The sequence below is a fragment of the Sphingobacterium olei genome (assembly GCF_005048855.1).
Taxonomy (GTDB): Bacteria; Bacteroidota; Bacteroidia; order Sphingobacteriales; family Sphingobacteriaceae; genus Sphingobacterium; species Sphingobacterium olei.
In genome coordinates this window covers 288,356-403,698 of sequence record NZ_SUME01000004.1, presented here as the reverse complement: position 1 = coordinate 403,698, position 115,343 = coordinate 288,356, and the positions used below count along the sequence as shown (strand labels likewise).

At 40.6% G+C, this 115,343-nt stretch carries 90 protein-coding genes (2 of these 90 running past the window's edge); 41 read left to right on the top strand and 49 right to left on the bottom strand.

Going from position 1 to position 115,343, the window contains the following annotated elements; translation table 11 throughout:
- The 9 genes from FAZ15_RS11695 to FAZ15_RS11655 form a co-directional block, all read right to left on the bottom strand.
- A protein-coding gene (locus FAZ15_RS11695; RefSeq protein WP_136901493.1) for a BT_3987 domain-containing protein crosses the window boundary here: on the bottom strand, positions 1 to 120 show its 5' portion. It extends 840 nt beyond the left edge of the window; only the first 120 of its 960 coding nucleotides appear in the window; it begins with the start codon at positions 118 to 120; the stop codon falls past the left edge of the window.
- 28 nt (positions 121 to 148) lie between these two features.
- Entirely contained in the window at positions 149 to 1,372 is a 1,224-nt protein-coding gene (locus FAZ15_RS11690) for a DUF1735 and LamG domain-containing protein (protein WP_136901492.1), read from the bottom strand.
- A 26-nt stretch (positions 1,373 to 1,398) separates the two neighbouring features.
- On the bottom strand, positions 1,399 to 2,454 hold the full coding sequence (locus FAZ15_RS11685) for a glycoside hydrolase family 18 (RefSeq protein WP_136901491.1): 1,056 nt from the start codon (positions 2,452 to 2,454) through the stop codon (positions 1,399 to 1,401).
- Positions 2,455 to 2,481: 27 nt separating this feature from the next.
- Complete coding sequence (locus FAZ15_RS11680; RefSeq protein ID WP_202912378.1) at positions 2,482 to 4,095, bottom strand: SusD/RagB family nutrient-binding outer membrane lipoprotein; 1,614 nt, start codon at positions 4,093 to 4,095, stop codon at positions 2,482 to 2,484.
- Positions 4,096 to 4,112: 17 nt separating this feature from the next.
- Positions 4,113 to 7,403, bottom strand: coding sequence for a SusC/RagA family TonB-linked outer membrane protein (locus tag FAZ15_RS11675; protein WP_162304928.1), 3,291 nt, complete (start codon positions 7,401 to 7,403; stop codon positions 4,113 to 4,115).
- A 215-nt stretch (positions 7,404 to 7,618) separates the two neighbouring features.
- Positions 7,619 to 8,605, bottom strand: coding sequence for a FecR family protein (locus FAZ15_RS11670; protein ID WP_136821399.1), 987 nt, complete (start codon positions 8,603 to 8,605; stop codon positions 7,619 to 7,621).
- Between the two features lie 73 nt (positions 8,606 to 8,678).
- A complete protein-coding gene (locus FAZ15_RS11665) occupies positions 8,679 to 9,248 on the bottom strand; it encodes an RNA polymerase sigma-70 factor (RefSeq protein ID WP_136901488.1) in 570 nt (189 codons plus the stop codon).
- Positions 9,249 to 9,492: 244 nt separating this feature from the next.
- Positions 9,493 to 11,871 carry a glycoside hydrolase family 3 N-terminal domain-containing protein gene (locus FAZ15_RS11660; protein ID WP_136901487.1) on the bottom strand — a complete coding sequence of 793 codons (2,379 nt, stop codon included), beginning with the start codon at positions 11,869 to 11,871 and terminating at the stop codon, positions 9,493 to 9,495.
- Positions 11,872 to 11,891: 20 nt separating this feature from the next.
- Positions 11,892 to 14,180 (bottom strand): GH92 family glycosyl hydrolase, encoded by a 2,289-nt coding sequence (locus tag FAZ15_RS11655; protein ID WP_136901486.1) that lies wholly within the window; start codon positions 14,178 to 14,180, stop codon positions 11,892 to 11,894.
- A gap of 573 nt (positions 14,181 to 14,753) precedes the next feature.
- Between FAZ15_RS11655 and FAZ15_RS11650 the strand changes: the two genes are divergently transcribed.
- Positions 14,754 to 15,503, top strand: a complete 750-nt coding sequence (locus FAZ15_RS11650; RefSeq protein ID WP_136821403.1) for a hypothetical protein — start codon at positions 14,754 to 14,756, stop codon at positions 15,501 to 15,503.
- Between the two features lie 27 nt (positions 15,504 to 15,530).
- Here the strand turns inward: FAZ15_RS11650 and FAZ15_RS11645 are convergent, their stop codons facing one another.
- From FAZ15_RS11645 to FAZ15_RS11585, 14 genes are all read right to left on the bottom strand, one after another.
- On the bottom strand, positions 15,531 to 17,990 hold the full coding sequence (locus FAZ15_RS11645; RefSeq protein WP_136901485.1) for a glycoside hydrolase family 2 TIM barrel-domain containing protein: 2,460 nt from the start codon (positions 17,988 to 17,990) through the stop codon (positions 15,531 to 15,533).
- 25 nt (positions 17,991 to 18,015) lie between these two features.
- Positions 18,016 to 19,047, bottom strand: a complete 1,032-nt coding sequence (locus FAZ15_RS11640; protein ID WP_136901484.1) for a glycoside hydrolase family 53 protein — start codon at positions 19,045 to 19,047, stop codon at positions 18,016 to 18,018.
- Between the two features lie 20 nt (positions 19,048 to 19,067).
- The gene (locus FAZ15_RS11635; protein ID WP_136901483.1) at positions 19,068 to 20,120 is read right to left on the bottom strand and encodes a DUF5111 domain-containing protein; all 1,053 of its coding nucleotides are present in this window, start codon (positions 20,118 to 20,120) and stop codon (positions 19,068 to 19,070) included.
- A gap of 7 nt (positions 20,121 to 20,127) precedes the next feature.
- Positions 20,128 to 21,696: a RagB/SusD family nutrient uptake outer membrane protein gene (locus FAZ15_RS11630; RefSeq protein WP_136901482.1), complete on the bottom strand. Its 1,569-nt coding sequence runs from the start codon at positions 21,694 to 21,696 to the stop codon at positions 20,128 to 20,130.
- Positions 21,697 to 21,741: 45 nt separating this feature from the next.
- On the bottom strand, positions 21,742 to 24,723 hold the full coding sequence (locus FAZ15_RS11625) for a SusC/RagA family TonB-linked outer membrane protein (RefSeq protein WP_136821408.1): 2,982 nt from the start codon (positions 24,721 to 24,723) through the stop codon (positions 21,742 to 21,744).
- A 150-nt stretch (positions 24,724 to 24,873) separates the two neighbouring features.
- A complete protein-coding gene (locus FAZ15_RS11620; RefSeq protein WP_136901481.1) occupies positions 24,874 to 27,456 on the bottom strand; it encodes a glycoside hydrolase 5 family protein in 2,583 nt (860 codons plus the stop codon).
- 117 nt (positions 27,457 to 27,573) lie between these two features.
- Complete coding sequence (locus FAZ15_RS11615; protein WP_162304927.1) at positions 27,574 to 31,329, bottom strand: ATP-binding protein; 3,756 nt, start codon at positions 31,327 to 31,329, stop codon at positions 27,574 to 27,576.
- 210 nt (positions 31,330 to 31,539) lie between these two features.
- Entirely contained in the window at positions 31,540 to 31,818 is a 279-nt protein-coding gene (locus tag FAZ15_RS11610; protein WP_136901479.1) for a hypothetical protein, read from the bottom strand.
- A 163-nt stretch (positions 31,819 to 31,981) separates the two neighbouring features.
- Positions 31,982 to 32,647: a hypothetical protein gene (locus tag FAZ15_RS11605; RefSeq protein ID WP_136901478.1), complete on the bottom strand. Its 666-nt coding sequence runs from the start codon at positions 32,645 to 32,647 to the stop codon at positions 31,982 to 31,984.
- Between the two features lie 220 nt (positions 32,648 to 32,867).
- Positions 32,868 to 33,083 (bottom strand): hypothetical protein, encoded by a 216-nt coding sequence (locus FAZ15_RS11600; protein ID WP_136901477.1) that lies wholly within the window; start codon positions 33,081 to 33,083, stop codon positions 32,868 to 32,870.
- Between the two features lie 28 nt (positions 33,084 to 33,111).
- Positions 33,112 to 33,246: a hypothetical protein gene (locus FAZ15_RS22980; protein ID WP_262709296.1), complete on the bottom strand. Its 135-nt coding sequence runs from the start codon at positions 33,244 to 33,246 to the stop codon at positions 33,112 to 33,114.
- A 12-nt stretch (positions 33,247 to 33,258) separates the two neighbouring features.
- Positions 33,259 to 33,951 (bottom strand): hypothetical protein, encoded by a 693-nt coding sequence (locus tag FAZ15_RS11595; RefSeq protein WP_136901476.1) that lies wholly within the window; start codon positions 33,949 to 33,951, stop codon positions 33,259 to 33,261.
- A gap of 119 nt (positions 33,952 to 34,070) precedes the next feature.
- Positions 34,071 to 34,373, bottom strand: a complete 303-nt coding sequence (locus FAZ15_RS23175) for a hypothetical protein (protein WP_136901475.1) — start codon at positions 34,371 to 34,373, stop codon at positions 34,071 to 34,073.
- Between the two features lie 207 nt (positions 34,374 to 34,580).
- Positions 34,581 to 36,368: a HEPN domain-containing protein gene (locus tag FAZ15_RS11585; RefSeq protein WP_136901474.1), complete on the bottom strand. Its 1,788-nt coding sequence runs from the start codon at positions 36,366 to 36,368 to the stop codon at positions 34,581 to 34,583.
- A 178-nt stretch (positions 36,369 to 36,546) separates the two neighbouring features.
- Between FAZ15_RS11585 and FAZ15_RS11580 the strand changes: the two genes are divergently transcribed.
- Complete coding sequence (locus tag FAZ15_RS11580; RefSeq protein WP_136901473.1) at positions 36,547 to 36,762, top strand: DUF2683 family protein; 216 nt, start codon at positions 36,547 to 36,549, stop codon at positions 36,760 to 36,762.
- A gap of 76 nt (positions 36,763 to 36,838) precedes the next feature.
- On the opposite strand, the gene FAZ15_RS11575 is transcribed toward FAZ15_RS11580, so the two are convergent.
- From FAZ15_RS11575 to FAZ15_RS11555, 5 genes are all read right to left on the bottom strand, one after another.
- Positions 36,839 to 37,513 carry a copper homeostasis protein CutC gene (locus FAZ15_RS11575; RefSeq protein ID WP_136901472.1) on the bottom strand — a complete coding sequence of 225 codons (675 nt, stop codon included), beginning with the start codon at positions 37,511 to 37,513 and terminating at the stop codon, positions 36,839 to 36,841.
- 3 nt (positions 37,514 to 37,516) lie between these two features.
- A complete protein-coding gene (locus FAZ15_RS11570) occupies positions 37,517 to 38,497 on the bottom strand; it encodes an isoaspartyl peptidase/L-asparaginase family protein (protein WP_136901471.1) in 981 nt (326 codons plus the stop codon).
- 34 nt (positions 38,498 to 38,531) lie between these two features.
- Entirely contained in the window at positions 38,532 to 40,787 is a 2,256-nt protein-coding gene (locus FAZ15_RS11565; protein WP_136901470.1) for a glycoside hydrolase family 20 protein, read from the bottom strand.
- A gap of 88 nt (positions 40,788 to 40,875) precedes the next feature.
- Entirely contained in the window at positions 40,876 to 42,651 is a 1,776-nt protein-coding gene (locus tag FAZ15_RS11560; RefSeq protein ID WP_136901469.1) for an aminopeptidase P family protein, read from the bottom strand.
- Between the two features lie 151 nt (positions 42,652 to 42,802).
- Positions 42,803 to 43,444, bottom strand: coding sequence for a fibronectin type III domain-containing protein (locus FAZ15_RS11555; protein ID WP_136901468.1), 642 nt, complete (start codon positions 43,442 to 43,444; stop codon positions 42,803 to 42,805).
- A 140-nt stretch (positions 43,445 to 43,584) separates the two neighbouring features.
- On the opposite strand from FAZ15_RS11555, the gene FAZ15_RS11550 reads away from it, so the two are divergent.
- The 12 genes from FAZ15_RS11550 (at position 43,585) to FAZ15_RS11495 (ending at position 61,497) form a co-directional block, all read left to right on the top strand.
- Positions 43,585 to 43,935, top strand: a complete 351-nt coding sequence (locus FAZ15_RS11550) for a hypothetical protein (protein WP_136901467.1) — start codon at positions 43,585 to 43,587, stop codon at positions 43,933 to 43,935.
- 13 nt (positions 43,936 to 43,948) lie between these two features.
- On the top strand, positions 43,949 to 44,386 hold the full coding sequence (locus FAZ15_RS11545) for a hypothetical protein (RefSeq protein ID WP_136901466.1): 438 nt from the start codon (positions 43,949 to 43,951) through the stop codon (positions 44,384 to 44,386).
- Positions 44,387 to 44,597: 211 nt separating this feature from the next.
- Complete coding sequence (locus FAZ15_RS11540; protein WP_136901465.1) at positions 44,598 to 45,188, top strand: TetR/AcrR family transcriptional regulator; 591 nt, start codon at positions 44,598 to 44,600, stop codon at positions 45,186 to 45,188.
- Positions 45,189 to 45,276: 88 nt separating this feature from the next.
- Positions 45,277 to 45,855 (top strand): SDR family NAD(P)-dependent oxidoreductase, encoded by a 579-nt coding sequence (locus tag FAZ15_RS11535; RefSeq protein WP_238387229.1) that lies wholly within the window; start codon positions 45,277 to 45,279, stop codon positions 45,853 to 45,855.
- A gap of 25 nt (positions 45,856 to 45,880) precedes the next feature.
- A complete protein-coding gene (locus tag FAZ15_RS11530) occupies positions 45,881 to 46,648 on the top strand; it encodes an SDR family oxidoreductase (RefSeq protein ID WP_136901464.1) in 768 nt (255 codons plus the stop codon).
- A 20-nt stretch (positions 46,649 to 46,668) separates the two neighbouring features.
- Positions 46,669 to 47,667: a YhdH/YhfP family quinone oxidoreductase gene (locus FAZ15_RS11525; protein ID WP_136901463.1), complete on the top strand. Its 999-nt coding sequence runs from the start codon at positions 46,669 to 46,671 to the stop codon at positions 47,665 to 47,667.
- A 140-nt stretch (positions 47,668 to 47,807) separates the two neighbouring features.
- On the top strand, positions 47,808 to 48,809 hold the full coding sequence (locus FAZ15_RS11520; protein WP_136901462.1) for an NADP-dependent oxidoreductase: 1,002 nt from the start codon (positions 47,808 to 47,810) through the stop codon (positions 48,807 to 48,809).
- Positions 48,810 to 49,459: 650 nt separating this feature from the next.
- A complete protein-coding gene (gene dacB / locus FAZ15_RS11515) occupies positions 49,460 to 50,890 on the top strand; it encodes a D-alanyl-D-alanine carboxypeptidase/D-alanyl-D-alanine endopeptidase (protein WP_238387228.1) in 1,431 nt (476 codons plus the stop codon).
- Between the two features lie 76 nt (positions 50,891 to 50,966).
- A complete protein-coding gene (locus tag FAZ15_RS11510) occupies positions 50,967 to 53,246 on the top strand; it encodes an NADP-dependent malic enzyme (RefSeq protein ID WP_136901461.1) in 2,280 nt (759 codons plus the stop codon).
- Between the two features lie 3 nt (positions 53,247 to 53,249).
- Complete coding sequence (ruvA, locus tag FAZ15_RS11505; RefSeq protein WP_136901460.1) at positions 53,250 to 53,834, top strand: Holliday junction branch migration protein RuvA; 585 nt, start codon at positions 53,250 to 53,252, stop codon at positions 53,832 to 53,834.
- A gap of 207 nt (positions 53,835 to 54,041) precedes the next feature.
- Entirely contained in the window at positions 54,042 to 61,016 is a 6,975-nt protein-coding gene (gene sov / locus FAZ15_RS11500; protein WP_449448572.1) for a T9SS outer membrane translocon Sov/SprA, read from the top strand.
- 13 nt (positions 61,017 to 61,029) lie between these two features.
- Positions 61,030 to 61,497 carry a GAF domain-containing protein gene (locus tag FAZ15_RS11495; protein WP_136901459.1) on the top strand — a complete coding sequence of 156 codons (468 nt, stop codon included), beginning with the start codon at positions 61,030 to 61,032 and terminating at the stop codon, positions 61,495 to 61,497.
- A 1-nt stretch (position 61,498) separates the two neighbouring features.
- Here FAZ15_RS11495 and FAZ15_RS11490 read toward each other — a convergent pair whose 3' ends face one another.
- The 11 genes from FAZ15_RS11490 to FAZ15_RS11440 all read right to left on the bottom strand — a co-directional run bounded on the left by FAZ15_RS11490 (position 61,499) and on the right by FAZ15_RS11440 (position 70,869).
- Positions 61,499 to 62,395 carry a WD40 repeat domain-containing protein gene (locus FAZ15_RS11490; protein ID WP_136901458.1) on the bottom strand — a complete coding sequence of 299 codons (897 nt, stop codon included), beginning with the start codon at positions 62,393 to 62,395 and terminating at the stop codon, positions 61,499 to 61,501.
- Between the two features lie 72 nt (positions 62,396 to 62,467).
- Positions 62,468 to 63,064, bottom strand: coding sequence for a bifunctional phosphoribosyl-AMP cyclohydrolase/phosphoribosyl-ATP diphosphatase HisIE (hisIE, locus tag FAZ15_RS11485; protein ID WP_262709299.1), 597 nt, complete (start codon positions 63,062 to 63,064; stop codon positions 62,468 to 62,470).
- A gap of 18 nt (positions 63,065 to 63,082) precedes the next feature.
- On the bottom strand, positions 63,083 to 63,835 hold the full coding sequence (gene hisF, locus FAZ15_RS11480; protein ID WP_136901456.1) for an imidazole glycerol phosphate synthase subunit HisF: 753 nt from the start codon (positions 63,833 to 63,835) through the stop codon (positions 63,083 to 63,085).
- 1 nt (position 63,836) lies between these two features.
- Positions 63,837 to 64,589, bottom strand: a complete 753-nt coding sequence (locus FAZ15_RS11475; RefSeq protein WP_136901455.1) for a 1-(5-phosphoribosyl)-5-[(5-phosphoribosylamino)methylideneamino]imidazole-4-carboxamide isomerase — start codon at positions 64,587 to 64,589, stop codon at positions 63,837 to 63,839.
- Positions 64,590 to 64,610: 21 nt separating this feature from the next.
- A complete protein-coding gene (gene hisH / locus FAZ15_RS11470) occupies positions 64,611 to 65,201 on the bottom strand; it encodes an imidazole glycerol phosphate synthase subunit HisH (protein ID WP_136901454.1) in 591 nt (196 codons plus the stop codon).
- A gap of 75 nt (positions 65,202 to 65,276) precedes the next feature.
- A complete protein-coding gene (gene hisB / locus FAZ15_RS11465) occupies positions 65,277 to 66,416 on the bottom strand; it encodes a bifunctional histidinol-phosphatase/imidazoleglycerol-phosphate dehydratase HisB (RefSeq protein ID WP_136901453.1) in 1,140 nt (379 codons plus the stop codon).
- A 2-nt stretch (positions 66,417 to 66,418) separates the two neighbouring features.
- Positions 66,419 to 67,477 (bottom strand): histidinol-phosphate transaminase, encoded by a 1,059-nt coding sequence (hisC, locus tag FAZ15_RS11460; RefSeq protein WP_136901452.1) that lies wholly within the window; start codon positions 67,475 to 67,477, stop codon positions 66,419 to 66,421.
- Positions 67,478 to 67,526: 49 nt separating this feature from the next.
- Entirely contained in the window at positions 67,527 to 68,438 is a 912-nt protein-coding gene (locus FAZ15_RS11455) for a ribonuclease Z (protein WP_136901451.1), read from the bottom strand.
- Entirely contained in the window at positions 68,438 to 68,809 is a 372-nt protein-coding gene (locus FAZ15_RS11450) for an STAS domain-containing protein (protein WP_136901450.1), read from the bottom strand. The genes FAZ15_RS11455 and FAZ15_RS11450 overlap by 1 nt, the downstream gene beginning before the upstream one ends.
- 106 nt (positions 68,810 to 68,915) lie before the next feature.
- Positions 68,916 to 69,860: a phosphoribosylaminoimidazolesuccinocarboxamide synthase gene (locus FAZ15_RS11445; protein ID WP_136901449.1), complete on the bottom strand. Its 945-nt coding sequence runs from the start codon at positions 69,858 to 69,860 to the stop codon at positions 68,916 to 68,918.
- Between the two features lie 34 nt (positions 69,861 to 69,894).
- Complete coding sequence (locus FAZ15_RS11440; RefSeq protein WP_136901448.1) at positions 69,895 to 70,869, bottom strand: PhoH family protein; 975 nt, start codon at positions 70,867 to 70,869, stop codon at positions 69,895 to 69,897.
- Positions 70,870 to 71,125: 256 nt separating this feature from the next.
- Between FAZ15_RS11440 and FAZ15_RS11435 the strand changes: the two genes are divergently transcribed.
- Entirely contained in the window at positions 71,126 to 71,914 is a 789-nt protein-coding gene (locus FAZ15_RS11435) for an SAM hydrolase/SAM-dependent halogenase family protein (protein WP_136901447.1), read from the top strand.
- 3 nt (positions 71,915 to 71,917) lie between these two features.
- Here FAZ15_RS11435 and FAZ15_RS11430 read toward each other — a convergent pair whose 3' ends face one another.
- Together FAZ15_RS11430 and FAZ15_RS11425 are read right to left on the bottom strand one after the other, a co-directional pair.
- Complete coding sequence (locus tag FAZ15_RS11430; protein WP_136901446.1) at positions 71,918 to 72,517, bottom strand: hypothetical protein; 600 nt, start codon at positions 72,515 to 72,517, stop codon at positions 71,918 to 71,920.
- Complete coding sequence (locus FAZ15_RS11425) at positions 72,517 to 73,773, bottom strand: LVIVD repeat-containing protein (protein ID WP_136901445.1); 1,257 nt, start codon at positions 73,771 to 73,773, stop codon at positions 72,517 to 72,519. The genes FAZ15_RS11430 and FAZ15_RS11425 overlap by 1 nt, the downstream gene beginning before the upstream one ends.
- Positions 73,774 to 73,951: 178 nt before the next feature.
- Here FAZ15_RS11425 and FAZ15_RS11420 point away from each other — a divergent pair, with 178 nt between their 5' ends.
- From FAZ15_RS11420 to FAZ15_RS11350, 15 genes are all read left to right on the top strand, one after another.
- Positions 73,952 to 74,512 carry a hypothetical protein gene (locus FAZ15_RS11420; protein WP_136901444.1) on the top strand — a complete coding sequence of 187 codons (561 nt, stop codon included), beginning with the start codon at positions 73,952 to 73,954 and terminating at the stop codon, positions 74,510 to 74,512.
- A 60-nt stretch (positions 74,513 to 74,572) separates the two neighbouring features.
- Positions 74,573 to 76,408 (top strand): ABC transporter ATP-binding protein, encoded by a 1,836-nt coding sequence (locus FAZ15_RS11415; RefSeq protein WP_136901443.1) that lies wholly within the window; start codon positions 74,573 to 74,575, stop codon positions 76,406 to 76,408.
- 93 nt (positions 76,409 to 76,501) lie between these two features.
- Complete coding sequence (locus FAZ15_RS11410) at positions 76,502 to 76,912, top strand: YtxH domain-containing protein (RefSeq protein WP_202912377.1); 411 nt, start codon at positions 76,502 to 76,504, stop codon at positions 76,910 to 76,912.
- A gap of 97 nt (positions 76,913 to 77,009) precedes the next feature.
- Positions 77,010 to 77,669: a heme exporter protein CcmB gene (locus FAZ15_RS11405; RefSeq protein ID WP_136901442.1), complete on the top strand. Its 660-nt coding sequence runs from the start codon at positions 77,010 to 77,012 to the stop codon at positions 77,667 to 77,669.
- A gap of 15 nt (positions 77,670 to 77,684) precedes the next feature.
- On the top strand, positions 77,685 to 78,350 hold the full coding sequence (gene ccsA / locus FAZ15_RS11400) for a cytochrome c biogenesis protein (RefSeq protein WP_136901661.1): 666 nt from the start codon (positions 77,685 to 77,687) through the stop codon (positions 78,348 to 78,350).
- A gap of 8 nt (positions 78,351 to 78,358) precedes the next feature.
- Entirely contained in the window at positions 78,359 to 78,574 is a 216-nt protein-coding gene (locus tag FAZ15_RS11395; protein ID WP_136901441.1) for a CcmD family protein, read from the top strand.
- Between the two features lie 42 nt (positions 78,575 to 78,616).
- Positions 78,617 to 79,600 (top strand): DUF6427 family protein, encoded by a 984-nt coding sequence (locus FAZ15_RS11390; protein WP_136901440.1) that lies wholly within the window; start codon positions 78,617 to 78,619, stop codon positions 79,598 to 79,600.
- A gap of 163 nt (positions 79,601 to 79,763) precedes the next feature.
- A complete protein-coding gene (locus tag FAZ15_RS11385; RefSeq protein WP_136901439.1) occupies positions 79,764 to 81,089 on the top strand; it encodes a hypothetical protein in 1,326 nt (441 codons plus the stop codon).
- 1 nt (position 81,090) lies between these two features.
- Positions 81,091 to 81,690, top strand: coding sequence for an LPS export ABC transporter periplasmic protein LptC (lptC, locus tag FAZ15_RS11380; protein WP_136901438.1), 600 nt, complete (start codon positions 81,091 to 81,093; stop codon positions 81,688 to 81,690).
- A gap of 150 nt (positions 81,691 to 81,840) precedes the next feature.
- Positions 81,841 to 83,937: a peptidylprolyl isomerase gene (locus tag FAZ15_RS11375; RefSeq protein ID WP_238387226.1), complete on the top strand. Its 2,097-nt coding sequence runs from the start codon at positions 81,841 to 81,843 to the stop codon at positions 83,935 to 83,937.
- A 62-nt stretch (positions 83,938 to 83,999) separates the two neighbouring features.
- A complete protein-coding gene (locus tag FAZ15_RS11370; RefSeq protein WP_136901436.1) occupies positions 84,000 to 84,515 on the top strand; it encodes a DUF2480 family protein in 516 nt (171 codons plus the stop codon).
- Positions 84,516 to 84,546: 31 nt separating this feature from the next.
- Positions 84,547 to 85,341, top strand: a complete 795-nt coding sequence (locus FAZ15_RS11365) for a DUF3108 domain-containing protein (protein WP_136901435.1) — start codon at positions 84,547 to 84,549, stop codon at positions 85,339 to 85,341.
- A 7-nt stretch (positions 85,342 to 85,348) separates the two neighbouring features.
- Positions 85,349 to 85,912, top strand: coding sequence for a DUF3109 family protein (locus FAZ15_RS11360; protein WP_136901434.1), 564 nt, complete (start codon positions 85,349 to 85,351; stop codon positions 85,910 to 85,912).
- A 59-nt stretch (positions 85,913 to 85,971) separates the two neighbouring features.
- Positions 85,972 to 86,943: a polyprenyl synthetase family protein gene (locus tag FAZ15_RS11355; RefSeq protein ID WP_136901433.1), complete on the top strand. Its 972-nt coding sequence runs from the start codon at positions 85,972 to 85,974 to the stop codon at positions 86,941 to 86,943.
- A 3-nt stretch (positions 86,944 to 86,946) separates the two neighbouring features.
- Positions 86,947 to 87,999 (top strand): TerC/Alx family metal homeostasis membrane protein, encoded by a 1,053-nt coding sequence (locus tag FAZ15_RS11350; RefSeq protein ID WP_136901432.1) that lies wholly within the window; start codon positions 86,947 to 86,949, stop codon positions 87,997 to 87,999.
- A 788-nt stretch (positions 88,000 to 88,787) separates the two neighbouring features.
- Here FAZ15_RS11350 and FAZ15_RS11345 read toward each other — a convergent pair.
- The 3 genes from FAZ15_RS11345 to tpx all read right to left on the bottom strand — a co-directional run bounded on the left by FAZ15_RS11345 (position 88,788) and on the right by tpx (position 91,548).
- Positions 88,788 to 89,717: a hypothetical protein gene (locus tag FAZ15_RS11345; RefSeq protein WP_136901431.1), complete on the bottom strand. Its 930-nt coding sequence runs from the start codon at positions 89,715 to 89,717 to the stop codon at positions 88,788 to 88,790.
- Between the two features lie 85 nt (positions 89,718 to 89,802).
- Positions 89,803 to 90,954, bottom strand: coding sequence for a GDP-mannose 4,6-dehydratase (gene gmd, locus FAZ15_RS11340; protein WP_136901430.1), 1,152 nt, complete (start codon positions 90,952 to 90,954; stop codon positions 89,803 to 89,805).
- Positions 90,955 to 91,050: 96 nt separating this feature from the next.
- On the bottom strand, positions 91,051 to 91,548 hold the full coding sequence (gene tpx, locus FAZ15_RS11335) for a thiol peroxidase (RefSeq protein WP_136901429.1): 498 nt from the start codon (positions 91,546 to 91,548) through the stop codon (positions 91,051 to 91,053).
- 193 nt (positions 91,549 to 91,741) lie between these two features.
- Here tpx and FAZ15_RS11330 point away from each other — a divergent pair, with 193 nt between their 5' ends.
- The 3 genes from FAZ15_RS11330 to FAZ15_RS11320 all read left to right on the top strand — a co-directional run bounded on the left by FAZ15_RS11330 (position 91,742) and on the right by FAZ15_RS11320 (position 94,794).
- A complete protein-coding gene (locus FAZ15_RS11330; protein WP_136901428.1) occupies positions 91,742 to 92,962 on the top strand; it encodes an OmpP1/FadL family transporter in 1,221 nt (406 codons plus the stop codon).
- 7 nt (positions 92,963 to 92,969) lie between these two features.
- Positions 92,970 to 94,268 (top strand): SGNH/GDSL hydrolase family protein, encoded by a 1,299-nt coding sequence (locus FAZ15_RS11325; RefSeq protein ID WP_136901427.1) that lies wholly within the window; start codon positions 92,970 to 92,972, stop codon positions 94,266 to 94,268.
- Between the two features lie 109 nt (positions 94,269 to 94,377).
- Positions 94,378 to 94,794 (top strand): OsmC family protein, encoded by a 417-nt coding sequence (locus FAZ15_RS11320; RefSeq protein WP_136901426.1) that lies wholly within the window; start codon positions 94,378 to 94,380, stop codon positions 94,792 to 94,794.
- Here the strand turns inward: FAZ15_RS11320 and FAZ15_RS11315 are convergent.
- The gene (locus tag FAZ15_RS11315) at positions 94,791 to 95,837 is read right to left on the bottom strand and encodes a DUF2157 domain-containing protein (protein WP_136901425.1); all 1,047 of its coding nucleotides are present in this window, start codon (positions 95,835 to 95,837) and stop codon (positions 94,791 to 94,793) included. The two genes, FAZ15_RS11320 and FAZ15_RS11315, sit on opposite strands and share 4 nt — an antisense overlap.
- Positions 95,838 to 95,984: 147 nt before the next feature.
- Between FAZ15_RS11315 and uvrA the strand changes: the two genes are divergently transcribed.
- On the top strand, positions 95,985 to 98,831 hold the full coding sequence (gene uvrA / locus FAZ15_RS11310; protein WP_136901424.1) for an excinuclease ABC subunit UvrA: 2,847 nt from the start codon (positions 95,985 to 95,987) through the stop codon (positions 98,829 to 98,831).
- An 83-nt stretch (positions 98,832 to 98,914) separates the two neighbouring features.
- On the opposite strand, the gene FAZ15_RS11305 is transcribed toward uvrA, so the two are convergent.
- Positions 98,915 to 99,577 carry a helix-turn-helix domain-containing protein gene (locus FAZ15_RS11305; RefSeq protein WP_136901423.1) on the bottom strand — a complete coding sequence of 221 codons (663 nt, stop codon included), beginning with the start codon at positions 99,575 to 99,577 and terminating at the stop codon, positions 98,915 to 98,917.
- 92 nt (positions 99,578 to 99,669) lie between these two features.
- Here FAZ15_RS11305 and FAZ15_RS11300 point away from each other — a divergent pair, with 92 nt between their 5' ends.
- The 6 genes from FAZ15_RS11300 to FAZ15_RS11275 all read left to right on the top strand — a co-directional run bounded on the left by FAZ15_RS11300 (position 99,670) and on the right by FAZ15_RS11275 (position 108,800).
- Complete coding sequence (locus tag FAZ15_RS11300) at positions 99,670 to 100,059, top strand: type III secretion system chaperone family protein (RefSeq protein ID WP_136901422.1); 390 nt, start codon at positions 99,670 to 99,672, stop codon at positions 100,057 to 100,059.
- Positions 100,060 to 100,078: 19 nt separating this feature from the next.
- Positions 100,079 to 100,786 (top strand): PspA/IM30 family protein, encoded by a 708-nt coding sequence (locus FAZ15_RS11295; protein ID WP_238387225.1) that lies wholly within the window; start codon positions 100,079 to 100,081, stop codon positions 100,784 to 100,786.
- Positions 100,773 to 100,967, top strand: coding sequence for a DUF4177 domain-containing protein (locus FAZ15_RS11290; RefSeq protein ID WP_136901421.1), 195 nt, complete (start codon positions 100,773 to 100,775; stop codon positions 100,965 to 100,967). The genes FAZ15_RS11295 and FAZ15_RS11290 overlap by 14 nt, the downstream gene beginning before the upstream one ends.
- Before the next feature lie 19 nt (positions 100,968 to 100,986).
- Positions 100,987 to 101,670 carry a hypothetical protein gene (locus FAZ15_RS11285; protein ID WP_136901420.1) on the top strand — a complete coding sequence of 228 codons (684 nt, stop codon included), beginning with the start codon at positions 100,987 to 100,989 and terminating at the stop codon, positions 101,668 to 101,670.
- Positions 101,671 to 101,691: 21 nt separating this feature from the next.
- On the top strand, positions 101,692 to 103,806 hold the full coding sequence (locus FAZ15_RS11280; RefSeq protein WP_136901419.1) for an SPFH domain-containing protein: 2,115 nt from the start codon (positions 101,692 to 101,694) through the stop codon (positions 103,804 to 103,806).
- A 149-nt stretch (positions 103,807 to 103,955) separates the two neighbouring features.
- Positions 103,956 to 108,800, top strand: a complete 4,845-nt coding sequence (locus tag FAZ15_RS11275; RefSeq protein WP_136901418.1) for a DNA repair ATPase — start codon at positions 103,956 to 103,958, stop codon at positions 108,798 to 108,800.
- Positions 108,801 to 108,863: 63 nt separating this feature from the next.
- Here the strand turns inward: FAZ15_RS11275 and FAZ15_RS11270 are convergent, their stop codons facing one another.
- The 3 genes from FAZ15_RS11270 to FAZ15_RS11260 form a co-directional block, all read right to left on the bottom strand.
- The gene (locus tag FAZ15_RS11270; RefSeq protein WP_238387224.1) at positions 108,864 to 110,336 is read right to left on the bottom strand and encodes a hypothetical protein; all 1,473 of its coding nucleotides are present in this window, start codon (positions 110,334 to 110,336) and stop codon (positions 108,864 to 108,866) included.
- A 112-nt stretch (positions 110,337 to 110,448) separates the two neighbouring features.
- A complete protein-coding gene (locus tag FAZ15_RS11265) occupies positions 110,449 to 112,767 on the bottom strand; it encodes a glycoside hydrolase family 95 protein (protein ID WP_136901416.1) in 2,319 nt (772 codons plus the stop codon).
- Complete coding sequence (locus tag FAZ15_RS11260; RefSeq protein WP_136901415.1) at positions 112,760 to 114,652, bottom strand: alpha-L-fucosidase; 1,893 nt, start codon at positions 114,650 to 114,652, stop codon at positions 112,760 to 112,762. Before FAZ15_RS11260 ends, FAZ15_RS11265 begins: the two co-directional genes overlap by 8 nt.
- A gap of 197 nt (positions 114,653 to 114,849) precedes the next feature.
- Here FAZ15_RS11260 and FAZ15_RS11255 point away from each other — a divergent pair, with 197 nt between their 5' ends.
- On the top strand, positions 114,850 to 115,343 hold the start of the coding sequence (locus tag FAZ15_RS11255; protein WP_136901414.1) for a trans-sulfuration enzyme family protein. 679 nt of this gene lie beyond the right edge of the window; only the first 494 of its 1,173 coding nucleotides appear in the window; its start codon is at positions 114,850 to 114,852; the stop codon falls past the right edge of the window.

The window sequence follows — 115,343 nt, the reverse complement described above, 5'->3', positions numbered from 1 at the left end:
CTGTGTGTTTACAAATATTCTATTGACCGTATCGCCAGTAACGTCAAACTGTTCCTTATCAGAACATGCGCTAATTAATAGGATAGAAATTCCAAAAACACTAAATATTATTTTTTTCATGATTGAAAAGTTTAATCGTCAAAATAATTTACTGCGTACATTTGTTGTTATCATCGATAAGCCATCTTACCGCACTTCGCTTATCGAATCTGTTTAAAACCCCATTTCCCGCGTTATCTCTATAAGTGTTTGACCAATCCATATCGTAGCCATTGCCCGATGCGTCATGAAATATGTGGCCTTCCATTTCGTTGAATTTCCAGTAAGCAACCAGATTTTCCGAAGTCGGATCCACGCCACATATACCATTTCGTATTTCTCCTGAAGTCAGTGCCTTATCCCATACCCTTACTTCCGCTATTCTTCCGTTGAAATATTGCATGGAAGGATAATTGGCCCAAGACATGCCCAATTCAAAACGCTGAAAAGTGACATTCCCCGATCCTGCCATCTCTGAATCTGGTACACCGTCTACATACATTGTAAATTTGCTACCGTCGTACGATAGGGAAATCGTATACCATTGTTGCGTATTGAAGCGGGTTTTCGAGATAAGGCTTCCTCCTGGATTTACCCATTGTAGGGAATTTATGGCCTGACCATTTTCGCCGAAACGAAGCATGTTCGAGCGCTGCTCGTCTTTGGATGTAAACGAACAAAGACGGCTGATAGGTTCCGGTGTGCTGTGCCAATTATTGATATAACATTTTACTTCATAGGTATATTTATCAAGATTTACGGCTTGGTCGTCGTTAAATATAAAATTACTATAGAGAGCCGTATTGTTCATATCTAGAGAATAGAAATTGGAAACTCGCGAAATTCGTAAAAAGATCGTTCTTGAACTTTCTAAAACATTAAGGTTTCCTCCCGAGACATTTTTAATACTTATGGGTATTACATAGGTACGCCCGTCTATAAATTGATCTATTGAGACAACTTTAATATCAATACCTGTAGAAGAGGCGCTACCTGCTTTGATGACACCGCTGCTCCCTTCCAGCACAATAGCTCCAGAAGGAACCGCATAGAAATTAGTGTTGTTGTTCTTATTGTACTCTTCCAATTTCGTTTCGTCATACACAAAATCGATAGAGATATCTTCTGCTACCTTTCCAGTTGCCGAAGCTGTAACCGTATAAGTCGAAGGTGTATTTTCCACGACGAATCGGACCATAGGATTTACCTCCGTTCCGGTAAGCAAGATCGCTTCCTTATCGTAATCAAACCTATCTCCTTTCGTACACGAAAACAGGCACAAAATGGACAATGCCAGTATGCCTAAATTATTTTTTATTTGCAATAGATTCATAGTCAAAAATTTTAAATATCATTATTCTAATGTACCGCGGGATTAGCGATCTGTATACTCCGACGCATATTGTAATAGGGTATTCCCCGTACGTTGTAATAATCGCGATCAAAATAGAATGCGCCGAACCCCGCCTTTTTTCCTTGTGTTGGATTCCATCTTGCCATTCCCTCCAGCGAATACATCTGCGTTCCATCTGTCGTTAATCGATTTCCATTCGCTTCAATAAAAGGTGAGCCGCCATTTTCATAAAAACTTCCTAGATTTTCAGTTACAATAAATTTGCCCGGAGGAGCCCAACTGATGTTGTTGTAATACGTCTGCAATCTAGCGGCGGAATGCTCTGCAAATCCTTGTGTGTATGCTTGGCGGATAAAGTAATCTACATAAGGTTCAGTTTCCGAGGGGGGATATTGCGAATAGAAATCAACAATGAGCAATTTATCGGGATACATTCCCTTAGGACCAAAAAACTGTCCGATATACTCGACCATTTTGGTAAAGTTTGCCCCCTGTAGCCAATCTCCCTCCGGTTCATAATCGAGATCTACACCATCGAGGTTATAATCCAACACATCATCTACCAACTGTTGCGCATATACTTTAATGCCTTCGTCGTTTTGGTTTTCCCGAAGATCATATTCCCGACCGTCTTTCAGGGTAATAACCTTGTTCATCCGGACAATAGTAGGTACAACAAAACGGGTACCCAAGTTTTCTCTCACATATTGCAAATCAGCATAGGCCACGGGAGCATACAGGTGACTATTCGGATCGTTGCTTGGTATACCACCCCATAGTGAACAGATGTCTAAGCTATCCGGGATACCCTTTATTCGCTCGCCCCATGAGGCCGGATCTTTGTAACCGCCAACACCTTCAATAGGCGCGTAGGCCGCAAACCATCCAAACGCAATCTGATGATCAGATTTTTTATAGGTCCTGAGATTAGCAAAATATTGCTCATCATAGGTTTTTAATTTTTGAATCTCTAGCTTTTCTATTTCGGTATCGCAACCCGTCATTAGCCCCATTACCATCCATAAGGCACTTAAAAACTTTGTATTAAAAATATTCTTCATCTTTCAATAGCTTTATTGTTTGGTTAGTTACTTTTTATCCCACCACAATTTTGTTCCGCCGTTATCCTGTCCCATCAGTTTGGAAACACCAGACAAAACACCCGCACGATTGTTATTATATTCGGATTGTGGATAAGGAATTCGCCGCACTTGGACATCCCGGTTGATAGATGTACTGTTGTTTACTACAACAGGGATGAGCTTTGGATATCCTGTACGGCGGAATTCTGCCCAGCCTTCCGGCCCATCGGGATAAAGTGCAAGCCACTTTTGTGTAATGATCCGTTCGAGGTTCCGTTCAAACGAATCCCCCGCATTCCAGGCGATGGTGATCGTACTTGGAGCAGCAGCGTGGAAAGTTGAACCTTCTGCATTATCCGTGAATGCAATGGGTTGAAGGGTGTTGTTTCCGATGTAGTCCTGTGCGCCCACGGCTCCATTCTCCTCAAAAGATACCGCGATTCCGCTTTCGTAAAAGCCTTGTGATGCCCCTCCCATATTCCAATTTCGAAGTGCACCTTCAGCCCGCAGAAAATAAGACTCCGCAGCAGTCATCCATACGATTTCAGTTGTTCCATTGTCTACATTGAGGTTGGATATCTGATTGCCTACATAGGGAGTCCACACCGATGTAACAATGCCTTGGCGAACACCGTGATATGCTCCGTCGACAGCCGGTTTAAAATAACGGGGTCTCCTTGCGTCCTGATACCCATTCATATAGGCGTCCATGGTGGCGCCCATTCTTACCTCTCCAGCATTAAAGTTATACGCGATTTCAAAGAGTGGATGATAATAAACAAGATTAGAGGTGTGCTTAAGTGACGCCCGTTCCTGTGTTTGCGAAATCAGACCAATCGGATTTGACACCGCCGCTTCTGCTTCTTCCCTCGCCTTTGCCGCATTCGCATAAGCGATACGTAATGCTAGACGTAATCGCAGGGTGTTTGCAAATTTCACCCATTTATTCACATCACCGCTGTATACAAGATCATATTTCTCTAGAACTCTACCATTAGGATTAGCCAGTGTAAAATCGGTCAGCACAGTAATGGAAGTTGCTAATTCTTCAAAAAACTTATTATAGATGTCTTCTAAGCCATCATAATTGTTTGCCAAAGAGCCACTCCCGTAGTTGATATAAGGTAATGGGCCGTACGTATCAGCGACCCGATGCATGCCTTCTACTTTGATGATCGTCGCTAGCGCTGCTACCTCAGGAAGACCTTGTTCATTTGCTATCTGGACAATGGATTGCCATGCCGGCATGATGGAGGAAAAACCTGAACGAAATGTAGTTTCTAGCCAGTTGGTAATAAAATAATAGGACCCATTATGAACGCCACCATACCAACTACCGGTGGGGGCAAGGTAACCCGAATAAATGTCACTGGTAAGACCTTGTGAAACCTGATAGTCCGAATCCGAGTTGGTACCGTCTTTAAACAATACCACGTTACGCTGCATCTGTGTAAAAAAAGCACCCGTTTTCAGGTTATCATGCGTCATCATCTCTTCTGTTGCCTCGTGTGGATTGGTGTTATATGCCTCAAATTTATCCGTACAGGATATAAATGATGTGGAAAACAGTAATACAAGTATTAACATCTTTCCAATGTTGCTTATAGATATTTTCTTCATAGCCATTTCTTTTAGTCTTATAATTGAACACGTAGTGAAAAGCCCAGACTACGTAGGCTTGGCGACATAAAATAATCGATTCCTTGGAAATACGTTCCTGTACTCGCCGTCAATTCGGGATCATATGGTGCTTTGTTATACAAGAAAAGTAAGTTTTTTCCAATGAATGAGACATTTGCACCTTTTATGCCCTTTACCCATTTTGCCATCGGTAAGTCATAACCGAAACTCACTTCTCCCAACCGCACATTGGTAGCGCTATAAGTATACATGGAACCTATACCGCCAGATGATCCACCACCAACTACATCATAATAGGGTTTGGTCGGAATTGGACGTCCATTGACTAAAACACCACCAGCATCACGTGCGTCACTAGATCCTTTAGAGGCACCAAAAGCGTCTAAGACAGCCTGTGTATTAGAAACGACAACACCTCCGACACGTGCATTGAAAAGGAAACCAAAATGGATTCCGCGATAGGAAAAATTGTTACCCCAACCTAGATTATACCGCGGATTGTTATTCCCTGCATATACATATTCATTTGTTTCAGCGACAACAACTTGATCTGTTGGATGCACGTAAATGGCACCGTGTTCATCGACACGCAGACTATTGACGTAGATGTCGCCCATTTGTCCGCCTTCTTTGAGCACCATTTTGTAACTTCCCGTTCCGGTCATATCTAACTCGGTCAAAGAAATTTGATCTCCTGTTACTGGATTAGTCCAGTTGTCAAGCAATTTAATGATTTTGTTCCTATTCAATGAATACGTCAGGTAGGTGTTCCAATTAAACGCACCGATCTGTTCATTGTATTTTGCCACCACTTCGACACCTTTGTTATCTATCCGGCCTGCATTAACAATAACACTCGTAAAACCAGATGAAGAAGAGAGGGTCGGTTCGAAGAACTGATTGAAGGTACTGGATTGGTATACCGTTGCATCAATACTCAATTTACTCTTAAATAGTGTTGCATTTAAACCGCCTTCCCAGGAACGCGTACGTTCGGGTTTCAAATCCGGATTTGGCATACGGGTCTGTGTTTGTGGGTAGCCATTGGCCAACGAATAGGTTGGAATCGTTAAAAAAGGATTTGGTTCATTGCCGACTTCGGAATAAGAGGCTCGCACCTTTAGATAAGAAAGATAGTCTGCATTCATGTTCAACATATCGGAAACAACGGCCGAAACACCAACGGACGGATAGAAAAAGGACTTTACATTCGATAATGCCAATGTCGATGCCCAATCATTTCTTCCGGTTAGATCTAAAAAAAGCCTATCTTTATAACCAAACTGCGTACTTGCAAAAACAGCTTGTTTATTACGGCGATACCCCGTTTGAGAAGACTCTGCGGTAGCGTTGTTCACATTAGAATAGGTGAACAAATTAGGTACGCCGTGTAATTTTCCACCGTACATGTTTTGATCGTAGCTCAAGTCTTCTACATTTGCCCCAACGACAGCCGTCAAACTTATCTGATCGTCTAAAAACGATTTGTTGATATTCGTCATTAACTCGCCATACACTTGTTGCGTCTGTGCTTCATTTAAGGAATAAAAACCATTTTCTGAAGCGAATAACATATTTGTAGATGCGTTAAATCGCTTTTCAAATTTATCGTTACTTCGATCTAATTTCAATCGCCCTGATACGTTGATCCAGTCACTCAATATATATTTCAAGGAGGCATTGCTCATATAACGCTGTTTGTTGTTGGGAAATAGCGCACGCTGTGTAATCCAATAGGGGTTTTGCATGGACAAGCCCTGATCGCCGTACGGCCAAAATTGGGTCTTGAAATTACGGGAAGGATCATAACGTTCAAAGAGTTCTACCTTGTTAAAATCATCACCCGCCGGAAATAAATAGATAGGCACCAATGGATTGAAATATAATCCCTGTGCAGTCATGTTCTGTTCATTCACATTAGCGTGCATAAACCCAACATCCAATATCAACTTCTCGTCCAAGAAATTAGTGGTATTACGTACAGAGAAGTTGTACCGTTTATAATCGTTATTGTGGATAATGCCATTTGCATTTACCGTGCCAGCAGATAGGTAAGTTTGACTTCTCGCATTGCCGGTCGAAAGACTGATTGCATTGGTCAGATTTACACCCGTATTGAAGAAATCTCCTGCTTTGTAATTGGAGGGTTGATTCAGTTTTTCGCCCCAGCTGTAGTAGCTGCCGGGTTCAGTAGGTCCGTAACTATTTTGAAGCTCTGGAAGAATGAACGGTCTGGAGAACGTCGTCTGATTGGATACGGTCAGAGACGTTTGATCTTTCTTTCCACCTTTGGTTGTCACTAATACTGCACCATTAGCTGCTGCGCTACCGTACAGTGCTGCCGCAGCGGGACCGCTCAAAACGGATATGCTTTCAATATCTTCAGCATTAAAGTTAGAGATACCGTCTCCCGTTTGCCCTGCACCCGAAAAGATATCTTCGGGTTGATCGCTAGAGAGACTTGGCATGGGAATCCCATCGATCACATACAATGCATTATTGTTTCCGGATATTGACTTTACTCCCCGCATAACTACTCTCGATGACCCTCCTACGCCTGAAGAAGAAGAATTGATAGTTACACCCGCGACCCGTCCATTTAAATTGTTTATAAAATTCGGATCAGGAATTCTGATGACTTCTTCTGCCTCCAACTGTTGTACGTTATAGGTTAGCGATCGGTTTTGTCTACGGATTCCCAACGCAGTAACGACTACATCTTCTATTTCTGAAACCCCATCTTGCAGGGTAATTTCCACAAAACGCTGATCTGCCCCGACAGATACCTCGGTGGGCTGCATCCCCAGATACGATACCACTAAGGTGACTGATCTCTCAGGAAGTGCGAGTTTAAACAGACCGTTATTGTTCGTCTGCACACTCAATAATGTTCCTTTTACGCTAACCGTCGCGCCAGAGATAATGTCCCCTGTCGCACTTTTAATAATACCGGAAAGCTCCTTCTGTTGGCTCCGATTAGCTGGAACCGTTGCTTTCACAATTAGGATATGGTTGCCGCTCATACGCGATTCCAAACCATGTGGCTTCAATACCTGTTGCAAAGCATCCTTGACTTTGATACCCTTAGATGATAAGCTTACCTTCTGATCGACATTCACTTCGTCTGCATCAAAAAGAAAGGAATAACTTGTTTGCTTCTTGATGGCCGCGATTAGTGTAGATAGCGGTTGGTTTTTAATATCTAATGATACGCTTGCGTCTTGTGAAAAAACAGCGCCTGACACCCCAAAGATGCCAACGAACATTAACAATAAGGCGATTTTCATAATTTTGATTAGGCTACGGTGACGATTTATTAGGCATAACCGTCTACCCCAGTGTATTTTTTTATACATTTGTTATTAATTGAGGTTAGTACTATTAAGTTTATACTCCAATTAGAATCGGAGGGTGCTGCAATATCTTCCGATTCCCTTTTTTTAGTTCTTCTATTTCATAATTATTTTTTTTAAGTTTTACAATCTGGTTCTTTTTTTAGTGGTTAGAAAATTTCGATTTGACGACCATTAATTTTATAAGAGAATTTACCGAGCGAAGACATTACCTCTAGAATTTCGGCTATTCCTTCATTATTTATAAAATCGCCGGTGAGTTTTCGATTCAACAGCGCTTTATCATTGACTTGAATCTGCACGTCGAATATTCTTTCTAACTCGACGGTTAGTTCACTGAATTTTTTATTCTTAAAGATAAATTTAGATTCCCTCCAGGCCAATTCATAATCGGGGATACCTTTAATAAGGGTGTAGGATTTCTCTTTTGCATCGTAAATCACCGTTTGAGAGGGCTGCATCCGGAATGTTTTACCATTTTTAGAACTCAATTCTACAGACCCCTCCACTAGCGTCACCCGAATATCGTGTTGTTCTGGATAGCAGGACACATTGAAGGATGTACCGTGTACTTGAACATCAAGGCCACTTGTTTCAACAATGAACGGAGCTTCATCATCGTGTGTTACCTCAAAAAAAGCTTCGCCCGTAATCTTGATCCGTCTTTCGGAAATACCAAAATCGGAAGCCACTTCCAGTTCGGTATCCGAATTGAGCCATACAACAGACCCGTCCTGTAGAACAGTCTTTGTTTTTGATCCTTTCTCTACAGTGATGGTTGAAACGAGATGCCCAGTAGGTAGCTGCTGATCTTTCGTCCAATAATTACCCAGGGTAAAGGCAATCAATAGACCCGCCGCTACACTTATATACGGTAATACTTTTTGTCGAAAAGAATATACGGTTTTGTGTTTTCGAGAAAGGAATTGCTGGTATGCTGCGTTGGCGTTGAAGACTTCATTCGGTGAAGAGAAATCCATCAGCGTATAAAGCTCTACAATTTCATTATAAAATGCTTGATTCTTCGCAGAAGATAACATCCACGTGTCTAGCTCTTTTTGGGTCTCATCCGTTATATTCCCAGAGAGCGAGTCATAAATAATTTCTAACCAGTATTCTTTCGATTTATCTTCCATTGGTATTTTAAACCATATATAGTATGGCTATCAAGTGTAAGACAAGTCTAAAAGAGAATCGGGTAAATTAAATTTATCTTTTTTCGAAAAAATAATCTTTTAGGTCTAAACGTAGTTTAAGGAGAGCTTGTTTGATGTGATATTTAACGACATCAATAGAAATATTGAGCGTATCGGCAATTTCATGATATTTCAGATCAGAGAACCGACTCAGCTTAAAAATCGTCCTGGTCTGATCGGGCATACTGTCTAGACTTTTTTGAATTTTGATATCTAGCTCTTTAAGTAGCAGTTTTTCTATCGGATTGGGGGTGTTAAATATTTCGTATTGTTTCTGAAAAACATGGTCTTCTTCGGGTAGTTCCATCTGAAAATTCCGATTTCTCTTTTCTTGCATCGTATAATTGATACAACGATTCCTTACCGCTCTTAAGAGATAATGCCGTAAATTATGAATATCCAAACCCGACCTATTTTTCCACAAAGAGAAGATCACATCGTTTACGATCATTTCGGCGTTAGCGGAGTTCTGGGTTATTTTGCTCGCATATGTACATAACGTTTTATAATGCAAATCATATAACTTTTTATACGCACCGCTATCTCCTGCTTTGAGTCTCTTTATAATGTCGTCTTCCGTCATCCACTAGAGATTAAAAGTTTACAATCAAAGGTATTACAGATTTCGCCCATGTTTCCTGCTAGGTATTATAATCAATCGCTTTCCAGAAATGGCTAAGGACAAAAGTAAATATATTAAATTCTTTTTGGTATAGATTTTTTGCTAAGTTTCATTGGAGGATATCCGATTGAATATTTTTACGCAATCAGCAGATTACACCCAGTTAACAAAACTGTCGTTATACAGGTAAATGAATAACATGCATCTACAAGGTGTAATCTTTCTCTAAGGAAAATTCGGATGACAGTCGGATATCATCAGAAGAAGATCCAACCAGTAGCTTAAACTTCCCTTTCTCTACTTTCCATTTTTTATCGATGCCCCATAATCTTAAATCCTCTTTCGTTAAATCAAAAACGAAAGTTTCTGTATCGCCACTTCTAATGAATTTTCGCTCGAAACGCTTTAACTGTTTTACCGGTGTCACGACACTACTTACCTCATCGACAATATACAGTTGCGAAACCTCATCGCCATCCCGATTGCCGACATTCTTAACCTGAAACGCGATCGAACACTTAAAGTCTTTATCCCTCTCCTCTACCTTGATTTGTAGATCACTGTATGTGAAATCAGTATAACTCAATCCATATCCAAAAGCATAAAGGGGGGTAGCTTCCGATTCTACATAATTGTGATGCTTCGGCTTGTCATGATTATAATGTACAGGTAGCTGCCCTACTGACCGCGCTACGGAGATCGGCAGTCGTCCGGCAGGATTATAGTCACCAAATAATACATCAGCTATTGCCAAACCACCTTCTTGCCCGGGATACCAGGCATCAATAATCGCTGGAATATGTTGATCCGCCCAATTTAAATTCAATGGACGCCCCTTTATAGTAACCAATACAATCGGTTTTCCTGTAGCTTTCAATGCTTGAAGCAATTGCAATTGATTACCCATGAGATCAAGTGTCGATCGGTCAAACCCTTCCCCGCTTTCCATATCACTTATTGTCTTCGCGTTAGCATCGATAGTAGCTGCGCCGGTTGCCTGATAAGATGTTTTAAAATCACGCGCACTGGATCCGCCCAAAACGACAATTATTGCGTCAGCGCGTGTGGCTGCATGCACCGCAGCATCTATATCCGTCGAAGTCGTATCCCGGATGGCACAGCCCTTCACATAATCGACTACCGTAGACTTTGATACGGCGGCACGAACCCCATCCAAGACTGTTTTTATCTTTTCCTCAGGTTGGGGAGCCGTATAATCCCCTAATTGATTATAAATATTATCTGCATTAGGGCCTATAACAGCAATCCGCTTCAACGATTTGCTCAAAGGCAACATACCTTCTTCATTCTTCAGCAGAACAATCGACTCACGAGCTACTTGTCTAGCAAGCACTGCATGCGCGGTAGTGCCCACTTGACGGTCAACTGCTTTTTCATCTACATAAGGGCGATCAAATAGCCCCAAGGTAAATTTTTGGTATAAAACCCGGGACACGGCACGATCTAATGCTTGTAGATCCACCTGACCAGTCTTCACTGCTTCCAGTAAATTTACCCCATATCCAGTACCACTCAAATCAACATCCAATCCAGCTTGCATACTTTGTGCAGCAGCGTGGGCAGCATCGCGAGCTGTACCGTGGTTGCCCGTTAGTCCTGATATACTAAGTAAGTCAGAAACGACAAACCCGTTAAATCCCCATTGTTGTCGTAAAATTTCATTTAACAACCATTGGTTTGCCGAGCAAGGGATGCCGTCTATAGAGTTATAGGCTGTCATGACTGAACCCGCACCAGCTTTTACAGCTTTCTCAAATGGGGGTAAATAATGTTGCATAAGTGTGCGCTCTCCCACCGAAACACTTCCGCCATTATGTCCTCCTTCTGGCACACCATAAGCAACAAAATGTTTGAGCGTAGCGATAATCTTATCCGGTTCTCCTATTTTCTCTCCTTGAAATCCACTTACCATGGCTCGACCCATTTGACCAATAAGATATGGATCTTCTCCATACGATTCTTCTGTTCGTGACCAGCGGGGATCTCTCGCCAGGTCTAGAACTGGGCCATATCCATTTTTGCCTCCAACGGCGTAGGTTTCACGTGCTATTACACTTGCCATCTGCTGGATCAAGACGGGATTCCAGGTACTTGCCTGTCCGATTGCTGTAGGAAATACCGTGGCACCAATAGCCATGTGCCCGTGCGGAGCCTCTTCAGATAGCAAGAGCGGAATACCCAATCGCGTACTATCAATCATGTATCGTTGAATTGCATTGGTGGCCCGAGCCGCTTCTTTTGGACTCAACCCATTTGTTAAGGTTTTTTGCGTCCATGGATCGGCTCGTAGTGTAGCCCACAACATTCCTATATGCTGCTGTTTGACAGCTTCTTTTAATTTTGAACTGACGCGAACATTCTTCCCATCCTTTTCATACATTTCCCACCCCAGGATCTTCGAGAGCTGTCCAACTTTTTCGTCCACCGTCATGCGTCCTAAGAGGTCATTTACGCGTTCATCGATTGGAAGGAGGCTGTTTTTATAGGGCAAAGTTTGTGCATTGACACGAGCTAGGCCTAAATACATTATAATTGAACCGACTATATATATTATCTTCATCATTATTTATATTAACTACTTTATCACTGGATCGATTTCGGTCTATCACCGGGATGCACACCGTAAGTTGTCGATGGCTTCCCACCCATCTCAAACTCCAGTTTGCCTCCTTTCATCAAATCGGCATATTGGATATAAGATTTCGTGTATGGCTGCCCGTCGAAGGTAATTTTTTGTATGTATTTATTCGTTGAACTGTTGTTTTTGGCAACGAGCTTTAGCGTTTTTCCTTCCGGCAGTGTAATAGTTGCCTCGTCAAATAGCGGACTGCCGAAGATAAAAGGACCTCCTGCTGGAGACACTTGATAGAAACCAAGCGATGAAAGCACGTACCAGGAAGACATCTGTCCCACGTCCTCGTTACCAGATAGTCCATCGGGTTTATCGGTATACATTGTCGATAGTGTTTCGCGCACACGCTCCGCCGTTTTCCAAGGTTGACCGGCATAGGGATACATATAGATAACATGGTGACTTGGCTCATTTCCGTGCGCATATTGCCCAATCAGACCGCTGATATCGGGAGATGCTTCTTCGCCCAGATCGCCTTCTACAATAAACAAGGAGTCTAACTTTTGGATAAAAGCTTCTTCGCTACCGAATAGCTCCATAAACCCATGTACATTATGCGGAACCAACCAAGTATATTGCCACGCATTTCCTTCCGTATAGTCGTTGGCTAAATGCGCGGAATGAAAAGGATCAAACGGTCCAGGCCTAAACTTGCCATTCGAATCTACGCCTCTTAGAAACTGTATATTTTTGTCAAAATAGTATTTAAAAGAATTGCTACGCTTTAAAAAATAGTCGTAATCGTCCTGCTCACCTCTCAGCTTGGCTACTTGTGCCAAACTCCAATCTGCGATGGCAAATTCTAAACCTTTGGCAACAGATTCCACTTCTTCCTTATCAAATGGAACATAACCATATTGCTTATACCACTTCAGCCCCCTGTCGTCTTTCATTGCGGAGGTCTTCATCGCCTCGTACGCTAAATCCTTATCAAAACCTGTTATACCTTTGAGATATGCATCCGCAACGACAATAATACCCGGATTTCCGACCATGCAATCGGTCTCGTTTCCTACCAAATGCCAGACTGGTAATTTCCCTTGCTCTTGATAGATACGCAACATACTATTAATCATGTCAGGCACACGTTCTGTATGAATAATACTCATCAAGGGATGAGCGGCGCGATACGTATCCCACAATGAAAAGGTTGTATAATTATTACCGCTTTCAAGACGATGCTGTTTAAAATCTGCACCCATATAGTCTCCATTCACATCATTAAACAACGACGGAGCCACCATGCTGTGGTACAAAGCTGTGTAAAAAATCTTACGTGCGACACTATCTTTCGTCTCTATCTTTATTTTCTTCAACGCTTCATCCCATACTTGGTCAGCTTTATTTTGGGTGGCAACGAAATCCCATCCTGGAAGTTCCTCTTTCATATTCTGCTTTGCATTTTCAATGCTAACCGGTGAAACAGCCACCTTTACCAGAATATCCTGTGCGCCCTCCTTGCCTGCGAACGTCAATTCGCCATAGGTGCGGCTAGCAACGAGACGGTTACCATCTTTTAACGAGGTGCTATCTGCCAGCTGAAATTTTGCAATCGGTTGCGAAAATGTTGCCGTAAAATAGATCTTCTGATTTTTGGCCCAGCCCATGGAATACCTATAGCCCGATACGACCGAATCGTTTTCCAATACGAGTGATCCCTCTTTTTCGCCTTCCCATCCAATACCCGCATCTAAGTTGATTAATACTTTTGGTTCTTTACCATTTACGTAGTTGTACTTATGAAATCCTACCCGAGCGGTAGCCGTAAGTTCGACATTTACATTAAAGCGATCTAAATGTACGGCATAGTAGCCGGGACGTACCCGTTCGGTTTCGCGTTTAAACAACGAATAAGCACCACTTGTTTCATCTCCATGTTGTCCACGATCAAACCGTACCTCTCCAGTAAATGGTAAAAAGACGATGTCGCCGAGGTCTCCAATTCCGGTACCACTCAAATGCTGATGTGCAAAACCGAGTATAGTAGAGTCGGAGATGTGATAACCCGAAACCCAGTCCCAGCCTGTAGAAATGTTAGAGGGGCCAAGTTGCACTGACCCATAGGGAACATTTGCACCGACAAACACATGACCGTGGCCTCCTGTACCGATATACGGGTCCACATACTGTGTCAGCGAATCTGCCGAACGCCCATCCGAATCAACCCCGCATGTAGCTAGCATCAGTAATGATCCTCCGGAAGCAAACAGCATCTTTGTAATTTTTTTTAATGCGATCATTTATATAAGCCTTAAATCTATTTAAGAAACTGACACATGAGAGACAGCGTCTTAACATGTACACAACCTTTTGAGTCGTCTAAAATAACGATTTAGCGGCAAAATCACTCAACTTTTCATGAAGTTCCATAAAACTGTGACGTTAGCATAAATTTTACAGGCACATTAAGCTAAACAACACTCCACAATTACTTAGTCCGTGTATCACCCCTCTTTTATCTCCAATATTTCAGTCATTCGCGACCAAAACATCCCCCATTCGTTACTAAAAGCAGATATATCCATATTCCATCAACCTTGAAAACACGGTATTTCCGTGTTATACTCGGACTTACTACGGATGCACCTCGGATTTACCTCGGACATGTCGTAATGGAAACACGAATCAGGTAACTATATTGATAGAAGCTGTATTAGATAAGGACAGGAAAAGCAACCTCAGGCATTGCTAATTTCATAATTGATAGTTACTGTCGATTTCCAATTTTACAATCGGTGGTATATCTGCATTTCCATAAACCTAAAAATAAACAACAGCTTGTTTTTCAGCAAAATAAATACTTATCTTCGAATATGGCATATATAGATAATGGGTTTCTCAGGGGGCAGTTAGGCGACGTGATAAACCGAAAAGTAGGTGATAAAAATATTGTACAAACGAAAGCAACGCAAATTAACCAAAGCAGGTGGAGCAAAGCGGCTTCTTCTGACTTTGGCAGAGCAAGCACAGCAGGTGCGCTGATACGTCGCTTGTTGAGTTCGCTGCACCAGCATATGCACGATGGAAAAATGCACAATCGTTTGATGGTAAACCTCCAACGCGTCATGAAATGCAACCGACAGCACTTAGGTAAAAAAAATGTAGTTGCCGGAAATCCAAATCGCCTCGTTGATTTTCAATTCAACGATAACAGTCACCTTGGAGACTATATGTTCTTCGATATTGCAACACTAAAAGACAATAATATCCTGACCATTACTGTCCCCTCTTTTCATGTTCGAGATCATATCAAGCCTCCAAAAAAATGCTGCTATACAAATTTACGTATTGTGACCGTGGCTATCAATTTCGAAAAAAAGCAGGGGTATGAATTAGGAAACGAAGAAATTGGTTTTGAACCTTACTATAAGGATGTCTGGATGCCTGAGCAAACGTTTTCATACACACTCGACGATGTGGATACAGATATGGTATTAGTTGGTGTAAATCTAGATTTCTTTTCAAGCAGGGGTAGCAGCTTGACATTAATAAATGACGAAAAACTTAATCCGGCATCGATTATCGCAGCATTTGGTCGTACTAACTATTCAAACGAACCCTAATTAATACTTTACCGTAAAAAGCAAGGGTTACAGCCCCTCGCTTTTTACGGTAATTTTAGCACTCTTTAAACCTTTTGACTTTGCTTCAAGCAAGATGTATCCAGGCTGCTCGGAAGACTGCACAATTGCGGTAAGTTGTCCACTGAACAGATGCATCTGCGGTAAATGAAACATATCCAAGCAAGTAGGGTCACCGTTAGCTGCAGCACGATAGGACCCCGCCCCCTTTACATCAAAGTGTACCAGCGATCCCTCATCTGGACAGATGTTCCCCTCTTTATCTACCACTTTCACACGCACATAGGCCAACGATTTACCATCAGCAGGTATCGTATCGTGGTTGGTTTCTAGTTCTAATTTATACGGCTTTCCTGCAGTTCGGATAATTTTCTCCTCGGCAACATTCCCCGCTGTGTCGTAGGCAATCACCTTAAGTTCTCCAGGTTCGTAAAGAACATCCATCCACATCAGACGGTAACGATGCTGCACCGATTGATTACTTTTCTCCTGTATACCCTGACTCTTGCCATTAAGAAACAGCTCGGCACGCGGGTAGCTGGTGTAAACAAACACGGGAGTCTTCTCGCCTACCCGATCTGGCCACGTCCAGTGTGGCAACATATGTAAAGTGGATTCTTTCTTATTCCAAAGACTGCGGTACAAGTAATAACGATCTTTGGGAATGCTAGCCAAATCGATAATACCAAACATAGAGCTATGATTTGGCCAGGCATCGGTATCGTAAGGAGACGGTTCGCCGAGGTAATCAAACCCTGTCCACACAAACTGTCCCATCGTCCAGTGATGATCTTCTGCCAACGCAAAATCATCGTCGGGAAGGTTAGACCAAGAGCAATGTTCCATATCATACGACGAGGATTGATGATCTGAATAAGTAGCATCCCCGCGCTTTTCCACTGGAAACTTATATACTCCCCTAGAACTTACCGTTGAAGATGTCTCTGTACCCAATACTAAATTTTGAGGCAGTTTATTATATGCCTCCTCATAACGATGTACTCGGTAATTAAAGCCTGGAATATCCAGCATGCTGGCAAACCCATTTTCCAATACACAACTTACCTGATCCATACCACAGGTAACTGGCCGGGTAGGGTCCTCACGATGGCAGATTTCCTGTAAAAAAGAAGCGACCTTGTATCCATCAGGCCGACATTGTGTAGGCACCTCATTACCAATACTCCACATCACTACAGATGGATTATTTCGAAAATGATGTATCATATTAACCATATCGCGCTCTGCCCACTCGTCAAAAAAACGGTGGTAGCCGTTCTTGCATTTAGCGATATTCCATTCATCAAAAGGTTCGATCATCATCATTAATCCAAGCTCGTCACACAATTCGACCAATTCAGGTGCCGGCATATTGTGTGCCGTACGTATCGCATCGCAGCCCATATCCATCAGTAACTCCAATTGATAGCGTAACGCCGAGATATTAATAGCGGCTCCCAGTGGACCTAAATCATGGTGGTTACATACTCCTTGAAACTTACGAAGTTTGCCATTCAGGAAGAAGCCTTTATCGGCGATAAATTTAATATCACGAACCCCAAACCGCGTCTGATATTGATCCACCAACTTATCGTCTACGTAAATCTTCGACACCGCACGGTATAACGAAGGACTCTCTGGGCTCCACAACGAAGGATTTCCAATTTCAAAATTTTGCACAAATGGGTTTCCATAATTCAGCTTTTGTTGGTTTTCCTTGTGTGCAACGACTTTTCCATCGCTATCCAAAATATCTGTCAGGATACGGATCGCTTTACCATCCGCATTTTCTAAATTGGTCTCAATACGAACAGAAGCACTACTATCCGATACAAAAGGGGTAGTGACATAAGTACCCCATACCGGAACATGCATTTCCTCCGTGACGATGACATGTACATTCCGGTAGAGACCAGCCCCAGGATACCAGCGCGAAGATTGTGGCTTATTTTCCAAACGGACAGCCAATCGATTATCCATCCCATCGGTATGCAACAGATTTGTCACATCACAATGGAACGTGTTATAGCCGAAGGGCCAAAAGCAAGCCTCCTGACCATTGACATACACACGTGCTTCACTCATGGCACCATCAAACTTCAGTACAACTTGCTTTTTGCCATCCTTAAGCTCTGGCACATCAAATGTACTACGGTACCAACCAATACCTACATAAGGTAACCCTCCTGTTCTTCCAGTTTTTACAGTAGCGACTTTTTCACCATTTTGGGTAACCGCAACCTGCTGCAAATCATGCGAACGGTCAAAAGGTCCATATATCGCCCAATCATGTGGCACAGCCACCTGTTGCCACTTACTATCATCAAAGGCAGCGTTAGCGGCCTGTTCAAAATCTCCTTTACTAAATCGCCAATTTTTTTCCAACAAAAACTCCCGGCGTAGCCCTTGTCCCATCAATATACAAGGAGCGAGCAGCAAACAGAATAAAATAATATCAATTTTTTTCATGATGCACTAAAGTACTAACTATCTCTTATTTAAAAAAAGCATTCAACGCCTTTGTCGCACGTCCATTATCGTCAAATGCACCCAGCGTATAACCATTCCATCCTGCGTGAGCTAGAGGTTCCCAATAAAAGACCCCCAATACCTTTTCATTGGAAACCGTCCTACATTTAGCAATCAGATCCGTTAAAAAAGCTTCAGCTGCGTCTTCTTCGTCCCAGCTCATACCTACCTCACATATCATGACATCCGAACCATAACGCGTATTCATGTCTTGGATATTGGCCAAACATTGGGTATTGCGTTCCCTCCAATTGTCCTTGTCAGGATAGAGAGACATGCCTATTACATCCCATTTTCCCCCATTTGATTTGAGTCCGTCGAAAAGCCAGCGAAAAAGACCATTGTCGTGACCATTATGTACATGCACAATCACCTTCGCATCCGAAAAGACTGACTTTACCGCATCATATCCTGCATTATTTAGCAGGGCATAGTTTGCCATATTTTCAGAAGCCTTTCCTTCATCCCACAACATCCCGTTCCCTGTTTCGTTGCCGACTTGTACCCATTCTGGTGTAATACCGTTACTCTTTAAAAGCGAGAGTACTTCTATCGTATGATCGGCAACAGCCTGCTTTAATGCATCTAACGAAAGTCCTTCCCATGTCCGTGGCTTATTTTGTTGCCCAGGATCAGCCCAACTATCGCTGTAATGGAAATCGATTAGAATACGCATTCCTAAATTATGTGTACGGTAAGCTTTTACCAGTAAGTCCTGCTTATTACACCATCCATTGACCGGGTCTACCCACACGCGCAAGCGCACTGCATCCATACCCATGGAATGCAGCAGCTTTATACCGTCCACCGATACCCCTCCATTGTTGTAAAAATTCACTCCCGCAGCTTCCATCTCTGTAATCCAGCTTATATCAGCTCCCTTCGCAAAGGAATCATCGGCTTTTACCTCGGGAATATTTTCATTCTCTTTGCAGCTACCTAAACCAAGTACAGCGAGTACAAGAAGCAGGCGCGTATATATTTTGATTGTGATCATATCAAATGGTATTAAGTTTATTATTCAACACTATATTTAAATGCCTTAGGATCACTAAGATCTAACTTCAGCGTATATGTACCCACCTTGTCATAGGTAAATCCACCTGCATCGGATGTGTACAACGAACATTCTCCTTCTGCCTCTGATCCGCCAAAAAACCAACTCCAGCTGCCATTGATCAAAATTTTGATTCCCCATTGCTCTGCTACAGTAGTTGTAATACTAGCTGTCCAAACCTTGTTCTCTTTGTCGTAAGTCATCGGATTAGCTGTCGCACTCCATCCATTAAAATCACCCGTAACGGTTAGCGAGCTGATTACGGTTTCTTTCCATTCCAACTGATTGACATCTGCTGTTAGATATAGGTATCCGCCATTCGAAGTCCAACAGTTCCAACGATCTGCACCTGCATATAGAACGTACTGATTGCCATCTAAAGGATAAGAGCCATAGATTTTGGACGCATCGGCACTTGCTTCATTCGCTAGGTAAAAATTATACCATTGATCTACTTGCACAAATCCGTCGTAAACCCCATTTTCCTGTCTTGAACATAAGCGCCAAGGAAATGAACTGAATTCACTATTAGCCATATACAGGTAATCTCCATCGTCGGTAGCTTCGTATGGTGTAATATCGATGCGAACGATATTACTGTATAACGGATCCAGGTTGTTGGCCAATCGGGATACCACCCTGACATATAAAGACTGCTTCTCCAGCGGTACGAATCCCATTCCCATTACCAAATTATTCAACTGTTCATTGGTATAGCTTCTGGAAGAACTGATTTGTTCTACCGTTCGTGCAATAGTTTCGAAAGAAGCTGTGACGGAGAATTGCAAGGATGTTTTCAGTGTCCCTTGTGCTATGCTTTCTGTCGATGTTAATTGACCCTCGTTCCACATCAACTGTAGCGCCAGGCTTTTCCGATTGTTGGCATCCAGTACAACATCTGTCGACGAAGTCGCTAGGGTTGCGGGCTCAAAACCCGAAATACGAGGCTCCACACCTTCTTTGCTACAGGCTGCAAAAAAAACAGCAAGTAGACCTATAAATATCTGTTTCATATTTAGTTTAATAACCAGTATTTTGAATTAAATTTGGGTTTGCTGTAAGATCAGTAGCAGGTATCGGATAGAGATTATACTTCACATCTACCGAACGACCATCGACAGCACCTCCTTTCCATTGCCACAAATAAGTACCTCCGGAAAACCGACCGAAACGGATTAAATCCGTACGACGTGTGCATTCCCAAAAGAGTTCACGACCTCTTTCTGCTAAAAGGAAATCTAATGTTAGCTGTGCTGTGCCGATCTGCCCACTATCATTTCCGAAGGCTCTACGTCGGATAAGGTTTACCAAAGAAAGTGCCTCCTGCAAATCTCCGCCTCCTCCTCCTCGCACGACAGATTCAGCATACATCAGGTATACGTCTGCCAGACGTATCATCGGAAAATCTGTACTTACCATCCCCTCATCAGTCGTGAATGTTCCGTCGTCGTTCAGATTGGTAAACTTAACTAGACTATATCCCTGTCCGGAAGAAGAAGGATCATCCACGTCCAACGACTGACCGTCTGTCCAAAAGTCGCCACGCAGATCATTTGTATCAAATGTAGATACAAATTCGCGCAAAGTTCGAAAACTGTTCCATCCCGATACCACACCGTAATCCGCCGCGTTCATGCTACCTACTATAGGGCCGTTGACGAGGTAAGTCGTCGCTCCCCAAGTTGTGGTATGCTGTACATCCGCCTGGATCGGAAAGATAATTTCTTGGACACGCAGATCGTTATCCGCATTGAATAATTTTTTGTAATCGGTTTCTAAAGAATATCCGGCATCAATTACTTTTTTGCTGTATGTAATACAGTCGGCATAGCGGGCTGTACCCGTATACACCTGTGCATTGAGGTAATTTTTGGCCAGCAAAGACCAAGCCGCCGCTTTGCTGACACGCCCATACACGTTACTTTGTGGTTCCGATAATATGTCCGCAATCTGGATGAGTTCACTTTCTATAAAGTCAAACAGATCCGAGCGCGTAATACGTGGGGGGAAAAATGCGCCCACCGCATCTGCTTCGGTCACAAAAGGAACATTCCCATAAAGATCCATCGCATGGCTATAGGCCAGTGCCCGTAAAAATCGGGCTTCTGCTGCAAACTCCAGGATTTCTCTTTGCTGCTCAGTCGAAAATGAGGAAATTTTTTCGGCTGCTGCATTGCGTAAAAACTCATTACTAATCGCGATCGTATAATAGATACGATAGTACATGGCATTTACCCAGGTATCCGATGCACCCCAATTGATAAATTGTATATCGACCAGGTTATCACCACCTGCCCAAGTGTATATTACCTCATCGGTCGGAATCTCCTGCAGGTTGAAATAGACACGGAGATACCCCCAAGATGCGGTCGCGCTACCCATATCTGGATTATCGTCTCCTCGACCATTACCGGCGACAGCAAAAGACGCATACAACTTAGCCAAGGCAGATTTGTAACCGTCTACGGATGTATAAACGGCATCTGCTGTAGTTTCTATCGTCGGATATTGATCGAGGTCTTTTGTACAGGATACAATCAGCATCAAAACCGAAAGCAGTCCTACGTATAATTTTGTTAGCTGTTTCATATGTATTCTATTCTTTTTTAATTGATACTTCATCAGATTAAAATATTAAAAATCGAGATTTAAACTTAGCGAATAGGTTCTTGAACGTGGATAGAACGAACTATCAAAACCGCTCGGCACTTCGGGATCCTTCCCCGAGTACTTACTAATGATAAATAAGTTTTGCGCTACTGCTCCTATGCGGAGGTTAGCAAATTTTCCGACTTGCCCGACATTGTATCCCAAAGAAAAATTTTCCATCCGGAGAAAGGATGCGTTCTCCACATAATAATCCGAATAATACTGTCTCGCCTGAAAACCGGTCTTCAGGTAATCCTCGTGCAGATTATTAATTGCAGGATCCACATACTGCACCGTCTCCCAGGCACTCAGATTCATCTTGGTGTTGTTAAATACATAATTCCCTAGGTTTGCCCGCAATGTCGTTGCTGCTGTCCATTTTTTGTAGGATACTTGTGTATTAAATCCTAAAATCCACTTTGGAGCTGGAGATTGATAGCGATAGAGATCTTTCTCATCAATGGCTCCGTCTTGGTTCAAATCGGCATAGACTCCTTCTAGAGGTCTACCACTTTCATCATACATCTGCTTATAGACATAAAACATGTAAGGTTCATAACCTGTCGTCAATATTTGGATACTCCGTCCGCTGACCACAGGCCCTACATAGGAACCAACAGAAGAGTCATCTTCTACCAAAGCAATATTCGTTACTTTCATATGTTGTTGAGTAGCATTGAAGTTCACTTCCCATCGCAGGTTTTCCCGCTCAACAGGTACTGTATTTAACTGGAATTCAAAACCGCTACTTTCTATATTGCCAACGTTGGTTGTTGCCATTTGGTCGAAATTGGTACCTGCAGGCACGGGAACTGTAGCTAACAGATCGTGCGTCTTTCGCGTATAGTATTCAATAGAGCCAGAAACACGGTTCTGCCATACCGCAAAATCCAACCCATAATTGAATGCTTTGGTGGTTTCCCAACGTAAGTCGCTTACATATACCGAGGGGCGATACACCAAATGGTATTGATTACCAAAACGGTATTGTGCATAAGGCGTACCTTGATTGTAAACAGGAAGATAGCTATAATTACCTATTCCGTCCTGCTGTCCAGTTACACCGTAGCTGGCTCGTAGTTTCAGGTCATTTAGAAAAGTGCTCTCCTTTAAAAAAGACTCTTCAGACAATCGCCAAGCCAGTGCTAAGGAAGGAAATGTACCCCAACGGTTTTCTGGGCTGAAACGCGATGTTCCGTCGCGGCGGACAGTAGCGGTCAATAGGTAGCGACTGTCGTAGTTGTAGTTCAACCGTCCATACCAGGAGAGCAGGGTGTGACGTTCATCTGCCCCAATAGCCGTTGAGCGTACATCACCCGCATCGTTGAGATAAGTGATCGGTGGACGGGTTGCGCTCCAGTACTGGTAATCATGACCTACCGTCAGTTCCAGATTACTCTTCAGATCGGGCAATGCTTTATTGTAATTCAAGTATCCGGTAAAGAGCTTATTTTTAAGTGTTTGTTCATAGGTATCGTAGGATCCTCCAATGTTAAAGGCATTCGCTGCAGCAGCAGGAATATGATTGTAACCTTCACCATGTGCATAATCGTATCCTAAGGTAACATGTGCTTTCAGCTCCGGCAGAAAATGGAATTTATAATCCAGATCCAAATTACCGATACCCCTGTTCACGTCGCTACGATGCCTTTCCTGATTTAAGAGTCCTAACGGATTTAGATTGGCTCCTGTAGCCGGAAGTCCTGCATTGTCTAAGCTCTCGTAATAGCCGCCATACTGTTCATTGCCCGAATAAATCGGCTGCGTCGGATTAAATGCAATCGCTGACCATATGGCATCTGTATTCGCAAACTGATTGTTGTTGCGTGCCCCTTTTAGATTGAGGTTAACGGTAAGATGCTGATCAAAAAAAGTGGGATTCATCACCAAAGAACCTGTCATGCGTTCGGTCTTATCCGTTTTGAGTGTACCTTGTTGATTATAATAACCCACTGATGCTCGAAACGGAACTACCTTCCCTATGCTTCCGCTTAGACCAAGGTTATTGTCTGTACCAAATGCATCCTGAAATACTTCTTCAAGCCAATCTGTTGATGCACTTCCCAATAAAGCTTTTTGCGCTGCTGTGCCTTTGCTATCGATCAATTCGGCAAACTGATCCCTAGACATCATATCCGCTACCCCCATAGCTTGTTGCATGGAAAGGATTGATGAGAAGGATACACGTAACTGCTCACCTTTCCCTTTTTTTGTCGTGATGAGCAACACGCCATTGGATGCTCTCGATCCATAAATGGCTGTAGCGGATGCATCTTTCAATACGGTCATGCTCTCAATGTCGTTGGGATTAATCAAACTCAGAAAGTTACCACTATTGCCGCTGATTCCTCCGGTTTCCAACGGTACGCCGTCCAGTACGATTAACGGATCGTTACTCGCACTTAGCGAAGCTCCACCACGGATACGAATCGTACTTCCTGCAGTTGGCGATCCACTATTGGACATCACCTGTACACCTGCAGCCTTCCCACTGATCAATTGTTCAGGCGATCCGACCAGTCCAGTATTAAAATCTTTACTACTCACGGTATTCACCGCACCGGTAAGATCCTTTTTCGTGGAACTTCCGTAACCGATTACCACCAGCTCCTCTAGTTGGTTTCCGGCAAGCAACATGACCACATCGAGTGTGCTACCCGATATCGTGCGTGTCTGTGGCTGGTATCCCAACATGTTATAGGTAATTTGTGTTTTCCCAGCAGGTAAACGTAGGGTATAGGTTCCATCATCCGCACTGGAGGTCCCGATCGCAGTTCCTGCGACAAGAATAGTTGCCCCCGCAAGCGGTATTCCATCCGCATCTCGTACTGTACCGCGGATCTCCTGTTCCTGCTGCAGGATAGAAATTGACAACGGTCTTGCAAGCAGGGATTGGGCTGTGCAAAACCAGCCTACGGAAAACAGAGACAAGCTGACAAAACAGGCTTTTATCGTAAAACGTTTCATATGTTTATAATTTGATCTTTAAGGTCATATGGAATATACCAATCGCATTTAGTCGTGTTTGTCTCGCTTCAAGTGGGATGGATATTTCATTTTATGGATTTATAAGTGCTCTAATTTGGTTTATTATAATTTATTTTCACTCGCGCAAAGTTATTCCAGCCATGCTGCTCCCACCCTCAATTCTGCCGTGGGGCTGACCGCTCCCCTTGTGGAGATCAGCAGCTTTTCGGCTTGAGTAACCTGAAATGGAATGTTTATCTGCGGCACAAAGTATCGTTCTAAAAAAACGGGATAGGGAGCCGGCAGGAGAGCTGTTGAAACTTGTTTTAAGGTTTCTAGCGGAATCCGGACAACCTGGATTTCTTCTTTTTTATCGTCTACCGTCACGTTGGCAACATATGTGTAGCCCATATCCGAAACAAAGCCTATTTCCAAACCTCCGGCCAATCCCCGACCACCTATCGCTAAGCATAGTTGGCGGGCCTGTGCTATACCGGAACGCCGCGCGGTAATATCACGCGAAATATCCTTTTGCCAAAAAAAGCGACTCGCTGAATCCCTACTGATAAAGTGGTAATTCCAGATGGCGGATTTCGTCAGATCGGACTGTGCTCTTTGATACTCCAAATACGAAGTCTCTGGAATAGCGTAATGCTCATATGCAGGTTCTTCTGCATCGGTTGTAACCAATAGAACAGAACTACTTGGATCTACACAGGTAGTCGAAAAATAGTTGGAAACCGAAAAATCCCAATCCAACGGGGTACCTTCTGCAGCCTGTGGATAAGTGTACCGGCGACCGTCAGCATAGACGGTAACGGTATACTTCAGTTTGTCGGAAGCCAACAGTTCTACGGGCAGTGTAGCCGTATAACTATATCCTGCTTGTTGTTCCATTTTAATAGATGGATTATCGTTCTTCCAAAAAGAGACTTGATCGGTCTGAATGATTACGGAATCGGGTTTTACGCGACTAATCACTTTCATGTGCAATGCCAAAGGACTGCCTCTTTCTACTATTGGAGGAGGGGTGTGACCAACATAGGGCTGTTGTTCACTGGATGGAGAAGGAGCTACGAATTCTCCTAAACGAAAGTTGTTCCACAGGGTATTTGCTGTCCATTCTTCAGCTATATTTCCCCCTTTGCGGCTGAGGATGTACACGCCCGGCATTATATTGATACTTTTATCTTTTGCAATACGGTAACCCGATATGACCGTATCCGGTGCTAAGCGTTTTAGTTGATAGTCATCACCCAGATCCGGAATAGCTATTGTCATTGGCCATTCTTGCCATAGAATACGAACGACCTCTCGTGACAAAGAAGGCTTTGAGAATGGATCAGCAACTTGTTCGGCGTCCGGCATTACTTCCAAACGCCATACTCCTTCGCTCAGTTTATCTAAGAAGTAAGCTCCTGATCCAGCATATTGCACAAGAGGTGACGATCCATGCCCAGCTATATGTTGAAGATCCGTCGGCGAAACTGGCTCAACCGTCGTATGATTACTGTAATAATACTTATTCTTGGTATTCATTAAGCTCAAATCTTGTTTATAGCTTACCATAAAATCGTCAAATAGGGTGTCCAACGGATAAGTACCAAATTGTTGGTTTCTAGGTACCTGATAGGCAACCTCTGCCGCTATCATCGTGCTGATCGCCTTAGCTGGAGTATACGCCAAATTCAGGTAATGTGTTTGATACTCTGTATTATAAGCTGCAATATCTAAGGGATCGTACGCGAACTGCGTAATCCATTGAAATCCCGACGATCGGAAGGTACGGCTCATGGCTGGATGTATGTAACCGTATAACACGTCCGCTGGATCGTATTCATAGATAGCCTTCGCCTTTGATGCAAACTCTTTTTCATTTGCAAATGGAATGCTGTAATTCGCGACGTATGGGAGAAAGTTCCCTTTGCGCTCGCGCCCGGCAACTAAACCGACCGGATACCATTGATAAGTGGTACCTTGCACAGCCGACTGATAATAAGCTGGCACATGCTCCATATTATGGCTTACGTTATAGAAGACAGGCTTTCGATTTCCAGCTTTCTTCAAGGCAGATAACATTTCGTTAATGTACCGCTTGGTTATACCTACTTCTCCTGTATGACAAGGTTCGTTGTTGATTTCGAAACCTACCACATAAGGATCATCTTTATATGCTTTTCCGGTATATGGATTTATGTGGTTTACCAATTGTGAAATGTAATGCTTCTGTGCTTCTATCGCTTGAGGATCAGCATGTATACTACACTTATCATATAAATAAGAGAAGGCTCCTGTTATTTGGTTACGCTCGGGGTAACCATTACCAAAATTAGTCATGGCTGTTACCAAAATACGTATCCCTCTTTCCTCTAATTTTGAAAAAAGATAATCCAGAAGATCTAAATGTTCGTTGGCAATAAGATTTCCTTTTGCGTCAGAAATCTCTACATCCCAAATATGTATGCGATAAGCATTGAATCCCAGCCGCGCCAGATGATATACATCGCGATCGATCGCAGCTTTATGATCTATACCTTTATAATGGAGTGCACGGTAAGCATGAGCAAATGGAACCGTATAGTTTACACCATAGAAAGAAGCTTCTGCTTTCGTATCAGACCAACGCATCACGCCACCGCCATCGATATAAATGGTAGGAACTTCAGTTTTACTTTGTCCTAGTAAAGTGGAGCAGGTGCACAGCACGCAAAGAAATACAATAAATTTTGGCATCGGAATAACATGTTTATAATCTGGTTGAGAATCAACATCACAAACATATCAATGTTTTGTTCCTTTGTGCAATATATATCGGACAAAACACAACACAAATCGGACAAAATATTGATTTTAGGCGTCTCTCTCCACAAAAACCTTTGGTGTAACACCAAACTCTGATTGAAAACATTTCGAAAAATAGGACGCATTCGAGTATCCGACCATATACATCACCTCAGCAATAGTAAACTTCTTTTGACGGAGCAAAATTGCGGCTTTTTTCATGCGGATGGATCGGATGTATTCTACAGGTGTTAACGCAGTCAGCTGCTTTATCTTTCGGTAAAGCTGTTTGACACCCATTCCGACCTTCTCACTAAGTCTTTGTACGGTGAAGTCGGAATCATCTATATGTTCTTCTATCACCTGGGTAACTTTTACAAGTAGTCGTTCATCCGTGGATTCGATTACTTCAATCCGAGGCTTACTGATTTCGTCCAACCGCAATTGTTCAGATAAACGCTCTTTACGCTTGATCAACTGATTGATCTGCATTTTCAAGAAGTCCAAATCGAATGGTTTACCGACGAATGCATCTATACCAGCTGCCAAACTTTCGTGTTCCGTTTGTTTATCACTCTTCGCCGTAAGCAATATAATTGGAATTGTGGATGTCAGGGTGTTTTTTCGGAGTTGACGGGCCATTTCCAATCCACCCATAATGGGCATCATGGCATCAGAAACAATGATATCCGGTATATATGATTTTTCGCATAACTCCAAAGCCTCTCTACCATCCCGTGCTACCTTACAAAGGTAATCCCCTTCTAATGTCTGGCTTAAAAATAAAGACAGCTCCTCATTATCTTCTACAATCAATAGTTTACGTCGATCGCCGTCAAAAGGATGACTTATCAAGTCCTCTTTCATTAAAATAGCACTTGTCGCAAGAGATATCTTCACTTGTGTACCGACGGCTAATTCGGAATCTATCTGGACCTTCCATCCCATCTGTTCGCAATAGCTTTTTACGAGGTACAACCCTACTCCGGTACCTTCTATATGCTTGTTTAGCGAAGAGGAGGCACGGTAAAACTTACTGAACACATAGGGCAAATCTTCTTTTGAAATCCCGATACCATTATCTTTAATGACAATAGCCACTTGCTCTTCTGTTTGAGAAATATGGAGATCAATACGGCCACTTTCTTTTGGGTTATATTTACAGGCATTGGTCAGGATATTGGTTAACACCGACTCTAATTTGGTCACATCGGATTCGATAAAAATAGTATCTACCGAACTAGAAAAAGTAAAGGAAAGATGTCCGTACGCTGCTGTAGCCGATATTACATCAAACATCCTCCGTGTAAAAGAGACTAATTCTATCCGCGAATGGATAAGATGATTTATGCGAACGCTTTTTCCGTCTTTTTTATCAAATTCCATGACTTCCTGGATAAGCGTATTGATTTTAAGTGCATTTTGCTGAATATTTTCCAGTTGCTTTTTTTTATCGGTGTCTCTTGTCCGAAAAATCAATTGGCTTACTGGTGCTAGAATAAGACTAAGTGGGGTCTTCAATTCGTGGGAGATCGTCGTCAGGAAATCCATTTTATGTTTTGAAAGCTCCAGTACCTTCTTCCGCTCCATACGCTCCAATTTCAATTTATTTCTGACCCGAAAAAAATTAATAATCCATAGGATCAAACCGATCAATAGCAACGCATATAAAAAACGTGCCCAACCATTTGCATACCAGGGATATTTTACATCGACATCCACTTCAAATATATCTGAAACAATTTTCCCTTGCGTATCCATCTTTGCGACCTGGAGCACATACGTCCCAGAACTGAGATTGGCCAATTGTACCTTATTATCTCCCTGTTCTAATACAATCCATTGCTCATTTCGTCCCTTAAAGGCATATACCAAACGATAACCGCCGTCATTTCCATAGTCCAGGTTCGAAAACTCCAATCTAAGATTATTCTGTCCATGGTTAAGTACAATTTCGTCACGGTATCGCACACCGTAATCATAGGCTCCGAAACGTTCATTATTGACATATATTGCGGTTAGCACAATTTGTCTATTCGAAGAGTCCGTTCCTCCCACTTGTTGAGCAGGCATGATCAACACCTCGTCAATGCCTCCCAGATAAACTTCCTTACGCAATGCATTGTAGTACATTGCACTGATATCCTGCCCATGCTTCAACGTCCGAAATGTAAGCAATTTCTTGTCCAGTTGCCAAAGTCCATCGCCCGTTGCCAACCATATCTTTTGCCCGACTTCTTCCATAGCAGTTACCTCCCCCAGTCCCACAGGATCGAAAACTAATGTCCGGGAACTACCGTCACTTCCAATTCGAAGTACTTTACCGTGCTGACCGATCCAAATGCATCCTTCTTTGTCCATCAACATAAATGTTGCCTGCTCGACTGGATTGCCCTGTTCGTCTTTCACCAGTTGTACACGTCCGTTCTTAGGATCTATTTTATTCAATCCTTTATTATAAAAAAGAGCCCACACTTGTGAATAGCTGTCTTGCAATATTTGGTTTGCAAAGTCTGCCAGAAGTCCTTCCCCAATATTATAGTTGTCTGGTGATGTGTACTTTCCATCAGATGCGATCAATTTTGATTTGTCTACACTGAAAATTCCGCCCAAATAAGTTGCAATCCATAACCGACCTCCACGATCCTCAAAAACATCGTATGCCCATTTGGCGTTTCGCTTTCCTGTACGATCCGTGATCTCGAAATTTCTAAATGTTTTCGTTTTCGGATCAAAAAGATTAACGCCTCCATCCGACGCAATCCACAGCAACCCTTCTGGATCTTCATATATATCACGTATCCGATTGTGTGGAAGCGTTAAATCCTGCGCATCCATACGGTACCAGAAGCTCTCCCCTATGCTGTCTGCAAGTGTATTTGTACGAATCAAACCATTATCCCCACCTAACCAATACCATCCATGGCGATCCTGTATAATCTTGTAGAAGCGATTGCCATCACTCCGCGATGTAAACCGATATATTGGCAGTTTTTTTTCTGCCTGTTGATGTGCCCACAACGAAAGTCCAAGATCGGTACCGATCCAGATATTTTGATTCCGATCAGCATACATGCCCCAGACAATGTTATTGGCAAGGGAGTTTGGATTTCGGGAATCATGCTTTATCCGCTCTAGGGAAGAACGGTCCGTCCCGTAAACGAAAAGTCCGTCATCGGTACCTAGCAACAATGTTTTGCTATCATAAGCTATCATGGACTTAATCGGATGCTTCTTCAAAACCGGCTGCTTCTGTAATTGCCTAGTACTATAGTCGTAATAATACAACCCATACTCTGTACCGACATAAGCTCCCCGCTCATCTGCCGAGGTTAATAATGAATTGACAAACTGATTCCTATCTACATTATAATCCGGTAACGACAAGTGCTTGACTTCTCCTGAAGAGGAATTTAACGTGTAAAGTCCGTTATACGTTCCGATGAGCAATCTATCGTTTTCTTTCAACAAGGTATAAACCGTCTGATTACCCAGTTTATTTTTCAGTTGCTCACCATAATTCTCTATTGTTCTTTTCTCAACATGATAGCGATATAAGCCCGTCAATGATCCGATCCAAAGATATTCTCCGTCGAACAATAGCGCCCGGACATCCGAAGGACCACCCTTCGGAAAATCCTCATAACGATCCTTATTGTAATTGTACAACCAAACACCATGTTCCGTGCCCAGAGCCAAATAAGTTGCATCGAGTACAGCTATACTATAAATAAATGTTTGGTATTTTATATCCGCTGCGGTATGCTGATGTAACGAATAGCCGTCATAACTATATAGGCCACTGTTGCTTCCGACCCACAACATACCTAAACTATCCTGTGCAAAGCAATTTACTGAGCTCGCTCTCGAACCAACCGATATATTTCGAAAAAATGGAAATTCATACGTGTTCGAAAAAAGGAATGGTTCAAATGCGATGAAACATAAAAAAAATAGCAACACAATTTTTCGCATAACATGGAGGTCTGTCTGCAAACTTAAATAAAATGCCTTGTATTCACGAACGTCTTAAATCTAAATACCCAGAATCAAAGACAACTCTTTTAGCATCACTTTAAGTGGAATCGCTTCAACATCTTTTGACAGCCGAAAGCGCTCATAACCGGGATACACAAAAAAACGATGCGTAGCTTGGATGTCATCGCAACCGTTCATAAATCCCTTACTGAGGGTCGGTGTCATAGAACGTTTGATCTCTATAGCTATTCGTTTATCATTCCCTGCATCAATAACAAGATCAACCTTGGCACCTGCTGCCGTTCTATAGAAATATGGAGAAGCCCAGGATGGCAAATTTGAAACTAAACTTTAGATATACAAGGTAAAACAACACTTACCTTGTATATTTAACACTAAACTTTAAATTTACAAGGTTAAGTACACAGAAATAATATCCAGCACGTTCACAGATTCCATTACATAGCTGTTCCATTTAGGTAGAATGGTTTATGGGTCATCAAAAATATCGATCCCCTATTTCTGAATAAAAGTAACGATCCAGAAGCTCCCAGAAAAACTCTTCGTCTGTACCATACTGTTCCATGATACGTTTCCAGGTTTCTTTGCTAAACTGAATCTCATTCCCAAAACTATCCTTATAAATCCACTTATCGAATATATCTTGACCAAAAGAAGCTTTGTTCTTGTCCCGAATATATTCGAGCCCTCCTTGCAGATTTCTTTTGAGCTGGGTTTTAGAGCCATTCACCTGTTCTTCCACATTAATGTGCCCGAAGATATCCTTTCCTTCCTCCAGTTTATAGCCTTTATTATCCTCAATTATTGTCTTATCAAAGATGTCTACCTTGAAAGTAGCGCTATAGTCGGAGTGTCTGTTATTTTCTCTTACCAACCTCCTTAGCAGTCTGGCTTGAGCATCCTTATTCCCCCTCAAACCGGGCTCTATCTTATCTAGATATTTCTTTTCGTACTGCAGTTTATTACTACGACTATCTGTAAATATCAAGTCATCAAAGATGTTTTTTTCGAGACTGGCCTTATATCCTCCGTCAGCAGATCTATACTGGAGTGTTCCAAAAATATCCGTGCCTATAGCTCCTCGCTGTGCAAACAGAACAGAAAACGATAACAGCAACGCTGGAATAACAATGAATCTTTTCATACCAACAGGGTTCTTTACCAAGATAGACTACCTGCCTTAGAATTAGTTTATTCCATTTCGACAAAAACATTCATTCACTTTCCATTGATCGAGATACCCTCTCCATACCGAAAAATTCTCCCATCAAAAAAAAAGGGTAATTACCCGGACTGGATTCCCGATCTCCTGCGGATGCAGGCGACGGGGAATACAGTCCGGGTATAATTTGCAAACGGCATGACTAGTCTTTGTTTAGTAGATCATCATTACCGTCGTTTTTCACAATTTCGCGAATGCGGTTTTCTAGCGCGGCTTTATGCCATTCGTCGAATAGCTTTTTAGTATTTTCGAAAGCATTTTTTTTATCATTTTGTACCATAGCACTCCATTTCTTACCGAACTCGTGATACCCTTCCAGCCCATCTTCGGATTCAATTTCCGCAATAATCTGTTCCATTACCAACACATTTGCCCAACGTTCCTTCTCAAAAGGAAAGTTCTTCAGCAGACCACCCCCTACTAATTCGATTGATAAGTATACCGTACAAGAAATTTACATACTGCGGTTTGCACGCTATTATATAGGTTTCAATTTGCGGCTGCTCTAATTGTTCTTCCATACCTCTATCCTGTTAAATTTCAAAAAGCATATATCTTCCATCCACATTTCGCACAGACATTTGTCCAGCTTTAATCAGATTGTACAATCCATCCTTTACGTGTCGGGGGAAAATCCGGAGGTTGTATTGTCCTGTAAACTCCACCGCTTGAAATATTTCGTCAGGGGCTCTCCCTTCTTTAAAATAGTTACTTTTCAGAAGACGATCTAGTTTTTCTCGAACATCTATAATGGCATCAGAAACAGAAGCTAAACTTTCTTCCTCCTTCCATTCCCTAAATGTAAGTTTAGGAGCCGCGCAGCTCCTTATTTTTGTCTTTCCATTCACCATATAAGACTCTTCACTTGCAAAGACCCAAGGAATAATAATTTTGTAGTCCTTATAATATCCTTCGTCTTCTATATTGACCCTCACCAATCGCTTCTCATTAACCTCATATTTTTCACGATGGAAAGTCATTGATTCGGTCGTCGAATCCTGATAAACTCTATCCAGTAGAATACGTTCCTCTTTTAAAATCCCACCGACATTATGCATACGTTCAAAATCGGTGTAATAAAATGGAGCCCTTCCCAACAAGAAGGAAACTTCTTCGGTAGACCAACCTTGGGCTATTCTCCTTTTTAAATAGGTATACCAATACGCAAAATCTAAGGAATACATCATGCCGGCATAGGTATCTTTGCTTACTATATTCTTGTTCATAATATGTTAGATTGATTAGTCAAATAACTTTAACAATTCTTCTTTACTTAAGGACTTCATGACGTTGGTTTTATCCAGTATCAGTCCATCGGCTAGCTTTTTCTTTTGCTCTTGCAGGGCTAGGATCTTTTATTCGACACTATTGCAGCATAACAACTTGTAGGCATTGACATGTTTTTCCTGTCCGATACGATAACAGCGATCGATGGCCTGAGCTTCAGCGGCAGGATTCCACCAAGGATCGAGGATATATACATAGTCTGCTGCCTCTTATCTTCATAAAACTGTAGGATATACTCTTTTGATAATTTGTATGGTCTCTCATCCTGCCACGGAATAAGGAAGGATTCGGATGCTTTCCATCTAGGCAAAACGGTAGCCGTTGCCTCCTCCACGGAAGAAATAAGTTGCTTTGTTTCCATATGTTGGTTTGTTTAGTTTTTTATCATAAAGTCCGACAGGAATACCGCATCAGGTGCCATTGAGAACACGATACCCTGCGAACTTTTGTATAATTTTTGATTAGTTTTATTTTTGTTACCCTTTAATGTTCATCTCGACTTCGGAGAGATTTCTTGACTATATAATTTTTAGATATCTCCTCCCTTTAGTCGTTCGATATGACGGTTTTAATCAGATATGGCTTCTTTCTTTTTTTGTTCAGCTCGCTGTTTCAGCTGTACTAAGGTTTTATCTAGTTGCTTTTCAAAAAAGTGCTTGACTTCTCTTGCTAACTCCGTATATTCCGGCTTACTTGTTTTTGACAATCCCAAATCCACACATTTCCACCAAACCGTTCTTATTCCCATGATTAAACGTAACCTAGCAAGTTGTACCTCACTATCTGGATAAACAAAATCAATGAGCTTCCTATCAATCGCTCCAGACCAATCCACTTGTTCACCCAAACTACATTCCAAAAACCTTGAACCGAGTGTGCAACGAGTATAAGTATTTACGCCGATTTCGTACAAATTCCGTATAAGCAATAGAGCAGTATCCAACATCAAGGTTGATGAATTGTTCAGCATACAGTACAAATTATTCATACATACTTTGGCATTTTCAACAATTTTGGCTTCTTTCTCATAAATTGCCTCCCAATCTACCTCGGTAATATCAAACTTTGGTTTGAAGGTCGACTTTCTTCGAAGTATGCGTCCCCTAGTCCAGAGGGTATTGACAAATCGGTGACCCTCGGCGAGTTTTCGTTCGATGTAAGACACGTTCAAATACAGCACCATCGCGCTAGCAACACCGACCTGCATACATTTGAAATGAAACGGACCGGTATTATTCATGATGACCACCAAGTACAGCTCCACTTTCGCTCCGCCCTGCTCCTGTTGGTCCTGTTGCTCCTGCTGAAATAAACTTCCTCCCGAGAAACCGCCTGTGTGATAGTTCAGCATCGTGATCTGCTCGGGATTGTGGTTCTTACGTATCTTCTCTAATAATTGGTTGACATCCGAAGTATACTCGGGCAGCCAAGGATAGTCTTTAAAAGACTCGCAAACGAGGGTTTTGACCGGCTGTCCTTCCTGCTTGGAACCGTAGCTTTCCGCTTTTGCCTCTTTGTTCTCCACTTGGTCTTGAGCAGCTTTTTCTTGCGCTACAGATTTCTTTTCCCGATAGGCGGTGATACAGGAAAACATCAGCGCTACGCGCCTGTCCATCTCTTCCGCCGCTCCTTCACATTTTTGAAGCAAAACGTCAAACTCTTCTTTGGTGATCTCGATTTGCAACCATTTGAGTGTCTTCACGTAGCTTTGATCCAATTTACGGAGCAACTCAGCTTGTAATTCGTCATAGGGAAATAGATCATGTAAGCCGGGAAGTGTACCCCGTATAGATTTAATTAGCTGTTCTAAATTATGGCCTTTTGTAGACTTGACACCCGCCACACTGGTTTTAAAGGCCTTGATCCGCGTTTCGACAAACTGGTGCAGCATAAATGTCGCCTGTGTATAGTCGTCTTTGGCTAGAAAATTAGCCACACCTGCGCGAAATTCGTCGGATATTTCCCGGGCTCTGTTATATTCGTATTGAGCCAACTCCAATAACCCCTTTATATTTTTATCCGGAAAGAGCGTATTGGGCCTATTTTTGCTTGCATAGCGTAAGTGTTCGGGCAATGAAGCATAGGTGTGGTAAAGACTGCCTTGCTTTACCCTGTTAGACCATTCACCCGTTATCATCATCTCAAAAGGGATTTCCTTCTCCAAATCGGACATACATAGCGATACAATTGGCGCTAACGCATTTGGCGCCATCCCTTTTACAGGATTCACGACCAATAAGAGCTGCGTTTTGAGCTGTTGTTCTCCATCATCCGTCGGAAATGCAAATTGGTAGATACGCTCGATATCGATGCGTTTCACCAGCCGTTCGATAAATTTCTCTAACTGAATATCCATATTTTCGTTTCTGACTAGTTAATTATTATAGATTATCTATACAAATGTATAAATAAAAACATAAAAATAAAATATGTGTATATTTTTTATATACAATTTAACTACGCACCAGTACATCTAAAAGAAATCACGAGAAAAGTGTTTTTCCTTACTTATATTAATTTCTTAAATTTGTTTTATGACAATGATAGTTATTCACCCCGACAACAAGGAGCAATTGGACGCTGTTAAAGCTTTTGTTAAGGCTTTGAAGATTAAGTTCGAGACGATAGAAAAGGATAGCTATTACAATCTTGAGTTTGTAAAGCGAGTTTTGGATGCCGAAAACTCAGCAAAGGAAGGTAATGTCACAAGAATTAAAGATGCCAAAAATATATGGGCAGATATTCTATAGATATTGATGCAAATAATAAAATAGTACCCAACCGATGCAGGCAACAACAAGAGATAGATTTTATCCGAATATTATATCAGGCTTGCCGCACACTACCCGCCAATGCCGCAACTTCATCGGCTACAGCCGTTTCTGATCCATCTGTTATTGCTGAGGAATGAACATACTGTGCACCGGTTTCACGTAAAACACGGGCAATATTGGTGGACCTTAGACCGCCACCGGGCATGATCGTAATACGTTCTCCTGCCTGTTTGACTAATTTCCGTAGGTTGGTTGTCCCTAAATCTACATTTGGCTCACACCCAGATGTCAATATCGTATTAAATCCACACGCTATGACATCCTCTAAAGCCGAATCCAAATCTTTGACGACATCAAATGCCCGGTGAAAAGTACAAGGAAGTGGCCGGGCTAGTTCAACCAGCTCTGTATTCTGTGCGATATTAACAGCGCAATATGTATCCAGAATACCAAAAACAAAGCCATCTACCGCCAATTCCTTAAACGCGACAATCTCTTGTTTCATCTGCTCGAATTCCGCGACGGAATAGACAAAATCTCCTCCTCGGGGTCGAATCATGACATTTAGATCAATTTGCACCTGACTCCGTACATTCTTTACCATGTCTATGGAGGGACTCGTTCCTCCGACATGCATTTCTGCACACAGTTCAACACGGTCTGCACCATTTTCCTGAGCGATCCTCGCGGAATCCAGATGGAAACAAGCAATTTCTAATTTTGCCATTTATTATTTTAAGTAATGATCAGATTTTATTAACTCATTCCCTTTTGCATCATATTTAGCATAATTAAAACCGCCATGTATACAATAAGAACCGTACTCTCCTCTTTTATTCAGTGCTATAAAACCGACTTGAATATTGTCTAAGGACTTTTTACGGTTTTGAGTAAACTTAATGATACGCTTTACGGCTTCTTCACAAGCTTTTTGCGGAGAACGCCCCTGACGCATTAATTCGACCACCAAATGACTGCCTACTGTGCGAATTACTTCTTCTCCATGTCCGGTGGCTGTAGCGGCACCAATCTCATTGTCTACGTAAAGTCCGGCACCAATAATTGGAGAGTCGCCAACCCTTCCGTGCATTTTATAGGCCATACCACTTGTTGTGCAGGCTCCAGAAAGATTTCCTGCAGAATCCAGCGCGATCATGCCAATCGTATCGTGATTTTCGATATTGACAACCGGCTCATATTTAGACGTCTTCAACCACTCCTTCCACTCTTTTTCTGATGCTTCAATTAATAAGTTTTCTTCTTTATAGCCCTGATCTTTCGCGAATTGAAGTGCACCTTCGCCTACAAGCATCACGTGAGGCGTTTTCTCCATGACGGCACGTGCCACGGAAATAGGATGTTTTATATGCTGCAAGGCGGCAACCGATCCAATATTCGCCATCTCATCCATAATACAGGCATCTAGCGTTACCTTGCCATCGCGATCCGGTCTTCCGCCATAACCAACACTGCGCTCCGTTGGATCGGCTTCGGTATAACGTACACCCTGTTCTACCGCATCCAGCGCACGGCCATTGGCATGCAACACCTTCCAGGCTTCTTCATTTGCTTTTAAGCCAAAATCCCAGGTTGACAAAACAATAGGCTTATTGACTCTTTTTGTGGTCTTAGCATTCGCCGCCAAAGAAACTAAGCTTACTCCCATAGAGGCTAGACCTAATTTCTTGATAAAATTTCTTCTGTTATTCATCCGTATCGATGTTATCGTTCACAAATAGCCCGCACTAATTTACACTAATCTCATCCACAAACAACCAAGCTCCAGATCCGGCTCCGGCTAGCCCATCGGGGATAATACCTAAATTTAATACTTCCACTTTGATATACCGTGCCTTTTGTTTCGGAAATGTTAAAATTAAATCGCCGTCTGTTTTATTAATTTCTGCCTGGCTAAGCCCTTTAATAAACGAATATGATGAGCCATCGTTAGCGATAGACACACGTACTTCTTTCGGAAAATGTATCCAACTGCCTTTGCGATCAAGTGATGATAATTTTACGGAACTAAATTCAGTTTCCGTACCGAAGTCGATCGTGGCATTCACATCTTTTCCATTAAAGCCAAGCCAATTCTTTCCAAAAAATTGCTTATCACCAAATACACCATCGACCAATGTGGCGGCTCCTCCTGCAGAATAGGCTTCTCCGGGTTGATCGACCAATTGAATGTGTTTACCAGTTGATTTGCTGATTGTAAATGGCTGCGTAATTGTGGCGCTTATCGGCTTCCCGTTTTCAAAATAGGTCGCTTTAATGGTTTGCGATTTATCGATTTTGATAGGAGATACATACGGAAATGAAGTAGAAATAGGCTCGGAACCATCGACCGTATAGCGGATATTCTTGGGATCGTTGGCTGTAGATAAGTTATAAGTCAGCTCACCATCTATTAACTCTATATTCCCGATCACCTCAAAAATTGCATTGGAATAATTAATTCCTTTACGATCCAACGTTTTCATGTGCTCAATTACACGGCTCTCGAATTTTTTATATTGATCGGGCTGAGAGGTTCCCCATGCTACTTCAGATAAGGCCATCAGTCGTGGAAACAGCATGTGTTGCACCTGTCCAAAATCAGTGATATACTCTGTCCACAGATTCGCCTGCGGACCTAAAATATGCTTGGCTTCTTCTGCAGACAACTCAGCTGGAATTGGATTAAAGCTATACACCTTTTCCAAACGTAAATCTCCTCCGAAAGCTAGTGGTTCGGTTTGTGGGTTGCCTTGGTAGTAATCAAAATATAGATGTGAAGTCGGTGTCATAATTGCATCATGCCCAGTTTTAGCGGCATGTATACCACCTTGAATACCTGTCCAGCTCATAACCGTTGCGTTTGGTGCTAATCCACCTTCTAAGATCTCATCCCAGCCAATAATTGCTTTACCTTTGGAGTTAATGTATTTCTCCATACGGGTGATAAAATAGGATTGTAGCTCGAGTTCATCCTTCAAACCTTCCTTCTTTATCAATTCCTGACAGTGTGAACAGGTCTTCCATCTTGTTTTAGGTGCTTCATCGCCACCAATATGGATGTATTTACTGGGGAAAAGTGTAATCACTTCGTCGATTACGTCTTCCAATAAAGCGAAGGTTTCATCCTTCGGACAAAATATATCATCCATTACGCCCCAGGTTGTTCCCACTTCAAACGGCCCGCCCGTACAGGACAATTCAGGATAGGCCGCCAAAGCCGCTAGTGCATGGCCAGGCATCTCAATTTCGGGAATGATCTCAATATGCAATTTCTGTGCATAGGCAACGACATCCTTTATTTGTTCCTGGGTATAAAACCCACCATAGGGTTTTCCATCAAACGTCATTGCCGCATAAGGGCCTATTTGCGATTCCTTCCTGAAGGCTCCTATCTCTGTCAGCTTTGGATGGCTTTTAATTTCAATTCGCCAGCCTTGATCATCCGTTAAATGCCAGTGAAACTTATTAATCTTATACGCTGCCAGATAATCTAAATACTGTTTTACTTCTTCCGCATTGAAAAAATGGCGAGAAACATCTAAATGCATTCCACGATAGGCAAATTTAGGGGAGTCTCGAATCACAAGAGCCGGAATCTCAAGGTTTGATCGATTTTCTTCAATCAGCTGCAAAAGCGTTTGAATACCATAAAAAACCCCTCGATTTTGATTCGCCGTAATAACAATCTGATTTGCATCGACCACTACTACATAGGCTTCATCGGACGTCGCGCCATAACTTTTCTTTAATTCAAGAACAATACACTTTTTCGTACACTTATTGGAAATAGGTAACTCTAGACCGATGATCTCTTTTATATTTTTTTGTAAAAACTTTGCTTCTTCTGGAGAGCCTTTACCCAGAATCGAAAAATTCTTATCCAAATTTAAATTTCCTGATTTGATCTCCAGATGTTGAGGTGCTGGAATCAAGCTCTGCTGTGCATAACTATTACCTGCAACAGTAAAAAAAGAGAAAAATAAATACTTTATATAGTCCATATCTGTTTACTTTTTTCAAAAATACCATTTATAATCATTCTGCTAAAACCTTTTTTCAATTCCTACGCGTTTTATAGGAATACAATATCTAAATGGCTTCCGTTTTATCTCTCAACCATCCTCTTTCACCTTCAGATAAGTGAGGAGATAGTTTATCAAACACCCATTGGTTGTAATTATTTAACCAATCGACGTGAACTTGGTCTAATAATGACTTCTCCACCAGATCTGTATCAATATAACAGATCGTCAATGTTTCAAAATCCATAAAATCACCAAATATGGAACTTTCCAATCTTTTGGAGCGCACTAAATTTTCGATACGGATACCGTGCTTGCCCTCACGATATAGCCCGGGCTCTATCGAGGAGATCATTCCTTCTTCAATCGCAACGTCTACATTAGTGGGATTGAGCACTTGCGGCCCTTCATGTACATTTAAGAAAAAACCAACACCATGTCCTGTACCGTGACCGTAATTACGGAGAGCAGCCCAAATCGGACGACGCGTAATCGCATCAATCTGATAGCCTTTTGAACCTTTTGGATAAATACTTTGGCTTCCTTCAATAGTTCCTTTCAATACGATGGTATAATCTTCTTTCTCTTCCTGTGTGATTTCACCAAGCGATACGACGCGCGTAATATCCGTTGTACCTGTGAGGTACTGACCTCCCGAATCTACTAAAAGCAAGCCTTGTGGTTTTAACTGATAGTTACTAAAGTCGGTAGCATGATAGTGGGGTAAAGCACCGTGATCGAGATAACCGGCAATGGTGTCAAAACTTACGTCTACAAAACCGGCTTGCGCTGCCCGAAAATCTCGTAATTTTTCGGCTACAGAGATCTCTGATAACGTTCCACTGGAAACATGCTCTTCCAGCCATTTAAAAAACTTAGTCAATGCTACACCATCACGAATCATTGTTTCGCGAATATGATTTAGTTCCACTTCGTTTTTTACCGCTTTGAGCGTCGTAGATGGATTGGTGCGTTCTAGAATATTAACAGCAGCAGGGATGCTATCGTAAATGGCAAAACAAGTACGTTTAGGGTCAATAAGAACAGACCGTACCTTAAGCAACCGTACGAACTCGAAGACCTCCTCATACGGTCTTAGGGTTACGCCTGCTATTCTTAATTCGGCAACCATCGTCCCGTTTAATTTTGATGGCTCAATAAACAAAATAGCTTCGGTAGCCGATATATATACAAATCCCAATACAACCGGGTTGCAGGGCACGTCTTGTCCTCTAATATTTAGAAGCCAGGCTAAATCATCCAAAGATGATATCAGATGCCCTTCTGCCCTACTTTTGACCAAGGTCTTACGCACCTCATTAATTTTAGAAGCAGTGGATTGTCCGGTTGTCTTTTCATCTAGCAGAAAGGCTTCTGCACGAGGTAGTTCGGGTCGGTTGTTCCAAATTGGGCTAAGCAAATCGACATGACCGTCTACCCAGATGCCTAATGGTTCCAATATGGCTTTTACGGTCTGTGCGACCAATAACGAAGCCATATTGCCATCAAAAGCAACCTTATCTCCATTTGCAAGATGCTCGCCTATCCATTCTGCATATTCTGCTGCCCCCTGCACTTTTAGTTTTACCAACTCAAAACCTGTATCGGCCAGTTCCTCTCTAGCTTGTACAAAATAGCGTGCATCTGTCCATAAGCCTGCAAAATTCGCTGTTATAACCAACGTACCCGCAGATCCCGTAAAACCAGAGGTCCAAGCGATACATTTATATCTTTCCGGTAGGTATTCACTAATATGAGGGTCAGAGGAAGGTATGATATAAGCTGCTATCCCCCCCTTTTCCATCAGTTGACGGATCTGTTTTAATCTTTCCAAATGTGTCATATTTGTTGTTATTAAATTAGGTACGCAAGTTAGGAAATCTTAAACTTTTCGGTTGCTTAAAAGATCAAATAAAGCATCCGATCATCGACTTTCAGGCTGTCAACACCTAAAAAAGGGTCGACCGCGGTCGACCCTTTACCTTTCCTACAAGTTACCTCGCTATTAATGATACCGGTTCGGACCAATCGCCAATACCTTTACCATTTAGGGCGCGCACGCGCACATAGTACTTTACGCCGGGTTCGAAACCGACCAGCACATTGCTGCGGGAGGAAGTGGTAGACACCGTACGGTCCCAGACAATCTCGGCCGACCCCACGGCGGATTGTCCGATCTCCACTTCATACTGCCAGGCATCTTTTACCGCCTGAAAATCTAACCGCATCTGTCCCCCTACTCTGCCGTCCCGAAGTTTGAGATTCAGGGGTATCAGCGGCGTATCCTTACTCTTAGGCTGGTTCGCCAATATCAAGCCTGAGCTAAGCAACACGGAAATCTGCCCGCCGGCCTGTTGATTCACATAGGTTGCCAATAGCTGCAGCCCTTCCAATAGCCGTGTTTTGCTCTCATTCTTCTGCCCGATCTCCAAAGCACTACCCCGTCTGCTCGCAATCTCATGCTTTTGTATATAATCGTTAACCAATTCCTCCAGAACTGGCAGTGTAGGATTTGGATTCGGAAAATAAACTACTGCGGCTGGTTCCTGAATCGCTTTGAGTACCCGGCCTGCCAATGTCGACAGTTCAAACTCAGATACTTTCTCGTAATTTGTTTTTACTTTATCTTTTCTCATGATAATTCTAATTTTTACTTGTTTTTTAATTTATTTGTGTGCTGATTCGCAGATCTGCGAATTTGCCTATTCGCTGATTTACATTTTTCTTACGGCGGATGTCTTGATTTTATGAGTGCTTCTGTTTCCATGCTCCAAAGATGGAAAGGAGCCAGAGCTTAGTCGATTTAATGGTCAAAGTTGTTCAAGATTGTGCAAACAAGGGGCTATTTTGGTCAAACCTGTGCAAACCAACCACCGCGGGCAGTACGATGCGCACCGGAGGAAGTCTCCTCAGCGTCGCATCGATTTTCCTCCGATACTCATCCAGACCGATGGGAACAGCAGCGTACACGATGACTGACGTAGGAAACACGAAGGGCAATGCAGGCATTTCGATCCTACCCTTAGGCAATACGATCTGTTGCGCAGCAGAAGCGATGGAGAGCGAAGGTTTTTTTCCAAGAACATGGTCCAATTGCCTGCAAGGCACAGCAAAACCGATTAAGTAGCGGGAACGATAAGATGAACACTGCAGACGGTCGTCTCGAGAGCGCATCAAGAGCGATACCATGCTTAGTAAACAGGATGGTATGTGCATCGGAAACGAACAGTAGTGCAGCGGGTCCCCCCAGTGTAGGATGCTATTGCCTGCACGTCGCTGGGGATATGATCGATACAGCAGTAAAGACGATGCGCACAGCAGACAATTTCTTCCATATCCAAGCAAAATGCCTCCGCATCACAGCACTTACGATCTGTAGCGATGGTATTTGGAATGGGGTACGAGAAAGGGCTAAACTATACCTATCAATCCCAGTATCTGTATTTGAACACGAATTAGTTGGAAAGATAAGCCAATTGCGAGTGGATCGTGGGTGGTCGGCACACCATCCAAATCATTCAAAGAAGTCCCGATCGGGCTTGTTTTCTTCGAACGCGAGGAAGAACCAAACTGGTTAGACTGGGAATGAAGAGAAAGATTTAAACCATTAATTTTAACGACATGTCAAACAAGAAGTTGAAATACTTGAGATATTTAGAGCCATCGCTTTCGCGGCTCAATAGAAATGCCACCGTAGCGTAAAGAATCGCTTCATTCTGTTACTTATATTTAAATACACTTGCAGAAAATAAACTATTTAGTATATTTGAAGCGTAATATTTTGAAGTGATGTTGACAAAATCAGAAAGAACAAAGCAATTTATACTGGAAACAGCAGCCCCCCTTTATAACGAAAAGGGGATATCCGGTGTTAATATTGATGATGTGCTGGCTGCAACGAAGCTGACCAAGGGATGTCTTTATGGCCATTTTGAAAACAAGGACGATCTTTCCGCCCAGGTCATTGATCAGATGCTGAAAAAAGTCTCCGAGAAGATGTATATAGCCATTTCAAAAGGAAAAACTGCAAAAGCCAAGGTTTTCGCGTTCATTGATTTTTATAGAAATCCGATAGAAACGTACATTTCAGGAGGATGCCCTATTTTCAATATGGCGGTCGAGGCTGATGACAACTATCCGGCGATCAAGGAGAAGGTAGCAGCGACATTCAGGGCCGGTCAGGAAGGCCTTACAAATATACTTAAAGAAGGGATAGAAAACGGGGAGTTCTCTCGGGAGCTTGATCCGACGGTTTTTGCATTTAAAATGGTGGCGGCTGTTGAAGGTGGCATAATCATGTGTAGAACGATGAACAATATAAAGCCCATGCAATCGCTTATTAAAAACCTAAAGGCAGAACTGGAGCAATACAGTAAATAATTTTTTTAAAACAAAATATACTAAAAAGTATATTATTAAAATAGAATAGACCAAAAAGTACAATATATGATAATTAAAATCAATGAATATGGGCAACACAGTATTATTTGAAACGTACGAATTAAGCGGATTACAACTCAAAAACCGCATGGTAATGGCACCGATGACACGTTCACGTGCGGCCAATGAAGCAGCTTTTGTGAATGATTTAAGTGATCCTAATAATAACACCGCCGAAAAAGCGTACATCGAGATCAACACCAACTATATTAGCGTGATCCATTTCACTTCATTGCTTACTCCACTGCTTTTGCAACAGGAGGACGCGGCGATTATCAACATTTCTTCCATCGCTGTATTCAGATCAAATAAATACCTGCCGACTTACTCTGCCAGCAAAGCGGCACTTCACAGTTATACCGAAGGACTTAGGGATACCTTTGCGGGAAACGAAAAATTGAATGTCTACGAAGTATATCCACCTTTGGTCAACACGGATTTTTCGGCAGAAATAGGGGGTGCCAATGGTATTCCGCCATCTGAGGTAGCAGATGAGCTGCTTGCTGCTTTGGACAAAAATCAGTTTGAAGTGCCTGTGGGAGAAACCAAGATCTATGCTGCGGCAACCCAGGAAGCATTCGCAAATATTGTGCGCGGAAAAGCGTAAATTCAATCATTTAAAAATATTCACAATGGTTTTAAAAGGAAAAAGAATATTAATCACCGGCGGAGGTTCGGGTATCGGCTTGGAAGCTGCAAGGCAGTTTCTAAATATCGGCGCTCAGGTAATCATTACCGGAAGAAATCAACAGAAACTGGATGCAGCAAAAAAGATGCATCCAGCTTTGATTACAATGCAAAGTGATGCTTCCGGTGAGGCCGATGCAAATGCTCTTTACCAACAGGTAGAAACATTGGGCGGCATTGATATTTTGTATCACAATGCTGGTGTGGGTGTGCCGCCAACAAATCTCGGCATACCCAACAAAAAGCATCTGGAAGGAGCTATTTATGAAATGGAAGTCAATTATTTTGGCGTTATCCGATTGAATGATCTTTTCCTGAATATGCTTAAAACGAAAAAAGAAGCGGCTATCATCCATACCACATCCATTCTCAGCATCGTACCGTCGATAATGGAAGCGACTTATTCTGCATCCAAAACAGCTTTGGCTTTTTATACCAAGATGCTCCGTGCACATCTGGAAATTATAGGCAGCAAGGTAAAAGTTTTTGAGCTTTTACCTCCGTTGGTCGATACAGATATGGTGGCCGACCGGGATGACAAAAAAATCAGTCCGGCGCAATTGGTAAAGAGTCTGATCAGCGGTCTGGAAAAAGATGAATTCACCATTCGTGTGGGCGACACTAAAGCGCTGTATCTTATCAACCGTTTGGCACCCAAAGCGGCATATGGCCTGGTAAACCAAAAAAAATACGCTGAACATTTAAAATCGTAACAATCTTAAAAATCAAAAAAATGGAACATAACTTCAAAGCATTAATTGTCCGTGAAAACGAAGGATACTTTTCCGCCAAGGTAGAAACGTTTCCAATTACAGATCTTCCCCAAAACGAGGTATTGATTAAAGTGCAATACTCTTCAGTCAATTTTAAAGACACCATGTCTGCTATCGGCTACAAAGGCGTAACCCAAAAATTTCCGCATGTTCCAGGTATTGATGCAGTAGGCGAAGTTGTTACTTCTTCCAATAGCAAATTCAAAACGGGAGATCATGTAATTGTAACAGGTTACGATCTGGGAATGAACACCTGGGGCGGTTTTGGCGAATATATCAGTGTTCCGTGTGCGTGGGTTGTAGCATTACCTCAAGAACTATCGCCTTTGGAAGCAATGAGCTATGGTACCGCAGGACTTACTGCCGGATTATCAGTTTACGATCTTATCCGTTCCGGAATAAAGCCTGAGGACGGTAAAGTCGTGGTAAGCGGTGCCACAGGCGGTGTGGGCAGTATTTCCGTGGCCATCCTGTCTAAATTGGGTTACGAGGTTCTGGCGATTTCAGGCAAAAAAGAGCAACACGGGTTTCTGTCTCATACATTGGGCGCCAGCGAAATTATTTCACGGGAGGAATTTGTAGAAAAGTATGATGCCGGCCCATTATCAAACGCTGAATTTGCAGGGGCTATTGATGCAGTCGGTGGAAATATTCTTTCCGGCATGTTGAAATCAATAAAATACAACGGTGCCGTTACCTGCTGCGGTTTGGTCGCCTCAGCAGATATAACAACAAGTATTTTCCCGTTTATATTACGAAACATAAAACTTATCGGGATAGACTCGGTTGAACAGCCATTAGAACACAAGGTAGCCATTTGGCAGCTGCTTTCGGACGAGTGGAAACCGGAAGTACTGACCACCATTGTCAAACAGATTGGGTTGGAAGAATTGCCTGCGGCTTTAGAGAAAGTTCGGGAAGGAAAGGCAGTAGGACGTTATGTCGTAAAACATTTTTAACCCAGCTATACACAAAAATTAGGGGATATCCAGTCCGGAAAATTAACCTTAGAAGGGAGCTGCACGAGCAATAAGAAAAGTATGATCGTATAAAACGGCCAGACTATTGAATATAAAAGGAATCAAAATAGACACACAAAATGAAAGCATACAGTATATCCAGGTATAGCAAGGAAGATAAGCTCCGGCTTATTGAAATGCCTGAACCGAATTTGAAAGACTACGAAATATTGGTTCAGGTAAATGCTGCTAGCATTAACCAGCTGGATTCAAAAATTAAAAGCGGTGAATTAAAATTGATTTTGCCGTATAAGTTCCCGCTCGTTCTGGGACACGATGTATCGGGTATTGTTACCCGAGTTGGTTCAAAAGTGACCAAATTCAAGGTAGGTGATGAAGTTTATTCAAGACCGTCTGATTTCCATATCGGTACGCTTGCCGAGTATATCACGATAGATGAGAAAGATGTAGCATTAAAGCCTAAAAATATCAGTTTCGAAGAGGCTGCATCCATTCCATTAGTAGCCTTGACAGTCTGGCAGGCATTTGTAGAGAGAGCGCATCTTAAAAAAGGACAAAAAGTCTTTATCCAAGCGGGTTCGGGGGGTGTCGGAACAATTGCAATCCAGTTGGCAAAATATCTGGGAGCAACCGTGGCTACTACAACCAGTGCGAAAAACTTCGATCTGGTAAAAAGTCTTGGTGCCGACCTAGTGATTGATTATAAAACACAGGATTTCGAAGATGTCCTGAAAGACTATGACCTGGTACTGAATAGCCAGGATACCAAAACCCTTGAAAAATCGCTGCGTATACTGAAAGCCGGTGGTAAAGTAATATCTATTTCGAGTCCGCCTACACCGATCTTTGCCAAAGAATTTGATCTGCCCTGGTATGTAAAGTTTGCTACCAAGCTATTAAGCAGTAAAATCAGAGCTAAGGCTAAAAAATTGGATGTGGATTATGAATTCCTATTTATGAAAGCCAATGGAACACAACTTGCTGAAATTGCTACGTTAATTGAGAAAAATGAGATACGTCCGGTCATCGATAAAGCTTTTCCCTTTGAACAGACCAACGAAGCCCTCGAATATGTTGAAAGCGGGAGAGCAAAAGGAAAGGTGGTGATTAAGGTGAAGTAGCCGATAAACCACTTAGTGCTCATTCATGCCATAAAAACTGGCATTGATAAACTTAAGCGAAGCGTTCTTGAATGCAGAAAACAGACACATCATGAAAAATAATTTGTGTTTTTATTCTACGCAATTATAATTGTATGCAAATTTATCTAAGTTTGTATACTAACTATATTGATAGATTATCGACGACATATTGACCATAATTATATAACGAAACACATTTGCTCAATCGCATATCGCAAGGAGATGAACGGTCCTTTAATAAGGTATATTCTTTCTACAGTAATCGTTTCAATGCCTTCGCTTTACGTCTTTTGCAGAATGAAATGCTGGCAGAGGAAATTGTACAGGGGAGTCTCCCCCGTTGCCCTCACGGTGCCGTGGTTAAAAGCCTAGCTTTACACGGCGCTTCCAGATTAAACTCTCCAATCACTTTACACTCTCCTTCAATGATTGGTAAAGGAAACAGGTCCGTGAATTTGTCTTTTTCTCATCGGGTTACGCGGGTAAGTTTCGATTTTAATCCTCCTTTCCAAACTACGATGCTCAGTTTCTCCTATTTTTTAAAATAGCAGCGTAGTTTTTCCGTAACTTGTCTAAGTTTGTAAAACAAGGATGTAATATTGATGACTAAATCGAACAAATTTATACGCATGATAACTAGTAAACTACTTTTTGTAGCCTTATTATCAATGCTCTTCGTTATGCCTGCGTCTATTAAAGCACAGCAAGCTATAACGTCGAAGCTAACCACTGGCTTTCAGCAATTCATAAATCAACCAAATCTTAAGAATGGAATAGCCGCTATGTATGTGGTGGATGCTAAAAATGGAAACGTTGTATTTGAAAAAAACAGCCAGATAGGCTTACCAACAGCTTCGACCTTAAAAGTCATTACCTCTATTACCGCGTTAGATATTTTAGGCCCAGAATATAGGTATCGAACTACGCTCTATTATACAGGAGAAATCGATAGTCTTGGCACACTACAAGGGGATATCGTGATCCAGGGATCTGGTGACCCTACGCTTGGTAGTGACCGCTACCCGGAGCAGCGCGAAGAACAGCTTCTAGCCAAATGGAGTCAGATGATTAAAAATGCAGGAATACATCAAATTGATGGACGAATCATCGGCGATGATCGGCTCTATGTAGGAAACGATATTCCAGGTGGCTGGATCTGGACCGATATTGGGAATTATTATGGGGCAGGAATTTCGGCACTGAATTGGCGGGAAAATAAAACGGGGGTAAATTTTAGAACTTCTGCCATAGGCCAAGCCACGCCTATTTCCAACATCACGCATGATATCTCCTATTTATCGGTAGTTAATCAAGTAACGACTGGAACGAAGGGATCTGGCGATAATGTGTATGCCTACTCGGCGCCCTATTCCGAAAAAATATACTTAAGAGGATCTTATGGCCAAGATCTAAAAAAAACGATTGAAATATCCATCCCAGATCCAGCATTTGATGTAGCTTATCAATTGCATCAACGCATTTCAGCAGATGGAATAGAAATTTTTGGAAACCCCACTACAGGCCAGCGATTGATTGAACAGGATTCTGTATTTCCTTTAAAAACAAAAGATCTTGATATCCACTACTCACCCAAACTAGTGGACATTGTATACTGGTTCAACCAAAAAAGCATCAACCTATACGGAGAAGCTTTATTGAAAAGTATCGGATACATTACCGGCAATAAAACAACGACGTCTGGAGGCGCGATGTATCTTAAAAAGTATTGGAACCAAAAACTTCAGATTCAAGAGCAGGAGCTAGATATCAAGGACGGCTCTGGTCTATCTCCACAAAATCACGTGACAGCCGCCGCGATGACTAAAATCATGCAATATGCAATTTCAAGACCATGGCATACGGATTTTGTTAAGGCCTTGCCTAACTATAATCAAATGACGATGAAAAGCGGCACTATTGGTGGCACGTTGGGTTACACGGGCTATCATACGGCAAAGGATGGAAAGACGTACGCATTTACACTATTGGTATACAACTATGACGGCGGTGCGTCAAAAATGCGTCAAAACATGTTTACAGTACTAGATAATTTAAAATAATATTGGCGCAAAATTTCTTCTTTACATAAATAGAATGATACATTTGTACCCTCGTATTGAAAATAAACACTGAAAAATGAGTAAAATCAATAGAAAACAGGATGCGTTAAATTACCATTCCATGGGGCGTCCTGGAAAAATAGCTGTCGTGCCGACAAAACCTTATAACTCACAACGAGATTTATCGTTGGCCTATTCACCAGGTGTAGCAGAACCTTGCCTGGCTATTGCTGAAAACAGCGAAGATGCCTATAAATATACCGCTAAAGGAAATTTAGTAGCCGTAATCAGTAATGGCACAGCCGTTTTAGGATTAGGTGACATTGGTGCTCAAGCGGGAAAACCGGTGATGGAAGGAAAAGGTTTACTGTTCAAGATATTCGCCGATATTGATGTATTTGATATTGAAATAGACACCAAAAACGTAGATGAATTTGTAAATATCGTAAAAGCATTAGAGCCCACTTTTGGTGGTATAAATTTAGAAGATATAAAGGCTCCGGAGTGTTTTGAAATCGAACGTCGATTGAAAGCCGAAATGAAGATACCGGTGATGCACGATGATCAACACGGTACAGCTATTATTTCAGGTGCAGCGCTAATCAACTCCTGCGAACTACAGAACAAAGACATTGCAGAAGTAAAAATCGTAGTAAATGGAGCTGGTGCGGCCGCAATATCCTGTACGGGTATGTACGTATCGGTAGGTGCAAAAAAGGAAAACATCATTATGCTAGATAGCAAAGGTGTTATTCGTGCGGATCGCGATAACTTAGACGCAACTAAAGCGGAATGGGCTACAAACCTTGACATCTATACGTTAGAAGATGCTGTCAAAGGAAGTGATGTGTTTATCGGTTTATCTAAAGCGGATGTTTTAACCCCGGAAATGTTGAATACGATGGCTCCAAACCCCATTGTACTAGCTATGGCCAATCCAAATCCGGAAATATCCTACGAGTCCGCCGTTGCTACACGCGGAGATATTATCATGGGAACAGGCCGGTCGGATTACCCGAACCAAGTAAATAATGTATTGGGATTCCCTTATATTTTCAGGGGCGCATTGGATGTACGTGCTACAGCGATCAACGAAGAAATGAAAATTGCTGCTGTTCATGCCATTGCTAATTTGGCAAAGCAAAATGTACCTGAAGAAGTTAATCAGGCTTATAACACGAGTAATCTACGCTTCGGCAAAGATTATGTTATCCCCAAACCTACGGATCCACGCTTAATTACGGAAGTATCTGTTGCCGTTGCTAAGGCTGCTATTGATTCCGGGGTTGCGCGAAAGCATATCGACGACTGGGATGCCTATAAAGAAGAGCTTCGCAAACGTCTAGGAAAAGACGATCGCATCATGCGTAACATGACTGACAAAGCGAAGAGTAATCCAAAACGTGTCGTTTTTGCGGAAGCAGATAATTACAAAACACTTCGTGCGGCGCAAATTGTCAAAGAAGAAGGGATTGCGATCCCGATCTTACTCGGTAATAAAGACAAAATTAACGGCCTGATTAAGGAGTACGGTTTTGAAATTGACTCGGTAGAAATTATTGATCCACAGGAAGAAAGAAGTACGGAAAGATACGAGAAATTTGCCAACCACCTTTATGCGAAACGCCAACGGCGAGGTGTAACCAAAAGCGAGGCATCGAAGTTAATAACCAATCGGAATTATTTTGCGGCTAGTATGGTCGAATTTGGTGAAGCAGATACGTTAATTTCGGGACTTACACGAAATTATGCCACAACGATTAAACCTGCATTGCAGGTCATTGGAGCACGGGAAGGAAGCCGTTTAGTGGGGATGTACATGATGCTCACCGAAAAGGGGCCTTTATTCTTAGGTGATACCACGGTAAATACCGATCCTACAGCACAAGAACTGGCAGAGATAGCTGTATTGTTAGAGACGGCTGTCAAAAGATTCAACATCAAACCACGTTTGGCCATGTTGTCTTACTCCAACTTTGGATCAAACGAAGGTACTACGGCGACAAAAGTAAGAGAGGCAGTTAAAATATTGCACAAAGACTACCCTGACATCATCGTAGACGGAGATCTGCAGGCAAACTTTGCGCTTAACAATGACCTTTTAGCTTCGAATTTTCCATTTAGCACATTAAATGGAGAGTCGGCTAATACATTGATTTTTCCAAGTTTAGAATCAGGGAACATTGCTTACAAGCTTTTACAGGAAGTTGGCAATGCAGAGGCCGTTGGACCTATTTTATTAGGCATGAACAAACCTATACATGTGCTCCAAATGGATAGTTCGGTGCGCGAAATCGTCAACATGGTTACGATAGCAGTAGTAGAAGCTCAATATTGTAACTCATCTAATTCATAATTGATGTACGATTATTTGAACGGCAAACTGGTATTTAAAGCGCCCACCCACGTCATATTGGATGTGGGTGGGATCGGATACCATATCCATATCTCGTTGACCACTTTTGCGTTTATTAAGGAACAAGAAAACTGCAAGTTATATATATCTTTTCAAGTTCGGGAAGACGCCCATACCCTTTATGGGTTTGCAAGCGAAGCAGAACGACAACTTTTCAATCATTTGATCTCCGTATCGGGGATTGGTCCAAATACCGGACGCATGATACTTTCTTCAATCACCCCCGAAGAGATCCAATCGGCTATTATCAACGGGCAAGTGGCCATTATACAAAAAATAAAAGGAATAGGTCCTAAAACCGCGCAGCGCGTAATCTTGGAACTGCAAGATAAGTTGAAAAAAGAAGGGGCAGATACGTTATTACCTTTATCATCAAACAGACTTTCCGTACCTGAAGAGGCATTGACGGCCTTGGTCATGCTGGGGTTCGCAAAGCCTCAAGCAGAAAAAGTATTAAATACCATTACCCTAACCGAACCCGACTTAACCGTGGAGGCGCTAATCAAATCTGCGTTAAAAAAACTGTAGCCCGAACTCTACCATATCGAAATTTTAGCATTTTTTAACACATCTTATTTATATTGAGATGCTTATTTTGATTGCGAATGTTAATAAAAACTATGATATTTGCGAGTGTTGATCTAATTTTAAGCATAGTACTCGTTTTAGCCATTCCGTTTGAAAAAATATAGTTTCATAGCACGATGCGTCGTTTTTGTTTATACCTTCCTATATATAGGTTTTGCGCAGACTATTACATCCGCAGGATCTGCTGACAACGTATCCGATAGTACGAAACTAAAATACGGATTTAAAGATAATCCTTTTATCAAACTTCCCAAGTCTTACCGGCCGATTTCTTTGGGTCAGCCTTCCAACATAGAACGGGAGATTATTTTTGATCCAGAAACCAAACAATACATCATTCGTGAGAAAATTGGTTCCAAATTGTATAGACCACCTCTTTATTTATCCATCGATGAATTTAGCAAATACGAGTTCAATAGGTTACAAAAAAATTATTGGGAAGAATTGGCGGATAAAGAGTTAGCAGAAGAGCGACGACGACGTCTTTTCCCGGTCATAGAAATCAACAGTCCTACCTTCGAAAGGATATTTGGCGGAAATACCATTGACATCAGCCCCCGTGGAAGTGCAGATGTGACTTTAATGGGGCAATACAATACGAATCAGAATCCGATGTTCAATGAACGGCAGCGTAAACAATGGGGTTTTGATTTCGATCAAAATATTAACTTAAACCTTACCGGACGAATAGGTGAACGCGTACAGGTCAATGCCAATTTTAATTCACAAGCACAATTTGGTTTTGAAAATCAGGTACGGTTTGACTACGTAGCCAAAGATGATGATATCCTACGCAGATTAGAAATCGGTAATGTAAGCATGCCTCTTAACTCTACTTTAATCCAAGGTTCAGAGTCACTTTTTGGTATCAAGGCGCAGCTGCAGTTTGGCAAGTTAACGTTCACAGGGTTACTTTCACAACAACGCTCCCACCAAAAAGAATTCACAATTACAAATGGAAGCCGTGACAGTGAATTTGTCTTAGAGATGGATAATTACGAGGCAAATCAACATTTCTTTTTGGGACAATATTTTCGCGACACGTACAACCGATCACTAGCACTGGCTCCAATACTAAATACACAGGTAAATATTACCCAAATAGAGGTATGGACCAGCAACCGTTCCAACTCATTCGAAGAGGCGCGGGACATCATGGCCTTGATGGACCTGGGAGAATATACCCCATCCAATAGCCTCATTTCCCGCGCAAGCCAGCCGCTTCCCTCTACAGGTATCCCCGGAGAGCCAGCTCCCTCGATTTCCAACAACTTGTTAACGCTCTTGGGCGAAAGTGGCCGTGCGTCAAACAGTAATTTCACCCAGAGTTTTTTTGCTTCTACGGGCGCAAATGACAACTATGTCAAACTTACCTACGCTCGAAAATTAGTAGAAGGTAGAGACTTCACCGTCAACAGAAGATTAGGTTATATTTCATTGATATATCCACTTCATCAGGATCAGGTTTTAGCGGTAGCCTACAAGTATCTGGCTAATGGTAGAGAATATCAAGTAGGTGAATTTAGCACCGATATTCCTGTAACGCCCTCGGAACCAAAAATGCTCTACACCAAACTACTAAAAAATGAAACAATCAAAACAAATCTTCCTACCTGGGATTTGATGATGAAGAATGTGTATTCATTGGGCGCAAATAACATCTCGAACACCAACTTTCACGTTCAGATCTACCGCACGGAAGATGAAACGGGGGCACAACGGCCCGCATTATATGAAGGAATCAATACTGTCGATAAAACCTGGTTGCAATTGACTGGATTAGATCGACTAGATCAGCAACAGGCTGCGGGTGCCGACGGTCTAATGGACTTTTTAGAAAATATCACGATAGAACCTTTACGCGGAAAATTAATCTTCCCCGTAGTAGAGCCTTTCGGTAGAGATTTGGCAGCTCAATTTACCTCAGGCGAGACCCAATTGGTGGAAAAATACACATTTCCGGAACTGTATACGATGACCCAAATGGATGCGCAGCAAAAATATCCCAACAAAAATCGCTATCTGTTAAAAGGTAGATATAGCTCTGCCGGGGGGAGTGCCGAATATCAATTAGGTGCGATGAACCTTCGACCAAACTCTGTCCGGGTAATGTCTGGGGGTGCAGTATTGGAAGAAGGGATAGATTACAACATCGATTATCAAATAGGTAATCTTCGGATTTTAAACCAAGCACTTCTTCTTTCCGGTCAACCGATTTCCATTTCTATGGAAGATGAGACGTTATATGGTCTGCAACAAAAAACATTAATGGGCGGGCGCTTTGATTATGCCCTGAATCCAAATATCCATATCGGAGCCACTGTCATGAACCTGACCGAAAAACCACTTACCGAAAAGGTAACTATCGGTCAAGAACCTATTTCCAATACCATGTTGGGTGCGGATTTCACATACAATGCACCTTCGAGATGGTTAACCCGTTTAGTCGATAAATTGCCCTTTTTAAGTACAAAAGAAGAATCCCATATCAGTTTTTATGGCGAATTTGCACAGTTACTACCCGGACATCCCCGCGGCCTGAATACAGCGGACAATAACACGGGCACCACATACATTGACAACTTTGAGAATAGTGTTTCGTATATCGATATCAAGGGGTATTTAGGTTGGCAAATCTCTGGAACTCCCCGTATGTTTCCGGAATCTAATCTGAACGACGATTTAAGCTATGGTTACAACAGATCGCATCTTACATTCTATAATATTGATCCGATATTTTATCAACCTTCGGATCTTAATCCAAGATTAACGCCCAATATGTTGTCCGACCATCGGGTCAGAAAAGTGACCGAGCAGGAAGTATTTCCATTTAGGAACAGTAGAACAGGTTCGGATGTGTATTTATCGACATTGGATATGACGTATTACCCGATGTTGCGCGGCCAATACAATTATACGACTACGGGGGTTAATAGCGATGGTACATTAAGCAATCCACAAAATCGTTGGGGCGGTATGTTTAGAAAAATTGATCAAACCGATTTCGAAGCTCAGAATATTGAATTCTTAGAGATGTGGATGATGGACCCTACCCTTACCAACCCCAACAAAGCCGGTGGTGACATCTATATCAATCTCGGCAACATCTCTGAGGACATCTTAAAAGATGGACGTAAATCATTGGAAAATGGCCTCTCTCCGACTGGCGATAAAAGTCAGATCGAACAGACCGTTTGGGGTAATGTGATAAAAAACCAACCTGTTATTCAGGCATTCGAAAATAGCAATGAGAGTAGATTACTACAGGATATAGGTTTAGACGGGTTAACCAATGTCGAAGAACGATCATTTCACAGCAACTTCCTAAATCAACTGCAAGGCATATTAAATCCAACAGCTTTCGCTTCATTACAGGACGACCCTTCTACCGACGATTATACGTATTTTAGGGGGAATCATTTTGACCAGAGTGTCGGAATATTGGAACGCTACAAGCGGTACAACGGCACACAGGGAAACACGCGTACAAACGACCAGTCGCTGGCAGATTTTGGTGTAGAAACCTCAGCAAATACGTTATTGCCCGATGGCGAAGATGTAAATCGCGATAACACCATGAACGAAGTGGATGAATATTACCAATATAAATTATCCATTCGCCCGCAAGATATGGTTGTTGGTCAAAACTTTATTGTCGATGAGCAAACTACACAGGTAACCTTGGCCAACTCACAGAAGTCTGATGTAAAATGGTATAAAATACGCATACCACTTAATGAATTTGAAAGCAGACATGGCGATATCCAAGATTTTAAATCTGTTCGCTTCGTACGGATGTTTATGACCAACTTTGCTGACACCTCTGTTGTTCGATTTGGCAGGTTACAATTCGTACGCGGGGATTGGCGAAAATATAACAGTGAAAATGTCGCGGACAAAGTAATCAGTGATTACGCAATGGGTGTGGTGGCGTCTGATAATTCTATCTTCAATGTCGCAAATGTAAGTATAGAAGAAAACGGCAAAAGAGAACCTATTCCATATAAAGTACCTCCTGGTATTAACCGACAAATAGACTGGTCTAATAATAATCTTGATGTAGAACTGAATGAACAGGCATTGAGTTTAGATGTTAAAAATCTGCGAGATGGATACGGTCGGGCAACCTATAAAACAGCATCTCACGATTTCAGACCTTACGGTCGCTTAGAAATGTTTATCCATGCCGAAGGTGAAAATCTAAATAACGGCGATTTCAGGGCATTTGTCCGTCTCGGAACGGACGATAAGTACAATTACTATGAATATGACATGCCCCTCGTTATCACGCCATACGGCACGAGTTCTGCCGATTTAATCTGGCCGATGGAGAACCGGATGAATATCAAAATTAACTTACTAAAAGATGCTAAATTAGCGCGTGAAAAAGCTGTGCTTAATGGTCAACCTTGGCCATTGGATGTCCCTTTTGAATATGCAGACGGTGAGAATAGGATTACTGTTATAGGAACCCCGGATTTATCCAAAGTACGATTCTATATGATGGGGGTACGTAACCCGCTACGCGGATCATCTACCAGCAATAACCTAGACGATGGCAGAGATCTGCATGGTGAATTTTGGTTTAATGAGCTCCGTCTTACCGACTTTGACGACAAGGGCGGATGGGCGGCTACGGCTCGTCTCAACTTGAAATTGGCGGATTTTGCCAATGTATCGATTTCCGGGACAAGATCAACGGTAGGCTTTGGTTCGATATATCAACGGGTAGGGGAAAGAAACCGGTCTGAGGACACCTATTTTGATATCACGACCAATGCGGAATTGGGGAAATTTTTCCACCCGAGACATGGTATTGTTATTCCTTTCTATTTTAATTATTCCAATCAAAAATCCACTCCCGAATACAATCCATTAAATCCGGATATCGAATTAAACAGTGCTTTAGCCACGATGTCCAACAACAGCAGAGATTCGTTGCTACGCTTAGTGCAGGATTATACCATGCGCAAAAGCTTTAGTTTTACAAATATTCGTAAGATCAAAACAAATAATGAATCATTGATTAGACCTTGGAGCATCGAAAATTTTGGGCTGTCCTATGCATATGCGGAATACAACCACAGGGACTACAATACGGCTACTTCTATTCAAAGGAACTATAGAGGCGCGTTAGATTATAACTACAGCAATCCAACGCTAAATTTCTACGAGCCTTTCAAAGGGATCAAGAATAAAAACCTAGCGTTCATTAAGGATTTAAACTTCAACTTGATGCCTTCTTTATTAAACTTTAGACTGGAAGTCAATAGAATTTACAATGAAAATACATTAAGAGACAATTCTTCTAATAATTTATTGCCGACGTACTACAACAAGAACTTCAATATGAACCGTATTTACGGTATCAGTTGGGATTTGACAAAATCATTACGTTTAGATTTCAATGCAACAAATTACTCGATCATTGATGAGCCGGCAGGTCGTATCGACGGGATTAAGCAAGACACCATGTGGTCTAATTTCTGGAAAATGGGTCGAACGACAGATTATAATCACATGATGAACTTGACATACACCTTACCGATTAATAAAATCCCGTATTTGGAGTGGATCAGTGTCATCACAAGATATGGTACGCAGTTTAATTGGCAAAGCGAACCGCTTATTGCATTTCAGAGTGACCAAATCAGTTTAGGGAATAGTATCCAAAACAACAGAACGATTCAGGTAAATCCAACATTGAGCTTTTCGACATTATATAATAAGTTTGGCTTCATACGACAAAATTCGGGCAGAAATGCAAAAGGGAGCAAAGCTTTTTTTGTTCAGTTACTGACATCTGTACGAAATGTCGGCGGTGCTTATACCCGAATAGAGGGAACCTATCTACCGGGCTATACGCCGAACACCAATTTACTAGGTTATAATTTTGACGCAAATGCACCTGGTTGGGAGTTTTTATTTGGTAGTCAACGTGATATCTTATCGAGAGCGGTGACGAACGGATGGATATCTTCGGATACACTACAAACCAATTTATATACGAAGACCTTTGCCGAGAATATTTCTGTAATTGCTAATTTGGAACCCCTTAAAGGATTGCGGATAGATCTTACGGCTACACGGGTAGATAATTATAATTTCTCGTCGACCACGGAATTGGAGTACAATCCACAAAGTGGAACATTAGAACCAATCACGCCATACCGGACTGGTAATTACAGTATCTCTCAGATCGCCATACATACGTCATTTACAAGCCATAATGAATTATTTAAAAAATTCGAAGAACAACGTCTGATCATTTCAAATAGATTGTCCGAACGAAATATAAATTCCGTAAAAGGAGATCCGGAAAGCTTTGCCGACGGGTATAGTAAAGAGCAACAGGATGTTGTCATCAATTCGTTTTTGTCTACTTACTTAGGAAAGGATCCCGACCAGAGCAGCATAGACCGTAAACCTCGTTTCCCAATTCCAAACTGGCGTATTTCTTATAACGGGTTATCGAATATCGTAGCGCTTCAAGATCTATTTACGTCGATAAATTTATCGCACGCCTACCAGTCGCAATATGTCATTGCGGGATATAATTCTGTGATTCGTTATACAGAAACAGATGGTGCGCCTTCTGAAAGAGATATCAATGATAATTTTCTTCCAAAAAATTTATATGGACAGGTGTCTATCATTGACCGCTTCGTTCCATTAATAGGGGTAGATGTTCGTCTAAAGAACAATATGTCGGCAAACGCGGAATACAGGAAATCTAGAGACATGAACTTTAGCCTACAGAATAGTCAGATGGCAATGATGAGTGAAGAATCTCTTATATTTGGGATGGGCTACCGAAAGAACAATGTACAGCTTCCATTTGGCCTATTCGCTGATCGGAAATGGAAAAATGATTTCAACTTCAAGCTAGATTTTGCATTGAATGACCGAAAAACTGTCGTTTATAGATCAGACATCAACGAAGCAGAGGTATCAGGCGGAAATAGAAGTATCAGTATAAACCCTACGCTTGAATATACGGTGAATCAGTTTTACAACATCAGGTTATTCTATAATTCAAATTCTGTAAAACCTTACACATCACAAAACTACGCTACATCTTATACATACTTCGGGATCAATCTCCGAGTACTCTTTCAATAATTCATAATTTAGTATGGCTGAAGACCTTAACATCATAACCGGAAGTAAAGTAGATCAATATGACACGTTATTTCCTCAAATAAAAGCTCTTTTGGAAGGAGAGGAAGATCTCATTGCAAATCTGGCAAACATCGCTGCGGCGCTGAAAGAACAATTTGACTTTTTTTGGGTAGGATTTTACTTGGTTAAAAACAATCAATTGGTCCTAGGTCCTTTTCAAGGTCCTGTAGCCTGTACACGGATCCGCTATAACAAGGGTGTTTGCGGAACTGCTTGGGCACAAGAGAAAAGTTTAATTGTACCCAACGTGGAAGAGTTTCCGGGACATATCGCCTGCAATTCGCTTTCCAAATCTGAAATAGTAATTCCCCTTTACAAAAACAAGCAGATAATAGGGGTTTTAGATATAGACAGCAATCAATTGGATGATTTTGATCATATCGATGAGGTAAAATTAACTAAGATACTATCTTTGATATAGACTAGCTGACAGACCAGATTTTAATCAACTTATCGTCACCGGCAGTCGCCAACTCCTGCGTAATGTTATCGAAATAGACGGAATTAATCGATAGCATATGGGAATCATAGCCCCTATCCTTAGACACATTTTTAAGTAAATTTAATGCTGTGTTCCAAACTTTAATGGTTTTATCCCGGCTTACGGTGACCAAGTGAGAAAACGGGGCTAAAGTTGCAATACCATACACGGTAAACATATGCGGTATGATTTGATTTATAGTCTCCAATTGAGCGTTCAATTGAAAGAGTTTAGCATCCCTACCTCCAGAATAAAGATCTTGCTTGAAATATGCAAGGCTAGTAATACCACCTTCGTGAACCTGCCTTTTTTCAATGCGATGGTAATCCAAGGAATCCACGATATAAATAACACCATCTTTATCTCCGAACGCTATCCTGCTTTCATCGTCCAAAATAGAAAATGTCCGAACAGTAGTCTTTGAAACCGAAAAACAATAGAGCAGTTCGAAATTCCTTAAATCCCAAACATAGGCTTTCCCTTCTTCACCGGTGGCTATTAGTTCCTGTTTACCGCGCAAAGATTTAACACAAAACACCGCTCCGGCCTCGACTTTTAACTTTGCCATCAATTCCTGCTTGGTAAAATCTACAATATAGATCTCTCCATTGCGCATGCCTATTGCAAGATAATTTGTGTCGGGAATATGATACAATGTATAAACGGAAGCTGGCACAGCACACAGAATTCGCTTGAATTTCATCTCCTCCAAGTCCCATTCCACAACTCCTTTATCATTTCCACCGGAAAAAAGAAGAGATTTTCCAGGAATACCCTCCAATGCAAAAATAGGGTTCTGATGTCCTGCTAACGTTCCTTTTAAAAGTAGCTCGCTCATAATAAATTTTCTTGAGGAAATATCCACATACGTGAATGTGTGAATAGGCAAATTTGCTAATACACGAATAAGTTACTGATGTCTATTTTCTAAGTTTTTCGCTATAGTTTCTAGACTGATACCTTTTTCCCGTAATAATACCAAAAGGTGAAAAATTAAATCTGAAGTTTCATTGATAAAATCGTGTTCGGATTCAGTCAAAGCTGCTATCACGGTTTCCACGGCTTCCTCTCCCACTTTTTGAGCAATCTTATTAATTCCTCTCCCGCGTAGTCTGTTTACGTACGATTCATCGGAAGGAAATGCATAACGCTGCTGCACGATACGTTCTAATTCGGCTATAAAATTCTGGTTATAATCTGTGTTAAAGCAACTTCGCGTCCCCGTATGACAAGTCGGTCCTTCGGGCTGGGCCTTAATAAGTATAGTATCCTTGTCGCAATCGATGTGATAGCCTTTTACATGTAAAAAATTACCACTTTCCTCCCCTTTCGTCCACAATCTTTCTTTACTTCTTGAGTAGAAAGTAACTTTTTTATCCTCTTGCGTTTTCTGCCAGGCTTCTTCATTCATATAACCCAACATCAACACCTCCAATGTTTGAAAGTCCTGAACGATTACTGGAATTAACCCATTTCCTTTTTCAAAATCTACCATTGCTCTTTTTATCTTTGTTCTAATCCGACATCATCGGACGGTAATGCCCTGCTTTCTTAATGTCTCTTTCAACTCCGGAATCCGTATCTCGCCATAGTGAAATACGGATGCAGCCAATGCAGCATCCACATTTGAATGCTGAAACACATCTGCAAAATGTTGTTGATTGCCGGCACCGCCTGATGCAATTAATGGGATCCGAATCTGATCATTTATTTTCTTTAACAGTGAATTATCAAATCCATTCTTTGTTCCGTCGTGATCCATAGAGGTCAATAGGATTTCGCCTGCTCCTCTATTTTCTGCCTCTTTTATCCAGTGTTCGGTTTCTATTTCCGTTTTGTCACGCCCTCCACGCAAATGCACATAATTCTTTCCTTCAATTAATCTGGTATCTACCGCGACTACCACAAACTGTGTCCCAAATGCGCTTGCCAATTGGTTAATCAGATCTGGATTACGAACAGCGGCAGAGTTGATTGATATTTTATCGGCACCAGCATTTAATAGTACTTCTGCATCTGCCATTTCGTTGATTCCGCCTCCAATTGTAAATGGAATATTTACTTGACGAGCCACAGCTTTCACCAAATCAATCGTTGTTTTACGCTTTTCGTGCGTAGCGGTAATATCTAAAAAAACGAGCTCATCCGCACCCTGTTCAGAATATTGCCAAGCCAACTCCACAGGATCTCCCGCATCACGCAAATCAACAAAATTGACCCCCTTTACAGTACGTCCATCCTTAACATCTAAACACGGTATGATGCGTTTTGCTAACATCTTAGAAATTAATTAGTGATTTGAGGTTCCAATCCTTAATTTCTTCGATACTAATCTTATTCTCATATATTGCCTTACCAACAACACAAGATTCCATTCGTCCCAAAGCTTTCAATGCTTCAATATCTTGCATGGAGCTGATACCACCTGAGCCAATCAATTTGATAATAGGAGAATGATCCAACAGTTTTTGATACAGTTCAACTCCGGCTCCACCTAATTTGCCGTCTTTGCTGATATCCGTACATAGAAAACGGAAGAAACCTAACGCCAAACATTTGTCAATATATTCGACCAACTTAATTGGGGAGCTTTCTAACCATCCTGAATATTTAATCACCTCGTCCAGCACATCGATTGCTATTACGATATGATCTGCATATTTTGTACGCCCTTCGTTTAACGTACTTAACTCTTCCAAAAAAGATGGGTTTGTAATCGCTTGCGTACCCACTATAACACGAAATACGCCCGCATCAACAAGTTCCTTCACTTTATCGATACTGCGAACGCCGCCTCCATACTGTACTTTCATATCGGTGCGTTGTACGATATCAAATAAATATTCTTGATTTGAAAAATCACCTTTCGCACCGTTGAGATCGATGATATGAACAAGTTCAGTACCATTTGCATGGTACTTTCTGATTTGCTCTTCTAATGAAATTTCGTAAGTAGTGACATCTTCATAAGATCCCTCTCTTAATCGAACTACTTTTTTGTCTAAAACATCAATCGCAGGAATGATATACATAGTTGTTTATATTTTAATAAATTATATTCTCGAAAAATTTAACAAAAGCTGCTCCCCGTATTTGCCAGATTTCTCCGGATGAAACTGTACGCCATAAAAGTTGTCTTTTTGAATCGCAGCAGAATAAGGCAAGCCGTATTCGCAGACAGCTCCAGTATATTGCCCACTGTATTCAATAAAATAAGAGTGTACGAAGTAAAAATACGTATTATCCGGAACATCTTGGAATAAAGGGCATTCATTTTCAGCACGTACACTATTCCACCCCATATGAGGTACTTTTAGCTGGACTCGTTGGTCGAAATGTAACGTCTTCAACGGGAATACATTCAGTAAATCGGCATTTCCTTCTTCGGAATATGCCGTCAAAAGCTGCATGCCTACGCATATACCCAAAACAGGCTTCTTTAATCGTAAAATATCTTTCACTAGGCCTGTCTCCCGCAGTTTTTGCATCGCAGCACCTGCATGACCTACACCTGGAATGATGATACGATCATATCGGTCAAAATCAGACACCTGATTAATCATACCATACTCTACTCCGATTCGCTGCAATGCTGCAGTGAGTGAAAATATATTACCCGCACCGTAATTTACTATTCCTACCATTTTTTATTAGATTTAAGATGTGAGATATTAGATTTGAGACACCATGTCTTACGCCTAAGATTTCACATCTAAATACTATAACACTCCTTTTGTGCTCGGCAACTGCATATTATCTGCATCACGACGCACCGCTTTTTTTATTGATTTGGCAAAAGCTTTGAAGATTGATTCAATTTTATGATGCTCATTATCTCCCTCGGCTTTGATATTTAAATTTGATTTAGATGCATCAGAAAACGATTTAAAGAAATGGAAAAACATCTCCGTTGGCATATCTCCTATTTTTTCTCTTTTAAATGCTGCTTCCCACACAATCCAATTACGTCCTCCAAAATCCAACGCAACTTGTGCCAGACAATCGTCCATAGGCAACGTATAGGAATATCGTTCGATGCCACGCTTATCACCTAAAACTTTCAAGAAAATCTCTCCAAGTGCAATACCCGTGTCCTCGATCGTGTGATGCTCGTCGATATCAAGATCTCCTTTGGCTTTAACGGTCAGATCTATAGCGCCGTGACGGGCGATTTGATCCAACATGTGATCAAAGAAAGGTAATCCTGTATCGATATCCGATTTTCCTGAACCATCTAAATTTAACTTGATGTAGATATCGGTTTCGTTTGTTTTACGATAATGTTCCCCTGTACGGGTTCCCAACTTCAGGAATTCATATATCGATTTCCACTGTGCCGTTTCCAGTGCGACCACTTCATCCGAAATCTCAAGATTTTCTGCCTTTCCAAGCTCATCGTTGTTGCGCAGCCAAATCACTTTAGCGCCTAAATTCTGAGCTAATTTCACATCATTCACGCGGTCGCCAATCACAAACGAATCGGCCAAGTTGTATTTCGCTACATCAAAGTAACTTTCTAGCATACCTATTCCGGGCTTACGTGTAGCTGCATTTTCATGTGGAAACGTCCTATCGATATGCTCTTGGGCGAATTCTACCCCTTCTCCCTTAAAGGTGTCAATGATAAAATGATGTACAGGCCAAAAGTTAGCTTCTGGATGCGAATCTGTACCCAATCCGTCTTGATTCGATACCAAAACCAATTCAAAATCAAGTTCTTTCGCAATCCTCGGTAAATATTGTAAAGCACCAGGGTAGAACTTAAGTTTGGCGAAGGAATCAATTTGTTCATCCTCCGGTTCTACGATTAATGTACCATCTCTATCTATGAATAAGACTCTTTTTACTATTTCTGACATGATTAGTTATAAAATTGCTGTAACGCAGCTATTAAATTCTTGTTTTCTTCAGGTGTTCCTACCGTAATACGAAGACATCCTTCACAAAGCTCGACTTTGGATCGGTCACGAACGATAATACCTTTGCTTACTAAATACGTGTATAAAGCTCTAGGTTCTTGTAATTTAACCAATATAAAATTAGCATCCGAAGGAGTAATATGATACACCTGTTCAAATTTTTCCAAATGTGACGCTAACTTATCCCGCTCTGCCACAGCCTCTTTAATCCATTCGTTCACAATATCTACTCCGTTCAACGCTTCCAAAACCAATTCTTGTGTAGCTTGATTAATATTATAAGGAGGTTTTATTTTATTGAATATATCAATTATTTCTTTGCTCGCGAATGCCATACCCAAGCGTAAAGCCGCCAATCCCCAAGCTTTTGAAAGTGTTTGAAGGATTACTAAGTTCGGATATTCCGCCAATTCTTGCGTAAATGATTTGTGTCTCGAATAATTGATATACGCTTCATCGATAACTACGATACCAGGGAAATAGGTAAGAATAGTTTCTATATCTTTTCTATTGATGCTATTTCCGGTAGGATTATTCGGCGAACAGATAAAGATCATTTTTGTATTGATATCGATGGCCTCAGCAATATTTTCCATATCCAATTCGTAATCTGCAGTCAGGTTTACTTTACGGACAGGTACATCATTTATATTAGCAGACACCTCATACATGCCGTAGGTAGGTGGCACAAGAATAACATTGTCCACTTGTGGACGACAAAACGCACGATACAAAATATCAATAGCTTCGTCGCTACCGTTGCCTAAAAATATATTTTCAACAGGAACACCTTTTATGGTGGACAATTTATGTTTCACCTGATGCTGTAAAGGATCTGGATAGCGGTTGTAATGCTGTGCCAACGGAGAACCAAAAGCATTTTCATTCGCATCCAATAACACGGATGCTTCGCCTTTAAATTCATCGCGCGCTGATGAATAGGGAACCAAATTTTTTATATTGTCCCTTAATAACGTGTTTAAGTTGAAAGACATATTCATTGTCTACTATTTTTCGAGGTGTAAATATGGGGAAAAATCTACAAAATCACTAAACTAAATACCACTTACCTTCTTCAGAAAGATGTGTATTCGAAAATTTTGACTTTGCTTCGGTTAATAATGGGGTTAAATCGCGGTATCTGGCCGAATAGTGACCCATCAACAATTTGCCTGCTCCAACTTGCAAAGCTACCTCAGCAGCTTCTAGGGCTGTACTATGAAACGTTTCTTCAGCCCGATCTACCATTTCGTGCAGGAAGGTGGTTTCGTGATAAAGCAAATCCACATGTTGGATAGCGGAAATATAGCTGGCAAAGGCACGTGTGTCCGAACAGTAGGCATAACTTCTAGATCGAGGCGCGGGCAATGTCAATTCAGAAGCGCTATATCGTGTACCATCTGTGCCTATACAATCTACTCCTCTTTTTAATTGAGAGAGAAAGACCGTAGGTACATTTAACTTTTCTATTTTTTCGCGGATTAAGGAAGCCGATCGCTTTCCTTCATCAAAGCGAAAGCCTGTAGTTGGTACGCGATGTCTCAACGAAAAAGAGGTAACCGTCAACATTTTGGTTTGTAAAATAATTTCGGGTTTCTCCGAATTGGTGGGATGAAAAATAAGATCATAACGCAATATGGTATCCGAATACTTAAACTGTATATCTAGAATCTCCTTGAGCGCTGCGGGTGCATACAAATGCAATTCACTCTTTCTTCCACTTAAGTTCATGGAAGATAATAGCCCTACCAACCCCAAATAATGGTCTCCATGCAAATGGCTAATAAAAATATGAGATATCTTATTGCTCTTTATTCCGTAACGGAAGAGTTGCATCTGCGTACCCTCGCCACAATCGATTAAAAACAATTGTTCATTGAAATTCAAAACTTGAGATGAGGGATGCCGTTCGTACATCGGTGTAGCCGAACTATTTCCCAAAATCAACACTTCAAATCTCATTATTCTCCCCTTAGCTCGCGTTGTATTTCATTCCCAAAGATCAAATCTTCCGCTTTACTAATAGATTTTACAATAGTAAAGTTTCTTTCCAATCCGGCCATTCTTAAAAGATCTTCGATCTGCGAACATACACCCGTAAGGATAAATACGCCCCCTACAGCATTACATAGACGCTGAGCAAGCAATCCCATACGGATTCCTTCCTCATCCGACTCTTCCACATGCGACAGATCCAAAACAATATTACGTTGACCACTGGTATTGCGTAACATGAACTCGCCTTTTAAAAATGCAGCGACCTCACCGTTTAATTGCTTAGTTAAGGGTTCAATTACTACATATCTTTCGTGCTTATCTATCGTATATTTCATATTTATCTTATTACTATACTAATATAAATTTTCAATGGTGTTCATGAGCGCTGCGCGGTTTGATATTTAACAGCCGCATACAAACTTACCGCCATTCTGCCAATTTTCAACGTATTGCTAATGCCTGGTTCACATTATTTTCAACTCGAGTCAGAATCTCTCCCGCCTCTGGGTAAACAAATTTTTCACCCGTAATATGTTCATACAATTCAATATAGCGTTCGGAAATGGACTGTATGATTTCATCCGTCATTTCAGGAACTTGTTGCCCGTCTTTACCTTGGAAGCCATTTTCAATCAACCACTGACGAACAAACTCCTTCGAAAGTTGTTTCTGGGGTTCTCCCGTAGCTTGACGCGCCTCATATCCTTCAGCATAAAAATAGCGAGAGGAATCGGGTGTATGAATCTCATCTATCAAATAGATTTTACCATCTTTTTTACCAAACTCATATTTCGTGTCAACCAAGATTAATCCTCGTTCCTTCGCGATCTCCGTTCCGCGTTGAAAAAGTGCCTTGGTATATTTTTCCAATTGCGCATAATCTTCTTCACTAACTATTCCTTTAGCTAAGATATCCACTTTGGAAATATCTTCATCGTGACCTACTGCCGCTTTGGTAGTGGGGGTAATGATGGGTTCAGGAAGTTTGTCGTTTTCTTTCAAACCCTCAGCCAACACCTCACCACACAATTCACGTCCGCCAGCAGCATAGGTACGCCAAGCATGTCCGGCTAAGTATCCACGAATAACCATTTCAACTTTAAAAGGCTCACACATCCGACCAATGGTGACACTTGGATCGGGCACCGATACGACCCAGTTGGGCAAGATATCAGCTGTCGCTTTCAAAAATTTTGCTGCAACCTGATTTAGCACTTGACCTTTATAAGGTATAGGACGAGGTAATACAACATCAAAAGCCGAAATACGGTCTGACGCAACCATCACTAAATATTGATTATCGATCGTATATACGTCTCTAACCTTACCTCTATAAAAAGCAGTCTGCTTATCAAAATTAAAATTTGTTTCTTTTATCGCATTCATATATCATTGGTACGCAACGTACCCCTTTTTATTCTTAATTATTTAAATCGCCGTAAGCTTCTAAAATCCTCCTCACTAATTTATGACGAACTACGTCTGAACCGGTAAGATGTATAACGTCTATACCTTCTACATTTTCCAGTATCTTTACCGCAGTGGCCAATCCGGACTGTGTTTTTTTCGGCAAATCTATTTGCGTCAGATCGCCCGTCACGATAAACTTAGCGGTAGGTCCCATACGTGTCAAAAACATTTTGAGCTGCATATCTGTCGCATTTTGTGCCTCATCCAGGATCACAAAACAGTTGTCCAATGTCCTGCCGCGCATAAATGCGAGAGGTGCCACCTCAATTGTTCTATTTTCTAAATAGCCTTTCAACTTTTCCACGGGTATCATATCATCCAACGCATCGTATAATGGACGTAAATAAGGATCCACTTTTTCTTTCAGGTCTCCGGGCAAAAAGCCTAGATTCTCTCCAGCTTCTACTGCCGGACGTGTCAGAATAATACGCTTTATTTCCTTATTACGTAAAGCTCGTACGGCTAAAGCGACTGCGGTATACGTCTTTCCTGTACCTGCCGGACCTATAGCAAAAAGAATATCGTTTTTATTAATACTCTCTACCATCTTACGTTGATTAGCTGTCCGGGCTCTGACAATCAAACCATTAGGCCCATACACGATAGGTTCCCCTCTGAAGGCGACAGCCCCTTCTTCCGGCTTATCTTTCTTAAGGGATGGCGAAGCAACAACTCTTGCATGCAGCAATTCCTCCAAATCTTGTCCCGATAAAGAATTAAATTTCGTAGCGTGATCCAATATCCGGTTAAAAGATTCTTCAAAAATCTTCTGTTCGACCACTTCCCCTAACACTTTCAATTCATCCCCTCTTGCCACCAAACGCAACTTTGGAAATGCATTTTTTATAAACTCAAAGTTTTCATTTTGTGCACCCCATAAGGAAACTAGATTTACACTATCTAGATTGATGATTAATTCGCTCAAATTATTTTAATTTAACTTGTGATACCTTGTGGATAAATATAGATAAGATTTTCGATTTCCGAATGAGTTTTTGTCAATATCTTATATTAAAACACTCAAATTTACAAACTTAAATTGGCCAATTAAGAATTGTAAAAAATATTAATTAATTTGAGCGCTTCTAGCTGCAAGATGAGCAGTTTTGCTACTTTTGTAGCTCGGTAAAGAATTCATAAAGCTATTTTGATCACGTTTTAAAAGATAACGTGCTATTAGTATGGGAGTAATAACATTAACGACAGATTTGGGGTATCGCGACTTTTATCAAGCCGCGCTCAAAGGCAGCATTATATCCTTGCTGCCTGACGTCCGTTTGTTCGATATCAGCCATGAGATCCCTTCCTTCAATATTCAAAATGCGGCATTTATCTTACAAAATGCCTACCATTACTTCCCTAAAAATACGGTTCACTTAATCGGAATAGACACCGTTTTTCAAGAGGGAGGAAGTTATGTTGCCATGAAACACAATGGACATTATTTTGTAGGAGCAGACAATGGGATATTTAGCATTATATTAGGTGACGACAAAGCAGAAGAGCTGGTTGAAATCGAAGTGATGCAGGATCTTCGATTCCTCCATTTTCCACTGGCGGACATTTTGGCAAAGGCCGCCTGCCATATCGCTAATGGAGGAGACATCAACGAATTAGGATCAAAAATCGATGAACCGCTAAAAAAGAAACCGCTCCTTCCGATTATTGAAAACAACAATATCATCAAAGGACACGTGTCTTATATTGATTCTTTTGGAAATGTAATAAGCAATATCAGCAAAGACCTATTCAATCAAGTTCAAAAAGGGCGTAATTTCACTTTATTTTTTAAACGCAATGAGACGATTGAAAAAATGAGCTGGCATTACAATGAAGTCTCTGAAGGCGAAAAACTTTGTCTCTTCGGTATCAGCAACTATTTAGAGATCGCAATTAATAAAGGTCATGCGAGTAATCTACTGGGGCTACACCAAGACGAAACCATTATGGTTAAATTTTTAGACAATTAACCCTCAAAATCCCCAGCCTGCCTTAACAACAAGCCTTTGCAAGGTATAAGCAGTGGTATACTTACTTCCATATTCATCGTTACCTATACCTCCTGGCCATCGCATCTCTTCCGTTACCGTGAAATGCTGCCTTTTATATCCTAAAGAAACCGACCAAAAATGCTTTTTATTCGCCTTAAATTTCAATCCTGCAAAGGGCTGAAGCATAAAGCCCCCTTCATAAGACACCTTCCTTTGATTTTCAACCTTTTCTTTGTTCAAACCAGCAAAACCATACCCTCCGTCAACACCTAGATATAGTCTTGTCTTCGGATTTAACGATGCATCTGTAACCAACCTCGCTGATATCGGCAAAATCCAATATCGCTCGTCCCCTTCGATCCGATAACTATCCAAACCTAAGGTGGATCCCAGCGCAAATCGGTTGTTGAATTCTACACCATGAAAAGACTCCAGGGTGAATCCTGCATCCTTAAAAAAAGGCCCATAAGACAATATACCTACTTGATACTGGCTAGTGTAAGATGAACGTTGACCGTAAGAAAAACCAGAAAAAATAAGACCGCAACATAACAAGAAAAACTTCATCAGGCTATACCGCATCACATGACCGCTTTTGAGATACAACTTAAAAGGCTGATTTTCCCTTTATTGCTATAATCATATTGACACACACCATCTTTACCGACAACGATCAATGATTTAGGCCCGGGAATCACATCCGTACTTTTCATGTCCTTTAAATGTTCCAATAAATTTTTATCAATGGTAGAAATATCAGAAACATTAAAACTTTTGAATCCATAATCACCTTCGCAGATATATAGCACATCTCCAGACAATCCCAAACCATGCGGATTTTGCATGGTAAAGGTTTTCAGCAATTTCGGTTCAGTCAGATCCTTAATATCGATAACTTCTAAGACATCATTTGTCAGGCCACATATATTTCCACTTCGTAAAGTAACAAATGCGTAGTCATCGTTTACGACTACTGGATCACATGCGGTGAAATGGGTGTAAACGGACAATCTACTAGGCTCGCCCGGCTGCGAAATATTATAGATATGCATTCCCGTGGTAGACCCAATAAAAAGATTGTCTTTATAAGGGAATATCGTCTCTATCCCCCATCCCAATGGAATATCTTTAACAAAAATGGGTTTACGGGGATTACCAACATCAAACAAATGGAGTGAGGTGTTATTTACGGTATAAAGGTGCTCATTTGCTAATGTAAATCTGGCCATCGATCCCCCTACACCATAATTTTGATTACCGATGGATTCACTGACATTTGAGTAATATATCTTATCAGAAGTGGAAAAGGGGAAATACACATTCGAACTTGTACTATTGATGACCGTGTCTTTATAATCAACAACGACCATCTTCTCATTTCCCCCGGAAAGATACTGGTATACATATTGAGATTCGAACACATCTTCCAAACGTTCTAATAAATTTGGTTGCGTAGGATTATTCAAGTCAAAAGTCAATAAATCAACATAACTATCTGCATATAAAATTCCACTGTTGACGGCTAGATCCACATTACCTGGAATTTCAAGAAACGACATCGAAATTGGATTTGAGGGGTTTTTATTATCCAATATATGAATACCCTCGTTTGGTTCGTTAATAAATAAATAGTCCTTATAAAGGTAAATTTTACCGGATGTGGCCAAAGGTTTGGGTGATACAACAGACACATCCATCTGCCGTATAGAAGCCATTTTCTCGAGCACAGGCACTTTAACTTTATATTCATATAAAACTTCTTTCTGATCACATCCATGAACTAGAAGGACAACAGGCAGTAAGACAAAAAATCTACAAAATTGAAAAAATGGCTTCATAAACAGTAATTTTGATTAGTTAATTAGCGAGATAACGAAATAAAAATCAATTTTGCTACAGCTAGTTATTCATTTAATTTCAACACGGCACAACGGCACGCTGAGCTAAACGAACTGAAGTCGAGTGGGTCTAAGAGATATAAGAAGTAACGCAATGAAGAAGAAGAATAACAAATAGATGAGAAAAATTATACCGATAAAAAAAACACTGTCCTTTATTTTATTAATATGTCTAGGTCACCCACTATTTTCTCAGAGCTTACAAGTTGATTCTGCCACATTTGAGCAACAACGTAAGCGGGTGAATACATTATTAGACGAGCGTAGTCGCAAATTTGAGGAATACAACATTTCGTTAGATCAGAAAACCGGCGTATTTGGAATCTTCAAAACAAAAGGAGACATGCAAAAATCTATTGACATCCTAAAAACGATTGTCATCAACGACAACAAAATTTTCATCGAAACGCGCAAATTGCTTGACCTCAAAGATATCGAACGTGAGAAGTTTCAAAAGCTAGCGACAGAATTTGATGTACAGGTAACGGCATACATGAAGACAATATCTAAACTTCAGCACGAAAACGATAAATTCAAAGACGAAATAAAAAACTTAAAAAACCAGGGACACAGCGGGAACAATATACAATACATCAGCTACTTCATTATTGCAGCTCTAGGATTTATTATTTTTAGACAGTATAAGGCATTAAAATCCCAAAAAGTGACGAAAGTTTGATAACCACAAAACTTTATATCTTTATCTTTGCATCTCGAAATAGATATTAAGACAGCATAGATGGCCAGACCGAGATTGAATAGTGGGGATTCACATTCCGAGGATTTACCGAAACCCAAGCTAAATAAGGCATTAGTAAAGAAAGCATTTCAAATATTTACTTACCTCAAACCTTATCGTACGAAATTTCTATTTGGAATGGTTTTTTTGATTTTATCAAGCCTTACCATGCTTACCTTTCCCGCCTTACTGGGCGCCATGATAGACTCCGCTCAAGGAAAACAAACTTATCCGTGGCTACCCAATAGCATTCTTTTCATCGGATCACTCTCCTTAGGCATTCTGTTTTTTCAATCCTTAATGTCTTTTTTTAGGATTAGAATTTTTGTAGAAGTAGCCGAAAAAGCATTGGCTAGCATTCGTCGAGACACCTATTATAAATTAATCACGCTACCCATCGATTTTTTTGCGAATAGAAGAGTGGGCGAATTAAATAGCAGACTCTCGTCCGACTTATCGCAGATACAAGACACGATGACGACGACTGTAGCGGAGGTGATACGCCAAGCGATCAGCTTATCCCTAGGTGTAATATTACTGGTAATTGTGTCGCCAAAGCTCGCTTTAATGAATCTGTGCATATTGCCGATACTAGTGGTTACAGCGATATTTTTTGGAAGATTTATCCGAAGTCTTTCAAGACAAACTCAGGATCAACTAGCAGACTCCAACAGTATTGTTCAGGAAACCCTATTAGGCATTAGCAATGTCAAAGCCTTTGTGAACGAGTTCTATGAAGCGAAGCGATATTCCAAGAAATTGGACTCAGTTGTTAGCTTAGCTGTAAAAGGTGCTACTTATCGCGGAATATTTGCGTCTTTTATTATTTTTTGCATATTTGGAGCCGTCATTGCCGTGATTTGGTATGGTGCTTCACTGGTGTCTTCGGGAGAAATTACTGTGGGTGACCTAACAACCTATATTCTGTATTCGATGTTTGTCGCGGGTTCCATGGGAAGCTTTCCAGAGCTATATGCCAGTATCCAACGTGCATTAGGGGCCAGCGAACGTGTAATTGAGATATTAAATGAGGAAACAGAAGATATTAAAGTGACCGAAGAAGATAAAGAAATTAGCAGACCCCTCCGAGGTAAGCTCACATTTGATCATGTTGCCTTTGCTTATCCGTCAAGACACGATGTTCAAATTCTAAAAGATATATCTTTTACGGCCGAAGCGGGGCAAAAAATAGCTATAGTTGGCCCTAGTGGAACTGGCAAATCGACCATAGCTTCTCTTATACTGCAATTTTATCAACCCCAATCAGGCGAGATCAGGTATGATGACAGCATATATTCTAGTTTCACATTAACCGATATCCGGAATCAAGTCGCTATTGTGCCCCAAGATGTGCTTCTGTTTGGAGGAACTATCCGTGAAAATATAAATTACGGCCGATTAGATGCCGATGCCGAAAGTATTATTGAAGCGTCCAAACGTGCAAACGCGCACGACTTTATCATGGGGTTTCCCGACGGATATGACACATTAGTAGGGGAAAGAGGCGTAAAATTATCTGGAGGACAACGACAGCGCATTGCTATTGCAAGAGCACTATTGAAAGATCCGGCTATTTTAATCCTCGACGAGGCAACTTCCTCTTTAGATTCGGAATCGGAAAGACTGGTACAAGAAGCGTTAGAGGAATTGATGAAAAACCGAACATCCATTGTCATTGCGCACAGACTTTCTACTATAAAAAATGCCGACACTATTTTAGTTGTTGAAAATGGGATCATTTCGGACTCCGGGAACCACATCGATCTGCTCTCTAAGGGAAGTGGTCTGTATCACCATCTATTCACCTTACAGTCTACTCAAAAGGTAGCGCGTTAAATTTTTGTTAATTGTATTTCGATCAAACTTTTTGGATTAACAATTGTTTTACCTAAGACAAATAGATTACAGAAATTATAAAAAACACACGTCATGGAAAAGAATAGAAACGGATTAGTAGCGTTTGCTTTATTAGGATTAGCAGTAGGTACAGCGGCTTATTATTTACTAGGTACCGAAGAAGGCAAAAAGCAATTGGATCGCGCAAATGAAGGCATCAAAGATCTTACCCGATCAATAAAGGAAGTTTCTAAAAAAGAGGCGAAAAAAGCGGCTAAATTTGCTAAGGCAGCAAAATCAGATTTAGAAGATCTTAAGGCTCGCGCTAAGGATGCCGGTAAACAGGTAATAGATAAAGCTTCTGAAAAGGCTACTGACTGGGCAAGCAAAGCAGCAGATGCGGCAAATAAATACTCATCTAAAGCGGGGGATGCAGCAGACAAATTTTCGGAGAACGCAGAACATGCTGCAGACAAAGCAAAGTCAGATATTTCCAATGCCTAACCGATTCAGGGCATCCGTTTAATTTAAAAAGACTCTAATGGATTGCAGGCAAAGGTAAATTACGAATTACAAAGCATTTTATCTAAGTTTGCATGAAATGAGTTTTTTTCAGCAAGTTAAAACTTTAATGTCCAAAGATGTCCTATTGGAATGGCGTTCCAAACATGCCATCAATAGCATCTTACTCTATATAGTATCTACAGTTTTTGTCTGTTATCAAGCATTCAAATCTGTAGATACGCTAGTTTGGAATGCCTTATTTTGGATTATATTACTCTTCGCATCCATTAATGCGATCAGCCGATCATTCGTTCAAGAAAGTCAATATAGGCAACTTTACTATTATAGTATCGCAAGCGCTAAAGCGATTATCTTATCCAAAATAATATACAATATCTTGTTGATGAGCTTTCTCTCAGTCATCGCTTATTTGGTATATTCTGTTATTTTCAAAAATCCTGTTGGAGATCCGCTCCTATATTTTACAGCCATCTTATTAGGTAGCGTTAGTTTCGCTACCGTTTTTACAATGGTGTCGGGTATCAGTTCTAAAACTGGAAATAATAGCACAATAATGGCTATTCTTTCTTTCCCGGTCATTATCCCTCTTCTAATTGTACTTATCAAACTTTCCCAAAATGCGCTCCAGGGGCTCGAGCGCAGCACTAGTTATGGAGAGATTGGGGTACTTTTAGCAATTAATGTAATTACAATTACAATTTCTTTATTGTTATTTCCTTACCTTTGGAGGGATTAAAACATGTATTCAATGATGAGAAAAAGTTGGTGGAAAGTACTAGGTGCGGTCATGGTCTGTTCTTCCGTAGTTGCCGGCTTTATGGGGCCCGTACCGGTTTTACCTATATTAAACGAGACAATCCGCAACATATATTTTCATGTTCCGATGTGGTTTACTATGATCACATTATACCTAATTTCTGTTATATTCAGTGTAAAATATTTGAATAGTGGAGAAAGGAACCACGATATCATGGCGGTAGAAGCGGTAAACGTAGGTATATTATTCTGCTTTTTAGGCCTGTTGACAGGGATGCAATGGGCAAATATCACTTGGGGAGATCCTTGGCCAAATGATCCCCAGCTGAATGGTTCGGCAATCGCAACACTCATGTATCTCGCCTACCTTGTACTTCGTAATGCCTTAGAAGAAGAACAAAAAAGAGCGAAAATATCTGCCGTTTACAATATATTTGCGTTCCCCATCATGATTGTATTGATATATATTTTACCCAAATTGACAGACTCTCTACATCCTGGTAGTGGTGGAAACTCCACATTTAGTGATATAGATATGGACAATAATATACGTCCCGTTTTTTATATTGCGGTGATTGGATGGATCCTCACCGGAATATGGATATTTACGCTACGCTATAGATTAAGATTAGTGGAAAACAACAGGAATAAATTAGATTGATGATATATATGAAGACTTTAATAACAACTTTTCTAACCATTCTATGTTCGTTAGAATTGGTAACTGCTCAATCGCAAATAGAACAAATAGAAATGGCAACCGGACTAAGAAGTTCTGGAAAAATATGGGTTGTTGTACTCGTCGTGCTTACCTTAATTATTGGCGTTTTTCTATACCTGTTCTCGATCGATCGTAAAATCAAGAAATTAGAAAACCACAAGTAGGTATTGCGAACAGATTCATGGGTTTTTCAACCGGTAAATTTTATGATTATAAATCAACATCGAAAATTCACGCCCCTCAACATCGCTTTAGTTTCGGTTATTGGTACATTTTTATGTCTTGGTATTTTTCTTCATTTACCAGAAAACCTTACCCCTATTTTATTTGAGCCTGCCATCAACAATTTGACAGGCATACAAATTGGAGGAAATCTAACTCCCTCCATGAATGTATTTATCGCCCTGATTTTGACAATTCTTCAAGCTTTTTTTCTCAATAAGCTAATTAATCACTACAATTTCCTGGGCAAACCTAATTTTTTAACGGCCTTGATGTATATGACATTGGTCAGCTTGTTTCTCCCATTTCTAGTGCTATCCCCCACGCTGATTTGTAATTTCATCACCATCTGGATGTTGACCAAGCTATTTAACATTTACAAACAAGCTGATGTAAAAGGATTGATGTTTGATTTGGGGATGATTGTAGGAATAGGAAGCCTAATCTATTTTCCATTCATCGTATTATTTTTTTTACTGTGGATCAGTTTGATTGTCTTCAGACCGTTTATCTGGCGGGAATGGGTTACACCGCTATTGGGATTAGCGATTGTATATGCTTTACTGGCAGTAATCTATTATTGGATCAATCGATTCGATGATTTTTTAGCTATTTTTTCACCCTTCACCAATGAATTTTCAGCGACGTTGCAAGTCGATATTTACGACTATCTCGTCATGATACCCATCGTCATTGCTCTTATTTTTTTCTTATTCATTTTAAAAGATCAATATTTCAAAAGTATCGTCCATATTCGAAAATCATTTCAGCTTTTATTTTTTATGCTGATCTTAATAGGCGCATCTTTTTATCTAAATGACCATATTACAATCAACCATTTTTTGTTATGTGCCCCACCCCTGTCTATTTATTTAGCCTACTATTTTAACTATGCGAAAACGAAATGGGTGTATGAGACATTATACCTTCTCATTATAGTAACTATCATGTACTTTCAGCTAGCATAACTAATTAAAAAACAGTCGTTTAACCTTTTTTAACAAAATGAACTAACGGATTCATCAAAAAATAGATAGTTTTGTACCGAAAAAGCGCGAAAAATCAGCAAAGATTGACCTAACGAGTTTTTCTAAATGTGTTACTCATTCTGAAGCGGAATTTTAAAAATATATGTATAAAAAATTTAAAGCCGATACGACCAAAAAGGCATTCACAATCATAATTGGTATAGGACTCGCGATGTGTAGTTTACAAGTCTACGCTCAAAAATCCACTTCGCATTCTCCTTATTCTCAATTTGGTTTGGGGCAAATGCGTGAAGATCTATTACCACAAACTCGTTCCATGGCTGGTATTGCTGCGGGTGTACGCTATCAAGCAGGCCTACCGATCCTCAATATTGCAAATCCAGCGAGTTATTCCGCCTTTTCAAGAACGATCTTAGAAGCGGGACTATATGGTAATATAACTCAACTCGGGAAGGGATCGGCAACAGATAACACCGCCGATTTTGCATTTAGCCACATTGGAATAGGGATTCCACTAGCCAAAGCGGGTGGCATTGCATTTGGGTTGATTCCTTTTTCGGATGTAGGCTATAACTCCTCGGAAGTTGCGATTTATGACACCCTAACATACAAAAAATCGATTTCGGGAGAAGGTGGTGTCAATAAAGCTTTTGTTGGTTACGGTATAAGTCCGATTAAAGGATTAAGTGTCGGAGCGAATATAGGTTTCTTATTTGGAAACCTTTCCGACATAGCTCAGGTAGAATTTCCATACGCATTAGGTGCCTATAATACCCGGAAACAAGAAACACGCTTAATTAGAGGAGCTACAATAGATTATGGTGTTCAATATTTCAAATCATTGGGTAAGAAAATGAACATCACCGTCGGATATTCCGGCTCGTTAAATAACACGGTAAATAGTAAAACTACACGTTTGGAAACACGCATCGAACCTTCATTAGATGACGACTTTCAAAATATTGCAAAGGATACGTCTTTGTTTGAAGTAGGCGTAAATCGTAAGATCAACCTACCTTTGAAACATAACATTGGTTTTACCTTGTCAAAAGGCTATAACTGGATGGTAGGCGCCGATTTCAAATACACGGATTGGAGTGACTTCCAAACACGTGAAGGAGAAATTAAATTAGGTAAAAATTACGGTGTCGCTATAGGCGGGCAATTCAAACCGGATCCTACATCTGTTAAATACTGGAATGTCGTAGATTACCGTTTGGGATTCCGATACAATCAAACGCAAATACGGTTAAATAACAATGACATCGCAGATATGGCGGTAACAGTTGGTTTAGGATTACCGCTTTCGGAAACGAATTTCGGTCGAACTTTTTCTCGAATCAACGTATCCGCAGAATTTGGACAGCAAGGCACCTTGAATAACAACTTGGTACGGGAACGCTATATCAACATCAATCTAGGCTTTACAATCAATGATACTTGGTTTATAAGACGAAATTTAGATTAAGATGATCTTCAGCCAACATATCCGATTTTACCCCCTATTACTTTTCTTATTGATTGGGGTCTTATCGTTTAGTAGTTGTGAAAATGACATGAAAGACATTGATCGCCTCGCTAATATCCAAGAGGAAGAAGCTGTCGATATTTCCAAAAATGTAAAAATAATATATAGCGATTCGGCAAAGGTAAAAGCGCAATTGACGGCTCCCGAAATGCGCATATATCACGATACAACGGGCAATTACGAATTCAAAAAAGGTGTCCAAATTATCTTTTATGATGAGACCTCCGGACAAGAGCTCCAACGAGTAACTTCAGATTATGCGCTTCAGCGTGCCAAGGAAAGTATTACAGAGTTCAAAAAAAACGTCGTTATTACCCGAGCAGACGGATCAAAAATCAAAACGGAGGAATTATTTTACGATGAGAGTAAGAAAATCTATTATAATCATGTCAATATTCTATTCGAAGATAAAGATGGCAAGATAAGTTATCAAGCAGCCTCCTTTACAGCCGATGATAAATTAGTTGATATAAAAACGCAATTTCCAACAGGATACTTCGTCCCCTCTAGCCAGTCCCAATTGCCTTCTTTTGGGAATTAAAAGAGATTAACACCGGAAAATTAATATTGTTTTCACAGAATTATAAAATATTACATTTTTTTTCATAAAAGTTGTATCTTGCGCCTTGTTTTAAATTAGGTCAATTAAATAACTAAGAACACTTAAATACAGTATACAGATATGGGATTAATGGGGAATTTGCGTAACCGTGCCGGATTAGTAATATTCGTGATAGGTTTAGCAATTGTTGCATTTTTATTAGGAGACATTATCCAATCGGGGATGCCTTTTTGGATGAATAAGCAAAATCAGGTAGGGAGTGTAAATGGGGAATCCATCGATTACCAACTTTTTAACGCACAGGTAGACCAAACATCTGCGATGTACCAGCAACAAATGGGGGGAGCAGAAACTCCTCAAATCAGAAATTTTGCCGTACAACAGACTTGGAATCAATTCATTTCAAAAGAATTGTTAAACTCAGAAATTGAGAAAATAGGATTAACTATCGGTAAAAAAGAATTTAATGATTTAGTGACGGGTCCGAACCCCTCTCCTCAAATCATGCAAACATTCATGAATCCGCAAACCGGTCAATTCGATCGCAACTACCTTAATCAGGTAATTAACGAAGCGAAAAATGGCAATTCGGAAATAAGCGCACAATGGGAAATGTTGTTAGACAATATCCGTACACAACGATTGAATGAAAAATATGCTAATTTATTAAGCAATGCTGTATATGTTACTGCTTTAGAGGCGCAGGATGAATATACTGCAAAAAACAAATTAGCCAATTTCAAATATGTGTTATTGGACTATTCTTCCGTGAATGAAGCTAATATCAAATTAACGGACGCAGATTACCAAGCTTATTATGACAAGCACAAAAATGCATTCAAAAATCCCGAAGAAACACGTGCTTTAGAATATGTATTATTTGACGCTAGACCAACAGCTAAAGATACAGCAACTACACTAACAGTTATTCAGGGCTTAAAAGCTGACTTGATGGCTTCCTCTAATGATTCCTTGTTTGCTACACAGCATTCAGACACCAAATACCCTGCTACTTATATCAGAAAAGGTCAGGTAAGCCCTGCGCTAGATTCTGTACTATTTAATGTCAACACAGGAACAACAGTTGGACCTTACCTATCAAATGGTGCTTACGAAATAGCGAAGGTGATTGATGCTAAATTCAGCCCAGATTCAGTTCAAGCTAGCCACATTCTATTAAATCCTACCGCAGAAGGCGGCGTAGATAAAGCATTAGCAAAAGCAGATTCTATTAAAGGCTTAATTAGCAAAGGAGATAGCTTTTCAGCATTAGCTGTAGAATTTAGCCAGGATCAAGGAAGTAAAATTAATGGAGGTTCGTTAGGTACTTTCCCGCGTGGTCAAATGGTTCAGCAATTTGAAGAGGCAGCATTTGGTGGTAAACCCGGTGATGTCGTTATCGTAAATTCTCAATTTGGTGTTCATATCATCAAGATCGAAAAACAGGTAGGTAACTCGAAAATTGTAAAAGCAGCTATTGTCGATAAAGTGATCACCGCTGGAAAAGAAACAACGGACATCGTATATGCTAAAGCAAATGAGTTTTTTACCGGTGTGGATAATAAAAACTTTAATGAACTTGCTCAGAAACAAGGGTTGAAAGTAGAAAAATCATTGAGAACACAGGCAATGGACAATACGCTAAATGGATCCGAAGTTCCTAGAGAGTTGATCCGTTGGGCATTCGAGGCAAAATCAGGTGAAGTTTCTGATAAAATTTTTGAAACAGACAGTCATTTTATCGTAGCTAAAGTCAACCATATCAACGCAAAAGGTATTCAACCATTGAGCGCAATAAAAGCAGACATTGAATTGGGTGTTAAAAACTTCGTTAAAGCACGCATGCTAAAAGAAAAAATGGACAATGCGCTGAATGGTGCTACATCCATCGATCAAGTGGCTCAAAAACTTGGTAAAGCTGCTATTAGCGTAGAAAATATCGTATTGGCTAACCCTGTAATTCCAGGAGTGGCTTTGGAAAATACGGTAGTGGGTACGGTATTCGGCCTACAACCAAATAAACCATCTAAAACCATCGAAGGATCTCAAGGGGTATATGCCGTTCAAGTAAACAGCTTCGTAAATCCGAAAGAAATGGTGGATACGGAGAAAAAAGAACAACAAAAACAGTTATTGTCCAACAGACAGCAACGTGCATGGGGTTCTATCTTCAAGGCCCTTCAAGACAATGCAAACATAGATGACAATCGTATTAGATTCTATTAAGATATTATATTTATTTTTGTAGCCGGACAGTAATTTGTCCGGTTTTTTTATATTTAGGCGAGATGGATATTCAGGAAAACATAATTAACAAAGTAGCACAAAGCGGTCTGCTTACAGTAGACTTAGCTAATTATGCTCCAAAAGAGGATATCACGGTTTACGATATCAAAGACAATCTTTTTCACGGCCTCATTCTAAAGGAAAAAGATTTCAGGGATTTTGTAAAAGACCATGATTGGTCAAGTTACCAAGACAAAAACATGGCTATTACCTGTTCGACAGATGCTATTGTCCCTACATGGGCGTACATGATTTTAACGAACAAATTAGCCCCATATGCAAAATCAGTTCACTTTGGCACACTGGAAGAAGTCCAACAACGACTTTTCTTGGAAGAAGTTGCAAAAATAGACTATTCCCAATATCAGGATCAAAGAGTTGTCGTAAAAGGTTGCGGTGACATTTATATTCCGGAAAGCGCATTTATACTATTTACTAAACAGCTCAGTGCAGTGGCTAAGAGTATCATGTATGGGGAACCGTGTTCTACCGTTCCGGTGTTCAAACGGAAAAGTTAAACTTTTTACTTGTAAGATTGTCCTATTAAACATGAGAACACTATATATATTTATTCTGTCTATATTATTTACGGCTTCCGTAAGCATGGGACAAACTGCTTTACCTTACTTAAAAGAACCCACATTTAAAGAGGGCGAGAAGTTGACTTATAAACTTAAATATGGCTTTATGTCGGCAGCCACAGGAGTGCTATCTGTAAGTAAATCTAACTTAAAATTTAGTGCAAATGATGCGTTTCACTTAAATGCGGTTGGCGAAACGTCGGGGGCATTCTCTGTATTTTATACTGTCAAAAATAAATATGATTCTTATATAGATGGGGACACCTATCTTCCGCACTTATACACCGAAGATATCCGGGAAGGCAGCTATACGCGCAAAGAGTATGCTACATTTGACCACAGGAATAGATCGGTGAAAGGAAGAAAAGGTACATTCAAAACACCTGTATTACAAACTTTCGACCTTTTATCCGCTTATTATTTCGCGAGAAACTTAGATTTATCCACTCTAAAAAAAGGGGATGCCTTTAAGATTTCCTATTTTCTAAATGACGAAGTTGAGCAATTGGGGATTACTTATGAAGGCATAGAAAAAATAAAAACAAGTCTAGGTACGGTTGAATGCATAAAATTCAGCCCGGAGATAAAACCGGGACGTATCTTTAAAAAGAACAGTAAATTATACCTTTGGGTAACGAATGATGGAAATCGGATTCCCGTACGTGCCCATGTAGAGATTCTAATTGGTTCTGTGACGATGGAACTCACGGATGCCAAAGGATTAAAATACGAACTTGGAAAAAAAGTTAGCTATTCAAAATAAATAAGTCATGATTGAGGTCGGTAATGTGTTAGTACATGAGGATTTGATAAACAACGATTTTGTTTGCAATCTATCGAAATGTAAAGGAATCTGTTGTGTAGAGGGCGATTCAGGGGCACCTTTACGGAAAGATGAGACACATATATTAAACGAGATTTACACCAAAGTAAAGCCCTTCATGACTGCCAAAGGAATTGAAGCCATTGAGGAACAAGGCACGCATGTTATCGACGCAGACGGTGACCTCACGACGACATGTGTAGACGGCAATAAAGAGTGTGCTTACGTTACCTGGGAAAATGGCATTACTAAATGCGCTATCGAAAAAGCATATGAGCTAGGTGAAATACACTGGAAAAAACCGATTTCATGTCACCTCTACCCTATTCGTACCACACATTACCCGGAATTTGATGTGCTTCATTATGATAAATGGCATATTTGCAAAGATGCCTGTAGTTTTGGAAAAGAACTACAAGTCCCAGTTTACCAATTCTTGAAGGATCCCCTCATCCGCGAATACGGAGAAGAGTGGTTTGAAGAATTAGATAAAACTGTCAAATCTTTATAAGGTTATTTTTCTTATCTTTAAAGCATCATTTATACTCTATTTGGTATTTACCATCATTCATGCTGAAGTTAAAAGAGATACAAAAACCCATAGCAACAGAACTGTCAACTTTCGAAGTAAAGTTTAAGCAATCCATGCAAAGTTCTGTTCCTTTACTAGATATTATCACTCAATATTTATACAAGCAAAAAGGCAAACAGATGCGCCCCATGTTTGTATTTTTTTCTGCAGGACTGTGCGGTACCATTAATGAATCGACCTATCGTGGCGCTTCGTTGGTAGAGCTGCTTCACACCGCCTCACTCGTTCATGATGATGTCGTAGATAATGCCAATGAACGAAGAGGATTTTTTTCCGTAAATGCTTTATGGAAAAATAAAGTTGCCGTCTTGGTGGGGGATTTTCTCCTCTCCAAAGGCTTGCTCCTCTCCGTAGCCAATCAAGAACATGAATTACTCCGAATTGTGTCGGAAGCTGTTGAGCAGATGAGTGAAGGCGAGCTCCTACAAATTGAAAAAGCACGCAAGCTGGATATTAAAGAGGATATTTACTATGAAATAATCCGAAAGAAGACTGCTTCTCTTATCGCGTCATGTTGTGCCTGTGGAGCCTCATCAGTGGATGCAACAGCAGATATTGTAGAAAAAATGCGTGAATTTGGCGAAAAAGTAGGCATTGCATTCCAAATCAAAGACGATCTATTCGATTTTGGAGTAGATGATATAGGCAAACCCGTAGGTAATGATATCAAAGAAAAGAAAATGACATTGCCACTTATATATGCTTTAAGCAAAACGACTTCTGCAGAAAAAAGACGAATTATTAATTTGGTCAAAAACCACAATGAGGATAGTAAAAAAATAGAAGAAGTCATTGATTTTGTGCGAAGCAGTGGTGGATTGGATTATGCAACCGAAAAAATGTTAGCTTACCAGCAGGAAGCTTTTCAGATTTTAGCACAATTTCCGGATAGCATCTACAAAACAGGGTTACAACAACTAGTCAAATTCACCACAGAAAGAAAAAAATAAGATATGAGCCACGAGTTAATGTTTTTTGGAGGATTTATTATTTTTATTATCCTCATGCTTGCTATAGATTTAGGATTGTTTTCCAAAGGCGATAAACCTGTCTCCTTCAAAACCGCAGCGATCATGTCCACTATCTGGGTACTTTTTGCTCTGGGTTTCGGACTAGTACTTTATTTTTGGGGACATGAACTACACAATATCCACGATATAGCTCGACTTAAGGAAATCATCGCAAAAAATTACCATAATATCAAAATCATCGAGTCTGATCTTGCTGCAAGTATTCAAATTTACAACAAAAACCTAACCATCGAATATCTAACGGGCTATGTCGTTGAATACGCGCTTTCAGTAGACAATATCTTTGTTATGGTATTGTTATTCTCTTCATTCGGTATTCCGGAAAAATACTATCACAAAGTACTGGTTTGGGGAATCATTGGGGCTATTTTATTACGTTGTATTTTCATTTTTGTAGGTGCTGCATTGATTGCCAAATTCGGTTGGATACTTTATCTATTTGGAGCTTTTTTAGTATATACAGGCATTACGATGTTTATTAATCGTAACACAGAGGAAGAGGTAGATCCTCAAAACCACCGGGTCGTAAAATTTGCTTCCAAATATTTCAAGGTCACACACAAAATGGATGGAGGACGTTTCTTTCATGTCGAAAATGGTGTAAAGTATATGACTCCTCTTTTCTTAGTGTTATTGGTTATTGAATTTACAGACTTAATTTTTGCAGTAGACTCTATTCCCGCAATATTTTCTATCACTAAAGACCCCTACATTGTATTCTTTTCTAATATTTTCGCGGTCTTGGGACTGCGATCTATGTTTTTCTTATTGGTGAATGTTATCCATAAATTTCATTACTTAAAAGTGGGTCTTGCCTTCTTATTGGTATTCATTGGAACGAAGATGCTGCTACATGGTTGGTTAGAACAACTGGGATTCAAAACTGTACACTCCTTGATCATCATTATCGGAATACTAGCGATCAGTATTGTTGCATCGCTTGTCTTTCCCAAAAAAGAAAATTTAACAAATTAATATCTGAACACACTTGAACTATCTGCATCAATAGTATCAAAACTTGATTAGTAGTTGGATTAAGTGGAGATTATCATTATTAAAAGAACTTATTTTTTATACAGTTTGAAAATTCCCATTTCACCACCTTTCCGCCACTGGCCGTGGCTGGGCTCCTTCTTTCTCCTTTGACGAGAAAGAAGCAAAGAGTCAAGGCTGTACCGTATTTGTCGTTCCGGCTACGCGATGATGCAATGTGCAGCTCTTAGGCCTACGGCACACTATCCCATTTCAAAGGCTGAGATCTGCTTGGTTAAGTGCTGATTGTACGTTTCTGCAACACTTCATCTGCTGCCTGCACGTCCAAATCCGCTAAGGCCGTTTTTTTTCAATTCAGCTGACGTATATAACTGTACTACAAATGCACTATCCCCACATTCCCGAAAAATGTCGCCTGTGAAGCTTTTGGCAATGGCAATGGGAGGCACTATCCTTACGGCCAAAAGGTTCGAGCGACACGCTTTTGCATACTTTTGGCAAGACAAACCCTCGCAGAGGCTCTTGAATGCCTTTGAATAAAAAGTTCTTGATGAAAAAAGTATGGACCAGTCACGGTCTAAGCGACAAAGGAAATTTGCTTAAGAAAAACCTTCTCTTACCACCAACAATATCCCTAGAAATCTTGATTGATCCGTTTTGCGCATGTAAACAAAAAGTCGGGTGAGGGGGAGGTTGATAAAGAGAAAATAGAGAAAGAAGGTGTCCCCTCTTTCAATGCGATACATATTTCAACTGTCCACGCACGGACGTTATTTTAAAACGACACTCGATCTACCCATAATAGCATTGTCAGCATATAATAACACGGTATACGCACCTTTTTTAAATCCACCAGCTGCATCTTTCCATAGAAATAGATATTCTTCTCCTCTATTGGTAAAATGAATTGACTCTTTGATAGAATATTGAAGCTTATCACCGTGAATATAAAAAATATTATTTGGGTTGGCAATTAAATTACCCTGTGGGTCTATGACTCGAATAAAAACATCTTTATTCCCTGCCACGGCTAATGGATTGTCTGCAATAGTAAATTTGATCTGTAATTCATCAACCCTTTTTGCCTTAGTTTCTATTTCAATATTACCCCTTCTAGATATTTCAATGCCATTGACCTGTATATTGGAAACTTTAATAGAAGAAGCAATATTAACCTTATCATTAAGGTCCTTATTTTTTTGTGCTATTTCTTCAATGTGCTGTGCTCTTTCCCTGACTTCAGATGAAAGGAGTTTATTCTCCCTTGCCAACATATCATTTTGAAGTTTTAATTCACTCATACTGACCTTCAAATCGGCGACATCCTGCTTCAGACGAATTACCTGTTGTCTTGCAGATGCCAGTTCATCTTCTGATATTCCTGAAATTTCTAGTTTCTGCCGAAGTCCTTCAATTACATTTCTAGCCTCACGCTCAGAGGCGATGATCTCTCCAGACAATGCAATATCTTGATTGCTTAAATTATCCAATTCGGCTTCTATTCGATCTATTTCAATTTGTAGGCTTTCCTTCTCTAATGTTATGGTATATAGCTTTTCGCCAGAAGATTTAAATTTCACATAAAAATAGACGTTAGTCATCAATAACGCAACTATAGCTATAATAAAAAAATAAATTTTAGAATTATCTTTTTTCTCTTCTGACGCTCCGCTCTGTTGACCTGCACTTTTAACTTCCATAGCCTTACTCACTTCTGTATTTTTTCAGATTGTCGTAAATATTTCTCATTAATCAATTGGATATCAAAAATTATTCCAATTTAGCTTATTCGAAATAATTAAGGACATCAAACCCGCCATCTTTAAGATACTGCTCTTTATGCATCAGATGCAAATCTGACAACACCATCTCAGAAATCAACGTTTCAAGCGTATATTTGGGCTTCCATCCCAATTGATTTTGAGCTTTCGAAGGATCACCTATCAACAAATCTACTTCTGTAGGTCTAAAATAACTCGGATCAACTTCAACAACCGTCTGACCGAATTTTACGTGCTCTGGATTGATATTTAATGCTTGTAAACGCTCGTCATCTCTATCAATTATTACACCTTTTTCGCCTTCGCCACGGCCACTAAACTCGACTTCAATACCAAGTTCAGCAAAACTCAGCCGCACGAAATCTCTAACGGTTGTCGTCACTCCGGTAGCAATAACAAAATCTTCAGGCTTTTCTTGTTGCAAAATAAGCCACATGGCTTCAACATAGTCTTTGGCATGCCCCCAATCTCTCTGAGCAGAAAGATTTCCCAGATACAATTTATGTTGCAAGCCTAAAGCGATCTTTGCAACGGCTCGAGTAATTTTACGTGTCACAAATGTTTCTCCCCGTACCGGACTTTCATGATTAAACAAGATACCATTACATGCAAACATATTATACGCCTCACGGTAGTTTACTGTAATCCAATATCCATACATCTTGGCAACAGCATAAGGACTACGCGGATAAAACGGAGTAGTTTCACTTTGGGGTACCTCCTGTACTAATCCATATAATTCAGAAGTAGAGGCTTGGTAGACTTTCGTTTTCTCCGCTAGTCCTAGTAAACGTACCGCTTCCAGTACGCGAAGAGCCCCTACACCATCTGCATTAGCTGTGTATTCAGGGGTATCAAAACTGACCTTTACATGGGATTGAGCCGCCAGATTATATATTTCATCAGGTTGTGTTTGCTGAATAACACGAATCAAATTAGTAGAATCTGTCAAATCTCCATAATGAAGAATAAAATTACGATTATCAAGATGAGGATCTTGATAGAGATGGTCGATTCGGTCTGTATTGAAAAGCGAACTTCTTCTTTTTAAGCCATGTACAATGTACCCTTTTTTAAGTAAAAATTCGGCTAAATAAGCCCCATCTTGACCAGTCACTCCAGTAATAAGGGCCGTCTTACGCGTATTTGATTCCATATTAAGCAATATTGCCCAAACTTAGATAACTTTCCCTTTATATGCAAGTCATCGAAACAACATATAGAAGGAAAGTTACGGTCTATTGACCAGTGTCTACAGCGCAGCTAGCGCAGCCTCATAATTCGGCTCCTCTACTGTCTCTTCAACCTGCTCCGTATAAATCACATTTCCGTGTTCATCCAACACCACTATAGCACGGCTCAACAAACCTTCCAAAGGTCCTTCAATAAACTTCACGCCATATGCATCTGAAAAATTAGCGTCTTTATATTCCGAAAGCGAAACCACATTTTCCAATCCCTCGGCTGCGCAAAAACGTCCCTGTGCGAAAGGTAAATCTTTAGAAATACATAGAACGATCGTATTTTCCAAACTCGAAGCCTTTTCATTAAATTTCCGTACAGATGCGGCACATGTACCTGTGTCCACACTGGGGAAGATATTTAAAATTACCTTTTTACCTGCGAAGTCTCCCAATGTCTTTTGAGATAAATCCCCTCCGGTTAATGAAAAATCTGGGGCTTTAGACCCCACTTGTGGTAATGTACCTTTTGTATTTACAGGACTTCCTTTAAATTTTACTTGACTCATATCAAATTATTTTTTTTTGAATATAGCTATTTCATATAACTCTATTAAAAAAAGATAAAAAATTATTTTTATTAACAAAAAAATACTATGTTAGCATTATATTTTATCATCATTAGCTAACCAGAATACATGTATGAACCCGGTGTGATACAAAGTTTATCGCCGAAGTTTCGAACAGAAAAATTATATGCATATGAAAAAATTACTACTAAGTTTATTATTGGCTAGTCCCACTTTATTATTTGCCCAGGGTTCTCAGGTCAATACACAGAGTCAGAAAGCGGTAGGTATGGCCGGTGCGGGATCGGCATTATTTATCGATGAGGCAAGCATTTTCTATAGTCCTGGCGCTTTAGCTAAGATGGAAGGCAACGGGATCGCCATTGGCGCTTCCGCTGTTATGTACCGCTCTGCTTTTCGAGAATACAATAGCACAGAAATTCATAACACAAAATTCAAGATTACTCCTCCATTTTCTGTATTTGCCACTTTCGGTCCTAAAAACTCATGGTGGAAAGCCGGGATTGGTGTTTACACACCTTTCGGTGGTTCGGTTGATTGGGGAACGGATTGGCCTGGAAAATACGAACTCAATCATTTGCAGATGAGAGCCATTTATATTCAACCTACATTAAGTTTCAAGATCACCGAGAACTTTGGTATTGGTGGTGGATTTGTATACAATGTTGGTCTGGTTGATTTGTCCCGTTCAATACCAGTAACTATGGCAGATGGCAGCAGTGGCCAGGCGAATCTATCGGGTACAGGCACAGGTATGGGATACAATCTGGGGGTACATTACCATTTAGAAGACAACGTATCCCTATCGCTAAGCTACCGTTCAAAAGTTGTTACAAAGCTCAAAGATGGTGATGCGGATTTTTCTGTCCCTCCATCGCTTGCCGCATCCTTTCCCAATACCACTTTTAACGCAGAATTACCGCTACCCGCTTCATTTAATTTTGGAATAAGCTTTCCTGCAAGTTCGAAAGTCGACATTGCAGCTGATGCGACTTTTATCGGATATGATATTTATAAGAGTCTAGACTTCGATTATGCGGACAATACACCAGTTTTACAGGATACCCGTCAGGAGAAAAAATACGACAATGCTTTTTCTGGCAAGGTAGGGGTAAATTATAAAACGTGTGACAACCTCACGTTGCGAGCGGGCATAGGATACGTATACACCCCAGTAAGGGGTCCTTATGTTTCTCCAGAAACGCCAGACAACAACAGGGTGATGGCTTCGGCTGGCTTCACCTACCTGCTTTCAGACAAATGGGACTTAACTGCAGCATATGTGCTTCAGCAAGTACAGGCACGTACAGTAACAAACAAAGCTTCTGGATTGTCCGGTACCTATAAGACAAATATCCATGCGCCGGGCATATCACTAACTTACAAATGGTAACAACATTATGAAAAGATCCAAAAACACAATAAAAGTATATTTAGGAATTATTTCCTTATCACTTACCACATATTCCTGTGCCCCAGAAATAGATTCATTTGAATCATCTTCAGGCACGAATGCAGATTTTTCAAAATACATCGCTATTGGCAATTCGCTCACTGCTGGATTCGCCGATGGAGGCCTTTATTTAGAGGGCCAACAAGTTGCTTTTCCAAACTTGATTGCAGAGCAATTGAAAAGTGTTGGAGGAGGGAATTTCAATTCACCATTTTTTTCGGAAGAACAGCGGAACGGATCGGGCTACCTACAATTGAAATCGCTAACTGATGGTCAACCGGTTATGGAGCAGGTAACGTCTAATTTAGCATATCGTGAAGCTGGAAAACTTACTCGATATACCAGCGAAATACAAAACTACGGCGTACCGGGTATGCGGGTAGATTTGGCTTACGTTCCTCTATTCGGTGCTTTAAATATTTATTTTGAGCGTCTACTACCAGAGGCCGAGGTAGGCGCGAAAAGTTATTTTGACTTTGTAACAACGAGAAATCATAGCTTTTTCTCTTTTTGGCTCGGTAACAATGACGTACTAGGCTACGCTATGAATGGAGCTTATGAAACTCCTGGGGATCCTACCACGACTTTTACTTCCGTAACCGATTTCACAAATAGGTACGGTAATTTCATCAATACATTAACGTCGAACCAACAAAAAGGTGTGGTAGCCACCATTCCAGATGTAACCGCAATACCATTTTTTACCACAGTAACAACTGCCCGTTTAAAAGCAGGAGTCGAAGCATCTAGTAATGGAGTATACAAAGAAATTTACATATCAACGGCATCAGGACCACGTGTAGCAACAGCGGAGGATCTCTTTACCTTATCTTTTCCGACTGACACGTTAGGGAAAGCGAGTAGCGGGATCCCGGGATATGGTCTAATTATTCAAAATCCACTACACGATAGATTTGTAATCGATAAAGATGAAGTGGCTGAAATAGCCGGTCGTGTCAATGCATTTAACACCGTAATCAAACAACTGGCTGAGAACAAACAATTAGCTGTTGCCGATGCCCATGCCTACTTAAACAAAGTAAAAACAACTGGAATTTCGTATAACGGGATAAATATTAACGCTACATTTATACAGGGGAATGCCTTTTCGCTAGACGGGATCCACCTCACACCGATCGGAAATGCCTTGATGGCGAACTTATTTATCGATGCAATCAACGCCAAGTACAATGCACGGGTACCTAAGGTAGATGCTACCAAGTACCGAGGTGTTAAATATCCTTAGTCTGATTTAAACAACGATAAGTAAGGCCCGGCAAATACTCTCGGGCCTTACTTATTTTACATACAATCGACAAGTAAATCCGTATATTTGTTCAACTAAAACAGTTCATATGAAAGTCCATTTAAATCGTAAAAATAATGCGGTTCACTTTGAAGCCTCAAGTGAACTATCTACTGTAAAAGTAAATATAGACGGCTCCGAATCTATCGGAGGAGAGGGCAAAGGTGTAAGACCAATGGAGCTTATTTTGATGGCTTTGGGATCCTGTAGTGTTTTTGACCTTACGACCATTCTTCAAAAACAACGTCAAGAAATAGAAGATATTGAGGTGGTAGTGGAGGGACAAAGACGTGACGAGATTCCTAACATCTTCACGTCCATCCATATCAACTTTGTATTGAAAGGCCAGATTGACGAAGTAAAAGCGCATAAAGCCGCAGAACTTGCAGTTAAAAAATATTGTTCAGTACACGACATGCTTGCTGCCGGGGGCGTGGACATCACCTACAGTATCAAGATAAATTAATAAGCGCTTTTCTTTTTCCAGATTTTTTCTGACCAACGGCCTACAAACCAAAAAGAGACGGCTAATATCAGAAAGAATACCGTACGGTTCATATTATCCCACAGGTATTCTACAAAACGGGTATACAGATTCAGTAAAAAGAAGACAAATCCAATATCTCTGGAGACACTATCCTTCACTTTCATCCCATATAATGCGAGGCTTAAAGAAAGTATGACACCTAATAATCCCCAATAAAAAATCTCATATTGCCGAACGCCCGTCCAAGCAGCAAAATCACTGTAATTTCCAAAAATAGACAAGCACCATAATGCAAGCATCGTATAAAGGAGCCCCACCACATAACTTGTTGACTGGAATGGTTGTAATACACTTATTCGCGGCTGCCCCCATAATGCAAATACGGTTAGTAAGATTCCGAAAATAGTAAATCGCAATGGATAGTTCATTCCCCAAAACCGAAAGCCCCAATCACTATGGTATGCAGTTTCCGTTGCAAACCAGACACCGAGCGCCACTAGTGTAAAAACCCATATCAATTTACTTTGTAATTTCACAGATAAGACGCCATATATTATTATCGATAACAAGAATAATATGGTAAAATGATTTGTATTTCGATCTACGACCTGCCCGAGAAAGCCGATGCACGCAGCCGTCGCAAAGGAACCCGCCAACATCAATGTTTCATTGGAAAAGGTCTTTTCTGGAAATTTTTTCTTATTCCTAAATCCCAACACGTAAAACATTGCCGCAAGAGCACCAAAGAAAATACAGAAAACAAGATTCGGTGTTTCATAAAACCTTTCGACAAACTTTACCAATGTATCATCAGAAAACAGCGATACAACAGAGAAGATCAATGAGGCCAACGCCACCCAGAACGCATAACGTGCTAACGCTTTCCATTCAAATCCCCTTTCATCGATATTTTCCCGAAGTTCCCTTACTTTAGACTGTTCCAAAAGACCTTGTTCTTGCCAATGATCAAGTACCTCTTGGACAACTTCAATTTCTTGCTTACTCAAATCAATTTTTTTCACAAAAAGAATTTTAGTAGAATCAATATACGAAATAATTCAGGTAGATAAGCTGAATTATCCAATTTAATAAAGTTAATTCATTTTCAGCACCTTCGTTTGTCGTCTTAAAAATCTGTAACTTTGCAAATTGCAAAAACTCAATGTTCAATGACGAAATCAAAAGCAGTAGACCTCGGGGATCAAAGTGAAGTAGAGGTATTCGGAGCGCGTGTTCATAATCTTAAAAATATTGACGTATCATTTCCAAGAAATGAATTAGTTGTCATTACCGGTCTGAGTGGTAGCGGTAAATCATCTCTTGCCTTTGATACGATCTATGCTGAAGGCCAACGTCGCTATATGGAAACATTTTCCGCCTATAGCCGTCAGTTTTTAGGCGGGCTGGAACGTCCGGATGTAGACAAGATTTCTGGGTTAAGTCCGGTGATTTCTATTGAACAAAAAACCACGAGTAAAAACCCGCGTTCAACGGTAGGAACCATTACAGAAATCTATGATTTCCTACGCCTACTATACGCGCGTGCCGGAGAAGCATTTTCGTACGCGACAGGCAAGCGCATGGAGCGTATGTCGGAAGAGCAAATCGTACAACGCATTCTGGATGAATTTACAGATCAAGCTATTTATATATTGGCTCCGGTGGTAAAAGGGCGCAAAGGGCATTATCGTGAATTACTTGAACAAATACGCAAACAGGGATATACCAAAGTACGTGTCGATGGCGAGATTCTAGATCTTGTTCCTAAAATGCAGGTAGATCGTTATAAAATCCATGATATTGAAACAGTCGTAGATCGCCTTCAGGTCAATGAAAAAGATCAGAAAAGATTGTATACTTCAGTGATGCAGGCGATGAAAACGGCAAAAGGAATTATAAAAATAGCCAATAAAGAGAACAAGGAGCAGTTCTTTAGCCGCTATTTAATGGATGCAGAGTCCGGTATCTCGTATGATGAGCCGCAACCCAATTCGTTTTCCTTCAACTCACCCTATGGCGCTTGTCCTAAATGTGACGGTTTGGGATACATTTTTGAAATCGACAAAAATAGCGTTATTCCGGATCGCAAACTCAGTATCCAAAAAGGAGGAATAATCCCCTTAGGTCCACTTCGGGAATCCTGGAATTTTGCCGTGATAAAAGCCGTGGCCAATAAATTTGATTTCAATTTAGCTACTCCGATTGAAAAACTTCGGGAGGATCAGATTGATATGCTGTTGTTCGGAACAGATGAACCTATCCCGTTATCCGTTTCTTACGGATCGTACGGTGCCCGCGAATATCGGGTTCAGTTTTCAGGCATCTTCAAGATGTTGGAAGAAATGAACGGAAAACAAAATGATGACGCGCCGTCTTTGGAAGATTTCCGGACGAAAGTAACCTGCCCGACTTGTCAGGGAGCTCGGTTGAAGAGAGAATCCCTCCATTTCAAAATAGACGGCAAAAACATCAGTGAACTTGCCGCAATGGATATTTCTATGCTGATGGAATGGTTTGATCACTTAGAAGATCGTCTCGACGAGCGTCAACGCACCATTGCTACGGAAATACTCAAAGAAATCCGTACACGTTTGGGATTTCTATTGGACGTGGGCCTAAGCTACCTTACCTTAGACCGTTCTTCGAAAACATTGTCCGGAGGGGAGGCACAACGTATCCGCCTGGCAACTCAGATAGGCTCTCAATTGGTGAACGTACTTTATATCTTGGATGAGCCCAGTATCGGGCTTCACCAACGTGATAATGAACGATTAATTAATTCACTTAAAAATCTAAGGGATATCGGCAATTCTGTTTTAGTCGTTGAGCATGACAAAGACATGATTTTGAATGCAGACTATGTCATCGATATGGGTCCAGAAGCAGGTGTACACGGAGGTCAAGTCGTCGCCGAAGGGAAGCCAAAAGATATTCTAAAAGCCAAATCCCTAACTGCAGAATACCTGAATGGCAAAAAACAAGTTGCAATTCCAGAGAAGCGTCGGGAAGGAAATGGCAAACACCTTACCTTAATTGGTGCGACAGGAAATAACTTAAAGAATGTAACCGTTGATTTCCCTTTAAATAAATTGATTTTGGTAACCGGGGTATCGGGATCGGGAAAATCCAGTTTAATAACGGGCACACTCTACCCTATTCTAAATCATCATTTTTTTCGTGCAAAAGCGCACCCTCTCCCTTACAAAGACATAGAAGGACTTAAAGATATAGATAAAGTAATCGAAATAGATCAAAGTCCGATTGGCCGCACGCCAAGATCCAACCCATCTACTTATACCGGGGTTTTCTCCGACATACGAACCTTATACGTACAACTGCCAGAAGCAAAGATACGAGGCTACAAACCAGGACGTTTTTCCTTTAACGTCAAAGGCGGACGTTGTGAAACATGTCAGGGTGCAGGTATGAAAATTATCGAAATGAACTTTTTACCCGACGTACAGGTTCCATGCGAAACCTGTCAGGGAAAACGGTACAATCGTGAAACATTAGAGGTACGTTATCGGGGGAAATCAATTTCTGATGTATTGGATATGAGTATTGATGAAGCCGTGAATTTCTTTGAAAACATACCGTCGATTTACCGTAAAATAAAAACGATGCAAGATGTAGGATTAGGTTACATCACGCTAGGTCAATCCTCTACTACCCTATCAGGAGGCGAGGCGCAACGTGTCAAGTTAGCGACCGAGCTTTCTAAAAAAGATACAGGGAATACGTTTTACATTTTAGATGAGCCGACGACCGGACTACACTTCGAAGATGTAAACGTACTCTTAGGTGTAATTCATCGACTAGTCGATCGCGGAAATACGGTTTTAATTATTGAACACAACCTAGATGTTGTAAAGGTAGCCGATTGGGTAATTGATATGGGCCCGGAGGGGGGTAAAAATGGCGGAAAACTTCTATTTTCGGGAATACCCGAAGATCTAATCAAGCAGAAAAATAGTGAAACAGCCCGTTTTTTGAAATTAGAGATGAAACCTTCATAATATATCACACGCTATAGTACCAGCGATGAAAGTAAGAGATGCATCCATCCCAATTGCATCTCTTACTTTGTAAATTAACGACATCATAAAACCTTCTCAAACTTTGCGTAGAGCTTCCAAAAGCATACGGCATCTTCCGTAGTGAAGGAAACCTTCTTCCAATCATTTAAAACCAATTCAATATCTTTACCCTCTACTTCATATTGTCCAAAAAACAAATTCTCCTCCTTTAAATAGAATCCAAAATGCTGGTCCAGTGTATGCAGGATATCCACTTCTACATGTTCAAAAAATAAGATGGCATTTTCCTCAAACGGAAACGACACCGGTCTTGGGATAAACGAATTGTTTTCGACAGCCATAAAACTACTCTTACTATAGACTGGAAAATAAATCTGTGGTAAATTAACAAGGTCAGCTAACACATGTTGCCCCATCTGAAACGCTTCTCTTCCGATAAACGGTATTTGTGCCAAATTTTTAGCATTCTTTATCGCACTATCGTCAACAAAGTAATCTTCGAAATTTAAGATTTCATTTACCGTCAACTGCTTTTCCAGCAATTCAGCCACAGGTATGCTAAAATATTTTGCAATCTGCAAGATAACTTCAATACGAGGTTCGGCTCTAAACTCTTCGTATGAAGAGATGTTACCTCTTGTTAATCCAAAAAGTTCCGCAAACGCCTGCTGACTTAGCCCTTTCACTTTACGGAGTTTCTTAATATTATTCCCGATCTGACTCATTGATAATTTTTTTCAAAAAAAAATTGCAAAATATTTTTGCATTCACTACCTTTATGCAAAGATAATAAGCAAATATATAAAATTATTAGCCAATGCATTTTAAAAAGGTAGAAAAATTCATTACTGATCTCGATTTCATAGTAGTATCCAAGAATGCAAAAGAAGGAGTACTCCTTGTAGAAAGCGAAGCAGATGGTATACGGAATCTCATTATTGGGGTCGCACCACCTATTATTATTTTTGAACAATATCTCTTCACATTGAGCGATGACAATCTATTTACCTTTAAAGCTTTGTTGATTAAGAACAGAGATATTGTACATGGTGCATTCGCTTTGACAGAGGATGGTAAACGTGTGATATTTCGGTATACATTACAATTACACAATCTTGATCAAAATGAATTCGAGGCAGCAATTAATTCGCTTTCCTTACTTCTCAGTGAATATTACGAACAGTTAATCAAGTTTTCAAAATTATAATCAAGATAGAGACAACAACATGATGAATATTTTCAAAAGGCTTTTAAAAATCGGACAATCCGAGATTCATGCCCTAGTCGATAAGATGGAAGATCCTATTAGCATGACCGAGCAAGGTATTCGCGATCTGAAAGAGGAGCTTGCTACGACAACCGAACAATATGCTAAAGCGAAAGCATTTCAGATTCGCTCGGAAAATAAAATTGAGGAGAATAAACAAAAAACGAAACAATTGGAAGAAAAGGCCATGCAGATCCTGCTAAAGGCCAATGCGGGTGAGATTACAGCTGAAGTCGCAAATAAGCTCGCAAAAGAGGCTTTATTACAAAAGAAGGAATTTTCAGAACATACACTTACATTGCAGAAGCAAGCAAAAGATCACAAGCGTACGTTAGAAGAAATTGCTCAAAATCTGGAAATTTTACAATTAAACATTTCAAAATGGGAAAAAGAATTGACAACTTTAAGAGCCAAACAAAAAGTGAGTGCCGCATCGGAATTAGCAAACAAGCAAATAGCTAATATGGACAACAATAGCACAATTGATATGCTAGAGCGACTGAAAGCAAAAGTAGCAGAAGATGCTTCCTTAGCGGATGCTTATGGAGAGATAGCCGCTCAGAATGCGGCTGACAAATTCAATCAGCTTGATGAGGTGAATAAAGTAGTCGCCGAAGAACTAAACGAGTTGAAAAAACAAATAGGATTAAACGATGAAAACATTTGAATACAAAACGATCAAGATTGACGCCAAGTTCAGTTGGACAAAAAGCGGCTTTGAAACCGACCGAATTGACGAAGAACTAAATATAATGGGTAGAGAGGCTTGGGAACTTGTAGCTATTGAAAGCACTACCTCAGCAGGGGGGACATATGCATTGCTATATACCTTCAAAAGAGAACGATAACAAATTAAAAACCTATACGATGGCTGAAATTTTAAACCTACTATTTAATCCACTACCAAATGCAATAATGACGGTCCTGACTGGCCTATCTTTACTGTACTGGCTTCTTACTATGTTTTTGGGCGATGGATTTGATTTTGGAGATGCTAACATTGACATCGATTTTGACGGTGCGGATATACAAGATATTGATGCACCGGATGATTTGGATGCCGAAGCTGACGCGCAGCCATCCTTTTTATCTAAAGCTATGGATTTTATAAATATTGGCAAAGCACCACTGATGGTAATCGTGACATTATTCAAATTTATCGGCTGGATGATAACGATAGCATCTACCTTCGTATTTAATCTCTCTTCTTATGGATGGAAATCTGTTTTTGTACTTCTTCCCATATTCCTATTGACCTATTTTTTAATGCATTATGTTACCATTCCGGTTGTTAAACTCTATAAAAATGTCGGTTATTTAGGAGAAGAGGCACTTGACTTTTTAGGAAGAACAGGTAGAATGCGGTCTACTATACAAGGAGAAAGCGTAGGTTCGGCAGAATTCATCATTGATAAGGACGTTATCCGGCTTAATGTGAAAAGTAGAGATGGTGAAACAATAAATTATGGAGACGACATCATCGTGATCGATGAGACACAAGACAAAAAATACTATTACGTAACAAAGGATATAAACTTAAACAACATTTAACCACTAAATCATATCAACTAAATGGCAAGTAACACATTATTATTCGTAGATGGCATCACTGGAGTCGTCTTGATAGGAATAGGCGCTATCATCTTTATTATCGTAGCCTTCTTCATTGTATTAAGTATGTTTTACAAGAAAATTCCTCAAGGTAAATCAATTGTACGTACCGGTGTAGGCGGGTCAAAAGTAGCCTTCAATAAAGGTATGTACGTGATTCCGGTATTTCATAAAATGGAAATCATGGATATTTCCATTAAAAAAATCGAAATCGCCCGCATGCAAGGTGACGGTTTAATTTGTAAAGACAACATTCGTGCAGATATCAAAGTAGCTTTCTTTGTTCGCGTAAACAAATCAGTTGACGATGTCATCAATGTAGCACAAAATCTGGGCTGTGATCGCGCGAGTGAACCCGAAACATTAAAGAATATCTTTGAGGCCAAATTTTCGGAAGCTCTGAAAACAGTTGGCAAAAAATTCGATTTTATCGAATTGTACGAAGCAAGACGTGAATTTCGTGATGAAATCCTCAATATCATCGGCACAGACTTGAATGGATATATTCTAGATGACTGTGCAATAGATTATTTGGAACAAACTGAACTTAAGTTCTTAAGCATCGAGAACATATTGGATTCAGAGGGTATCAAAAAAATCACGGAACTCACGGCGAAACAAAATATGAACGCCAATTTCATCCGTCGCGAAGAGGAAAAAGTAATCAAAAAGCAGAATGTAGAAGCGCGTGAGGCTATTTTAGAACTGGAGCGTCAATTAGCAGAAAAAGAAGAAAAGCAACGTCGCGAAATAGATAACATTAAAGCCCGCGAAGACGCCGAGATAACGAAAGTTCGTGAAGAAGAACGTTTAAAATCAGAAACCGTTCGCATTTCTACTGAAGAGTCTTTAGCTATCCAAGAAGAAAATAAATTACGTCAGATCATTATTGCTGAAAAAAACAAACTGCGTACAGATGCAGTCGAGACAGAACGTGTGGAAAAAGACAGGGCATTGGAACAAACTGAACGCGAACGTATTGTGACGCTCGCCCAAATCGATAGAGAACGATCTATTGAAACCGAGAAAAAGAATATTCAAGGGGTGATCAAAGAGCGTGTACAGCTAGAAAAAGGGGTTATTGAAGAGCAACAAAGTGTAAAAGATCTGGAAGTTTTCCGCGAAGTAGAACGTATCAAACAGGCAGGTGTGATAGCAGCCTCACAAGAAGCGGAAGAAAAATTAATTGCTACGGTAAAGGCAGCAGAAGCAGCTAAAATTGCGGCAGAACAAGAGGCAGAGAAAAAAATAATTGATGCCGATGCATCGCTTAAAATAGCGGAGAAGAAAGCACAGGAGGTGCTCATAGAAGCTGACGCTAAGAAAGAAGCTTCCGCGAGAGACGCTGAAGCCCGGAAAATCATAGCTGAAGCACAGGCGAAAGAAGACGCAGCATTAGGTTTATCAGAAGCAGAAGTAATGATCGCAAAAGCAGAAGCCGTCCAAATCCAAGGTGCTGCAGAAGCAAATATCATCGAGAAAAAAGCAGATGCTATGCGCAAGGAAGGTTTGATGGAAGCGGAAATTGTTCGTGAAAAAGCTTTAGCAGAAGCTAGAGGTATAGAAGAGAAAGCGGAAGCCATGAAGAAATTGGATGGTATCGGAAAAGAACACGAAGAATTCAAGTTACAATTACAAAAGGAACGTGATATTGAACTCGCTCATATTCATATCCAAAAAGATATTGCAGCAGCTCAATCAAGTGTATTATCGGAAGCTCTAAAATCTGCGAAGATTGATATCGTGGGTGGTGAAACGATGTTCTTCGAAAATATTGTTCGCCAGGTTTCGAACTCGAAAGGTTTCGATCACCTGATTAATAATTCACAACATGCATTGGACATTAAAGACTCTTTATTAGGTCCTGACGGAAAAGGTGATTTAGCTGAAAAAGTTCGCAGCTTAGCTGACAAATACGGAATTTCATCCAATGACATTAAGAACCTTACGGTTTCAGCCGCGCTGATCAAATTGCAACAGGCGGCCAAAGAAGCAGACGACAGTGGAGACACTGGGTTTATCAATTCCTTGTTTGGCCTTGCTAAGAATTTGGGCATTTCGAATAAGAAATTATAATAATCCCATTGATAAAGCCTGCCTAAACGGGCTAGTTTCGTTCCCCTCGCAATGGCGAATGCGTTTGTCGTCATTGCGGGATGGAACGAGTTTCTCAATAAGATTATAGTTCAGGAATTAACGTTGTCCCCGGAGGGCTACCTATTTATATGCTACAAAAAAAGGAAATTAAAAGTACAGATACGCTGGATTCAGGTTCTTACGAAATTATCAGAAAACGTCTTCTTACACAAAAAGAAGACCTGTCAAATCGGTTAAAGCTCCTCAACGAAGCGCGTAAAGAGGTGTTCAATTCTACGAGCTTTGTGCTGAAAGCCAATCAGCGCATTACTACGGAAAACAACTGTGAAGCACGCGGCATCGTAGCACTCGACAAGTTGTGCATCTTCGGTTACAATGTACATTTTGGATTACGGAACGAGATAAAATTAGATGATGTTTTCAGCATTTATACTTTTGAAAATGATCAATTTATTCCACAGTCGCTGGATTTGATCAATGACACAAATTTCATTACTGACTACCAAAATTTATACAAGTACTACCGCGATTCCATCTTTTCAAAGTTCCGTCGTACAGAGAATTACCTGTACATGATTTTCCAGACCAGCAAGAATCCGGAAGATCTCAAAGCATTCAAATGGCTAATCAAAGACCGTAAACTACATTATCAGGACGACCGCAGTATCCACGAAGTCAAACTATCTCCTCAGTTCGAATTTGACTGGATAAAAACAACACTAGACGACCGTAGACTGGGGAAATTTCCCCACATGTCCATTTTAGACAAAGTTTTTATCGAGGCGTTACACGGAAATATTACATTCAAAATAGAAGACAATACCGATTCAGGAAAAGGCATTTACGTAGAAAAGGTAAGTAATCTTGATCAGCAGCTTGATGATGCTGAGTATTATTATGCTGATTTAGGAAACCTGATCGCGATCCGCATTAAACCTTATCAGGAAGAATTTAGAGCCTATGTATTTAATGTCCGAACGAAAGAAGTCATTAACCTGTCTTCTCTAAATGAATCTGCTATTTTGCTTCCGGATAACCAAGGTATTATCTTTTCAAATGGATATTACCTTCAAAACGGAACGCATAAGATCTTCGATGCCAAGTTAGACAATGTATCCTTTCTTCGAAAAATCGCTTCACCTAATGGTGAAGACTATCTCTACATTTTTACGCAACGGAGCACCAATACGTATATTTTAATGTCGTACAATATCATTCAACAGGCGGTAGAAACACCAATTGTCTGCAATGGATATACCATTTTCAAAGACGGAAGTCTCATCTATTTCCGAACAGATGCCGAAGCCACTCGTCACCATCAGGTACAGATTTGGGAGACACCTTATATGGCGGTTTTACAAGAAAATGAAGACCGAAAAGAAGATCCGTTATATAAAGTGGGCAATAAACAAATTGTCCAGGCCATGGCGGAATCCCAGGAAGTTATTCAACTTATAAACAAAGAAGATTCATACGAGGGTTTGTATGAGGATATACTCAAGAAAACAACGTCGCTACTTGACTCTTATTTTTGGATAAAAGATGAGCCACTTAAAAATTTAGGACAACCTCTGATCCAAATTCAAGAAGTAGCCAACACCGCTATCGATGAATTTGTAAAAGTACAGGCGCAGCGAAAGCATGCCGAAGAATTGCTACACGCAACAGAAGAAAAACTAGAAAACCTTACTTTTAAAGTCAACAGTACTGTCGTCAACGCACTGGATCAATTGGTACATCAGTTAGCCGACGCGCGTCGTTTACAAGGCGAGGTGATCGACCTGAAGAACATCAAGTACGTGGATATCCCACGCGTGGACATGCTACTGGAAAAATTAAGTGGAATCACATCTTCCCTATCTACAAAGACTGTGGAATTCTTACTGCGCGACGAAGCATTGGTTCCATATGAACAAAAGGTGTCAGATCAAAAAGGAAAAGTCGAAGAAATCAACAAAGTCTTCGACGCCAGGACAATTGAAGAAGCAAACTCCGGTATTTCAGGAGAATTAGAATTGCTGATCGACATTCTAAACAGCTTAAAAATCGATGATGCAACACAGACCACTAAAATAATTGAGAAAATATCGGTTATTTTTTCCTCATTGAACGAGGTACGTGCACAACTAACCCGAAAATTAAACAGTTTAAAAAGTAAAGAGGCTGTTGCCGAATTCTCTGCACAATTGACGCTGCTGGAGCAATCTGTAACAAATTACCTGGAGCTGTCAACCTCTACCGAAAAAGTTGAAGAATATTACACTAAAATTGTTGTCCACCTAGAGGAAATAGAAAGCAAATTTTCCGAGTTTGACGATTTTGCGCTAAAAGTTGCGGACAAACGGGATGAGGTCATTAAAGCCTTTAATTCACGCCGCGAACAAATCGTTGAACAGAAAAACAAACGTACATCTTCTTTGGAGCAAATCGGACTACGTGTACTAAAAAACATCGAGAACAAATCCAAAACCTTAGCATCACGAGAAGAAATATTGAGCTTTTACGCATCCGATTTAATGATTGACAAAGTCCGCCAACTGGTGGGCGAACTCAAAACATTGGATGATGTCTCAAAAGCGGAAAATTTAGAAAACCAGCTCAAAAAATCCCAAGAAGATGCCTTACGTGTCTTACGCGACAAAACAGAATTATACGTTGATGGAGAAAACATCATTGCATTAGGAAAACATAAATTTGCGGTCAACAACCAATCCTTAAGTTTAACTCTATTGCGCCGTAATGACGAATTGTACTACCACTTAACGGGTACAAGCTTTTACCAAAAAGTAGCGGACAGCAAGATCACAGCATACAAAGATATTTGGGAACAAGAACTGGTTTCCGAAAACACAGAAGTTTATCGCGCAGAATACTTAGCATACAAGACCTTTATAGCTTCTCAACAACAAAAAAATTTCGATGCAGAACAATTTATTACACAAAATGTAGAGCAGAATTACAGTGAAAGCTATGTAAAAGGTGTCCACAATTTTGATGCGCTACACATTTATAAAAGCCTTCAGCAATTAGACGAAAAATTAGACTTACTGCGCTACGATGCCCATTTACGTGCTATCGCACAACTATTTTGGCATTCCCTTCCCGAAGATCAGCGTAAAAGACTCAATGCACTTATGTATTCATCGCACGCGGTGCTGAAGGCATTCCCGCATTCGAAACATTATAAATCGATAGTTGACCAAATCGTTAGCCAGTTTAATACTTGGAAAACTGGTCTTGACTTGAGCAGTATTCAGGCGGAAACCGTTGCTACGTATCTTTTCCAGGCCTTTACCAAATACGGCAGACTGGTCTTCAGCGAAAGTGCAGATCAATTGAAACAAGATTTTCTCCGTTTATTGGAAAATAAAAAATCGTTAAAAGATTTTCAATCTGATTTAGAAAACGAGCAATATGCGCTGGAAGACCGATTCTATTTAATATTAAACTGGCTAGACTCTTTTATCGATGAAAACGTGAAGTCCGAAATATATCGTAAGTATATTGAAGAAACCGCAGCGGCTTTATTATTTCCAAAAGATGATTATGAATTAATCTTCGGCAAAGATGAAGCGGATATAGAAGGATTAAAAGGAAATCATTCGCTATTAAATAACGGACATTTACACATTAATTACCACGATTTTGTGCGGCGATTAGCCTATTTTACCAACATCAACGTACCGCGCTTTGAGGATTTTGTGCAGGTAAAAGAACAACTGAGCAAGGGATATGAGAAAGAGCTTAAAATTCATGAATTCGAGCCCAAAGTCTTAACGTCATTTGTTCGCAACAAATTGATCAACGAAGTATATTTCCCATTAATCGGCAATAATTTAGCGAAGCAGCTGGGAGCAGCCGGCGATAACAAGAGAACCGCCAGAATGGGTATGTTGTTATTGATCTCCCCACCAGGATACGGTAAAACTACGTTGATGGAATACTTAGCAAAAACCATGGGCCTACATTTTGTTAAAATCAACGGGCCTACAATCGGACACTCCATTACCTCAATAGATCCCATTGAAGCCAAAACCTCGGGTGAACGGGAAGAATTAAAAAAAATAAATCTGGCATTTGAAATGGCAGACAATGTGATGTTATATCTCGACGACATCCAACACCTCAACACGGAATTCTTACAGAAATTTATTTCTTTAGCCGATGGTCAACGTAAAATGGATGGCATTTTCGCAGGTGAAAGCAAAACTTATGATTTGCGCGGAAAACGCTTTTGCATTGTAATGGCAGGTAATCCATATACCGAAAGCGGTTCCAAATTTCAAATACCGGATATGTTGGCAAATCGTGCTGACGTGTATAACCTCGGAGATGTAATCGGAGATACAGAGCACCTGTTTAACCTGAGCTTGATCGAAAATGCAGCAATAGAAAATCCATATTTGGAAAAAATTGCCAGCAAATCATTTAGAGATTTTTATGCGTTGATTGAAGTCGTACAATCCGGGATAGAACAATTACCAGATCTGGAAGGAAATTACCTAAAGCAAGAAGTGGATGATTTCATAGCTGTATTGAAACACATCCTGACGATTCGCAATGTGGTCGTCAATGTTAACAAAAATTATATCCAAAGTGCGGCTATGCAAGATGTTTATCGTACGGAACCATCTTTTAAAATGCAGGGTTCCTATCGGAATATGAATAAGCTTGTCACTTCGGTCGTCCCAATGATGAATAAGAAAGAAATTGATGACCTCATCTTGGCCCACTACGAAAGTGAGTCCCAAACATTGACGGCAGACACAGAAAGTAATTTACTTAAATTAAAAGAATTGGCTAGATTAATCAAGCCCGAAGAACAAAAACGTTGGGAAGAAATAAAAGAAATATTTCGAAAAAACAACAAACACGGCGGGTTAGGTAAAGATGACAAAGTCTTTGCACAACTACTGGAATTTAATGACAATCTAGAAGGAATCATTAATGCCATAAGAGGGAAAGGAAAATAGTATTGATGAGGGCGTCTCCTATGTTTGTCATGGGCAAATGTAGGAGATAACCCCATACTTTATCTAAAAGTTTTCTTCCCTATTATCTCCCCAATTTTCATTTCTTGTAATCGCGAATCCTTGGGATTGCGGCACATCCTTTAATAGTTCTCCCCGAAAAACAAGCTGCATATTATTCTTCAATGTACTGTTCACGATAAACGTCCGCAATAAATTGTTTTCGTCAAATACCTCCAATTTATACGATATAGCCTTTAAATCATTTAAGCTTCCTAGGAATTGATGAAACACGATTTGTTTGTTGGTCGAAAGATCGTCAATACCCAGATCAATATCAGTTTGATCCAACACCGGGTTACTGAGATCTGCTACAAATGGCGAAAAGAAAAACGGTTCATGTTCCTGACTCACTCGGATTCGTTTCACTTTTGATAAGCCTATCGGATCGGAAAATTCAAATTTGATCTGACTGTACCATCTCATGAGCTCCACATTCAGTTGTACATCCTCGCTGACATCGAGTTCAGTGCTGTAGCCAAAAATTTCTGCTTCATAATTCGAAAACCGATTACTGACATAGAAACTTTTCCACAAAGGATCTGATGGAAGCAATAAATCTTGCTTTGAAGCATTCGACACAAAACATACATAGTATTTTCCTAAAGGCAATTGCACTTGTATATCGGTATTGTCCTCGTAATCTACCTCCCCACTATACACGATTTCGTTTTTGTCCTGATGAAAAATATTGTAGTGCAGTTTTTTAAGCATATGCCCAGAGATAGATTCTGCTGTGCCCTTTAGGTATACATTATCGATACGGAAGGTACCACCGGTGGCACCATAATCCGGTAAGTTCATTCCTCGCTCTCCAGCCTTAAAAACAAATTTAAATAACAGGAAAGAACCAGAAATATTTTTATCTCTAAGATCGTAGACAAACGAATTCTTCGCGCTAGCTGATAAAGAACCGAATTGATTAATTAGCTCTATTGGCTCATAACTAGTTCCTTCGTCCGAACTGTAATACAATTCAAAATCTTTAGGTCCGGTATCTGTGCTACCCATATCCAATCCAAAGCTCGTAATAGAGGTCGCCAGCTTTATAGGCAGCTTAATAAACAGTTCGCGTCCACTGCTTATACTCAGAGCTTTACCAGCAACATAGCTCTCGTTGGCAAACGTCGAGTTCACGAAATTACTAGGCACAATACCACTATTATAAGTAATACTAGGAGAACCGCCTCCGGCTATACGGATGTCCGGATCTAGGCTTTCGCTATTAAATGACCAAAAATATAAATTACCTTCTGTATCAGTAGATGTACCTGATGGACCATTAGAAGCTAATTTTTTAATCTGACCGACACCACTCTTCATTGGGTTTGGTGTAGTAGCAAAACCATCAATGGTAAAATTAACGGTATAAAGATCTTCAGTTAGTTCATCTATAGGAGCATCATCACTACAGGAAGCTGCAAAAAACACAATGAAAATAAATGAAAGTCTATACAACATAGGTAACCGACTTTTCATAACAATTACAGTTCTATTGAAAAATTAAATACCCGTTGTATTTAATTTAGTTAAACAATTAGTTATCTAAATGCTAATATATAAAATAAGCAATTCATTACCAAATATTTACTCAAATAACTCTATTTTCACGACGACCGTTAACAAGCAACTCCACCTGTTTTCCTTTCTTTCCACTAATATTATAATCCGTTACCACTCCGTTCTTCCAAGTGATGTCTACTGTAATGTTCCCTCTTGCTTTTAAGCCTTTTACACTACCGTCTTTCCATGTTGATGGAAGCGCGGGCAATAAATGAATATAACCGTCATGACTTTGGACAAGCATTTCCCCTATGCCAGCCGAACCTCCGAAATTACCATCAATCTGAAAAGGTGGGTGTGCACAGAATAAGTTCGGGTAGGTACCTGCTCCTGCCTTCCCGCTCGTATCGAAAGCAGGACGCAACAATTGTCTTAGGATTTCCAGCGCATGATCCCCATCGTGCAATCGTGCCCAGAACAAGATTTTCCATGCACGTGACCATCCTGTCCCCTCATCGCCTCTCACGGCTAGTGTTTTTTTTGCCGCATTTGCCCATTCTGGAGTACTGATAGGTGAAATAAAATTTGCCGGATACAAACCATATAAATGTGATACATGACGATGCTGTGGCTCCACCTCGGGATAGTCTTTTAACCATTCCATTACACGTCCTGAATGACTTATGACGACAGCCGGAGGAAGGGATTTCAGGTCATGCTTAATTGTATCGATAAAAGAATCATTTAATCCCAATATCTGACTCGCTTTTATCAAAGCTTCATACAGCTCGCGTACAATCTGATTATCAATAGTTGGGCCCATTACGACCGCTGTTACTTTTCCATTAGGAAGTTTGAATGCATTTTCAGGAGAAACCGAAGGAGAAGTAACCAACCACCCCGTCTCAGGATCTTTTACTAAAGTTGCTTGATAAAATTCAGCAGCACCTTTCAGAACAGGGTAAATCTCCTTTAAATAACTTTCATCTTCCGTAAAAAGATAGTGCTCCCACAGGTGATTACATAACCATCCAGAAGAAGTACTGGCGCCCCAGGATGCCTCTTCACCGGGAGCTGTATATCCCCAGACATTTGTCATCATATAAGAAACCCATCCCGGAGCATTATAATATGCTTTAGCCGTCTTAGTACCTTCTTTTGACAGACGCCTTATGAGCTTAATGAAAGGCATATGATATTCCGATAAATTACTTACCTCTACTCCCCAATGATTCATCTGTGCGTTAATATTGAGGTGATAATCGCCGTTCCAAGGTGTATTTATTTGGTGTGCCCATAATCCTTGTAAATTTGGAGGAAGTGCATCTTCCAGCTCTGGCGCTGTACTTGCAATACTGAGGTATCTTCCAAATTGATAATATAAGGCCGCCATTCCATTATCTTGATTAGCATTCTCGAAAAACGCGGCTATGCGCTCATCCGTTGGAACATTTGATTTGGGTTCCCGGTCTTCAATATGTAATTGCACCCGGTCAAACACTTGGCTATATTTTTTTTCATGCCGCTCAAATAGCGCGACATAGCTTTTTGTGCTATTAGCTCTAATTTTTTGTTGCACATACGTCAATGGATCATGTCCATAGTAATCTGTACTCGATGATATCAATATGAGCACTTCATCGGCATTCTTAACGATCAATTGATTATCGTGATTTTTGCGTTCCCCGCCTTTCGAAACCACCCGGATCTGAGAAGCAAATTTCAGCCCATGGTCTTCCTTTCCGTTTGGCAATCTTCCTTGGACCGTGATATAATCGTTATCGATCTTGTAATCGGACACGTTTTCATCCCGGTAAAAGCCTAGCGTAAATGAAATAGACTTCTGCTTGGATGCCGTTAGACGAATTACGCCGACATTATCATGAAAAGATGTAAAATATTCCCGTGTAAAGTTTATTCCGTTAGCCGTAACCCGCGTTTTTGCGGTCGCAGTTTTTAAATTCAGTTCCCTGTGATAATTTGTAACGTTACCCTCAATAAAATGATAAAAATTAAGAAATCCAAAATTTTGATAACATCCATACGGAACTTTTGCACCGCGTCCATAACCAGAACCCGCTCCAGAACAGACAAAATTTTGATTCACCAATTTTTCGGCCTCATCGTTTTTCCCTTCAAACAGAAGCTGTTGAATTTGACCAACACTTTTATAAGCTTCATAATTATTGGGATCTTCAGCACTTCCTGACCACATTGATATTTCGTTGAGCACGATATTTTCATCCAACACCTTTCCATCGGGCATCATACCCATAAGACCGTTGCCCAAGGGAAGACGCTCTTCCCAACGTTCGGCCGGCTTATTGTACCACAACTTTAACTCCTGCGCACGAGCAACATTAAAAATCGCTAAAACAACAAATCCGACAATTATAAACCTATTCATCTCTTAATAATCCAAACTCTGCAACAGTAAATGATTTTCCTATAGTTTCCTTCGGCACGAAACGTATATATTTAGCCTGGACTGCTTCATTGAATAACACGGTTTGTTCTACCGGATTTGCCGACACATTCGAAAATTCTCCGTCTACCAATTTCTTCCATCTTTTATTGTCATTACTTATAGCAATGTTATATTTTGTCGCGATCCCCTCTTTATTTCCATCTTGCCGTGGCAAATAGGTAAATCCTCTAATGGGGCCACGAAGTGTAAAAATAAAACCGTTTGGATACTCTGCGATCGCACCAAACGTATTCGGATCATTATCGTATGCCTTTTTCATGTTTGGGGTAGTTTCAACGCTATATTCGTTAGCCTTTAGCTTAACCAGGCTATTACTTTGCGTCGCAAAAGAGAAATTAGACGCTGCTTCTTTGAATAATCCAAAATCGCTCAACGTAGGGGCTACAGGTGCATATAAACTCACTTTCAGCTTTTTAGCCTGAATAGGCTGCTGTAATTTAATAAGTCGGGAAGCACCTATGCTGGTTGCTGAAGCGATATGTTTCCACTGTCCACCTTCCCACATATCAATACGTACACTGTCCAAACGTTGTCCCAATTTGATATTTTCCCGAAGTCTAATGATATCAAACTCCTGTTCATTTGTTAAAGTGATCTCCAGTGTTGGGTTTACTACCTCATCATCCGATGCATAATAAGAGTAACGATCGTCATCTAAAATAAGGGCAGTAGCAAATTTATTCGAGTTGCCCCTGATATTAGAAGCTTCGATTTTAGCCCCTTGAGCTAGATTAGTTGCAAAAGTGGCTGCCACCTTTTTTCCGAATCCATCTAAAGATTTTACATCATTTGGGTGTAAAACACCTTCAGGCATCGGTGCCAGACCCAGATTCATTGCTGCTCCCCTTCCGACAGATTTCAAATAGATCTCAAACAGTTGATCTGGGGTTTTCACTTTGTCATCCTGGTTTTTATGGTAAAACCATCCGGGTCGCTGCGGCACATCACATTCGGCGGGTATCCAATATTTACCATTCCGATCACCTGTAGGCGATTTGGAGTACTCTGAATCGCCAGGAACCGGAGGACGGCCATCTACACCCGTCGGCGTAAAAGTGGCCCACGAGGTCTCGCCAGCGAATCCGTGTTCATTACCTACCCACCGCATATCGGGGCCAATATCCGAAAAAATAACAGCTAAGGGTTGGTGCTTACGAATAATGGGCCATGTACGTTCCTCCCATTCATAGTATGTTGTACGGTTGATTATCCGTTTTTCATTTTTTCCACCGTAGTAACCATCGCCTCCATTAGCCCCGTCGTGCCATGACGTAAACAGTTCGCCATAATTCGTCATCAGCTCCGTCAATTGCGTTCTATAAGCATCGGCATATGCAGGCGTACCGTATCGTGTATCGTTGCGATCCCATGCTGATAAATATACACCAAATTGCAGTCCATGCTCATGCGAAGCCAGCATAAATTCTCTCACCATATCTCCTTTCCCATTTTTCCAAGGAGCTTGTTTAATACTATAATCTGTGGTAGCAGTAGGCCATAAACAGAACCCGTCATGATGTTTCGCTACACTGATTAAGCCCTTAAATCCTGCTGAAGCTGCTGCTTTTGCAATCTGATCTGCATCAAAATTTGATGGATTAAATAGGGATGGATCAGCATCACCAAATCCCCATTCTTTATCTTGAAAAGTAGTTGGGGTATAATGAATTAGGCAATACGTTTCCATTTCATGCCATCTCAACTGACCTTCTGAGGGCAATGCACCATATGGCTTTGGTTCTTGTTGTGCACAACCAAAAAACGGAATAAAAAGTAAATAGTTAAGTAATCTAAATTTCTTCATAACGATAATTCGAAATTCTAAACTTAGACAAAATGCTTTGCATTCGCTAAACATTCGTAAAAAAACACGAATTATTCATCAATGCTGTTAAGATATGCCATACATAGTTTAGATTCTCCTAATGTTATAGCCACAGAATTATAAAATCTCAAAATTATTCTAAATCTTAGAAAAACAAATCCTTAACTTTGCACATCATGAACAAAGATCAGTCTAAAATAATTCGGGAACAAGCACCTCGTTCGGCTACACGTGAGCATTCTGTTCCGCTATATCTTACCTCAAGTTTTATATTTGATAGTGCCGAGCAAGGTCGTGCTGTTTTTGCTGAAGAAGAAGAAGGCATGGTTTATTCGCGCTATGCGAATCCAAATACAAGTGAATTCATCAATAAAGTGTGTACGTTAGAAAATGCCGAAGCAGGACTAGCTTTTTCATCCGGAATGGCTGCCGTATTTGCTTCTTTCGCAGCTTTTATTGAAAATGGAGACCATATTGTTTCTTCTCGCGCTATTTTCGGTTCTACCCATCAATTATTTACGCAATTATTCCCTAAATGGGGAGTTACCACCAGCTATGTAGATGCGGTTAACCCCGATGAATGGGAAAAAGCAATTCAGCCCAATACAAAAATTATTTTTCTAGAATCACCATCAAATCCCGGACTTGAATTAGTGGATCTGGAATGGTT

Excerpts from the sequence above, each read along its gene's own strand:
- FAZ15_RS11690 (WP_136901492.1), bottom strand. The coding sequence starts at position 1,372 with ATGAATCTATTGCAAATAAAAAATAATTTAGGCATACTGGCATTGTCC.
- FAZ15_RS11685 (WP_136901491.1), bottom strand. The coding sequence starts at position 2,454 with ATGAAGAATATTTTTAATACAAAGTTTTTAAGTGCCTTATGGATGGTA.
- FAZ15_RS11680 (WP_202912378.1), bottom strand. The coding sequence starts at position 4,095 with ATGAAGAAAATATCTATAAGCAACATTGGAAAGATGTTAATACTTGTA.
- FAZ15_RS11675 (WP_162304928.1), bottom strand. The coding sequence starts at position 7,403 with ATGAAAATCGCCTTATTGTTAATGTTCGTTGGCATCTTTGGGGTGTCA.
- FAZ15_RS11670 (WP_136821399.1), bottom strand. The coding sequence starts at position 8,605 with ATGGAAGATAAATCGAAAGAATACTGGTTAGAAATTATTTATGACTCG.
- FAZ15_RS11665 (WP_136901488.1), bottom strand. The coding sequence starts at position 9,248 with ATGACGGAAGACGACATTATAAAGAGACTCAAAGCAGGAGATAGCGGT.
- FAZ15_RS11660 (WP_136901487.1), bottom strand. The coding sequence starts at position 11,871 with ATGATGAAGATAATATATATAGTCGGTTCAATTATAATGTATTTAGGC.
- FAZ15_RS11655 (WP_136901486.1), bottom strand. The coding sequence starts at position 14,180 with ATGATCGCATTAAAAAAAATTACAAAGATGCTGTTTGCTTCCGGAGGA.
- FAZ15_RS11650 (WP_136821403.1), top strand. The coding sequence starts at position 14,754 with ATGGCATATATAGATAATGGGTTTCTCAGGGGGCAGTTAGGCGACGTG.
- FAZ15_RS11645 (WP_136901485.1), bottom strand. The coding sequence starts at position 17,990 with ATGAAAAAAATTGATATTATTTTATTCTGTTTGCTGCTCGCTCCTTGT.
- FAZ15_RS11640 (WP_136901484.1), bottom strand. The coding sequence starts at position 19,047 with ATGATCACAATCAAAATATATACGCGCCTGCTTCTTGTACTCGCTGTA.
- FAZ15_RS11635 (WP_136901483.1), bottom strand. The coding sequence starts at position 20,120 with ATGAAACAGATATTTATAGGTCTACTTGCTGTTTTTTTTGCAGCCTGT.
- FAZ15_RS11630 (WP_136901482.1), bottom strand. The coding sequence starts at position 21,696 with ATGAAACAGCTAACAAAATTATACGTAGGACTGCTTTCGGTTTTGATG.
- FAZ15_RS11625 (WP_136821408.1), bottom strand. The coding sequence starts at position 24,723 with ATGAAACGTTTTACGATAAAAGCCTGTTTTGTCAGCTTGTCTCTGTTT.
- FAZ15_RS11620 (WP_136901481.1), bottom strand. The coding sequence starts at position 27,456 with ATGCCAAAATTTATTGTATTTCTTTGCGTGCTGTGCACCTGCTCCACT.
- FAZ15_RS11615 (WP_162304927.1), bottom strand. The coding sequence starts at position 31,329 with ATGTTGTGGGTCGGAAGCAACAGTGGCCTATATAGTTATGACGGCTAT.
- FAZ15_RS11605 (WP_136901478.1), bottom strand. The coding sequence starts at position 32,647 with ATGAAAAGATTCATTGTTATTCCAGCGTTGCTGTTATCGTTTTCTGTT.
- FAZ15_RS11600 (WP_136901477.1), bottom strand. The coding sequence starts at position 33,083 with ATGGAACAGATTATTGCGGAAATTGAATCCGAAGATGGGCTGGAAGGG.
- FAZ15_RS22980 (WP_262709296.1), bottom strand. The coding sequence starts at position 33,246 with ATGGAAGAACAATTAGAGCAGCCGCAAATTGAAACCTATATAATAGCG.
- FAZ15_RS11595 (WP_136901476.1), bottom strand. The coding sequence starts at position 33,951 with ATGAACAAGAATATAGTAAGCAAAGATACCTATGCCGGCATGATGTAT.
- FAZ15_RS23175 (WP_136901475.1), bottom strand. The coding sequence starts at position 34,373 with ATGGAAACAAAGCAACTTATTTCTTCCGTGGAGGAGGCAACGGCTACC.
- FAZ15_RS11585 (WP_136901474.1), bottom strand. The coding sequence starts at position 36,368 with ATGGATATTCAGTTAGAGAAATTTATCGAACGGCTGGTGAAACGCATC.
- FAZ15_RS11580 (WP_136901473.1), top strand. The coding sequence starts at position 36,547 with ATGACAATGATAGTTATTCACCCCGACAACAAGGAGCAATTGGACGCT.
- FAZ15_RS11575 (WP_136901472.1), bottom strand. The coding sequence starts at position 37,513 with ATGGCAAAATTAGAAATTGCTTGTTTCCATCTGGATTCCGCGAGGATC.
- FAZ15_RS11570 (WP_136901471.1), bottom strand. The coding sequence starts at position 38,497 with ATGAATAACAGAAGAAATTTTATCAAGAAATTAGGTCTAGCCTCTATG.
- FAZ15_RS11565 (WP_136901470.1), bottom strand. The coding sequence starts at position 40,787 with ATGGACTATATAAAGTATTTATTTTTCTCTTTTTTTACTGTTGCAGGT.
- FAZ15_RS11560 (WP_136901469.1), bottom strand. The coding sequence starts at position 42,651 with ATGACACATTTGGAAAGATTAAAACAGATCCGTCAACTGATGGAAAAG.
- FAZ15_RS11555 (WP_136901468.1), bottom strand. The coding sequence starts at position 43,444 with ATGAGAAAAGATAAAGTAAAAACAAATTACGAGAAAGTATCTGAGTTT.
- FAZ15_RS11550 (WP_136901467.1), top strand. The coding sequence starts at position 43,585 with ATGGAAAGGAGCCAGAGCTTAGTCGATTTAATGGTCAAAGTTGTTCAA.
- FAZ15_RS11545 (WP_136901466.1), top strand. The coding sequence starts at position 43,949 with ATGAACACTGCAGACGGTCGTCTCGAGAGCGCATCAAGAGCGATACCA.
- FAZ15_RS11540 (WP_136901465.1), top strand. The coding sequence starts at position 44,598 with ATGTTGACAAAATCAGAAAGAACAAAGCAATTTATACTGGAAACAGCA.
- FAZ15_RS11535 (WP_238387229.1), top strand. The coding sequence starts at position 45,277 with ATGGGCAACACAGTATTATTTGAAACGTACGAATTAAGCGGATTACAA.
- FAZ15_RS11530 (WP_136901464.1), top strand. The coding sequence starts at position 45,881 with ATGGTTTTAAAAGGAAAAAGAATATTAATCACCGGCGGAGGTTCGGGT.
- FAZ15_RS11525 (WP_136901463.1), top strand. The coding sequence starts at position 46,669 with ATGGAACATAACTTCAAAGCATTAATTGTCCGTGAAAACGAAGGATAC.
- FAZ15_RS11520 (WP_136901462.1), top strand. The coding sequence starts at position 47,808 with ATGAAAGCATACAGTATATCCAGGTATAGCAAGGAAGATAAGCTCCGG.
- dacB (WP_238387228.1), top strand. The coding sequence starts at position 49,460 with ATGATAACTAGTAAACTACTTTTTGTAGCCTTATTATCAATGCTCTTC.
- FAZ15_RS11510 (WP_136901461.1), top strand. The coding sequence starts at position 50,967 with ATGAGTAAAATCAATAGAAAACAGGATGCGTTAAATTACCATTCCATG.
- ruvA (WP_136901460.1), top strand. The coding sequence starts at position 53,250 with ATGTACGATTATTTGAACGGCAAACTGGTATTTAAAGCGCCCACCCAC.
- FAZ15_RS11495 (WP_136901459.1), top strand. The coding sequence starts at position 61,030 with ATGGCTGAAGACCTTAACATCATAACCGGAAGTAAAGTAGATCAATAT.
- FAZ15_RS11490 (WP_136901458.1), bottom strand. The coding sequence starts at position 62,395 with ATGAGCGAGCTACTTTTAAAAGGAACGTTAGCAGGACATCAGAACCCT.
- hisF (WP_136901456.1), bottom strand. The coding sequence starts at position 63,835 with ATGTTAGCAAAACGCATCATACCGTGTTTAGATGTTAAGGATGGACGT.
- FAZ15_RS11475 (WP_136901455.1), bottom strand. The coding sequence starts at position 64,589 with ATGTATATCATTCCTGCGATTGATGTTTTAGACAAAAAAGTAGTTCGA.
- hisH (WP_136901454.1), bottom strand. The coding sequence starts at position 65,201 with ATGGTAGGAATAGTAAATTACGGTGCGGGTAATATATTTTCACTCACT.
- hisB (WP_136901453.1), bottom strand. The coding sequence starts at position 66,416 with ATGTCAGAAATAGTAAAAAGAGTCTTATTCATAGATAGAGATGGTACA.
- hisC (WP_136901452.1), bottom strand. The coding sequence starts at position 67,477 with ATGAATATGTCTTTCAACTTAAACACGTTATTAAGGGACAATATAAAA.
- FAZ15_RS11455 (WP_136901451.1), bottom strand. The coding sequence starts at position 68,438 with ATGAGATTTGAAGTGTTGATTTTGGGAAATAGTTCGGCTACACCGATG.
- FAZ15_RS11450 (WP_136901450.1), bottom strand. The coding sequence starts at position 68,809 with ATGAAATATACGATAGATAAGCACGAAAGATATGTAGTAATTGAACCC.
- FAZ15_RS11445 (WP_136901449.1), bottom strand. The coding sequence starts at position 69,860 with ATGAATGCGATAAAAGAAACAAATTTTAATTTTGATAAGCAGACTGCT.
- FAZ15_RS11435 (WP_136901447.1), top strand. The coding sequence starts at position 71,126 with ATGGGAGTAATAACATTAACGACAGATTTGGGGTATCGCGACTTTTAT.
- FAZ15_RS11430 (WP_136901446.1), bottom strand. The coding sequence starts at position 72,517 with ATGCGGTATAGCCTGATGAAGTTTTTCTTGTTATGTTGCGGTCTTATT.
- FAZ15_RS11425 (WP_136901445.1), bottom strand. The coding sequence starts at position 73,773 with ATGAAGCCATTTTTTCAATTTTGTAGATTTTTTGTCTTACTGCCTGTT.
- FAZ15_RS11420 (WP_136901444.1), top strand. The coding sequence starts at position 73,952 with ATGAGAAAAATTATACCGATAAAAAAAACACTGTCCTTTATTTTATTA.
- FAZ15_RS11415 (WP_136901443.1), top strand. The coding sequence starts at position 74,573 with ATGGCCAGACCGAGATTGAATAGTGGGGATTCACATTCCGAGGATTTA.
- FAZ15_RS11410 (WP_202912377.1), top strand. The coding sequence starts at position 76,502 with ATGGAAAAGAATAGAAACGGATTAGTAGCGTTTGCTTTATTAGGATTA.
- FAZ15_RS11405 (WP_136901442.1), top strand. The coding sequence starts at position 77,010 with ATGAGTTTTTTTCAGCAAGTTAAAACTTTAATGTCCAAAGATGTCCTA.
- ccsA (WP_136901661.1), top strand. The coding sequence starts at position 77,685 with ATGAGAAAAAGTTGGTGGAAAGTACTAGGTGCGGTCATGGTCTGTTCT.
- FAZ15_RS11395 (WP_136901441.1), top strand. The coding sequence starts at position 78,359 with ATGAAGACTTTAATAACAACTTTTCTAACCATTCTATGTTCGTTAGAA.
- FAZ15_RS11390 (WP_136901440.1), top strand. The coding sequence starts at position 78,617 with ATGATTATAAATCAACATCGAAAATTCACGCCCCTCAACATCGCTTTA.
- FAZ15_RS11385 (WP_136901439.1), top strand. The coding sequence starts at position 79,764 with ATGTATAAAAAATTTAAAGCCGATACGACCAAAAAGGCATTCACAATC.
- lptC (WP_136901438.1), top strand. The coding sequence starts at position 81,091 with ATGATCTTCAGCCAACATATCCGATTTTACCCCCTATTACTTTTCTTA.
- FAZ15_RS11375 (WP_238387226.1), top strand. The coding sequence starts at position 81,841 with ATGGGGAATTTGCGTAACCGTGCCGGATTAGTAATATTCGTGATAGGT.
- FAZ15_RS11370 (WP_136901436.1), top strand. The coding sequence starts at position 84,000 with ATGGATATTCAGGAAAACATAATTAACAAAGTAGCACAAAGCGGTCTG.
- FAZ15_RS11365 (WP_136901435.1), top strand. The coding sequence starts at position 84,547 with ATGAGAACACTATATATATTTATTCTGTCTATATTATTTACGGCTTCC.
- FAZ15_RS11360 (WP_136901434.1), top strand. The coding sequence starts at position 85,349 with ATGATTGAGGTCGGTAATGTGTTAGTACATGAGGATTTGATAAACAAC.
- FAZ15_RS11355 (WP_136901433.1), top strand. The coding sequence starts at position 85,972 with ATGCTGAAGTTAAAAGAGATACAAAAACCCATAGCAACAGAACTGTCA.
- FAZ15_RS11350 (WP_136901432.1), top strand. The coding sequence starts at position 86,947 with ATGAGCCACGAGTTAATGTTTTTTGGAGGATTTATTATTTTTATTATC.
- FAZ15_RS11345 (WP_136901431.1), bottom strand. The coding sequence starts at position 89,717 with ATGGAAGTTAAAAGTGCAGGTCAACAGAGCGGAGCGTCAGAAGAGAAA.
- gmd (WP_136901430.1), bottom strand. The coding sequence starts at position 90,954 with ATGGAATCAAATACGCGTAAGACGGCCCTTATTACTGGAGTGACTGGT.
- tpx (WP_136901429.1), bottom strand. The coding sequence starts at position 91,548 with ATGAGTCAAGTAAAATTTAAAGGAAGTCCTGTAAATACAAAAGGTACA.
- FAZ15_RS11330 (WP_136901428.1), top strand. The coding sequence starts at position 91,742 with ATGAAAAAATTACTACTAAGTTTATTATTGGCTAGTCCCACTTTATTA.
- FAZ15_RS11325 (WP_136901427.1), top strand. The coding sequence starts at position 92,970 with ATGAAAAGATCCAAAAACACAATAAAAGTATATTTAGGAATTATTTCC.
- FAZ15_RS11320 (WP_136901426.1), top strand. The coding sequence starts at position 94,378 with ATGAAAGTCCATTTAAATCGTAAAAATAATGCGGTTCACTTTGAAGCC.
- uvrA (WP_136901424.1), top strand. The coding sequence starts at position 95,985 with ATGACGAAATCAAAAGCAGTAGACCTCGGGGATCAAAGTGAAGTAGAG.
- FAZ15_RS11305 (WP_136901423.1), bottom strand. The coding sequence starts at position 99,577 with ATGAGTCAGATCGGGAATAATATTAAGAAACTCCGTAAAGTGAAAGGG.
- FAZ15_RS11300 (WP_136901422.1), top strand. The coding sequence starts at position 99,670 with ATGCATTTTAAAAAGGTAGAAAAATTCATTACTGATCTCGATTTCATA.
- FAZ15_RS11295 (WP_238387225.1), top strand. The coding sequence starts at position 100,079 with ATGATGAATATTTTCAAAAGGCTTTTAAAAATCGGACAATCCGAGATT.
- FAZ15_RS11290 (WP_136901421.1), top strand. The coding sequence starts at position 100,773 with ATGAAAACATTTGAATACAAAACGATCAAGATTGACGCCAAGTTCAGT.
- FAZ15_RS11285 (WP_136901420.1), top strand. The coding sequence starts at position 100,987 with ATGGCTGAAATTTTAAACCTACTATTTAATCCACTACCAAATGCAATA.
- FAZ15_RS11280 (WP_136901419.1), top strand. The coding sequence starts at position 101,692 with ATGGCAAGTAACACATTATTATTCGTAGATGGCATCACTGGAGTCGTC.
- FAZ15_RS11275 (WP_136901418.1), top strand. The coding sequence starts at position 103,956 with ATGCTACAAAAAAAGGAAATTAAAAGTACAGATACGCTGGATTCAGGT.
- FAZ15_RS11270 (WP_238387224.1), bottom strand. The coding sequence starts at position 110,336 with ATGAAAAGTCGGTTACCTATGTTGTATAGACTTTCATTTATTTTCATT.
- FAZ15_RS11265 (WP_136901416.1), bottom strand. The coding sequence starts at position 112,767 with ATGAATAGGTTTATAATTGTCGGATTTGTTGTTTTAGCGATTTTTAAT.
- FAZ15_RS11260 (WP_136901415.1), bottom strand. The coding sequence starts at position 114,652 with ATGAAGAAATTTAGATTACTTAACTATTTACTTTTTATTCCGTTTTTT.